Below are 115,343 nucleotides of genomic sequence, written 5' to 3' on the forward strand. Positions count from 1 at the left end.
CCCGCGGCAGCTCTTGCTGCTCGCGAGCTTAGCGCCAGCGTCGGGGCGCCAGGACCACACGACTTCGCCGTCCGTGAGTATCACGCTCGTCAGTCGTGACACTCTCGTCCACCGCATCTCACTGCAACGTTCGTGACGATCGCGAGCCGCCCCTCATTCGCCGTGAGACGCGCGGAGTTAAATCACTGATTTGCCCGACGGCGAAAGCGGAATGTTTTTTCCGCGAGGGGTGGACAGACTTTTGCTGATTTGCCCGTCGGGTTGTTTTGTCGCACCCGGCCGCCCGGCCTGAGCCGACTTTCGCCGACCGAATGGTCGCGTCTACCCAACCTTCCATGATGGGTTTTGCTCGCGATCAATCCGCCCTATCAACTGTCGCTTGTTGATTCAGAACAGAATGACGGACCGACGATTCCTGTGTCCTCGCCGCGCACTACCAAGCCCTCTTCTCGCAGGACGCATGTCAGGAGAGGCTGGAACAGGTTCCTCCCTCGCCTTCGCCACTGGCATGGCGGGCGTTGGGTGCGACAAAAACTCACGACAGCACCGCGGGCGGTTGCGGTCGTTGGCGTTGTCGCGATCCTCCTGGCGGCATTCCCTCTGATGAACCTCGTCTACCACGTGGTCCGTAAGCCGACCGAGTTGTTCTTCCTCGTTGGCGGCGCACTCGATAAGAAGCCGAGTGAAACGTGGCGGCAGTACGGACCGCTCTTTCGTGCCTACTCGACCAGCACGATTACACCCGAATTGCTGGCCGCGTTGGCCCAAGTCGAGAGCACCGGCAACCCGGTGGCGCGCACCTACTGGCGTTGGCAACTCAACTGGAATCCTCTCGCAGTCTATCAACCGGCCTCGAGCGCCGTCGGCCTATATCAGATGACCGATGCAGCTTACGCCGAGGCCGCCCGGTCTTGCATCCGCAAGAACGCGGTCGTCGATGCCGACTGCGGATTCACCAGCCTGTATCTTCGCACGCTTCCAAGCCATGCCGTCGAACTGGCGGCCGTATATTTGGACCGCAATGTCGCGGCGGTTCTCGCCCGCGCGACGAATGCGACGGCAAACCCGCAGCAGAAGCAGGATCTGGCCGCATTCATTCATCTCTGCGGCGCCGGCCCGGCGGGGGCTTTCGTACGGCGGGGTTTTCAAACGATGGCTGGCGAGCGCTGCGGCGATCACCTCGTCGCGGCCTATCTCGCCAAGGTCAATGCGATGAAGCGCCAGTTCCTACGCTTTGCTGCCGACGGCCGGAATTAGGGCCGCCCCGGTTACCCGTTAATCTCCCTTAGGCCCGGGCGGGCCCATCGGTCCTGCGGGGCCTGGAGGACCCGCCGGCCCGGGCGGTCCGGCAGGACCGGGAAGGCCGCAGTTTTGTATCACCACGTCTCTCGTATCCTGCCCGGAGGTGATCTTGACAATGCAGGTGGAGGGAAACTCTGGTCCAATCCACCTAAACCCTCCAGTCGAAGTGCTCTCGACCTGCACTGTTTTATTTGGGCTAATCTTTATCTCCACGCCGGGCTCGCGAGGCCGCCTAACCCTTCCTACGATGACCAACTCGCCTCGCGATATGGTGGCAGTCGTGATCAATATCTCTGCATATGCATTTCCATGCCATGTGGTCACACAGGCAGTTATGACAGCCAGGATGGTGCCGATGAACCTAGCGAGCATGACGGGCTTTCCCTCGTGCGTCCTGTCATAATCCGAAATTCATCACCAGAGCTTCGGTTCTGATTCAATCAGAACGGAAGCGCTAGATTCTTGTGTTGACGCGTTTTCTTCACGCGAACCGGTATCCACTTCGCTCGAAAACGCTCTAAGAATAAGAACTCGACTACGCGAGAAGATGTTAACAGGCGCGTTCCGGATAGAAAGCGAAATCTGTCATGGCGGCCGGGAAGCGATGCCGAACCCTGCCTGCGTGGAACTTAAGCTGATGCTGCTCGCGCAGTCAGTCGTCGACCAATTTCGACGATCACCTCGAATGCGGCATCCGCATCGGCTTCCGTCATATCGAATGAACCTGCCTGAAATCGGATGACGAACTGCCCGTCGACTTTGGTCTGCGTGAGATAGATCCGTCCGTCGTTGTTGATCGCATTGATCAGTCGAAGGTTGTGTTCATCAAGGTCGGCAACGTTCTTCGGCTCATGGCGAAACGAGAACAATGAGAGTATGGGCCTGGTTGTCACGCGAAAATCGGCTGTCCGTGTCAGCCGCGCGGCCAGCGCCTCCGACCAGCGCACATGATTGCGGATCATGTTGCGCAACCCATCTAGCCCATAGGCCCGCAGCAAGAACCAGATCTTCAAGGCACGGAAGCGGCGGCCAAGTGGTATGCTCCATTCCGAGTACGATGCGCAGGCCGACCCGATGACCCTTTCGGGGAAGGCTGATACGGCTGGGGCGAAGTGAATGATGCCGTCATGGCCGTGCGTCTTGAGGAATTCTGGGTGAATGGCCAGAGTTCGCACCAGGCTTTCGGGATCGCGCAGAAAATGCGCGGAACAATCGAATTGCGCGCCAAGCCATTTATGGGGATTGAGAACCAGAGAGTCTGCCAGCGCGACTCCTTCCCACAGATGGCGAAACTCAGGGCAAATCATCGCGGACCCGGCCCACGCCGCATCGACGTGAACGTAGAGATCGTGTCGTCTCGCGACTTCACAGATTCCTGCGACATTGTCAGTTCCGCCTACGCTGGTACCTCCGACACTGGCGACAATGCCCGCGGGTAGAAAACCAGCTTGTTGGTCCGAGACGATCGCGGCGTCCAATGCTGCGACATCGAGGCCGCGCATTTCGCCAAGGACCGGAATGCGCACGAGATTGTCTTCGCCAATTCCCGAAATCCAGATGGCGCGATCGATCGAGGTGTGCACCTGATCCGAACTGTAGATCCGCAATCGCGGTTGACCCGACAGCCCCTGCTTGTTGCCGTACCATTTCAGTGCGCGCTCGCGCATGACGAGAACTGCCGCCAACGTTGCCGATGATGCGGAGTCCTGGATGACGCCCTTGAAGCCTTCAGGCAGACCGAGCGCCCGGCGCAGCCAGTCCAGAACACGAGTCTCCAACTCGGTTGCAGATGGCGAGGTTTGCCAAAGCATGCATTGGGCGGCGATCGCCGACACAAATTGCTCGGCGATCACCGAAGCGGGGGCAGCGTTGGCCGGGAAATAGGCAAAGAACCGCGGATGCTGCCAATGGGTGATACCGGGCATCACGATGCTTTCAAAGTCTGCAAAAATGGCGTCCATCGATTCCGGCGATTCGGGCGCGCTTGGAGGAATGGCATTGAAGGTAGCTCCGGGCATTGTCTGAGCCCGGACGGGGCGATTGCGCAGACCTTGGCGATAATTCACGCCCCAATCAGCGGCCTTATGGCTCCAAACGCGAAACTCATCGTCATCCATCGGAGCCTCCTTATCGGCCGTTTGCTCTATCGAAGTGCCGAATGCTGGCCAAAGTTCGACCCCGTGCCTTCGGACACATTTTTTTGCTCCGCCAGCCGTAAGCCAATCCGCAAAAGAGGTCCAACCTCAGATCTCTGCCTGTCCCGTTCGCTGCCAACGTTGCGTTCCCGTCATCCACGATCGGAGCGCCGCAATCGCGACGCTCCGATCGGAAGAGTCAATTGCGAAAGCTCATTTCTTGAACTTCGCCTCCCGGTCTTTCCTTCCGCTCCCTTGAGGGTGATGCTGATCGTCGAGCCGGGTGCGATGTCCTGCTTGGCCTCCGCCCTCAGGGCATTGTCGGCCACCACAAGCGTCAGCGTCTTCCGGTCAGCGCCGGAAGAGACCAGCGCCGAGCCAGAGAGACCCTTGCTCGACATCGGCTTATTCGCTCGCCGAGCGCGATCTGGCGACCTATCACCGTACCGGCGATGGGCGATCGCATCTCATAGACCGTCAGGCTTTGGTTGCTTTCGATCCTGGCGAGTAATTCGCCCCTCTCGACGGAGTCACCGATGCGCTTCGGTCCCGTGCCCCTTGTCGTCGGCTCCGTGCCCCTTCCCCTCCGGCTCGGATTGCTTCGGCGCGGATGCAACCTCGGCACGGCCGATTTCTGCGGGAGAGGACGCGCCAGCATCCACGCGATGTTGAAGCAACGGTGAGAGCCGGTCGATAGCGGCGACCTGCTCATCGAGAATGTGAATTCTCCGCTGCAGCCCGAGCACGCTGAGGAAGGCAATAGCGGCCTCGGACAAGATCTGCAGCCGCACGGCTTGGCGCTCGATCGCGGCCCCCTGAAGGCCGGCTTGACCGGCGGCGATCCGCGCTTCGCGCTTGCCGAACAGCTCGGAGAGCTGGCTGATCTGCGGCGTCGTTTCAGCCGACTTCGTGCCGCGATAGATGCTGGAACCGAACGAATTATCCTGTTCGTAGGAGAGCTCGGGGTTGAGAAGTGCACCCGCCTGGATGCGCTGACCGGTCGCAATGCCGACATCGCGCTCCGCAGCGGTAAAGCGAGGACAGATTGCGAGCGCGCGCTCCAGCGCCGCCCCCAACGTGAGGGTCTGCGAACGAGACACGGCCGTCAGCCAAGGGCTGAGCAGCAATGCCGTCGCACACGCAAGACGCGTGGCGGCCTTGAACAACATGATGAGAATCTGACGAACGACGGATTTCGGACGCAGTGCGCCCAGCGGTCACGTTCAGATCAGGGATGTCGCGCGACAGATTCGCCTCGCGCGCAACGTTCACATACACGGTCATCACGAGCATGGCCAAGAGTCCGCGCCGAGAGCGCGGCAACCTGGTTCAATGCCTCAAGATGGAAAACGTCACTTCTGCGATTCTCGACTAACCGACACTCGCCGAGATAGCACGCAACGCGGCCGGATGTCGATGTGCAATGGTGTTACATCCCTATCGTTGTGCTGCCGCGAGAGAGCAACCATCAATACAGTCGTGCAGGTCTAGCGCTTGGCATCTTGCGGACACCGCACGAGACCGACGGCGCCCGTTGTCGTCTGGCCAGGACCGATCTTTTCGACCACCAACCCATCCGCTTCAGACAGCATCTTTAGCCACCTTCAGAGGTGACGCCTTGACCGACCTGCTGGCTGGCTTGGCCGCGAACTCCATAGGCTCTTTCGTGAAAGGATTTATACCGCTGCGGGCTTCAGTAGCAGGCTTGTTTACGACCGACATTTTGACGAAGCCGGGAATGACGAACTCGCCGCACTCATTCAGCTCCTTGTAGCCTACAGTCGCCATCTGCTCGATGACGGCCTTTACGTCTGCCTTGGAAACCTGCGTTCCTTCTGCAATTGCATCAATCAACTGATTCTTGGTCATCTTGGCCATGATGGATTCCTTTGTGGAGGCTCAGAACAGTTTGAAGCGCATGCGCTACCCGGGGTACGTCACCCTGATCGGAGGCGACAAGCCACGCGGTTCGCTTCTCGTTCGTACCTGTGATCGTGAAGTCTCCGGCCTTAAAACCTATCAAGGCCCAAAACGCAAGGAGCAGGTCGGCACTGTCGGTCAATCGCGTACCGGATTCAGCGGATTGACCCACACAGAGACAGTGCCCATATGGGGTACAAGAATCGAATGAAGCCTGCCGTTTCGGACAAGCTTGGACGCGGCCAAGTATCTCTGGCAGCGTCATTCCACACAGAGGGTTTCGTTCGGGAGTTCCTATGACGACACTGTCTATCCTCGATCTCGTCCGCGTCACTCAAGACACCGATGCCCGCGGCGCGCTCGATAACGCCCGCGACATCGCGGTCCATGCCGAGGCTTGGGGCTATCGCCGCATTTGGGTGGCGGAGCATCACAACATGCCGGGCATCGCGAGCGCCGCGACGTCGGTTGTGATCGGTCATATCGCAGCGGGAACAAAAACGATCCGCGTCGGCGCGGGCGGCATCATGCTCCCCAACCATGCCCCCTACGTCATCGCCGAGCAGTTCGGGACGCTGGCGCGCCTGTTTCCAGGCCGCATTGACCTCGGGCTGGGCCGTGCACCGGGGACCGACCAGCTGACGCTGCGCGCGTTGCGCCGTGCGCCCGAAGCGGCCGAAAACTTCCCGCAGGACGTTCTCGAAGTGCAGGCCTTTCTGGCTCCTGCCGGTCCCAATCAGCGCATCCAGGCGGTGCCGGCGGCGGGAACGGAAGTGCCGTTGTGGATTCTCGGATCGAGTAACTTTGGCGCGATGCTGGCAGCTGAGCTCGGGCTTCCCTATGCCTTCGCCTCGCATTTCGCTCCTGACCTGCTGATCCCCGCGCTGCAGATCTACCGCAGCCGCTTCAAACCGTCCGAGCAACTTGACCGTCCCTACGCGATGGTGGGCGTCAACATCATCGCCGCCGGCAGCGATGACGAAGCGCGCAGGCTGGCGACGACCCAGCAGATGTCCTTCACGAACATCTTCCGCGGCGCGCGGGGCCTCAGCCAGCCGCCGATCGACGATATTGAGAGCTACTGGTCGCCTGCGGAAAAAGCGCAGGCGATGAGCATGCTCGCGCGCTCCATCGTTGGCTCGCCCGATACGGTTCGTTCGGGCATCAATGCGCTCGTTGTGGAAACAGGTGCCGACGAACTCATGATCGTGTCCGATGTCTACGATCACGCAGCTCGGCTGCGCTCCTTCGAACTTATCGCCAGCGCCGCCGGTGTTGCCTAAGAACTGTGTCTTGGTCTTGGGCCCGCCAAGACCGTGCTTGCCTGATCCTGCTTCGCTGGTCAGGGTGATGACGGCGCGGCTTGCAACGCGGCAAATTGGGGGACAGATTGGGCGCGTTCGAACAGATCGGCGAAATCGCCGTGCTGCTGGTCCCGCATCATTCAGAACCGTGAGCCCTGATGGTTTCCTTCGACGAACCCTTTCGCCGGCAACTGCGCGAGCTGTTCGTGTGGCGTCGCGACGTCCGGCGGTTTCGTCCTGATCCGCTCCCAAGCGACGCCATCGAGCGGCTCATCGAGATCGCCTGCCTTTCCCCTTCGGTCGGCCTGAGCCAGCCTTGGCGGTTCGTCATTGTCGAGGACAAGGCGAGACGCCGGGCCGTGATCGAAAACTTCAAGACCTGCAATGCTGATGCGTTGCAGTCCTATTCGGGCGAACGCGCGGCCCGATATGCAGCCCTCAAGCTCTCAGGCTTAGAAGAGGCGCCGGGACACCTGGCCGTGTTCGCGGAAACGACAGGCAACGTGGGTCACGGCCTCGGGCGTGCAACCATGCCGGAAACGGTCGAATATTCCGTCGTCGCGGCGGTCTGCTCGATGTGGCTCGCCGCGCGTGCAGAGGGCATCGGGGTTGGCTGGGTATCGATCCTGAACCCAGCCAGTATCCACGAGATTCTTGAAGTGCCGGAGTCCTGGAAATTCATCGGCTACTTCTGCGTCGGGTACCCCGAGGCAGAGTTCGATCGACCAGAACTTGAGCGGGCCGACTGGGAATATCGGCGAGCGTCGAACGAATTTGCGATTCGACGCTAGTCCATTGCGCCGAAGAAATCCGGTCCAGACGTTCCTACTTCAACATCTTTGCGACGTTGTCCTTCGTCACAACGTCGAGACCGGTGTGGATGATCTCCGGCACCTTCTGGCCCTTCTTGATTGCAAGCAGAGTATCCATCGATTTCTCGCCCATCTCGAACGGACGCTGGCCGACCAGCGCATTGGCATAACCTTCGTTCAGAAGCTCGAGCTGCATCCTGAGGGTGTCGGCCACGACAAGCGTGAACTTGCCGGCGTCCATGTCCTTCTTGCTCTTGCTGGCGAACGCCTTGAAGCCTTCCGGCGCGAACATGGGCCAGCCGCCGATCGGAATGATCGCCGCGAGGTCAGGTGTCGCGGTGCGCAGATCCGTCATCTGCTGCACGCCAAGCGCGGGATCGTCGTTGCAGAAGGTCGGCGAGCCCGGGACTTCGGTCCACTTCGAACCTTTGAGCGCTTCGCGGACGCCATTGACGCGTTCGGCCAAATTCTGCGCACCCGGCCCGCCGGAGATCATTGCGTATTTACCGCCATCGGGCCGGAGCTTCAGCAATTGCTTGCCAAGCGCGAGGCCGAACTCCTTGTTGTTGGTGCCGATGTAGGCGATCCGCTTCGAGCCCGGCGCGTCCGAGTCAAACGTGATGACGGGAATGCCGGCTGTCGTTGCCGCCTCGATCGACTTCGTCATCGCGGCAACATCGGCGACCGAGATGGCCAGGCCGTCCACTTTTTGGGTGATGAAATCCTGGATGATCTGGGCTTGCGTCGCCGGCTCGTGCTCGACGGGACCTTTATAGATGCATTCGATGTTGCCGAGCTCCTTGGCGCGTTTCTGGCAGCCGTCGCGCGCGAAATCAAAGAACGGATTGTTCATGGCCTTGGGCACGATCACGAATTTGTAGCTTTGAGCAAACGCCGGCGTCGCCATCATGGCGATGGCCATGCCGGCAAGAAGTACCTTCCTCATTGCTTCCCTCCACATTTTTTGTGCCTATCCCTTGAAATCAGCGGCTCCGGGAGGCGGATAGACGATCATTTCGTTATCCTCCCGGAGGAGCTCTTTAGGCCATGCGCGATCGGATGCGATCGACCAGCACCGCCGCGATGATGATCACGCCCACGAGAGTCTGCTGCCAATAGGAGTTGACCTGCGCGAGCACGAGGCCGTTGCGGATCACCTCGAGCAGCACGCAGCCGACAATGGCCCCGAGCGGGCCGCCGACGCCGCCGGCGAGATTGGCACCGCCGATGACGGCGGCCGCAATGACGTTGAGCTCGTAGGACGTCGCCATGTTTGCAGGCGCCGATCCCAGCCAGCCGGAGATGATGATGCCCTGCAGACCCGCCGCGAGCGCGCAGATCACATAGACCTCGACCTTCACGCGCACGACCGAAATTCCGGTCAGCGCGGCCGCCTTCTCATTGCCGCCGAGGGCAAAGACGTGGCGGCCGAAACTGGTGTGATGCAGCACGACCGCCATCGCCACCGCGAGAACCACGAGATAGATGAACGACACGGGCATGCCGAGCACAACGCCCGATGTCAGCGCGTAGAAATAATCGGCGTCGGGGCCACCGGGAAAACTGCCGCGGCCGTTGGAGATGACGTAGCCAAGGCCGCGCACGATCGAGAGCATGCCGAGCGTGGTGACGAAAGGCGACAGCCCAAGCACCGCGATGCAAAAGCCGTTGACGAGGCCGACCATCAGCGCGACGCCGAGCCCCGCCAGGACCGAGACGAGCAGGATCAAACCGGGCACATTGGCGACCACCGTCTTGCCGTCAGCCGCCAGATGCACGAACCACTCCGCGCCAGGCGTGCCCGGCGTCGAGATGTACGTCATGACCATCGAGGTGATCATCGCGGAAAAGCACATCATTGAGCCGACCGAAAGATCGATGCCGGCCGTGATAATGACGAGGGTCACGCCGAGCGTGGCGATGGCGATGAAGGAAAAGTTCTTCGCCACATTCTGCATATTGCCTTCGGTGAAGAAATACGGGCTCGCGAAGTTCATCACCACGAACAGAGCCACCAGCGCGATCAGGACGTAGCCGGTCTGCGAGGCAAAGAAGCCGCTCTGCCACCATTTGGCCTTGCCGATATTGGTGAAGGTGATGGGAGATTCCATGGGCGTGGCCATCACGCAGCCTCCTTCGCTCCCGTGATGAGGGAGGTGACTTCCTCGGGGCTGGTGTCATCGATCGCCTTGTCGGCGCACTTCTCACCGCGGCGCATGACGACGACGCGGTCGCAGACCGCGAATACGTCCGGCATGCGGTGCGAGATCAGCATCACCGCGACGCCCTGCTCCTTCAGGCGATGGATCAGGCTTAAGACCTGCTCGACCTGGCGGACCGAGATCGCGGCCGTCGGCTCGTCCATCATCACGAGCTTGGCATTGGAGAGTCGCGTCCGGGCGATCGCGACAGCCTGGCGCTGGCCGCCCGACATCTGCTTGACGAGGTCGTGCGGACGGGTCTCCGAGCGCAGTTCTCCGAACAGTTCCAGCGCGCGCGCCGCCATCGCCTTGTGATCGAGAAAGGCGAACGGACCAAATTTGCGCTTGAGCTCACGGCCGAGGAAGACATTGGCGGCCGCCGTGAGATTGTCGGCGAGCGCGAGGTCCTGGTAGACGACCTCGATTCCGACCACGCGGGCATCGATCGGACGGGCGAAATGAACCGCCTTGCCGTCAAAGCGAATCTCGCCGTGACTCGGCAGGAAATTGCCGGCGATGATCTTGACGAGCGTCGACTTGCCGGCGCCGTTGTCTCCCATCAAGCCAACCACCTCGCCGGGGAGGATGCGCATGTCGACGCCGTGCAGCGCGCGAATGGCGCCGAACTCCTTGCCGATGCCCTTCAACTCCAGAACCGGTTGCCCGGCAGCGTGAGGGGTTGCCATGGTTGGCCTCGCTCAGACATGCTGGTTGACCAGCGTTTCCAGATATTGACACCTGATCTTCGCGTCGAATGGGACCGGTCCGTCGTCACCTGCGCTGGTTGTAGACATCGATGCAGACGGCGGCGAGCAGCACCAATCCCTTGATCACCTGCTGGTAGTCGATGCCGACGCCAAGGATCGACATCCCATTGTTCATCACACCCATGATCATGGCGCCGACCACGGCGCCGCCGACCCGCCCGACGCCGCCATAGGCGGAAGCGCCGCCAATAAAACACGCGGCGATGACGTCGAGCTCGAAACCGGCGCCAGCCTTGGGGGTTGCCGTGTTGAGACGCGCTGCAAAGATGAGGCCGGCAAGCGCGGCCAGAACTCCCATGTTCACAAAAGTCAGGAAGGTGAGCCGTTCAGTCTTGATGCCGGACAGCTTGGCGGCTTTGGCATTGCCGCCGACGGCGTAGATTTGGCGCCCGATGATCGTCCGGCGTGTGACGAAGCCATAGAGCGCGATCAGCGCGGTCATAATCACGAGCACATTCGGCAGCCCGCGATGCGAAGCGATCAGGTAGGTGAAGTAGAGGATAACAGCCAGAAGCGCAGCACTTTTTGCGACGAACAGCGCATACGGCTCGACCTCGATGCCGTGCGATTTCTCACGGGCACGGGTTTTGGCGCTGGCATAGACCAGCGCCAGCGCCAGCACGGCGCCGATCAGCAACGAGGTCGGGTGCAGCGTGTCGGCGCCAGGAAAGAGCTCCGGGATGAAGCCTGAAGACAACTTCTGGAAGGTCGGCGGAAATGGCCCTACGGATTGTCCCTGCAGAACCGCCAGGGCAAGGCCCTTGAACACCAGCATGCCCGCAAGCGTGACGATGAACGATGGAATCCCGAAATAGGCAACCCAGTATCCCTGCGCCGCACCGATCGCCGCGCCGACCAGCAGGCAGGCGATGAAAGCGAGCGGATAGTCGACGTGATAGCGGACCATGAGCACGGCGGCGATCGCGCCGATGAAGCCGGCGACCGACCCGACCGAGAGGTCGATATGGCCGGTGACGATCACGAGCAGCATGCCGAGCGCCATGATCACGATATAGCTGTTCTGCAACACCAGATTGGTAAGATTGAGCGGCTGCAGCAGCGTGCCGTCGGTAACGATCTGGAAGAACAGCATGATCGCGAACAGCGACAACAGCATGCCGTAGTTGCGCAGACTGTTCTTGATGAACCCCGCATGCCCGCGTTGCACAGGCAGCGAAACCGTCTTGTCGCTCATGGCCGCACTCCACCCATCCGCATCCTGTTCCGCTCCGCGCTGCCTTGTATCGGCTTGTTGCGCATGATGGCGCGCATGATCTTCTCCTGCGTCGCTTCGCCGGCGGCAAATTCGCCGACAAAGGCGCCATCGTTCATCACGCAGATCCGGTCGCAGATGCCGAGCAACTCCGGCATTTCCGAGGAAATCACCACGACGCCCCTGCCCGCCTCCGCGAGTTCATTGATGATACAATAGATCTCGTATTTGGCGCCGACGTCGATCCCGCGGGTCGGCTCGTCCAGGATCAGGACTTTTGGGTCCGTCATCAGCCATTTTGACAGCACGACCTTCTGCTGGTTGCCGCCGGAGAGCTGGCCGGTTTCCTGATAGACATCGGAGCAGCGGATTCGCATCCGGTTGCGATAGTCGCTGGCTGCCTTCAACTCGCTGATGTCGTCGATCACCCATCGTGGCGCGACCTGGGAAAGGCTCGCGAGCGTGATATTCTTGCGGACGTCGTCGGCAAGGATCAAACCGAGCTGCTTGCGGTCTTCGGTCACATAGGCGAGCCCCGCGTCAATGGCCGCCGGCACGCTGGAGAGGTCGACCTCGCTGCCGTCCAGCCACACCCGTCCGCTGATGTTGTAGCCCCAGGCGCGGCCGAACAGGCTTGTCGCGAATTCAGTACGGCCGGCACCCATCAGGCCGGCGATGCCGACCACCTCGCCGCGCCGCACGTGGAAGCCGACATTCTTGATCACCTGGCGCTCGGGATGGAGCGGGTGATGGACGCTCCAGTCCTCCACCACCAGCACGGGGTCCCCGATCCTGGCGTCGCGCGGCGGGAAACGATGGGCGAGATCGCGATCGACCATGCTGCGTATGATGCGGTCTTCCTCGACCTGCTCGGTCCGGCAGTCGATCGAGTCAACGGTGCGGCCATCGCGCAAGATGGTGATGCGGTCGGCGACGCGCGCGACCTCGTTCAGCTTGTGCGAAATCAGGATCGAGGCGATGCCCTGCTGGCGGAACGCCATCAGCCGGTCGAGCAGCGCCGCGCTGTCGGTCTCATTGAGACTCGCGGTGGGCTCGTCCAGGATCAGGAGACGCACCCGCTTGGAGAGCGCTTTCGCAATCTCGACCAGTTGCTGCTTGCCGATACCGAGGTCGGTAATGAGCGCATCCGGCGGTTCGCGCAGACCGACCTGGGCCAACAGTTCCCTTGTGCACCGATACACTGCGTCGCGGTCAATCACGCCGAACCGCGCCGGCGGATGCGACAGAAAAATGTTCTCGGCAATCGACATCAGCGGGATCAGTGCCAGCTCCTGATGGATGATGATGATCCCGAGCGCCTCCGAATCGTTGATGTCGCGAAAACGCTGTTCCTCGCCATCGAAGATGACGGTGCCTTCATAGTCGCCATGCGGATAGACGCCGCTCAGCACTTTCATCAGCGTCGACTTGCCGGCGCCGTTCTCGCCGACGAGGGCGTGGATCTGCCCGGCCTCCACCGTGAAATTGACGTCGCGTAGCGCCTGCACGCCTGCAAAGCTCTTGCTGACGCCGCGCATTTCCAGCATTGCCGTCATCGTATCATGTCCTGCAGTGGAACCGAGCTGTCGTCCGGCAAGCGGGCCTTCTGCGCTTGCCGGACCAGTTTGCTCACTCGAATTGCGAACGCTTGTAGTAACCGCTGTCAACCAGCACCTTGTCCCAATTGCTCTTGTACACCACCACCGGCTTGAGCAGATAGGACGGCACCGTCTTGACTCCGTTGTTGTAGGTCTTGGCGTCGTTGACGGGTACTTCCTTGCCGTTGAGCACGGCGTCGACCATATCCGCCGTCACCCGCGCGAGATCGCGGGTATCCTTGAAGATGGTGGAATATTGATCGCCCCGCAGTATTGCCTTGATCGACGGCACCTCTGCGTCCTGGCCGCTGATGATCGGCATCGGCTGATCGGGCGTGCCATAACCGACACTCTTCAGCGAGGAGATGATGCCAATGGAGAGGCCGTCATACGGGGAGAGCACCGCGTCGACGCGCTTCTTGCCGTAGAAGGCGCTGAGCAGATTGTCCATGCGCGCCTGCGCGGTCGCACCGTCCCAGCGCAAGATCGAGACCTTGTCCATGCCCGTCTGCTTGCTGCCGACGATCAGCTTGCCGCTGTCGATATAGGGCTGCAGCACTGACATCGCACCGTTGTAGAAGAAGTAGGCGTTGTTGTCGTCAGGCGAGCCGCCGAACAGTTCGATGTTGAACGGGCCCTTGCCCTCCTTCAGCCCCAGCCCCTGCTCGATCGACTGCGCCTGCTGGACGCCGACCTGGAAGTTGTCGAAGGTCGCATAGTAGTCGACATTCGGCGTGTCGCGGATCAGGCGGTCATAGGCGATCACGGTGATGCCCTTGCCCTTGGCCTGCTTGAGCACGTCCGAGAGAGTGGTGCCGTCGATCGCCGCGATCACCAGCACCTTGGCTCCCTTGGTCACCATGTTCTCGACCTGCGCGAGCTGGTTCGGAATATCGTCCTCGGCATATTGCAGGTCAGTGCCGTAGCCGCGCTCGCGCAGCACCTTGGCCATGTTGTTGCCGTCGTCGATCCACCGCGCGGAGGATTTTGTCGGCATCGCGATGCCGATCGTCGCTTTCTGTGCAAGCGCGACGCGGCCGGATGCCGCGGCGGTAAGGCCCGCCAGTGCGAGCATAAGCAACGTGGTTTTCAGTCTGGCCATATTTTCACTCCCGTTAGGTTAGGAACGTTTCTGTCGTTGCAGTGAGGATTTGGGCGGGACTATCTCCTAGGAATTAGCAAGCCTGACGTCCGGCTCCGGTCGGCCGCGTGCAGCCACGTCCAGGACGAACGTGCGCCCATGATCCGGGTCGGCAGCACGCGCCGCCGCATCCATGTCTTGCCAGGCCGAGGTGACCAGGAGACGCGACAGATCGGGCCCGACGAACGCCGGACAGCTCGGCTGACGCGCCGGGACATGCAGGCAGCGAAGATGCTCGCCTTGCGGACTATAGACATCGACGCAACCGCCAGCCCAGCGCGCATTCCAGATCAGGCCGTCGGCATCGACCACCGCGCCGTCAAGGCCGCCAACGCCACGGTGTCGCAGCAAGACTTCGGGTGCGCCGCGCGGCAGGCCTGTCACGGGGTCGAGCGCGATGCGATAGAGTTCGTTCTTCGCGGTGTCGGCGAAATAGCCGAGCGCGCCGTCGACTGAAAAGCAGATGGCGTTCGGAATCGTGATGTTCGCAAAGAGGCGCGAGAGCTCGCCGTGATGGAGCGCGTAGACGCTGCCTGCCCCCGCCTCCGCCTTGCGTCCCATGGTGCCGATCCAGATCGTTCCGGACGGATGCACCCGCGCATCGTTGGATCGGGTGACGAGATTGTCGCCCTCGAGCGGACGATAAAGCGTCATCGAGCCATCGGCGATGGAACGGACATAAAGACCGTCTTCCGCGACAACAAGTTGACGCTCCGCGTCAATGCGCGCAAGCGCGCTCGCCATCCTGCCGAGCCGGTGAACGCGGACCTGTCTGCTCGCGAGGCGAGCCTCGAACAACCTGCTCTCGAGGATATCGAACCACCAGGCGGTATCTGTCGCCGCATCATAGGTCGGGCCCTCGCCGAGGTGGCAGCGCTCGGCGCACAGAATGGACGTCGGCACTTGCTCCATCATGTCGGCCCGCCCGCGGAACTAAACCGATAGACGCTGTGGTGCCGATAGACCGAGCCGGGCGCAAGGCGCGCGCTTGGAAAGTCCGCGCGGTTCGGCGCATCAGGCCAGACCTGCGGTTCGAGGCAGATAGCGTCGGATTGGCGGTAGAGCCGGCCTCGCTTTCCGACAACCGAGCCATCGAGATAGTTTCCGGAATAGATCTGCAATCCAGGCTGATCGGTCAGGAGCTCGAGAATCCGCCCCGATCTTGGCGCCTCGAGCCGGGCCGCGAGGCGTAGCTCGCCAGCATCATCGAGGCAGAAGTTATGGTCGTAGCCTCTACCGTTTCGAAGCTGCGCATCATAGCAGCGGATCCTGGCACCGACTGCCGTGGACTTGCGGAAATCGAAGGGGGTATCGGCGACCGCGCGCGGCGCCTCCGGCAAGGGAATCGCGCTCGGATCGATCGCGAGGAAACGGTCGGCGGCGATCGTGAGCCGGTGGTCGAGGATGTCCACGCCTGACGCAGCGCCTTCGAGATTGAAAAAGCTGTGGTTGGTCAGGTTGACGATCGTCGGACGATCGACCCGTGCCTCGAAGTTGACGGATAATTCCGTCGGCCCGGTCAGCCGATAGCCGACGCGAATGTCGAGCCGGCCGGGATAGCCCTCCTCGCCGTGAGCGCTGACATGGGCCAATGTCACCATCGGCTCCGCCCCATCCTCGATGTCAGCGATCCGCCAGAGCTTTCGGTCAAAACCGTCCGGGCCGCCATGGAGCGCATGCGCGCCGTTGTTGACCGCGAGCTGAACGACCTCGCCATCGAGCACGAAACGGCCATTGGCGATGCGATTGGCGTAGCGGCCGACCGTCGCGCCGAAGAAGTGCCGCTCGCGCAAATAGCTTGCAAGATCGTCGTGACCGAGCACGACGTCTTCGCAGCGGCCAACCGCATCGGGCACGATCAGCGCCTGAAGCGCGGCGCCATAGGTGATGACATGCGCTTGGAAGCCGCGCGCGCCCGAGAGCACCACCCGATCGACCGGGCGGCCATCGGGCAGCGCGCCGAAAACGTCCCTTGCAATGCGTGGCGTTGTCTCGGTCATGGCTCAGTCTTCGAACGCTTCGACGATCCGGCGCATGCCCATAACCCGCCTGCGATGTGGCGGCCGCATTTTCAATGGTCGCAGCGCCGGTGAGCAGTGCGGCAGCGATCTGCCGGCTTTTCTCCTCTCGGCATGCCCGCATACGGGCATGCACACACCTTTCGCGTCAGAGTAGCTCAATGTTTGACCCGAACGGGCTACCGTCGCATCAGAAATGGACCTCGGTGCGCAGACCAAGAACCCAGGCATTATCGGTCTTCACGCCGTCGGCATTATACCCGCGCCCGCCGGGATTGATCACATACTGGAGGTCGAATTTGAGGTTCATCCAGCCGGTCGCCTGCCACCCGTACCAAGCTTCGATCGGAATTTCGTTACCTCCTGCATTCGGGCTGAGAGCGGCCGAGTTCACGTGGGTCGTGCCCACAGCGAAGCCGACTTCGTCCTGGGGGCGCCAGGCGAATGTTCCGGTGTGCTTGACGCCCCAGGCGATCTGGTAGTCCTGGTACGACGTCCGGTGATCGGCGACGGTCGTATTGAGGAAGGTATACCAACCCAGCGCGCCCGGACCGTCAACGGTCAGCCGCTGCAGGATCGACTCATAAACGCCGAAGCGGCCTCTTCGATCTCCCAGATTCTGATCCGGAACACCACCGACGCCCGGGATGGTAACAATGATACCCGGGAGGCCACCATCAATCGTCGACTGACTGTCGTACCAGCCGCCCAATCTCCAGGTCCCGTACAGGGCACCGCTCGGGCTCCAGGTCAGCTCCATCGGCACGAACACACCCGAAACGGGTTTTGAGGAGGGGACGCCTGGCAGGAAGTAGATGCTGGGCTCTGAGGTCGTCAGATAATTCGGATTGGAGTCGTAGACGCCGACCGAAAACGTCCATTCCTTGGCGAAGTTGTAGTGGACGACACCGGCCCATTGGCTCACCGGCCAGTTATAGATGTAGCCGCCCTGGATGTTGCCGGGCTGGCCGCCGCAGAAGGTCAGGTTGATGAACTCGCACAGACCGAAGAAGAAGTCGGAGCCGACTGGGAGACGGCCGGCCTTGAGTTCAAGCTGATCATCAAAAAGCTTCTGCGAGTAATAGAGTTGGGTCAGGCGAAAGATATTGCCGCGGCCGAAAACTTCGTTGGTCAACTGCAAGGCCGGAATGCCTGCCTCGGTATTCAGATTGTCGCCGAAGCGCTGGACCAGCGTAAGGCCGACCGTACCCCCCGGGATGCCGGCAAGCTTCGCCATATCGAGCTTGGCCCCGAACCACAGCTGTCCAGCGTTGGCCGCGGTGTTCCTGTTTCCGCCCGACAGGTTTCCGACGGATTCATTGCCCAGCGTCAGGCCAATATCGATGCCCTGCTCCTTCAGCTGGGTCCTGCCGAGATCGCCAAACAGGTATGGCCTTGTCCAGAAATCATCGGCCGCGACATAAGGAAGAGGCGGAGCTTTCGTTGAAAAATCGGCCGCATGCGCTCCACCGCTCAACAGAGATGACAAAGCAATCCCCACCCCGCACACGCGCGCGATGTTTACAGATCTATGCAACATTTTCTGGCACTCCCAGCGTCCCCAGGCTTTGTCTATTTTGTGTCACGTTCCCGCCCAAAGCCCTCGAGCCTGGAACGTGCATCCTCCCCAGCCCAGACCGATTTCAGCCGCCGAAGAAACAGTCCGTATGGCGACTGGCGGTTGAAGTCGTGATTCTCCTTACTGAGCTGTCACGCCTGATCGCCCGTACTCATTGGCAACGCAGCCGCGCCGCGCGGTGATGCGCTCTGCTTTCCTTGCACAAGTGTCGATCTCTGCGCCGTGCGGGCCAGGCCGGCCAGCGCCACCTTGCGCCGCCGACGGCTCTGCAATTGCTGATCCGCCAGCACGCCGAGCAGAATCACGGTCCCCATCACCGCGAAGTTCAGGGAATTGGGAATGCCCAGGATGTTCACAAGGTTCTGCAGCACCTGCAGCAGCGCCGTCCCCAGCACGATACCGAGAATGGAGCCCTCGCCGCCGCGCAGGCTGCACCCACCGAGAACCGCAGCCGCGATCGCATAGAGCTCGTAGAAGTTGCCGAACGAACTCGGAGAGACCGAGTTCGTGTAGAATACGAACAACACCGTTGAAACGCCGGCGAGCCCGCCGCTGATGATGTAGGCGGTCGCGATCACGATATCTGTGCGGATACCGGAGAAGCGCGCCGCTTCCTCGTTCTTGCCCACGGCATAGAGCCAGCGCCCGTAGACCGAGCGGTGCAGCAGCACGCCGAGGATCAGCGCAAGGATGATCAAGAAGACGAAGGTGTTCGGGACGCCCGCGATATTGCCGGAGGCGATGTTGCTCAGTGTGCTGGCCTCGTCACCGTAGCCGAAGCCGCGTGTCGAATCGCTCGTATAGTAGCGGGCGGCGCCGCGATAGATCAGCAACCCGCACAGCGTCACGATGAAGGGCTGCATTTTCAGCCGTGTGATCAGGAAACCCTGGATGCCCCCTAGCGCCAGTCCGCCGAGCAGGACGAGCAGCAGCGCGAAGGGCCAATAGACCTGATAAGTCGTCAGAAGGTCGATGAATACGACGCCAAGCAGCGCGAACATCGAGCCGACCGAAAGGTCGATGCCTCCGGTGATGATCACAAGCCCGACGCCGAGCGCGAACACGCCGAACAGGCCGATCAGATTGGCCATATTCAGCAAGTTCACCAACGATAGAAAGGCCGGATTGATCGCGCCCGTGATGGCGGAGATCACCACCAGCAGCAGACACAGGCCGAGTTCTTTCTTCATCATGGCGCGGCGGCTTCCATGGTTTCCAGCGCTTGGCCGACCGCCAGCCGCAACACGTTATATTCGCTGAACTGCTCGCGCTCGAGCACGCCGCTGACACTCCCTTCATGCATCACCGCCACGCGGTCGGAGACGCCGATGACCTCCTCCATGTCCGAGGAGATCATCACGATCGCGACGCCCTGGTCGGCGAGGTCGCGCATCAGCACATAAATCTCGCTCTTGGCACCGACATCGATGCCACGGGTCGGCTCGTCGAAGAACATCACTCGCGGCTGCATGGAGAGCCACTTGCCCAGCACTACTTTTTGCTGGTTGCCGCCGGAGAGCGTCACGGCCTCCATATCGATACTCGGCGCCTTTATGGACAGGCTCCGAACCTGTTCTTTCGCGACCTTGCGCTCGGCCGCGCCGTTTACCAGCCACATCCGCGCATAGTTCAGCAAGCTCGCGAGCGTCACGTTCTCCCGGATCGGCAGTTCAAGCACTAGCCCGGATTTCTTGCGGTCCTCCGGCACCAGATAGATTCCTTGCCTGATCGCGTCCCGCGGCGACGCGACACCGACCGGCACGTTGTCGATCCTGATCTCGCCACCCAGCAGCGGGTCAATGCCGAAGGCCGCGCGGGCGAGCGAGGTGCGGCCAGCGCCCACGAGCCCCGCCAGGCCGAGAATCTCGCCGCTCCGCACGGAAAGATTGATCTGCCGGTCGGGAAAGGCTGACGTCACGAGGCCGACAATGTCGCAGCCGCCCGGCTGCGGCGGCCGTTTCGGCGGCGTATACAGCGCCTTCAGGTCGCGGCCGATCATAAGCCGGATCATTGCGGCATGGCTCAGCTCGTCGCGCGCCAGCTCCCCCACCGTGCGCCCGTCGCGCAGCACCACGACGCGGTCAGCGCAGGTCATGATCTCGCCCAGCCGGTGAGAGATAAAGATCACCGAGATGCCGTGCGCCTTCAGGTCGGCAATCACCTCCAGCAGCCGTTCCGTCTCCGAAATTGTCAGGCTGGAGGTCGGCTCGTCCATGATGATCACGCGGGCGTCAATCGAGAGCGCCTTGGCGATCTCCACCATCTGACGCTGCGCGATGGACAGGTCGTCGACCAGCGTGTTCGGGGTGAAATCGGCGCCCAGCCGCGCCAGCAGGGGCGTCACGCGGGCGCGCATCTCCGCGTTGTCCACCAGCTTCAGCGGGCCGCCGGTGAGCTTCTCGCGCCCTATGAATACGTTCGCCGCGACGTCGAGATTCTCGAACAGGTTCAGTTCCTGGTGCACGAAGGCGATGCCGGCCCGCGTCGCCTCGCTCACCGTCAGCCGGGCGTGGTCGTTGCCGCCGATGCGGATCACGCCTTCGCTCGGCGCGATCACGCCGCCCAGCACGCGCATCAGCGTCGACTTGCCGGCGCCGTTCTCGCCGATCAGGCCCAATACCTCGCCGCGGTACACGCGCAGGTTGACATTGTCGAGGGCTTTGACACCGGGATAAGTCTTGCTGATCCCGGCAAGTTCAAGCAGCGTTTCCGCCATTTGGCGCTTCCTCCCGCACAACGCCCGGTCGCCTGTGGCAGCCCGGCGGTGAAGCATACTGAAGTCACTTCTTCAGCAGTTCCTTCAGAGATGCGGTGAACTCCGCGACGTTGGACTTGCCGATCACCTTGGTCGGTACGATCAGCTTGCTATCCGCCGGGATCCAGGACTTGTCGCCGTTCAGCGTTTTGATGATGTTGGTGGCGGAGAGATAGCCGAACTCGTACGGCTGCTGCACGACCGTGGATTCGATCGTGCCGTCGGAAATGCCCCGCAGCGTGCGCTGGTCCTCGTCGAAGCCGACAATCTTCACCTTGCCGACCTTGCCCGCCGCCTTCACCGCGTCATAGATCAAGGGTGTCTCGTAGCTCCACAGGCCGGACAACAGCGCAATGTCGGGATATTTGACGAGCACGTTCTCCGTATTCGCCTTGGCCTTGGCGAAGTCCACCTGGTCGGTGAACACGTCGACCAGCTCGACCTTGGTGCCGGCGATCGCTTCCTTGATACCCTGCACCCGCTCGCGGGCGTTGTCAGCGTCCATCGTTCCGACAAACAGCGCGATCTTGCCGCCGTTCGGCAGCGCCTTCTTGATCTCCTCGCCCGCCTGCCGCCCAGCCGCGACGTTGTCGGTGCCGATATAGGCGAGACGATTGCTCTGCGGCGCGTCGCTGTCCGTCGTGATCAATACGGTCTTGGCCGCAACCTTGTTGAGTTCTTCGGTTGCGTGCGGCGCATCGTCTACAGAGATAGAGATGCCGGCGACGCCGCGCACCAGCAGGTCATCCAACTCGCGCCGCTGGCCCGCCGCAGTTCCGTCGTTGGTGACGATCAACTCGATATTGTATTCCGGGTGCTCCTTCTGCGCCTTCTCAAGCCCGCGGCCGGCGATGGTCCAGAAGTCGGCCGCGACATTGGTCACCAGCGCGATGGTCTTTTTCTGCTGCGCTTGTGCCGCGCCCGTGGCCATCGCGAGCGCCGTTGCGCTCACCAGCAGCGGCACGATCAATGTCTTCATTGAGCTCTTCATGTGCACCTCCCTGTCGTCACCCCATGAGGGGCTTCACGCACGGCGCTTTGTTATTTTATTCACGATACGAATAAATTATCGGAACTCTATATCGAGTCAAGGATGTTATTGTCCGCTCCCTCACGCAACAATAGTATAATTGGTACGATGAGGTAGCCTTCATTGCTCTTTTTGGCCATATCCCGCGCCGCACACGTTGATTAATTTCACTGACCGAATTAAAAGACCCGCATGGATGAGCAGCCCGAGCCGCCGAGACGTGCTTCAAGCGTGGCCCGCGGATCGAATCGCGGCCGCCTCGTCGAAGTCTTGCGACGTCAGGGGCCATTGCCGCGCGTGGAGCTCGCACGTAGTACGGGGCTGAGCTTCGCGGCCATTTCGGCCATAACGTCGAGACTGATAGCGGAAGAACTGTTGTGCGAGGCCGAGACCGACGCCGGGGCGGCGACGTCGTGGCCCGACGATACCGACGAAGAGGATACGGACGGGCTGAATGGCCGTCGCCGTGGCCGGCCTGCGGTATTGCTGACCCTGAACCCGGAGTTTGGCCGCATCATCGCGGTCTCGCTACGCATGAACCTGATTGAGACACTGATCGCAGACTTCAGTGGCTCTGGCTTGGCGCAATCGCGACTTGCACTCACGACGCGCGCTCTCGATGCAGATGCGTTGTGCGATCTCATGATCGCGCAGATCGATGCTATGCTTGACGCGACGGCAACGCCGCGCCATCGGCTGTTGGGAATCGGGATTGCGCTGCAGGGCATCGTGAACGCCGACACCGGACGGCATCTGTGGAGTCCGGCGCTGTCGGTCACCGACATCGATCTGGCGAAGCCGATGCGTCAGGCATTCGGGGTCGAGGTCGTGATGGCGAACGACGCTGTCGCAGTTGCGCTGGCCCTCGCAGCCGCGGAGCCGGCACTGGCGCAGGGCCTCTCGGCCACGATCATGGTCGGCCACGGCGTCGGGATGGGCGTCGTTGTCGACGGCGAAGCGCGCTGGGGCGCCGGTGCCGGCAGCGAGATCGGCCATGTCAAGTTGGCGCCGAACGGTCCGCAATGCCGCTGCGGCCAGCGCGGCTGCATCGAAGCCTATCTCGCCGACTACGCGATCTACCGCGACGCCCGCACCTTTCTCGACCTGCCGCCGGCAGTGTCGCAGCAGCCTTCCGAGGCGCAGATGGCTCTGCTGCGCCAGCGAGCACTGGGCGGCGATCCCCGTCTCGAGCACTTATTCCGGCAGGCAGGCCACGCGCTTGCAGAGGCGGTCGCCGCAACGATATCGGTGCTGCGCCCGCACCATGTCATCCTCGCGGGCCCCGGCCTGCAGGCATTTGACATGATGCGCCGCGCCTATGAGGAGCGGCTCGACCAGGCGGTGTTACCGTGGCTGCTCAAGTCCACGGCAATATATGTGCGTCCAAGCGAGTCGGCGGCAATTGTCGACGGCATGGTGCGGCGGACGCTGCGGGTCGTGGACCGAAACCACATGGAGACGACCGAGTGAACACCGGGAGCCGTGGCCCTTGTTGGAGCCGCAGCAAACGCAACTGACGCCCTTCAGGCGCAAAATCGAGAGGATGCCAATGCAAGGCGCCATCTATCCAAGTCTCAAGGACCGGACTGTACTGGTGACCGGCGGCGGTTCCGGGATCGGCGAGGCTATCGTCCGCCGGTTCGTCAGCCAAGGCTCGCGGGTCGGTTTCATCGACATCGATCTGGAGGCCTCAAAGCATCTCCTGGCCAGCCTGCCGGCGCATGCGAGCGTGCACTTCGAGCACGCCGATCTGCGCGACATCGCCGCCCTGAGACGCGCGGTCGCCGGCGTCCGCGAGATGTTCGGGCCGATCACCATCCTGGTCAATAACGCGGCCCGCGACGACCGTCACGCGATCGAGGACGTCACGCCGGAATATTGGGACGAGCGAATCGCGGTCAATCTGAAGCATCAGTTCTTTAGCGCGCAGGCGATCGCGCCGGACATGATCCAGGCAGGGGGCGGTTCGATCGTCAACATCGGCTCGGTGAGCTGGGTGATCGGCCAGGGCAACATGCCCTGCTACACCACCGCCAAATCCGCGGTTCAGGGCCTGACCCGTGCCCTCGCCCGCGATCTTGGGCCGAACAACGTGCGGGTCAATTCCATCCTGCCCGGATGGATCATGACCCAGCGGCAGCAGGATCTGTGGTTGACGCCCGATGGTGAGGCCGAAATCATGCAGCGCCAATGCCTTAAGCGCAAGCTCGTGCCTGATGACATCGCCCGCGCCGTCCTGTTCTTCGCCGCCGATGACAGCAGCGCCTGCACCAACCAGAGCTACATCGTCGATGGCGGCTGGGTCTAACCACATTGCCGACTGCGTTGACGATATCTCGCGAGCTGGACGATCCGCGTCGAGCCTGAAGTAGCACCGTCGCAGTCAGACAATCGCGATAAGCCTTCGTTCCCGGCGAAGGCAGTCGCCGGCATTTCCAGATTGTCCAGCCTGCCCGTGTCGGTCATGCTGCGATGATGAAAAATCATTCTGCCGCAAGCGGATCGGATGTCTTGCTGGGTGTGATCGCGATCCGGCTTGCGGCCCTGGTTTTGACAGGTTCGATCTTGCTGCTGTTGCCGCGGCAACCTCGTGACGATTCAGCCTGCGTCCCCTCCCTCGCAGGAAGGTCCGACTTGCAAGTTGCATCGGAGGCAGAACGCCTGCACGTCAGCGATCCGGTGGCGGGCGACATGCTCCTGCATGATTAGAGTATTTTCGGTTCTGATGGAATCAGAACCGAAGCTCTAGATTCTTGTTTGACGCGTTTTCTTCACGCGAACCGGGGCCCACTTCACTCGAAAACGCTCCAGGGCATGATCCGAAAAAGCGGATGCCGGTTGCTCCGCGCCGTCCGTCGCCGATCAACCGGCTGGGCTAGTACCATGCGCGCGCAAGCCACGGCGAACCAGTGAGGCCCAACCCTCCTCTGCGCTCTCCGCAAATTCAAAGAGACCGGGGTCGGCCGCAGAAATCATGCCCTCCTCGACGAGCGCGTCAAAGTTGATGATTTTGCGCCAGTACCTTTCGCCGAACAGCACAATGGGCGTTGGAGGGGCCTTCCGCGTTTGCTGCAGCGTCAGCACCTCGAACATCTCGTCCATGGTTCCGAAACCGCCGGGAAAAATCGCCAAGGCGTTCGCACGCATGGCCAAATGCATTTTGCGCATTGCAAAGTAGTGAAATCGGAAGCTGAGCTCCGGCGTGATGTAGCCATTGGGAATTTGCTCATGTGGCAGGGTGATGTTGAATCCGATGCTTGGAGCACCGACGTCGGACGCACCTTGGTTTGCCGCCTCCATGATGCCGGGGCCGCCGCCAGTAGCGACAACATTGTCGCGCCACCGGTTCTTGGGATCGAAGGCGCCGCCGCGTTGCGAAGCGATGCGCCCGAATTCGCGCGCGACCTGGTAGAACTCGGATTGCTGCAGCAATTTCTCAGCCACCCTCTTCTCGGTCTCCGTCCGAGCCGCTTCGACGGCGGCGGCAGCCTGCTCCGGAGACGGCACACGCGCGCTGCCAAAAACAATGATAGTCGAGCGGATTCCCCAATCCCGCAACGCGAGTTCAGCTTTGGCATATTCGAGGGCAAAGCGGATCGATCGCATCTCGTCCCGAAGCAAGAATTCGGTATCTTCAACCGCCAGCAGCGTGCTCCGCGAGCTATGCGGGGTCGTCTGTTCATTCATATCGCTATTGTCCATTCTGCAGACTAAGTTCAACACGTTCTACGGTAGCGCAGGCCATGACGCCGGGATATTGTCTCATCGAATCTATCAAAATATACGTCAATGATGCTACTCGACACTCGCAACCAGCCGCGGTGGATCGTGCGCAGGGCGTTGATGCGATTGCGCGCATCTGATGCAGATTGCCGACGGGCAGCAACCTCGAATGTGCGTCCCAAGGGTTTAGGCTGAATATCCATGAAAAAGATCGGCTTTCTATCGTTCGGGCATTGGACGCCTTCACCGCAATCGCAGACGCGATCGGCATCCGACGCCCTTCTGCAATCCATCGAACTTGCCGTTGCCGCCGAAGATTTGGGGGCAGACGGTGCGTATTTCCGTGTGCATCATTTCGCTCGTCAGCTCGCTTCACCGTTTCCGTTGCTGGCAGCCGTAGGCGCGAAGACCCGCCGGATCGAGATCGGCACGGCAGTCATCGACATGCGCTATGAGAACCCGCTGTACATGGCCGAGGATGCGGGCGCGGCCGACCTCATTGCCGGTGGGCGCTTGCAACTCGGCATCAGCCGGGGATCACCCGAGCAGGTCATCGATGGGTGGCGCTACTTCGGTTACGTTCCACGCGACGGCGAGACCGCTTCCGACATGGCCCGGCACAATACGGAGATCCTGCTCGAGCTGCTGCGCGGCGAGGGCTTCGCAAAGCCCAATCCGCATCCGATGTTTCCGAACCCTCCCGGCCTCTTGCGCATCGAGCCGTACTCGGAAGGCTTGCGCGACCGCATCTGGTGGGGCGCCGGGTCGAACGCTACCGCGGTCTGGGCGGCCAAGCTGGGCATGAATCTGCAAAGCTCCACCCTGAAGGACGACGAGACCGGAGAGCCGTTCCACGTCCAGCAAGCGAACCAGATCCGAGCTTTCCGCGAGGCCTGGAAGGCGGCTGGTCACAAGCGCGAGCCTCGTGTGTCAGTCAGCCGCAGCATCTTCGCGCTGGTCGACGACCGGGACCGCGCCTACTTCGGACACGGTGGTCAGGACGCGGACCAAATCGGCTTCATCGACGAAAAAACCAAGGCAATCTTCGGCCGCAGCTATGCCGCCGAGCCGGACGTGCTGATTGCGCAATTGGCCAAGGATGAAGCTATTGCGGAGGCCGATACGCTGCTTTTGACCGTGCCCAATCAGCTTGGCGTGGATTACAACGCACACGTCATCGAGGCGATCCTGACTCACATCGCCCCCGCGCTTGGTTGGCGCTAACCCTTATTGTGGGGTCACACCGGCAACCCGGTACAGGCACGGGCGCCGTGGACCCGAGCAATGCTATTTGATCGTCGCGTGCACAGTGATTACCGAAGTGCCAGAAGCCGTCGGCCCCTGTCCCACTGCTTTGATGGTAAATGTATCGCTCCCCTTGTACCTAGCCTTCGCTTTGTATTCGTAAGTCGTCATGTTGAGCTTTTTCAAGCTGCCATGTGCCGGCTTTTGTAAGATGTCCGAGCTGCTCACCGTGCCGGGTATCGTAATTGGAAATAGGCAACTTTCTCCTGAGCTGACGCTAATGTCGCCGGTCGAATTCTCGCCCCAATCCGCTACTTCCAGTAATCTGGGACAGTCAGAAGCGGCTATCGCTGGAGACGCAGACATGGAGCCTGCAGCTCCAGCGATAAGCATCAAAACAGCGACTCTAGACAACCGCATCGTAGACTTCCTCGTTTTGCGTCGATGGCGGTATTGTCGGACGTCCAAGAAAACTTCGCTATCACAGACGCATCAACGATCCTGCCGGGCCGGTTGAAAGCGGCACCTGCGAACATCTCACGAGGGGCGGGTCGCCGCACGCTCTCGTTCGATGCGCTCGGTCACGTCTCGCGCCACGGCAACCGAGCCAAGCACTTCGCCAGCGGCGCTGTCCTTGACGATCGCGAATGTCATCTCAACGTAGACCTTGCGTCCGCTCTTGTGCAAGGCGCGCGTCAGCGTGGGCTTGCCTTGAAGCTTCATGGCGCCGCCAGTCATTGCCGCCTCAAAGCCGCGCCAATGCGCGGCCCGCAGATGCTCGGGGATGATCAGATCGAGGCCTTGGCCGAGCACCTCCTCCAACGAATAGCCAAACAATGCGGCGGCGGCGGGATTCCAGCGGGCAATCGCGCCGGAGCGATCGGCGTAGATCACCGCATCGGCCGTTTGATCGAGAATTCTTTCCGCTAACTCGGAGCGCTCTTCCATGGGGCACCTGTTTGGTTCTGTCACGTCTAACCTTTCTGCGCAACAATGTAGACCGCGCTCAAGTTCCGCTGATAGCGCTCGAACACCTCCCACATCGCAAGAACCCGCATATGGCATGATGGTCACGGCTTTGCCGACATTCACCGAAACGCGGCGAAGCCATTGAGCTTTTCGGGATTTTCTACGAGCAGTGTCACACGGTTTGTTCGTCCGGCAGCCACGGCCACGCGGGCGAAAGGAGCCATGGCGCGGACCTTAAGTTGCCCATATTGCCCCACATGTCAGGATAGATACCGACGTTATTGCCGCCGATGCTGGTGCAGTCGAAGGTCTTTTCGATCAACCGGCTCACAGGTCAGATCGCCGTCCGAGCGACCGCGGCGGATCAGCCGCCGAGATAGGCCTTTCGCACATGCTCGTTCGCGATCAGCTCCGCGCCGACGCCGGACAGCACGATGCGACCGCTCTCGATGAGGTAAGCCTGATCGCACATCTCAAGCGCAGCAAAGGCATTTTGCTCTACCAGTAAAACGGTTGTGCCGGCATCGCGGATGCCGCGGATGATCGCAAACGTTCGTTCAACAATATTCGGCGCGAGCCCAAGCGACGGCTCGTCAAACATGATGAGGCGAGGCCGCGACATCAGCGCCCTGCCGATCGCCAGCATCTGTTGCTCGCCGCCCGACAGGGTACCGGCCGCCTGCCGCCTCCGCTCCGCAAGACGCGGAAACTCAGTGAAGATGCGGTCACGGTCCGCGGCGATCCCGCTCGGGTCGCTACGCAGATAGGCGCCCATGTCAAGATTTTCCTCGACAGTCATGTGCGGAAACACGCGCCTTCCCTCCGGACAATGCGCGATCCCGTTCGCCAGCACGCGCGGCGGTCGCGCCGCGGTGATATCCTTGCCGTCGAAGAACATCTGTCCGGAACGCAACGGTACCAATCCGGAAATCGCGCGCAGCGTCGTGCTCTTGCCGGCGCCATTGGCGCCGATCAGAGCGACGAGCTGCCCGGCCTTCACCTGCAGCGAGATGCCCCGCAGCGCGGTAACGCCGCCATAGCCGCAGACGATGTCGCGGATCTCAAGCACGCGCGGCTCCCTGCCCGAGATAGGCTTCGATAACGTCAGGATCGTTCCGGATCGCATCCGGCGGTCCTTCCGCGATGATCCGGCCGTAGTTCAACACCACGATCCGATCCGACACGCTCATCACCATCGGCATGTCATGCTCGACCAGAAGGATGGTGACGCCGCGGTCGCGGATATTGCGGATGAGTTCGACGAACGTGTGGGTCTCCGACGCATTCATGCCGGAGACCGGCTCGTCGAGCAGCAGCATCGACGGCTCCGCGGCCAGCGCCAGCGCCACGCCGACGAGGCGCTGCTCGCCATAGGACAGCGAACCTGCGGGGTCGTGGGCGCGACGCTCGAGCCCGACCCATTCGACGAGTTCGGCGGCGCGCTCTCGCAGCCGGCGCTCCGACGCGCGTCCGCGCGGCAGCCCAAGAATCGCTTCGAACAGGCCAACCCGGCCCTGGCGGTGCAGCCCGATCAGAAGATTGTCGTAAACCGTGTCGTTCGGGAAAACACTGGTCCGCTGAAAGGTGCGGATCAATCCGAGATCAGCGATCTGATGCGGCTTCAGTCCGTTCAGTGTGGCCCCGCGATAGCTCACCTTGCCGTGGACTGGATCCAGAAAGCCGGTCATGACGTTGAACGCGGTGGTCTTGCCGGCGCCGTTCGGGCCGATCAGGCTGACGATCTCGCCCTCGCCTACCGTAAAGTTCATATCCGAGAGCGCGACGAGCCCGCCGAAGCGAACGGCGACCTGCTCCACGTCCAAGGCGATCGCACGCGAGGTCACTACGCAGGCTCCTTGGCACGTTCGGAAAAGGCAACCGGAGCAACCGTTGCGGCTTGGCGCTTCCGTTTCGCGAACCGCTGCGCCAATGAAGGTACGATGCCGCGCGGCAGTACGAAGAGGATCACGATCAGCACGCCCCCATAGGCGATCCATTGTGCTTCCGGCGCCATGATCGGACGCAGGACGACCGGCAGCAATCCGAAGATCAGGCCGCCGACGACCGGTCCGGCCAGTGAGCCCTTGCCGCCGCTGATGACCATGATCACCATCGTCACCGTGTTGATGAAAGCGAACACCTCGGGATCGATGATCCGGATGTAGTGCGCGTAAAGGCTGCCGGCCGCGCCCGCGATGGCAGCCGAGATGACCGCGGCGAGCGTAAGCGTCTTCGTGACGTCGATCCCGACCGACACCGCCAGCGTTTCGTTTTCCATCAGCCCGCGCATGGCGCGGCCAAAATGGGAGTGCACGAGCCGCGCGATCAGGAGGTAGGCGACGACTGCGACCGCGAGCACGAGATAATAGTTCTGCAGCTTGGTGCGCAGCGTCAATTCACCGAGACCCGGCAAGCCAATCGCGATCGACGGGATATTGGTTAGCGCCAGCGGCCCCTGCGTCAGCTCGACCCAGTTCAGCGCCACCAGCCGCACGACCTCGGCAAAGGAAATCGTGACGATCACGAAATAAGCGCCGCGGACGCGGAAGGAAAGCAACCCGACGAAATAGCCGCACAATCCCGCGACCAGGATCGCCAGCGCAAGCCCCGCAATCGGTGGCCATGGTTCGTGAACCAGGCGGAAGCCGCCGGGCAGGCCGATATCGAAGCCGAGCGAGGTCAGCGCGCTGACATAGGCGCCGATGCCGAAGAAAGCGATGTGACCGAGGCTGAGCTGGCCGGTGAAACCGAGCAGGAGATTGAGGCTCATTGCAGCGATGATGAAGATTCCGGTCGTGATCAGCGCGTTCAGGAGATAAGGATCGCGCAGCCAGAGCGGCACGGATGCGAAGGCCGCGAGCGCAAGGATGGTGATCGCTGCCCTCATCCCACGCGCTCCGAACGCGCGAACAAACCGGTGGGCTTGAAGATCAGCACCGCGATGATGATCAGGAAGCCCATCGCGTCCCGATATCCCGACGATATGTAGCCGGCGCCCAGCTCCTCGGCCAATGCCAGGATGAAGCCGCCGATCACCGCGCCAGTGATGTTGCCGAGACCGCCGAGGATCACGATCGCGAAGGCCTTGACCGCGGCAAGATCGCCCATCTGCGGAGAGATCACATAGACCGGGCCGAGCAGCGCGCCGGCCGCAGCGGCCAGGCTCGAGCCGATCGCAAAGGTCGAGGTATAGATGAGATCGACATTGACCCCCATCAGCGACGCGGTGTCCTGATCCTGGAACGTCGCGCGCATCGCGCAGCCGAGCTTGGTACGGTTGATGAGCAGGTACGTCACCACGATCAGAAGCGCTGCGGCCGCCAGGACAAACAGCCGCAGCCAGGAGACGGAGACAGGTCCCAAGACAAGCGGCGCTTCCGGAAACGGTGTCGCGACCGATTTCGCGACCCCACCCCAGATCCACAGCGTGGCCGACTGCATCGCGATCCAGGCGCCGATCATCACCAGCATGGTGGTGTCGATATCGGAGCCGCGCAGCGGTCGCAGCAAGGTCAGTTCAATCACCGCGCCCAGGAGCCACCCCGCCACGACGGCGACGGGCAGCGCGAGGAAGAAGTTCAGCCCAAGCTGCTGAACCACGATGAACATGATGTAGGCGCCGAACGTGTAGAGCACGCCATGCGTAAAGTTCACCACGTTCATGATGCCGAAGATCAAGGTCAGCCCGATCCCCAGCAGCGCGTAGGTGCCACCGAGCACGAGCATGTTGATGAGATGTTGCAGAAACTCGCTCAAGGCGGCTCCGGGCTATCCTGGTGCGGGCGAGGACCGCAGCGCGGCCCTCGTCGATAGATGACGCGAGATCAGAGAGTCTTCATGTCGACCTTGCCGTCGCTGATCTCGATCAGGTAGACGTTCGGCTGGCTCTGGCCGCTCTCCTTGCCTTCCGGGCCGGACTTGCGGAACACGATATCGCCGTTCAAGCCCTTCACCTTGATGTCCCACAGCGCCGCCTTGATGGCCCCGGGCTCCGCCTTGCCCGCCTTCTCGATCGCAGCTGCCGCAGTACGGATGCCGTCATAGCCGCGGAAACTCTCGGTGCAGCCGGCAAAGTCGAAGCCGCGCTTCTTCCATTCCGACACGAAATAGTTGGTAGCTTCCGGATTCGGCGTCTTCTCGGGGAACCAGGGCAGGAAAGTCGTCAGGTGCATGGTGCCGTTGGCCGCGGCGCCCGCCTGCGCGATGATCTGATCCGGATTTTGCGAGCCGCCGGTGGTGATGATGCGCTTCTTGAGGCCCAGCGCCGCCGCCTGTTTGAAGATCAGAGTGAGCTGGTCGACCGCGGTCGTGACGATCACGGTCTCGGAGTCCGAGCCCTTGATCTTGGAGAGCTGCGCGCTCATGTCCTGCGCGCCTTGGTCCATGGTCTCGACCAGACCGATGCCGATCCCCTTCTCCTTCATCATCTTGGCGAAATCGTCCGCCGTGCCGCGGCCCCAGTCGTTGTTGATGACGAGGAAATCGACCTTCTTGAGCGCGAGCTTGTCGACGATGCCCTTGAAGGCGGCCGCTTCGACCGACGAGGGCGGCGAGATACGGAAGATGAAGGGATTTCCGGTGGTGGTGATCTTGCTGGACGACGACGTCTCGACGACCATCGGCGTCTCGTACTCGATCAGCTTCGGCATCACCGCAAGCGTCAGGCTCGAGCCCCAGGCGCCCATCAGCACCGGCACCTTGTCGCTGGTGATCAGCTTCTCGGCGACGGCGGCGGCCTCGGTCGGATTGCTCTTGTTGTCCTCGATGACAAGCTCGATCTTCTTGCCGAGAATGCCGCCCTTGGCGTTGATCTCGTCGGCGGCGATCTTGGCGCCGTTGACAACATAAGTGCCGGATGCGGCGAACGCGCCGGTAAGTGGCTCGTTCACACCGATCTTGATGGTTTGCGCCTCGGCCCCGCCCCCGAGCAAAGCGGTCGCCAGCGCAATTGCCGGAACAATCCAGGAAGTCCTAATCATGTAGCTCTCCAATTGCTCTGTTGATCTCCGCGCAGTCCCAACCTCGCCGCCCCGCGATATGGGGAGACGCCGAAACATCATGCCGCTCCGTCTCGCCGGACGAAGCGACCCAACCAGCGCGCGATGCGCGCGCGAAAAACACCTGAAATCATCGAAAATCCCTTCAGCTCCTTCGCGGTTGCCTGCTCGGGCGAGGCCCCCGACATGCGGCGATCGAGATTGGCGGCAAATTCCGCGATCAGCCGCTCGGCGAGGTCGCGCACCAATCCCGGCCGCCCGACCTGCGCCAGCATTCCCGTCAGCGTGTATCCGATCAAGAGATCGACGCGCGTCGCCGCGCCCTCCTCGATCGGCGCCAGCTGGTACCGGATTTCGCCCTGGGTCGCCGATCGGCTGCGCCGATCGTTGCCGATGCCGACGATGCGACCGGAGAGATTTTTCGGTTCGCGCTCGATGCGGGCCGAGCCCAGGAATGTCGCAGCGATCGGACCAAGCTTGACGCGGATGGCGCCTTCAACCCGTTCAGGGCTCGGGACCGCCGTCAACGACGCGCCTGGCAGGCAGGCCGCGACGGCGGCGATGTCATCGAACATCGCAAAGACATCCTTCGGCGGGTACGGGAGCGTGAAGTCCCGTTCGAGCCGGTTGGCCGGGGTGAAGTCAGGAATCTCGGCCAGCGATGCCACCGTCTCGGATGCATAGGTGGGTTCAGTTTGGATTGGCTGCGGGACCTGGATCGCACCGTCTCGCCCACTTCGCCTGGAGCCCGCTGGCCCCAAGACCTTGCGGCCGCCGTCCGGCTCGGGTGCGATGCTGCGGGCACGCCGCGCCTCGATCACGGACTGCACCGCGCGCACGATGCCGACGTACCCGGTGCAGCGGCAGAGATTGCCGCTCAGGCCGACGCGAATCTGGCGCTCATCGGCCGCGGTCAGGCGCAGGACAAGGTCGCGCGCGGAGACCAGCATGCCAGGCGTGCAATAGCCGCACTGCAAGGCGTGCTCGCGGGTGAAGGCAGCGCGCAGCTCGGTCGTGATGTCATCCTCATCGAGGCCCTCAATCGTGGTGACATCGGCCCCCTCGCAAGCCACGGCATAAGTGATGCAGGAGCGCGCCGGCACACCGTCGAGCAGCACCGTGCAGGCGCCGCAGACACCATGCTCGCAACCAAGATGCGTACCGGTCAAATCAAGCTTGTCGCGAACGAAATCGGCCAGACTCGTGCGCGGCTCCGCCTCAGCCTGTACCACACGTCGGTTGACGTTAAGCGCAATCGTGTTCATGCGGCCGCCTCACGGACGGCGCGCCTGAGCACGCTCACATGGATATGTCGGTCGGCCGGATTGCCGATGCCAGCCTTGGCGAGAAGACCGTCGGCGACGCGCACGTCAAAACGTTCCTTGTAGTCGCCGGCGACGCGGCCACCGAACAGTTCCGCGGCATCCGTGATCACGATCGGTGCGGTGTCGATCGCGCCCATCACCACGCGCGCCGTCGCGGCGCTCGGATCGATCAGCACCGCGCTAAGCGCATGCGCGAACTCGCCGGTCTTGCGGCAGCTCTTGACGTAGCCCCAATGTGCCGATGCCGGTCGTGCCGGAACATGGATGGTCTCGACGATCTCGCCGGGACGCAGTGCCGATTCGAGCGCTCCAAGGATGAAATCTTCCATCGCGACCGTACGTGCACCTGCGAGGCTGCGCAGCGTGAGCCGCGCGCTGAAAGCCGCAAGCGCCGACACCCAGTCCGCGGCCGGATCGGCATGGCTGAGCGAGCCGCCGATCGTGCCGCGGTTGCGCACCGCACGGTAGGCAATGTTGGCGGCGACACCCCGCATGGCGCCACGCGTCACATCCGGCGTTCGTCCATCCTCGATGTCGGCGTGCGTGATGCAGGCCCCGAGCACAAGCTCGTCGCCGTGTCGCTCCACCTGCTTGAGTTCGGCAAGGCCAGTGATGTCGACGACCAATTCCGGCTGGACCAGCCGCAGGTTCAGCATCGGACCGAGCGACTGACCACCGGCGATGATCTTTGCCGCACCGTCGGTTTCAGCCAGCAGCGCAAGCGCCGCCGCCAGATCGCGTGGGCGCTCATAGCTGAAAGGCGCGGGTTTCATGCCGCCGTCCTTTCTGCATCGCGAGCGGCGAGGATGGCTTCGACGATGCGGTGAGGCGTGATCGGCGATTGCATCATCTCGACACCAAGCGGTCTCAGCGCATCGTTGACGGCATTGGCGATCGCGGCCGGCGGTGCGATCGCGCCGCCCTCGCCGATGCCCTTCACCCCGAACTGCGTATAGGGCGACGGCGTCTCCATGTGGTCGAGGCGCGGCGCGGGCACTTCGGTCGGTCCGGGCAGGAGATAGTCGGCGAGCGTCGTCGCGAGCGGCTGGCCGGATCCGTCGAACGGCATCTCTTCGTAGAGCGCGGTGCCGACGCCCTGCGCGAGGCCGCCATAGATCTGGCCGTCCACAACCATCGGATTGACCAGCACGCCGCCATCCTCGACGACGACATAGTCGAGGATTTCGACCTCTCCCAAATCGCGATCGACAGCGACAACGACTGCATGCGCTGCATAGCTGAAGGTGCCGCTGTCACGCTGCGGCTTGTAGCCGGCGGTGACTTCAAGCCCGCCGGGATCGACATCGGCAGGCAGGTCCTGCGGGCGGCGATACCAAGTGTAGGCGATCTCCTTTAATGTCACGCTGCCGTTGACGCCGCGCACCTCGCCGTTCTGCAGCACCACCGATGCCGGGTCGTGCTGCAACAGCTTGGCGCCGATGCGCCTGGCGCGCTCGCCGAGTTCGCGGCACGCGGTGGCGACTGCGCCACCCGCCATCACCATCGAACGCGATCCCCAGGTCCCCGTCGAATAGGGCGTCATCGCGGTGTCGCCAAGGATGATGCGCACGCTTCCGACATCGACGCCGAGCATCTCGTGGGCGACCTGGGCAAGCGTCGTCTCCATGCTCTGCCCGTGCGAATGCACTCCGACGCGCAGTTCGAGACCACCGTCGGGCGTCAGCCGTGCCGATGCCTGCTCATGGCCCGGCACCATCGGAATGCCCCAGCCGGCATAGACGGAGGTGCCATGCGCCGCCTGCTCGCAATAGACGGAGACGCCGACGCCGATCCGCCGTCCGTCCGGCTCGCCCTCGCGCTGGCGGGCACGCACCGCATCGATATCTATCGCAGCGAGCGCGCGCCGCATCGCCTCGGGATAATCGCCGCTGTCGAAGTGTTTCTTGGTGATGTTGTCGAACGGCATCTGCTCCGGTTGGATCAGATTGCGCAGCCGCACTTCGCCGGGCTCGAGGCCCGCCTCCGCCGCAACCAGATCGAGCATCAGTTCCAGCGCAAAGCAGACCCCGGTGCGTGCGACCCCGCGGTAAGGCAGGATCGGGCATTTGTTGGTCGCGACCGAGAAAGTCCGGCAGCGATAGGCCGGCATCAGGTAGGGACCGGGCAGGATGCTTGCGACCTGCGCCGCCTCGAGGCATGCCGAGAACGGATAGGACGAGTAGGCACCGGAATCGACCGTCGCCTCGCAATCGATGCCGCGCAGCCTTCCGTCACTGTTGGCATAGACCGTGATCTTGTAGTGGTGCTCCCGGCAGTTTGAGCTGGCGGTGAGATGTTCGCGGCGATCCTCCGTCCAGCGCACCGGATGGCCACAGCGCATGGTCAGCCAGGAGAGGCAGACTTCCTCGGGAAGCAGAATTCCCTTGTGGCCAAAACCGCCGCCGACATCGGGCGAGATCAGGCGAATCCTCCCCTCCTCCATGCCAAGGCACTCGGCAAGGCCGCTGCGGGTGACATGCGGCATTTGGGCGGCGGAATAGAGCGTGAGCTGATCGAGCCGGTGATCGAAAGTGGCGACCACGCCGCGCCCTTCGAGCGGCGACATGCATTGTCGTGCGGTCGAGATCTCGCGCGTCACCTTGATCGGCGCATCCAGCGCTGCTGAGATGTCGACCTCATAATTGGTCTCGAGGAAGACGTTGTCGCCCCAGTGCTCGTGCACCAGCGCCGCACCAGGTTCGCGCGCCTTCAGCATGTCGTAGACCGCGGGAAGCTCTTCGAGATCGAGCGTGACAGAAGCCGCGATATCCTCGGCTTCGGCACGCGTCGGCGCCACGCACATCGCGACGAGTTCGCCGACCTGACGGACCTTGCCGGTGGCGAGCACCGGTTGTTCGGAAATCTTGAAGCCCGGCAGCGCCGACACCGCGCGGATCGGCTTGACACCGACGAGATCGGCGGCGGTGAAGACTTTTCCACGATAACGTTCGGGCACATGGATACCGCTGATCCGCGCATGGGCCAGCGGGCTGCGCACGAACGCAACATCCTGCAGCCCGGCGAGACGAATGTCGGCCACGAACTGGCCGCGGCCACGCATCAGCCGATCGTCCTCCTTGCGCGGCAGCCGCGCGCCGACGCCCTGCCCGGCGCCTGCCCCAGGTGCGGAGGAAAAGTCACGCTCGTTGCGCATGGTGGCGTCCCCCGATCGGACTGCTGCGGCCTCCTTACGCCGCAACCGCTTGCGGCAGGATCGGCGCGACCGCGTCGTAGCGCGTGCCGGCACGCAAACAGAACGTCGGCTGCAGCAGCCGCTCGGCAATGACTTCAGTCTTCTCGTTGTCGCGAAGGACAAATCGCCCGGTGTGCTCCGTGAGCACCGAGACATCGGCATCCCTGCCGACTTTGAGCGCGCCGATCTCCTCATCACGGCCAAGCATCTTCGCCGGATTGGAGGTGACCATCGGCACCACCTGCTCGAGCGAGAGCCCCAGCGCCATCATCGAACTCATCGCCTGCACCAAACTGAATTTCGCCTGGCCCGCGAATGGATGATTTTCTTCATCCTCGTGTTGGTCCGGTGTACCGGCCGGCGCGGGCACATGGGTGTTGTAGCCATGGATGTCGGCGCCGAGCGTGGTCGGAACGATGCCGGCACTGATCGCCTTCTTGGCAAGCCGGTAGGAGAAATGGCTGCCGTGGCCGACATCGATCTTGAGGCCACGGTCGAGCGCTGCCTGAATCACCGGATGCACCTCGCCCTCGCGGTTGACGAAGCCGCCGGGATGGCGCGTGAACGGATGCGCTAAGATATCCCCTTCGCGCAACAGCGGGATCACACGCGTCAGGATCGTGTCGGCATCCTCGCCGTTGGCGCCGCTTTCAGGCAGACCCCAGAGCTGACCGAAATGGACATAGACAGGCAGATCAGCGCGGCGGCCGATCTCCGCTGACATTTCGATGACGCGGATGCCCCAGCGCGCAAAACCGCCGATCTCGGCATGCGCCTTGATGCCGCGAACGATATCAAGATTGGCCCTCGCCGCCTTCACGGTGGCATCGATATCGACGCCTTCGGGGCTATAGAGCTGCGGATAGTAATGTCCTTCGAGCCCGCCAACGAGGTAGGCCGACAGGAACGCATAGACGCGCGACTTCGCAGATTCGGCGATGAAGTGGCGAAAGCCCGGAAGCGTCATGCAGGATGGACCGCCCTGATCGACCAGCGTTGTGACGCCCGACTGCACTCCGACCATGTCGGCATTCATGCCGAAACGTCCGGTGACATATTGATAGACATGCGCGTGCGTATCGATCAGTCCCGGCAACACCAGCTTGCCGGCGACGTCGATCACTTCCCTCGCGCTGGTTGGCAGGATATCCGCCTGCATCGCCGCGATCTTGCCGTTGCGAATGGCAACGTCCCGGACGCCGTCGATGCCGGAAGCCGGGCAGATCACGCGACCGCCACGCAATAGCAGGTCGAAGCTGGCGCTGATGGACATGAACATTCTCCTTGCTCTCGCCGGCGGGCTGGGTCCCGCCCTCCCGGAAATACGAAGCATGCTTCGTATTTTTCAAAAAGCAAGCTTCATGCCATGATCTGGTGATGGCGCGTGCACTCGAATCGGGCTACTCGCGCCACGTTCCAAGGCTGGAGACTGTGCGTTGCAGCAAGCGAAGAACCGTCGTGGTGAGATCAGACATCGCCCTTGGCCGTTGTCACAAAGACCTGGGTTCCTGATCCGGCGCCTGCATCAGATTCACGTCGCGCTGTTCCAGGAGGCGTGCGGCGAATTCGAGATAACGCCGCTGCAATACAGCCTGCTCTCGGCGCTGGCGGTGCGAGGAACCGCCGATCAGACCACATTGGCGGCCGATATCGCGCTGGATCGGACCACGACGACGGGTGCGCTGAAGCGACTCGCCGCCCGAAATCTGGTCGAACGAGCCGTCAACAAGGACGACCGACGCGCCCGGCTGTGCAGGTTGACATCGACCGGAAAGGCCCTGCTCGACAAGATTGAAGCATCGGCGCGCGCCGCACACCGCGCAACCCTCGGTGGCTTGACAGAGAAGGAACGCGGCTTGTTCATCGAAATGATGCAACGCATCGTTGCAGGCAACGCCAGTCGCGACAGCGCGACCGCCCTTTTCGACTAGATGGAACGCGAGCCGTTGGCTGTCTTTTTGGCGCGGGCTGCACAATCCGTGATCGCACGCTCGCAATTGCGGTCCCGGCTCTGCTGACGCCCGGACTGGCATGACCAAGCATGCAACAGCCGGCCTGCACGTCGACATAGACCAAGAGCGATGCCGTCTCGGCCTTGAAAAGACAGCGTCAATTCTTCGAACCACCCGCCGCGTCGGCGCGCGAGCAGCAGGCTTCGCGGCTACACCCTACTTCCATGGCACGATTGTTGCTGCGGCCGCCGATTACGAAGCGTGCTTCGTATTGAACGGGGGATGTCATGACGGATTCCGAGCTTCGCGCCGATATTCATAGCATCGAGCCTATTCCTGATGCTGACCGGGACTCCACTGGACCGCAGCAAATGTGGATCTGGGCAGGCGCCAATATCGCGCCGGTCAACTGGGCCCTCGGCGCGCTTGGTATCATCCTGAAGCTCGGCCTTATGGAAACGATCGCGGTGATCGTGATCGGCAACATCATCGGCTGCGCGATCTTTGCGTCCTTCACCGTGATGGGCCACAGGACCGGCGTCAACCAAATGGTCTTGAGCCGCTCGGCCTTCGGCGTTCGCGGCGCCTATCTGCCGAGCATCCTGATGTTCCTGATGACGCTGTGCTGGATCGGCGTGAACACCTACTTCCCCGTGAAGATCGCAGTCGCCATCCTTGGTCAGTTCGGCATTCCCGACACCTGGCTGGTCGAGATCATCATCATCACGCTGGTGATGGTGCTGCAGGTCGGGATCGGCGTGTACGGCTTCTACGCGATCCGGACCTTCGAGAAGTACACGGTGCCAGCGACGGTTGCCATCATGATCCTGATGAGCGTGCTGGCGTGGTCGCGTCCCGGCGTCGTCAACTGGGGCCTCACCACGTCCCTTTCGGGTGGCGCGCATCTGGCGATGCTGACGCTGCTGATGACAGCGATCGGCGTCGGCTGGGGCATCTCCTGGGTCACCTGGGCTTCGGACTATTCGCGCTTCGTGCCGAAGAGCGTGCCCTCGAGCTCCGTGTTCTGGTACAGCTATGTCGGCATGTTCGTCCCGAGCGTGTGGCTCGCCATCCTGGGCGCGACGATCGCCAGCACGACACTGGATACCGATCCGGCCAAGATGGTCAGCGCGGTGTTCGGCGGTCCGACCAGCATCCTGGTGCTGCTGATGGTGCTGCACGGACCGATCGCAACCAATATCCTCAATGTCTATTCGGCTGCGCTCGCCGCGCTTAGCGCAGGCTTCAAGCTCTCGCGCGTCGCGCTAGCGATCATCGTCGGCATCGCCGGCTATCTGGTCACGCTCTACTTCATCTTCGCACCGTCCTTTGCGAAGGCATTCGACAACTGGATGATCAGCCTATTGTTGTGGATGAGCCCGTGGGCCGGTGTCGTGCTCGCCGACTTCTACATCAAGCGAAAGGGCCAGATCGACGTTGCCGAGCTCTACCGCTCGCCGGAAACCAGCGCCTATGGCGATATCAATTGGGGCGGAATCATCGCCTTCCTGGCAGGTCTCGTTGCAGGCTGGTCGGTCGAAGACGGCCTCGTCAGCGCGTTGCAGGGACCAATCTCGACGGGTCTGCTCGGCGGCGCCGATCTCAGCTGGCTCTTTGGCATCGGCGTATCGGCTGCGGTATATCTGGCAGTCGGCAAGCGGGCGACCGCCACAACGCCTGTTGCCGCGACCAGCGCGAGCCAGTGAAGGGGTAATGGATCGCCACCTGACGTCGCGCCCGGGCAAGGCCAAGCCTGCGTCCGCTTCCGAACGCTGTGGATCCAAGGTCCGCAGATGGAGCAGGCCTGTGTTCTCGCGACAGGCTCGGCTGACCGAGGCTTCCCGTATCGGCTGCCAACTATGCCGCGGGCAGCGCGAAGGAAAAGGTAGCGCCACCTTCCGGTTCATTGGCAGCGAATAGTTCGCCGCCATGTTGGCGTACGATGCCGTAACTGATCCACAGGCCGGGCCCCGGATCGGCGACGACGGCACGACGCAGGGCGGCTCACTCGGTGGAAAACTGCGCCATCATTGCTTTTGCGCTTCTCAGGTCCGAAATCTCGAACCCCTCGGTGAACTTTCCGTACACGGAGGCAAGGATGTGGTGCGCGTTGGCAGGACGGTCCTGAGTGGCTCTCAATCGCGCAAAACTGATTGCCGTCCTCAACTCCCAAAACAGCGCGCCCTGGCTGCGCGCAACCTGGAGCGACTTGTCGAAGGACTGCTCGGCGGCGGCAACCGAGCGACGTTCACCGGCGTGGAGCAGCAGCTCGCCTTTGATGCGCAACAGCTCGGCCTGGTACCATTGCTCTTCCCTCGCCTCGCAACGCGCAAGCGCCTCATTGACGGCAATAAGCCCCTGCGCGACGTCGCCTGCCTCGCCGAGACAGATCGCCAATTCGCCAAGAGGAAGCAGGAAGCGCGGCAAAAACCGCGCCTCGCCCGCCAGCTCGAGCGCTTTCCGCAGCACCGGCAATCCCGTCGCAACGCCGCCGCGCTTAGCCATCACCATGCCTCTGAAGGCGCGGGCCCACAAATTCCACAGGCGGATCGGGTGCCGCTCAGTATGCTCGATCAACAGTGCACAGTAGCGTTCCGCCGCATCGAGGTCGCCGGCAAGGAAAGTGATCGGGCAGGCGCCCTGCCCCAGCACGCTGCAGAACGTCAGCGCGTGGCCGCTCGCTCGGCCTTCCTCGATGTTGTGTTCGACCACGCGCAAGGCCTGGTCTGCTAGCCCCATGAGCCACAGGATGCGAGCCTGGAAATAGTGCGCCGATACTCTTAGGTCGAAGCGAAAGCGGATCACCTGCGGCTTTGGCGATAGATCCGAAAGGCGCGACAAGGTCCGCGTGATGTAATGATGCGCGAGGTTCTGGTCGCCGAGGTAGTGCAGCGTGGTAGCCAGCAGCCGATCGGCCATCATCAGGTCGACGGAGTTGCTCGAGCCACCTGCGATTTCGGCGAAGCGGTGCGCAAACTCCAGCGCCTTGCGAAATTCTCCGTTGTTGAACTGATCGATGCACAGTCCCCACAGCGCGCGCAGCAAATAATCGGCGTCGCCGAGTTGCTCGGCGAGTTGCAACGCCAAGGCCCAGGCGGGACCGGCCTCGCGGGCCCTGCCCACGCCATACATCAGCGACCAGGCGTGTGCGGCCGAAAGCTGCATGCGCAGGCGCAATGCTTCCGGGCAAGCTTCATCGATCCTTGCCAGCGCCAACTCGGTGCGCTCGCGGCACTCCGCGAGCAGCGACAGTTGTACCCAGAGCGGCACTGCGGCCGCGGTCAATGCCACACCAATCTGCGCATCGCCGCCGGGGGAGAATGCCCAATCAAGGCTGGCACGCACGTTGTCGATATGCCGGCCGTAAATGGCAAGCCACTCGGCCTGCGGCTTCAACTCGCTTTCGGCTTCTGCATTGGCGAAGAAGACGCGATAATATTGCGCGTGACGGCGCGCTGCATCGAAATATTCCCCTGAGCCATGCAGCTTTTCCAGCGCGTAAGCGCGCGTCGTATCCAGCAGGCGGTAGTGCGGCCGGTCGCCACGAATGTCGGCGACGGCAAGGGATTTTGCGACCAGATTGGCGAGGTGGTCGGTGACTTCGCCCCTCTCGTGATCGCCGGCAACCGCAATCACTGCGTCGAGCAGGAAATCGCCGGCGAAGATGCCGAGCCGCCGCAGGACCCGCGCCTCCGCCTCCGGCAGCAGGTCATAGCTCCAGTCGAGCGTCGCGCGCAGCGTTTGCTGCCGGGGCAGCGCGGTGCGCCGGCCCGTCGTGAGGAATTTAAATCTGTCGTCCAGAAGCGCCGCGATCTTGGGCGGCCCAAGCATCGCCGCGCGTGCCGCGGCAAACTCAATGGCGAGCGGAATGCCGTCGAGCCGGCGGCAAATAGCGGCAATGGCGCCAAGATTCTCCTCGTCGCGCTCGAAGCTAGAACCCTGTGCCTTCGCCCTGGTCATGAACAGTTCGACTGCGGTGTGTTCAAAGATGGCGTCCGATGCGAGCAGAGGCTCAGGCGGCACTTCCAGTGGAGGCACGCGATAGACATGTTCGCCATCGATGCGCAGGGCCTCGCGGCTGGTCGCGATAATGGTCGTACCGGGGCAGCGGCTGACGATCGTCTCGGTGAGCCTAGCTACGGCACCAATGACATGCTCGCAATTGTCGAAAACGACCAGCAACTCTCGCACTCCGATGGCACGCGCGATGGCCTCTGCGCAGATCTCTTCACCTTCCAGTTTGATGCCGAGCACGCTGGCAACCGCTGAAGGCACGAGTTCGGGATTTGAAAGCGAGGCCAGTTCGATGAGGAACCGGTCGGCCGTCAGTCCGGCCGGCGGCGACCTGGCCGCCTGCAGCGCCAGCGCTGTCTTGCCGATCCCGCCGGGCCCGACGAGACTCACGACTCGATAGGCCGACAGAAGCTCCCATAGGTGAGCGATCGCCGTAGCGCGACCGATGAGATTGAACGTCGCGGCCGGAATGTTGGTCGACGGCGACAGTTCAGGCGCAGCCGGCTGAGCCGGCGCATCGACATGCCGGATCTGCCATGATCCCAGAAGGCGATATCCCCGGCCGACCGTCGTGGCCAGCATGTCGCGATCCGAACCGAGGGCCTTGCGGATCGCCGCGATGTGCACACGAAGCGCGCCCTCCTCGACGAATACCCCCCGCCAGACCCGCTTGGTCAAATCACTCTTGGGAACCAGTTCGCCTTCTGCCTGGACCAATTCCGCAATGATCTCAAAGGCCCGTCCCCCCAACGGCACGGGCACTCCCTGAGAGCGCAATTCCCGTCTGGCAAGGTCGATTTCCCATCCTGCGCATGCATAGATGGGGCGCAGGCCTGATGCGGCCGTCATTTAGAGAAGCCCCAAGCAGTTGGTAAATTTCCACCCAGGCGATCAGCCTATCATCAGCCCAGTCGAAAGAAACCAACCCAGGCGAGAACCAAGCGAGGACTGTGCGGCGCCCGCTTCGCCTGCAGTCTGCCGCACCGGATCGGTTCAGCCTTTTCAAGAACGGAAGCAGGCGCCTGATGAGAACTCCGCGCGCGGCGCATACGTCGACCGTAGCTATCGCACCGCACAACGGCATCCGCGTACGTGGTCCACGGCCATTGAGGTTCCTGGACGGAACCCCATATCTTCGACAAGGGAGTCCTTGCCGTGCAGACCGTAAAGGCGGCCCTCGTTGCGGCGATTGCAATCGTCGCTCTGGTTGTCTCCCTCCTTCCCGGCTTAGCGGAGGAGAACCGCAGTCTTGCACTGACCATTTCGCTCGACGGAGCGATCGGACCGGCGTCGGCAAGTTACGTGAAGGATGCTCTGGCCAAGGCAGCCGAACGACGCGCGGACATTGTCATTCTGCGTCTGAATACACCGGGCGGTCTCACCACCAGCATGCGCGAGATCATCTCGGATGTGCTCGCTTCGCCTGTTCCTGTCGTAGGTTACGTCGCTCCCTCCGGAGCCCATGCCGCAAGCGCCGGGACCTATATTCTCTACGCGACCCATATCGCGGCAATGGCGCCGGGCACCAATATCGGTGCCGCGACGCCAGTGCAGATTAGCGGTCCGATACCGGGCCTGCCGGGCGGTACCCCGGACAAGGACGGCAAAGACAAGAAGGATAGCGACCACCAGCCCGAGCCAAAGGATGCGATGACGGCAAAGGTGACGAATGATGCCGTCGCCCTCATCCGCAGCCTCGCCGAACTGCGCGGCCACAATGCCGACTGGGCCGAGAAGGCGGTGCGCGAGGCCGCGACCCTCTCCGCCAACGGCGCGTTGCAGGAACATGTCATCGATCTCATCGCACGCGATCCGGCCGAACTGCTCGCGAAGGTCGATGGTCGCGTCGTCGAGGTTGCAAGTGGCAAGACGCAACGTCTGGCGACGAAAGACGCGGTCGTCGAAATAATCGATCCCGGATGGATCTCCCGGTTCCTGGCGGTCATCACTGATCCCAACGTCGCGTTCATTCTCCTGATGGTTGGCGTCTACGGGCTCATCTTCGAATTCATGTCCCCCGGCACGGTCGCCCCCGGAGTCGTCGGCACGATCTGCCTGCTGCTGGGCCTTTACGCCCTCAATTTGCTGCCGATCAGCTACGCCGGCCTCGCCTTGATGCTGGTCGGGATCGCGCTTCTTGCCTTCGAGGCCTTTAACCCGACGGTCGTGATCGGGCTCGGCGGAGTCATCGCCTTTGTACTGGGAGCGGTCATGCTCTTCAGGGTCGAAGCGCCCGGCTACCGACTGTCGTGGTGGCTCATCGCCATCGTGACGGCGACGTTCATCGGCTTCGTTCTCGTCGTGCTCGGCTCGCTTCGGCGCGCTCGCAGCGGTCCCGTGCGGGTCGGCGCGCAAGCCATGCGAGGCCTGTCCGCCAAGGTCCTCGATTGGTCCGAGAATGAAGGTCATGTCTTCACGCACGGCGAGCGATGGCAAGCACGCGGCACCGAAACCTTCAGGCCCGGTGAGATGGTTGAGGTCGCCAACATCGTCGATCTGACGCTGGTGGTGCGGCGCGCGCCAGTCCCGACCGGCGAAGGAGGGAAATCATGATGCTTGATTACTTGACCTATGCAGCGCTTGTGCTGGTCGTCATCCTTTTCTTGACCCAGGCCATTCGCATCCTGCGGGAATATGAGCGCGGCGTCATCTTCACGCTCGGCCGTTTCACCGGAGTGAAGGGCCCGGGCCTCATCATCCTCATTCCGGCCGTGCAGCAACTCGTGAAGGTGGATCTCAGAGTGATGGTGCAGGTCGTGCCGCCCCAGGACGTGATTTCGCGCGACAACGTCTCGGTCAAGGTCAATGCCGTTCTCTACTTTCGCATCGTCGATCCTGAGCGCGCGATCATCAAGGTCGGCGATTACATGGCCGCGACCAGCCAGCTCGCACAAACCACGCTGCGCTCGGTACTCGGCAAGCACGAACTTGACGAGATGCTGGCAGAACGCGACAGGTTAAACGCTGACATCCAGGAGATCCTCGACAAGCAGACCGATGTATGGGGCATCAAGGTGACTGGAATCGAGATCAAGGATGTCGATATCAACGAAACCATGGTGCGCGCAATCGCCAAGCAGGCCGAAGCGGAACGGCTGCGACGGGCGAAAGTGATCAATGCGATGGGCGAGCAGCAGGCCGCCGAAAAGCTCGTCGAGGCCGGCCGGATCCTCGCCCAGGAGCCGCAGGCGATGCAGCTACGCTATTTCGCGGCGCTGCACGACATCGCGGGCGAACGGTCCTCGACCGTGGTCTTTCCGCTCCCGATGAATCTGTTTGACCACCTTGCTCGGCGGGAGTCAGCGTGATCTGGCCGTTTTCCTGAAGGGGTACCGATCGTGTGAGGCACGCGCGACGATGATTGTTTCCCAAGATCATCGCGCTTTAGGCTCGACGGCAGGCTCCAGGCTGCGCAGCCAGGCAAGCCGGGCGATGGCACGCTCGGCCAGCATCTGCAGAAGCTCAAGACGCGCCGGATCGTCCGAGCGTTCGGCACCGTCGAGATAGGCGTCGGTCAGAGCCTCGGCGATGGCCTGGGCATCAGTTCCCTGCAGCAGCGCCGGAGGAAAGGATCCGAATCCGGCGGCGCGGGCCGACATCAGTTCGGCCTCTTCGCGAAGCTCGCGAGCGCGGCTCTGCGAACGTCCTAGGACGCGCGCCTTGTGCTCGCAGTGATAGGCGCCGCGGCGTTCCTTGCGCAGGGTCGCCACATGCGCAAGTTCCTCGCGTGCCATGCCTTCGGCCGCCATCCGGATCTCGGGATCTGCGGTGAAGCCGCGACATAAGTCCAGAAGGCAAACGCACGCTCTTCATTGCGCACCGCCATCGCCAGGGCGCGATAGGGGGTCGTCAAACGCGACGCCTTGATCTCCGTCATCGCCTCGTCATCGAAAGTCTCCGGCGCATTCCAGCGCACCAGCGCCGGGTCAGGCGCCTTGCCACGGCGCGAGAGCGACCAACGTGTCACACTATCGCCCGGCCGGCTCACCGCCGGTTCACACCCTCGTCTTCTTGAACGCTGAGAAACTGACGTTGCCTGGCGATCGCAGGATCGCTCGTCGGCGACCGCCAAGACGCGGGCCGGCGAGCCTCCTGCAGGTCACTTCGTCTCAACTTCGTTGAAAGCGTCGCGAGCATTGCGGAATGCGTCTATGCCGGCGGGCACGCCGCAATAGACGGCGACCTGTAGCAGTATTTCCTTGATCTCGTCTTTGGTAAGTCCATTCTTCAGGGCGCCCTTGACGTGAAGCTTCAGTTCATGCGGCCGATTAAGCGCGCCGAGCATGGCCAGGTTGACGATCGAGCGAGTACGCCGATCGAGCCCGGGCCTTGTCCACAGCGCACCCCAGCAGAACTCGGTCGACCATTCCGCCATCGTCCGGGTGAATTCGTCGGCGCCTGCGATCGATTTGTTGACGTAGTCCTCGCCGAGCACTTCCTTGCGAACTTTGAGGCCCTTTTCGAACAACTCGCTTTTGCTCATGATCGTCCTTTCAGGTTTGGAGAGCATTGCATCAGTTCGGAGATGTCATCGAGCACATCGATTTGCCGGACTGCCTCGATGACGCCGTCCGCGTCCCAATCGCTACCGCCGGCCCGCGCGCAGTCGCGTAGCTTGGCTTCGATGTCGCGATCGGTGAGCGGATTGGCCAGACTGCCCCGTGGGGACGTGACGGTCTCAGTGAAGACGTCGCCGGTCACCAGGCGCACACTCACCCGGGCCGCGCCATCAGGCATCGTGTCGTCACGATCAGCCCTCACCTTCTGTCGCAACTGCACGACGTCGGGTCGGAACACCGTCTCGTGCGCAAATTCGCCAATGCCGGCCGCACCGATGAGTAAACCGCATGCCACGCAATGATGGATACTCACGCGCGCGTCACGCTCGTTATGTACCGGCCGATTACCTCGCGCCAGTAACAATGCGGAGCCCTGCACCGTCACAGAATCGATTTGATCGGTCCGCCCACCGATCCGATCGCGAAGGCGGAAGCAAGCGTCGATGACGGCATGGAACACGATGCCGGCTGGATAGGGCTTGTAGGTATTTCTTGCGATCTCCCAGGTATTGCCGAGGCCACCAAGCAGACGGTCGAGATCGGGTTCGTCGCCCATGGTGCGCGCCCATCCGAGAGGCCCTTCGATGGCGCGGGGCGCGGCCGCATACCCCTGCTGAGCGAGCAGTGCGGCAAAAAGCCCGTTACGCGCGGCATTGCCGACGCTCACATTCTTGGCGGCGGTCGGCAGGTTCTCGACGTTGCCTGCCGACTGGCTTGCGGCAATCCCGATCGCGTCGGCAATGCCGTCGGCCTGTAGTCTCAGCAGCTTTGCACAGGCGGCTGCCGCGCCGAATATCCCGCAGGTCGAGGTGATATGCCAGCCGCGCGCATAGTGGCGCGGCGAGACCGCATTGCCGATGCGGCACTCGACCTCGACGCCGAGGATGAAGGCCGTCAACACATCGCGTCCCGACAGTTTGCGCGCCTGCCCGAGTGCCAGCACCGGAGCTGCAACCGGCGCGGCCGGATGAATGATCGTTTCGGGATGGGTGTCGTCGAAGTCGAGCAGGTTGGCGGAGATGGCGTTGATGAATGACGCGCACAGGGCATCGAGCCGCTCGGAGCGGCCGATGATCGCGGAGGTCTGAGAGCCGCTGAACGGCGACAATGTCTGCAGGGCGGTCGTCACCGCCGGATCGTGGGCCGAACCCAGTGCGGTCGCGAAGAAGTTGAGAAGGGACCGTTTGGCGTCGTGACCTTGCCTCGCGACATCCGCCCATGATGTGGCGGCGACAAATTCGCCGAGCGTCCGGCTGACGCTTGAAACCTCGTTTTGTGTCACCTGAGCGGATTCCTCGGTTTTCAAAAACCATAAGCCGACCCGCGGCCAACTGTCGACCACAAAATGTTCTGCTTGACAGATTGACTGACAATCCGAACAGTGAGGACCGCGGGTGCAGGAACTGCTGCCTCGATGACGACAAACGACAACAACAAGAGCGCGTTCGTCCTGGAAACGCGCGGGCACGGGAGTGAACGATGGCGGGAGAGACGCTCGGCGTCATTGGCACGGGTCGCATGGGCGGTCCCATGGCGGGGCGATTGATGGACGCCGGCTATTCGCTGGTCGTCTACGATACACAGAGCGAAGCGACGGAGCCGCTGGTCAAGCGCGGTGCACAGCTGGCCAAGTCGCCTGCCGATGTCGCCTCTCGCGCGGATATCGTGCTGGCCAGCCTGCCCACTCCAGACATTGTGAAGGCGGTCGCGCTCGGTCCGGATGGGATCAGCAGCGGGAGCCGCGCGCGAATCGTGATCGATCTGTCCACCACCGGCCCGGGCGCAGCCAAGCTCGTGGCAGAGGGCCTGCAAGCAAAAGGCATGACACTGGTCGATGCGCCCGTGAGTGGCGGCATCAAAGGTGCTGTCAACGGCACGCTGGCGGTCATGGTGTCGTGTCCGCAGACGACCTATGAGACTGTCAAGCCAATCCTGAAGAACTTCGGCAAGCTGTTCTACACCGGCGACAAGCCCGGCGTGGCGCAGACAGCCAAGCTCGCCAACAATCTGATGGCAGCGGCGGCTCTGGTCATCACATCCGAAGCCGTGGCGATGGGCGTGAAGGGCGGCGTCAACGCCAAGGTCCTGATCGATATCATCAATGCCAGCAGCGGCCGCAACAGCGCATCCGAAGACAAGTTCCCGCGTTCGGTGTTGCCCGGCACTTTCGATTTCGGCTTCACCACCGGCCTCTCCTACAAGGACGTCCGGCTGTGCGTCGATGAGGCCGAAGCCATGGGCGTGCCCATGGTGTGCGGCGCCGTGGTGCGGCAAATGCTCGCGATCACCAATGCCAAATATGGCGCCGCATCCGATTTCACCTCGATCGCCAAGGTGGTCGAGGAATGGGCCGGAGTGCAGATGCGCGGCTGATCACAACGCTTCAGGGAGCAGCGATTGCGATGACGATCGGCCCGACCGGATCCGGCAAGGCATCGCTCGCGCGGCAGATGGCGCGATCCGCGCTTGCCGTCGATCTCGCGGATTTCGAGCCCGACGTGATCGCGAAAGCAAAGGCCTGCCTGCTCGATTTCCTGTCCTGCGCCTTCGAGGCAGGCACTCACCCCTGGAGCCGTCAGGCTGTCACGATCGCGCACGCCGCTAGCGACGGCGCAACCATCATCGGTAGCTCGCGGCTTGCCTCGCCGGCTGACGCCGCTTTCGCCAACGCCGTGATGGGGCATGGGCTGGTGCGAGAAGACATGCATGCCGCCAGCATATCGCATCATGGCGTCGTGATCTGGCCAACCCTGCTCGCGCTATCGGAGCAGGCTCCGCTGCGTGGCACCACCCTGCTCGCCGCCGCCATCATCGGTTACGAGACCGGTGCGCGGATTGGCCGGGCGCTCTTTACGTCCGAGCTCGCACGCTTGTACCGCCCGACGGGGTTGGTTGCACCGCTTGGTGCAGCACTGGCCGGAAGCTTCGCACTCGGGCTGTCCGAGGACGCCGCGACCAGCGCCATGGCCATCGCCGCCAACACCTCAAGCGGCTTGAACCAGTGGCCACACACTGGCGCCTCAGACATGTATTTTCATCCCGGCTTCGCTACAAGCAATGCGGTCAAGGCAATAGGCCTCGCCGCAGCCGGCGCATTCGGGTCGGAGATGATCCTCGAAGGCGAAGCCGGCCTGTTCGCGGCCTATCGGCGCGAGACAGCGCCCATCAGCATCGAACTCTTCGGCGGCGGCGAGTGCGAGATCATGGCCGTCTACAACAAGCCGGCACCGGCCTGTAACTTCGCCCAAACCGCGGCGCAGGCCGCGCTTCGAGCCTCGCACGAACTCGCCGACACGGATGACGTCGATCGCATCATCATTCGCGCTCCGGATGCCGCCGTTCGCTATCCCGGATGCGACTCGAAGGGGCCTTACCGGAACGCACTGCAGGCCAAGATGAGCATTCCGTTCAGCGTCGCAGCAACGCTTGCGCGGGGTGAGATCGAAGAAGACAACTACGCGGAACTGGACGACCCCGAAATCCTCCGTCTCGTTGCAGCAACCAGCCTGCGGAGTGATCCCGGCTTCACCGCCTCTTTCCCCGGCAAGCAAGGCGCGGAAGTGACGGTGTTCCTGCGTGACGGAAGAACGATCAGACACGCCCTGGCCGATGTCGTTCCGGCAACGCCTGCAGATATTCGCGCACGCTTTCGAACTGCGGCAACGCGTGTCATCGGCGAAGACCGCGCGCAACGCCTCGAACAACTCGTCGATGGCTGCGAGCAGCTTTGCGATGCCAGCGTGATCGCGGCGCAATGCCGGCTGGACTCGCCGGAGCGGATTTTGCGATCGGCGTCATAGGAAACGCCAGACATTGCGGAGGTGAAATGGCGGACCGGGAGACCAGCGTTGCAGCGACGACAGCGAAGGACGGCCGGCAAAATGGCCTTATCCCTGCGCCGCGGAGATCTTGCTGATGGAAGGATTTCTGCAAGCCCTCGCCGCAGGCCTGCTGATCGGTGCCGTGTACGGCCTGATGTGCGTCGGACTTGGCCTGATCTTCGGCGTCATGCGGGTCATCAATTTCGCCCATGGCGATTTCATGATGCTTGGCATGTATGTCGCCTTCTACCTGTTCACCGCCGCTGGCGTCCAGGTCATCTTCGGCAATGCTGTCGGACCCTTCATCGCGATCCTGCTGGCCGGCCCTGTGCTCGCGCTGTTCGGCTATGTCGTTCACCTTACCCTGATTTCGCATGTGTCGGGCACACGCACGGCCTCGCTCGAGGGTGAAGGTCACTATGCTCAGCTCATCCTGACGCTTGGCATCGCGCTGATCCTCCAGAATGGCGGCCTCATCATCTTCGGGTCGGTGCTGGCTTCTATCCGCACGCCACTGTCGAGCTCGGCATGGGAACTCGGCCCGGTCTTCGATATGAGCATCTTCATCAACAAGGCGCGCGGCATCGACGCTGTCGTTTCACTGTTGATCATGACGCTGCTGTCGCTCTTGATCACGCGGTCGCGGATCGGAAAATCGCTTCGTGCCGCAGCCGACAATCCGACCGCCGCGACCTATATGGGCATTGACGTCGATCGTGCGCACCGCACCGCCTTCGCGCTCGGCTCCGGCATCACGGCCATTGCCGGCGGCCTGCTCGCCACCAACTATCCGTTCCATCCCTTCGTCGGGCTCGAATACGTCATCGTCATGTATGCCGGCGTCGTTCTCGGCGGCATGGGCAGCATCATCGGCGCCTTCTGGGGCGGCATGACGATCGGGCTGGTCCAGCAGATGTCGACACTGATTTTGCCGACGCAGTTGCAGAACGCCGCGATCTTTGTCGTGTTCCTCCTCATCATCTTCTTCCGCCCGCAAGGCTTCTTCGGGCGCATGGTCGAGAGGACATGACCGTGCACCAATTGCGCTCGCTGGTCCCTGCTCTCGTCTTCACGATCGCTTATGCGGCGATCTCGCTCAGCGTCACCAACTCGTACTATCAACTGGTTCTGACGCTGGTCCCGGTATGGGCGGTGTTCGGTTTGTCCTGGAATCTGCTGAGCGGATACACCGGGCTGATCTCGTTCGGGCACGCCGCCTTTTTCGGGATCGGCGCCTATACGACAGCGCTCGGACAAATCTACTTCGACCTATCGCCTTGGCTCCTGATTCCGGTCGCCGCAATGCTTGGTGGCATTGCCGGGCTGCTGATCGGATTTCCGACCTTTCGTCTGCAGGGCCACTACTTCGCGCTGGCGATGCTGGCCTATCCGCTCGCCATTCTCTACGTGTTCGAGTGGCTCGGCTTCCAGGAAGTCACGCTCCCGATCAAGCGCGACGCCCCGATCGCCTATATGCAGTTTGCCGATCCCCGGCTCTACACCTTGCTGGCGCTGGCGATCATGCTTGCCACGATCCTGCTGACGCGGGTCATCGAACGTTCCCGCTTTGGCATGGCGCTGCTGGCAATCAAGCAGAACGAGGCCGCAGCCGAGGCCGCCGGCATCAATACGCTGGCCTGGAAGCTGCGCGCGATCACGCTCAGCGGCGCGATAGCTGCCGCCATCGGTGCGTTCTATGCGCAGGTGCTGCTGGTGGTCACCCCGCAATCGGTGTTCGGCATGCTGGTGTCGGCGCAGGCGCTGACGGTTGCGATGTTCGGCGGCGTCGGCACCGTCTGGGGCCCTGTCATTGGCTCTGTGATCCTGATCCCGCTGGCCGAGATCCTGCATGCCGAGGCCGGCGCACGTTTCCCTGGCATCCAGGGCGTGATCTTCGGATTTGCCATCGTCTGCGTCATCCTGGTCGCTCCGGAAGGACTGTTCTGGAAATTGCGAGATCTCCTGCGCAAGCGGCTGGCGCCAAAAGCGGCCGCGATGGTGGATGGATCGCAAGCTCCGGCGACAACCGTGACGTCGCCCCGGCCCGGCCGACAGCGAGCCGCAACCGGCGAAGTTGTGCTTGAGGTCCGGAACCTCTCTCGCTCTTTCGGCGGCTTGAAAGCCGTCCAGAACGTCAGCTTCAAACTGCACAAGAACGAAATCCTCGGGATCATCGGCCCGAACGGCGCCGGCAAGACGACGCTTTTCAATCTCCTGAACGGCTTCCTGCGACCGAACCAGGGCGAAGTGCTGATCGATGGCCGCAACATGTCCGGCGAGCGCCGGCATACGATCTGCGAGGCCGGCGTCGGCCGCACTTTCCAGGTCATGCGTCCATTCCTGCGCATGTCGATCCTCGACAATGTCGTGGTCGGCGCCTATGTGCGCGCACGAACTGACGAAGAGGCGCGAAAGCTTGCCGCCGACGCGGTCGCGCGCGTCGGCCTTTCTGCGGTGGCAGACCGCGTCGCCGGCGAGCTCTCGACCAAGGAACTGCGCTTGATGGAGCTCGCGCGCGCACTCGCAGGCCAGCCGCGCATCCTGTTGCTCGACGAGACGCTCGCGGGCCTCGGCCATGGCGAGGCGGATGAGGTCGTCGCCGTGATCCAGCAGCTTGCGCGCGACGGCATGACGATCGCCATCATCGAGCACACGATGCAGGCGATGGTTCGCCTGGTCGACAGCTTCCTCGTGCTCGACCATGGCGCCGTCATCACGGAGGGCGAGCCGGAGGTGGTCACGCGCGATGGCCGCGTGATCGAGGCCTATCTCGGCAAGAAATGGATGGCCCATGCTCCGCATTGAGGGATTGAGCGCGGGCTACTCGGCAAAGCCTGTCTTGAACGGTGTGTCCATCAATGTCGATGCAGGCCAGTTCGTCGCCATCGTTGGACCGAACGGCGCCGGCAAGACGACCCTGTTCAAGACCATTTCCGGCATCCTGAGGCCGAGCGGCGGCGGGATCTTCTTTAACGGTGTCGATCTCCTCGCAGTACCACCTGCGCAGCGCGCCCACCTTGGCATCGCCCACGTCCCGGAAGGCCGCCAGGTTTTTCCTTCGCTCACCGTGATGGAGAACCTGGAAATGGGCGCGATGACCGAGAGCGGCCGGCGCGACTGGGCAGCGAATATCGAACGCATCTTCGCGTGGCTACCGGTGCTGGCGGAGCGCCGCAGCCAGTTCGCAGGCACCCTGTCCGGCGGCCAGCAGCAGATGCTCGCGATTGGACGCGGCCTCGCCTCCTCGCCAAAACTGCTGATGCTGGACGAGCCTTCGATGGGGCTTGCGCCATCGACCGCGGATTTCGTCTTCGAGCGGCTGATCGAGATCCGCCGGCAGTCCGGCCTGACCATGCTGCTGGTCGAGCAGCGCGTGGCGGAGGCGCTGGAGTCCGCAGATCACGGCTATGTCCTCGAGGCCGGACGCGTCGTCCTCGAAGGCAACAACGAAACCCTGCGCGCCGACGACCGCGTGCGCAAGGCCTATCTCGGCATGTGACGAGCCAACGAACAATGGGGAGGGAGAAAACAAGATGAACAAGAGGACCAACGGATTGACCCGCCGCACCGTGCTGTCGGGTGTCGCCGCTGTCGGCCTTACGCAGGTGGCGCGCGCACAGCAACCGGCTGAGGTCAAGGTCGGCCTGATCGTGCCGCTGTCCGGCATCTATACCCGGCCAGGGCAGGTGATGAAGATGGGCGCCGAGATGGGCATCGAGCGCATCAATGCGCAGGGCGGCATCAAGGCGCTCGGCGGCGCGAAGCTGAAGCTAGTGGTGATCGACTGCGGCGATACCACCGAGAAGGCCAAGAACGCGGCGCAGCGCATGGTCGCGCAGGAGCCCGACCTCGTCGCCGCCACCGGCGCCTATCTCTCCTCTTTTACTCTGGCCGTCACCGAGGTAACCGAACGCGCCGAGTTGCCGGTGCTGACATTATCCTATTCGGATCTGCTGACCGACCGCGGGTTCAAGTACATCTTCCAGACCGCCGCAACGGCGAGCCGTCAATCCGAACTCGGATTGCCGACGCTGATGAAGCTCGCAGAAGCTGCCTCTGGCAAGCGGCCGAAAACGGTGGCGATGTTGATGGACAACACCGCGACCTCGGTCGCCACAGCCAAGGCGCTCAAGGAGAAGTTGTTCGCACAGGAAGGATTGCAGCTTGTCGTCGAGGAAGTCTGGACGCCACCATTATCCGATGCCACTCCCCTGATCCAGAAGGTCCGCTCCGCGAAGCCCGACCTGCTGCTGTTCATGCCCAACGCCGTCTCGGACGCGAAGCTCGGGCTCGAAAAAATCAGCGAATTCGGCCTCGGCCAGGGCAAGATCCCGACCGTCTCCTTCAGCATCACCATCGCCGAACCGGACATGCTGCAAAGCGTCAGCCCGGAGGTCGTGCAAGGCATCATGACGATCGTCGCCAACTGGGGGTCAAAGGGTCATGAGGACCTGATCGCGGAGCTCAAGGCCAAATACAAGGAGCCCTGGATGACGCAGAACGTCATCTCGACATATGGCGATATGTGGCTGATGAAGGAAGCGCTGGAGAAGGCCGGCAAGGCTGATCGCCAGGCCGTGGCGCAGGCCTTCCGCACACTGGATGCCGGCCCGTCGAAATACTATCCGGGCGGCCAGCTCAAATTCGACGACAAGGGCCGCCGCGTCGGCGCCGGCGTCGTCATCGTGCAGTGGCAATCGGGCGTGCCGGTCACCGTCTATCCGCCCGAACTCGCGCAATCGCAGCCGTTCTGGCCGAAGAAATCCTGACGGCAGCCTCGTGACCATTCGCGGAGGAGAATAGTCATGACTGGAAGGAACCGAACCACAGTGACGCGGCGAACGCTGCTGGTGGGCGCGTCCAGCACGCTGATCGCATCCCGCGCGTGGGCACAGCAGCCACCGGAGGTGAAGGTCGGCTTGCTGGTGCCGATCTCTGGGCTCTATGCCCGCCCGGGCACGGTGATGCGTGAAGGCGCCGAAATGGCTGTCGATCACATCAATGCCCAAGGCGGCATCAAGGCGCTCGGCGGCGCCAAGCTGAAACTGGTGGTGCTGGATTCCGGCGACACCACGGAAAAGGCCAAGAATGCCGCCCAGCGCATGGTGGCCCAGGAGTCCGATCTGGTCGCGGCGAGCGGCGCCTATCTCTCCTCGTTCACGCTCGCGGTCACCGAGGTGACGGAGCGCGCCAATCTGCCCGTCCTCACCCTCTCCTACTCGGACCTGATCACCGATCGCGGCTTCAAATACGTTTTCCAGACCTCGGCAACGGCGGGCTCGCAGGCTCGCCAGGCGCTGCCGCAGATCATCAAGCTGGCGGAGACGGCTTCCGGCAAGCGGCCGAAGACAGTTGCGATCCTCACCGACAATACGGCGGCTTCCATCGCATCCGCGAAATCGATGCGCGAGGGCCTTTTGGCGGAAAACCAGTTGCAACTGATCGTCGACGAGACGTTCACGCCGCCACTCGCGGATGCGACGTCGCTGGTGCAGAAGATACGCTCCGCGAAGCCCGATCTTCTATTCTTCCTGCCGACCGTGATTTCGGACGCGAAACTGCTGCTGGAAAAGATGAACGAGTTCGGCCTCGGCCAAGGCAAGGTGCCGACCATCTCGTTCGGCATCGCGATCGCCGAACCGGACATGCTGCAGACTGTCAGCCCGGAGCTGCTTCAAGGCGTCCTCACCTGCGTCGCAAGCTGGGGCGCCAAGGGACACGAGGCGCTGATCGCCGAGCTGAAGAGCCGCTACAAGGAGCCATGGATGACGCAGAACGCGATCTCCACCTATGGCGACATGTGGGTGATCAAGGACGCACTGGAGAAGGCCGGCAGGGCTGACCGCGTCGCCGTCGCCGAAGCCCTGCGCAACATGGATGCCGGTCCCTCGAAATACTACCCGCTGGGCGAGATCAAGTTCGACGACAAAGGCCGCCGCGTCGGCGCCGGCATGACCATCGTACAGTGGCAGTCTGGTGTGCCGGTGACGGTGTTCCCGCCGGAGCTTGCACTGGCGCAGCCCTTCTGGCCGAAAAGCTAATAGGGGAAACGCCGCGCGATGAAGGACAAATGGGCACTCGTGACCGGGGCAACCGCGGGCCTGGGATTGGCAGTGGCGGAAAGCCTTGCCGGCGCGGGGGCCAATATTGTCCTGCATGATCTCGTCGCGCCGGACGAATCCGCTGACCGGTTGCGCGCGCAATTCGGCGTCGACGTGATCACTGCGGGAGCCGACCTGTCGCAGCGCTCCGCCATCGAGGCCATGCTGGCCGACCTGCTTCGCCGCTGCGGCGCGATCGATATCCTCGTCAACAATGCCGTGGTCCGGCATTTCTCTGATCTCGAGCACTTTCCACCGGATCAATGGGAGCACGCGCTGGCGGTGAACGTGTCTGCGCCCTTCCACTTGATCCGCCTTACGCTACCCGCCATGAAGCAACGCGGCTGGGGCCGCATCATCAACATGGCCTCCATCTATTCGACCCGCGCGGTCGAAGATCGCATCGACTACGTCACCACCAAAACTGCAATCCTCGGTATCACCCGCGCCGTCGCGCTCGAAACCGCGCGCACCGGAATCACTTGCAATGCGGTCTGCCCAGGGACGCTGCCGACCCCCGCCATCCAGAGCAAGATCGCCTCCATTGCTGCCAAAACCGGCGAGTCCCTGGAGCGCGCCACGGAAAAATACCTCGCGGAGCGCCAGCCGTCCGGCCGGTTCATCGGGATGGAAGCCGTTGGCGCGCTGGTGGTGTTCCTCTGCGGCGCAGCCGCACAGGACATCACCGGGGCCAGCCTGCCGATCGATGGAGGCTGGTCAATCGCATGAATAAAGCCGATTTCGAGAGAGCGACAAATGCTGATTCTGCCGGTAAATCGCTGGTGAACCCGCGATAGAACGAAGGCATCTCGCAAATGGACCGACGCGCCGAACTGCAGTCCACGCTTCGCATCGAAGCCGTCCCGACCGTCAGGAAGATGGTCGCGCAAAAGCTGCGCGAGGCGATCATGTCCGGTACGCTTAAACCCGGCCAGCGGCTGGTCGAGCGCGAGCTGTGCGAGATGATGGGCGTCAGCCGCCCCTCGATCCGGGAGGCGCTGCGGCTGCTGGAAGCTGACGGACTGGTCAACACGGTCCCCCACCGCGGCCCGGTCGTCAGCAGGATCAGCCTCGAGGAGGCCCGGCAGCTCTACGCCGCACGTGCGGTGCTGGAAGGGTTTGCAGGCCGCGAATGCGCCCGTCTGCATGATCCCGAAGTGGTGCGCCGGATCGGCGATGCCTTGACTCGGCTGAAAACCGCGGCCTCGAAACAAGACCTCACCGGCTGTCTCGAGGCCAAGACCGACTTCTACGGCGCGCTGATCAGCGGCTGCCGCAACGCCTTTATCGAGCGCATGCTCAAGCCGTTGCATGACCGGATCACGCTGCTGCGGATCACCTCGATGTCGCAGCCGAAGCGGATCAACAAGAGCTTGCGCGAGGTCACGGCGATCTGGCGCGCGATCCAGAGCGGCAACGAGGAACTCGCCGAACGCTGCTGCGTCGATCACGTCAACGCCGCGGCTGTCGCCGCGCTCGACATGATCGAGCGGACATCAGCCAAGGAAATGACGCTTCCCGACCCATAGGCGAAGCGCAAAGGGAGGGAGTGCGTGATGATGTCTTTGGTACGCTCGCTGGTCTTGCTTATGCTGCTGTCGCCGTGCGCAACGGCATTCGCGCAGGACTATCCCTCCCGCCCTATCACCATGATCGTGCCCTTCTCGGCCGGCGGTCCCGGTGACGTGATTGCGCGAATTCTCGGCAGCGCGATGAGCGCAACGCTGAAACAGTCGATCGTGATCGAGAATGTGGTCGGCGCCGGCGGTACACTCGGCACCAACCGCGTCGCCAAGGCGGCACCTGACGGTTACACGCTGCTGCTGATGCATGTCGGTCAGGCGACCGCCCCGTCGCTCTACGCCAAACTGCCGTTCGATCCGGTCGGCGACTTCGCCATGATCGGCCTCGTCACCGACGTGCCGATGATCCTGGTCGCGCGGCCGAACTTTCCCGCCAAGGATCTGAAGGAATTGGTCGGGCGGATTCGCAGCGACGGCGACAAGGTCACATTCGGCAATGTTGGCCTCGGCTCCGCCTCGCAGCTCTGCGGCCTGATGTTCATGAGCACGACCGACACCAAGCTCACGTCGGTCTATTACAAGGGCGGCGGGCCGGCGCTCAACGACGTCATCGCGGGCCATATCGATGTCTATTGCGATCCGGCTACGGGGCCGACGCCCTATATCCAGTCTGGCACCATCAAGGGCTATGCGATCACCAGCAAGAAGCGCGTCGCCACGCTGCCGGACGTTCCGACTTCAGCGGAAGCCGGCGTTCCCGCCTTCGATGTGACCACCTGGTATGCCCTCTATGCGCCCCGTGGCACTCCGAAGCCCGTGGTCGACGTGCTGGTCAGTGCTCTACAGACGGCACTCAAGGACCCGCCACTCGTCGGCCGCTTTGCGGAGCTGAGCATGACCCCGGTCGAGACCGAACGCGCAACTCCCGAAGCGCTGGAAGCTTTCCTGAAGACCGAAATCGACAAATGGGCGCGGATCATCAAGGCCGCGGGAATCGAGCCGCAATAGGACACTTCCGCTCACGAGGTGGGAATTGCGAGGCGCTCGATGGTTTGGATGTGACGGGCGAGCAAACCACAGGCCTGATCGAGATTACGCGCTCGCAGCGCTTGCAGGATCAAGCGGTGATCCTGATTGGACCGCGGTCGCCAGCTGGCGTTACGGGCCATTGCAAACACCAAGCGAGAATTTGCGAGCTGCAAACCGTCGAGGCTGGCGAGCAGGCGCGGCATCGCGCAAGGAGCCACCAACGCGTGGTGAAAGGCGCGGTTGGCAGCCTCGAAGTCCTGGATCGTCTCGGCGTTGTCTCCCTCGATCAGCGCCAATTCGATCCGCGCCAAATGGGCTGACGTCAATTTCGGCGCCGCGTTCCGCAACGCGACGACTTCGAGCGCCGCACGCATCTCGGCAATTTCCTTCACCGAGTTGGTATCAAGCGGCGCAACGCGCACACCGCGACGGGGCACAGCGACGACAAGATGTTGAGCTTCCAGTTGCCGAAACGCCTCGCGTACCGGGACGTGGCTTGAACTGAATTCCCGCGCAATGTGGTCCTGCCGGAGCGGCGCATCCGGCTGCAGTGCGCCGCTGATGATGCGCGCGCCGATTGACTCGGCAATGCGTCCCGCTGTCGTTGTATTCTCGTCGGACATCATAGATTATCTATCATAAAATCAGGTGCACACGTCCGCGGCCTCAGCTAGCATCTGCTTCTAGGTCGGAATCATAGATAATTTTTCAGATTATCTATAATATGGGTTCCAAGAGAGGGCAAGTCTTATGGTCCATGCCGTGGAAGCGAAACAAAGCAATACCTGCGATATCGAAGCGGTCCGCACCGACTGGGACCGCGCTGAGGCCGAAGCGCTCTACGCCCTTCCCTTTCCCGACCTGATCTTTCAGGCCCAGAGCATTCATCGCGAGCGTTTCGATCCGAACCATGTCGAAACGGCGAGCCTGCTCAGCATCAAGACAGGTGGCTGTCCGGAAGACTGCGGCTACTGCTCACAGAGCGCGCATTACGACACCGGCCTGAAGGCCACGCGCCTGATGGACCACGCGGATGTGATCGCAACCGCTGAGCGCGCCAAGGAGGCAGGCGCGACCCGCTTCTGCATGGCCGCCGCCTGGCGCAATCCGAAAGACCGGGACCTCGAGAAGGTCTGCGATATGGTCAGCGCGGTGAAAGGCCTCGGCATGGAGACCTGCGTCACGCTCGGCATGCTGATGCCCGACCAGGCCGCGCGGCTCGCCGAAGCCGGGCTCGATTTCTACAATCACAATATCGATACGTCGCCCGAGTTCTACGACAAGATCATCACGACCCGCACCCTGGAGGATCGCATCGATACGCTGGCACATGTACGCGACGCCGGCATCAAGGTCTGTTGTGGCGGTATCATCGGCATGGGTGAACACGTTGATGACCGCCTGGGCATGCTGGTTCTGCTCGCCAATCTACCCGTTCATCCCGAGAGCGTGCCGATCAACCTCTGGAACGAGGTCAAGGGCGTTCCGGTCAACGACACCGCGGAGCGGCCAGATCCGATCGCGCTGGTGCGGCTGATCGCGGTCGCCCGCATCCTGATGCCGAAGAGCGTGGTGCGGCTTTCCGCTGGACGGCAATACATGACCGACGAACTCCAGGCGCTGTGTTTCCTTGCTGGCGCGAACTCCATCTTCATCGGCGATGTCCTCCTGACCACCAAGAACCCGCAGCGCGATCGCGACGCGAGTTTGCTGCAGCGACTCGGCATGAGATCCCAGCTCGGCCAGAGCCACGTCGCTTAGTCCGCTCTCAACTTGCCCAACTGATCGCCTGTCCGGGACACGAGGCAATGAACGCAATCCATGCAGACAAAACTGTCGGCTATCACAGCGCCTTGCAGACCTTGAAGAACGATGACCGGCTGCGCGGCCTCAAGCCGCGCGCAGGCATCGATTTCGTGTCGAACGACTATCTTGCGCTGGCGAGCGCGCCGCGCATGAGGAACGCTGTCGCTGCCGCACTCGAGGCCGGCACACCGATCGGAAGCGGCGGGTCACGGCTTCTGCGCGGAAACTGCGCGGAGCACGAACAGCTCGAAGCAGACGCTGCCAGGTTCTTCGGAACCGAGACGTCGCTATTTTTCGGCGGCGGATATGTGGCAAACTTTGCGCTTCTGACAACATTGCCGCAACGGGACGACCTGCTCGTGCTCGATGCTCTCGTTCACGCGAGCATTCATGAAGGAGCGCGCGCTGGCCGGGCTGAGTATTGCGAGAGCGCCCACAATGACCCGAAGTCGGTTGAGGACAGGATTCGCGACTGGCGAGCGAAAGGCGGAACGGGCCGCGTATGGATCGTGGTCGAAAGTATCTACAGCATGGACGGCGATTTCGCGCCGCTTGAGGAACTCGTCGCAATCGCAGACCGGCACGATGCATTCCTGGTCGTGGATGAGGCTCATGCCACCGGCGTCTACGGTGCGCAGGGTCGAGGACTGACCGCCCCCTATGAGGGGCGCGAAAACATGATTGTCATTCATACTTGCGGCAAGGCGCTGGGTGCAGCCGGTGCAATCGTCACTTTGACCCGCGTGCTGCGCGACTTCATGGTCAATCGTTGCCGTCCGTTTATTTTCGCTACCGCTCCCTCCCCCCTGATGGCTGTTGCTGTGCAGGAAGCGCTATCAATCCTGCAGCAGGAACCTGACCGACAGCAACGTCTGGCCAGCCTGGTCGCGTTCACACATCGAGAGCTCTCCGTGCGCGGCAGCCAAAGTCCTTCACGCTCGCAGATCGTGCCGTATATCGTTGGCGACAACGCCCGTGCGATGGCTCTGGCGGCTGCGTTGCAGGCTCGAGGCTTCGACATCCGTGGAGTCAGGCCGCCAACCGTGCCGGCAGGCACGGCACGGTTGCGGATCTCTATAACCCTCAACGTCGGCGAAGATGATCTGCGGGCAATGCTCGATGCCCTGTCCGAAGAGACAAGGGCCACGTCCCCATGAGCGAGCGGATCGTGGTGACTGGCACGGACACCGGGATCGGCAAGACAGTCTTCGCGGCAGGCCTCGCCGGTTTCCTCGGCGCCAAATATTGGAAGCCTGTTCAAGCGGGTCTCGACGCGGAGACCGATTCTGAGCACGTCGCGCGGCTGGGAGCCTTCTCCTGCGATCGCATCGTGCCAGAGCGTTACCGTCTCAGAACACCGGCCTCGCCCCATCTGGCTGCTGAGATTGACGGGGTTGCTGTCGACACGGAGTCACTCCACGTGCCCGATACTGGTGCGTGCCCGCTTGTGATAGAGGGGGCGGGCGGGCTGATGGTGCCGCTTAGCCGCAGCACATTGTACATCGACATCTTTGCGCGCTGGCAGATTCCGGTCCTTCTTTGCGCGCGCACTTCGCTCGGCACCATCAATCATTCGCTGCTGTCGATCGAAGCGCTGCGACATCGCGGGATCGGTATTCTCGGGATTGCATTCATTGGCGACGAAAACGTCGATACCGAGAACACGATTTGTAGGATCGGACGGATACGGAAGCTTGGACGATTGCCCTGGCTTTCTCCTCTGGGCCCGGACGCGTTGCGGACCGCCTTCGAAGGCTCATTCAACCGCGATGATTTCAAGCCATGATGCACGAGAAGCAGCCGCGAATCTGGCATCCATTCACCCAACATGCGCTGCAGGGCGTCATGACAAAGATTGTCCGCGGCGAAGGCGCCTATCTTTATACCGCAGACGACCGTCGTATCATCGACGCAATCGCATCCTGGTGGGTGGTGACCCACGGCCACTGCCATCCGCAAATCGCAAGCGCCATTCAGAAGCAGGCGGAGCAGCTCAACCAGATCATCTTCGCTGGCCATACTCACGAACCGGCCGAAGAGGTCGCTGACCTGGTTCTGAAATTGGCCCCCCGTGGCCTCGACTACGTGTTCTTTTCCGACAGCGGCTCGACCAGCGTAGAGGTCGCGCTTAAAATGGCACTCGGCTATTGGCACAACGTCGGCGAGCCGCGCTCGCGCATTGTCGTGATGCAGCACTCCTACCATGGCGACACGGTGGGTACGATGTCGGTCGGCGCGCGGAGTGTCTTCAACGCGGCATACGAACCATTGCTCTTCGATGTCACCTCAGTGCCGTTTCCGGAGCGCGGCCACGAACAGGTAACGCTTGACGCACTTGAAGCTGCGTGCCGCAACGACAATCCGGCAGCCTTTATTGTGGAGCCGCTGATCCTGGGCGCAGGCGGGATGCTGATGTATCCAGCGTGGGTGCTGAGAGAGATGAAGCGGATTTGTGAAGCTTCTAATGTCTTGTTCATTGCCGATGAGGTCATGACCGGTTGGGGCCGGACTGGAACATTGTTCGCGTGTGAGCAGGCTGATGTGTCGCCTGACATCGCCTGCTATTCCAAGGGTCTCACCGGCGGATCGCTTCCGCTCGCGGTGACACTCTGCCGCGCCGACATCTTTGACGCACATTATTCGAAAGATCGTACGCGGACCTTCTTTCATTCGAGCTCATATACGGCCAACCCGATCGCCTGTGCCGCAGCGAAGGCGAACCTGGATCTTTGGCAAGATCCGGACGTTCGAAAGCGCATCGCATCCGTGGCGGAAATGCAAGAAAACGGAATTGAACGATTTCACGCGGACGCGCGCTTCAAGAACGTTCGCCGGATCGGCACCATCACAGCCCTTGATTTGGCCGTACCCGACAGCGGCTACCTCGCTGACATTGGCCCGAAGCTCCAGACCTTTTTCCGCGATCGCAATCTCTTGCTGCGGCCACTCGGTAACACGATCTACGTCATGCCGCCGTATTGCGTCACAGCGGCGGACCTCAATGAGATCTACGCCGGCGTGAGCGATGCCGCCGATGCGCTAGTCCCCGAGAAACCGGGTCTGATCTCCTGAGAAGACCGGCAAGGGTCTATCCACCCAGACCAAGGTCCGGCCACATAGCGTCGACTCGTGCCGTCACGGCGGGGTCCATGGCCAGCACTTCACCCCAGGCCCTCTCGGTCTCCGGCTGCATCTTTGTCGTCGCATCGATGCCGAGTTTGCCGCCAAGACCGGGCTTTGGCGAGGCGAAATCGAGGTAATCGATCGGGGTATCGGCAAGCGTGACGAGATCGCGTGAACTGTCGCTTCGCGTTGCGACCGCCCACATCACCGCTCGCCAGTCGCGGATATCGATATCGCCGTCGACGACGATGAGAAACTTGGTGTAGGTGAGCTGGGGCAACATCGACCATAGCCCGAGCATCAGGCGCCGCGCCTGCCCTGGATACCGCTTGGAGATCGCGACAACCGCGATCCGGTAAGAACACGCCTCCGGCGGCAGCCAGAGGTCGATGACTTCCGGAAACTGCTGCTGCACCAGCGGCAGGAACAGATGATTGAGCGCCTCGCCGATGCGCGATGGCTCATCCGGCGGACGTCCGGTGAAGGTCGAGAGATAGACCGGGCTGCGCCGCCGCGTCAGCGCCGTCACGCGGAACACCGGAAACTCCTCGACGGAGTTGTAATAACCGGTGTGGTCGCCATAGGGACCCTCGGGCGCCGTTTCCGTCGCGGACACATAACCTTCGATGACAATTTCGGCCGTGGCCGGCACCGAGAGCGGAACGGTGATGCAGCGGACCAGATCCAGCCGCTGCCCGCGCAGCATGCCGGCCAGCCGCAGTTCGGAAATGGCTTCCGGCGCAGGTAAGACTGCAGCCAGGATGGTCGCAGGATCGGCGCCGATGACGACGGCGACCGGCATGTCCCGGCCAAGCTTTTTCCACTGATCGTGATGACGGGCACCGCCGCGATGCGGCAGCCAGCGCATGATGGCGCTGTCGCGGCCCAGCACCTGCATCCGGTAGACGCCCATGTTGTCCTGGCCCGAAGCGGCTGGCTCGGGCGGCGCAGTCATGACCAGCGGCCACGTGATCAGGGGCGCCGGCTCTCCGGGCCAGCAGACCTGGGTCGGCAGAATGCCGAGGTCTATGGCGTCGCCGGTTGCGATACATTCCTGCACCGGCGCCGCTGAAATCGTGCGCGGCCGGGTCGCCAGCGCGGCCCGTGCAAGGGGAAGCTTGCGCCAGGCATCGATCAGGTTCTGCGGCGGTCGCGGCGCGCGCAGTTCGGCCATCAGTTCGCCAAGCTCTCTCAGCCGGTCGGGCCGCACGCCAAATCCCCAGGCCACCCGTTCGATCGTACCGAAGAGATTGGTCAGCAGCGGTATATCCGAAGGAGCCCCATCCGCCCTGATCGGCCGCTCGAACAAAAGAGCCGGTCCTTCCTGGCGAAGAACGCGACGATGAATTTCCGTGATGTCGTGCACCACCGAGACCTTCTCGCGAATGCGTCGCAATTGCCCCTTACTCTCGAGAAAAACCAGAAAGTCGTGCATTTCCTGAAAATGCGGCACGTCGCGGCGCAGCAAGAGGCTTCTCCTTAAGACACAGAGATTCCTATGCAGCAAAATTCCAGGTCTTCTTTGTTCTTGCGCAAACAATGCCCGGGATCATCGCTCTATTCTGCACGATGAATTTCTCGAAAGTGCCCCCGCCTGCGCCGTCACCGTTGCCGGTGCCTCCATTGCTGGCGCTTGCTGTGCGCCCGTTGCCGCTGCTGCCGCTTCAGGCCGTACTCACGGTCGTGCTGCTTCGCATTTGCAGGGAACATCCGAGGATCTTCGACAGGCTGGGCGAGCATGCCCGAAAACGATTTAGCATCAAGCCGACCGATCTGCCCTTTGGCTTTCTGCTCGAGCCCGCCCCTTCCCGCCCGCGCCTATCGGTGGTGCGCAACCTGCCGGATGATGTTGATGCTCGGATTTCCAGTCCGTTGGCCGGGTTATTTGGTCTGGTCGAAGGCCACCTTGACGGCGATGCATTGCTGTTTTCCCGCGACCTTGTGGTGGAAGGCGATGTCGAGGCGGTGCTCGCGCTTCGCAACGCGATTGATGACGCGCAGCTCGACCCGATGGCGGAGATCGCCAGCATATTCGGACCACTGGCCGAACCATTGAAACGCACGTTGCAGATTGCTCGAACGGTGGCCAGCGCCTCAAATCGATCGCACAAAGGGATTTGACGATGGAGCTGATCTGTCCGGCGGGCACACCAGCCGCATTGAAGACCGCGATCGATGCCGGAGCCGATGCGGTCTATTGCGGTTTCAACGACGAGACCAATGCACGAAACTTTCCAGGCCTGAATTTCAGCCGCGACGAGCTCCGCGAGGCGATCGCCCTTGCACATCGCCGCAGGGTGAAGGTCCTGGTTGCCATCAACACATTCCCGCGCGCGGGCGCCGTCAGTCTCTGGCATCGGGCGATAGACGACGCCGTCGCGGCCAAGGCCGACGCGCTGATCCTGGCCGATGTCGGACTGCTGGAATATGCAGCGCGCCGCCATCCTGGCCAGCGCCTGCACGTCTCGGTGCAGGCAGCCGCCGCCAACGCGGATGCCATCGCTTTTTACACCGAGACATTCGGCGCCCGCCGCGTCGTCTTGCCCCGCGTCCTGAGCGTTGCGGAAATCGCCGGCATCGTCCGCGAGACGACCTGTGAGACGGAAGTGTTCGTCTTCGGCGGCCTTTGCGTGATGGCCGAAGGCCGTTGCTCGCTGTCATCCTATGCCACCGGCCAGTCGCCGAACATGCAGGGCGTATGCTCTCCCGCGAGCCATGTCGCTTATGAACAGGTGGACGGCAGGACGAAGTCGAGCCTCGGCGGATTCACAATCAACAGCTTCGAGATCGGTGAAGCTGCCGGCTATCCGACGCTTTGCAAGGGCCGCTTCACGACCAAACACGGCACCGGTTATATTTTCGAGGATCCCGTGAGCCTTGACGCGGCAACATTGCTTGCCGGTCTGCGCGACGCCGGCGTTACGGCGCTCAAGATCGAAGGGCGCCAGCGCGGCCGGGCCTATGTCGAGGGTGTCGTGCGGCATTTTCGTCAAGCTCTTGACGCGCTGGACTCCGGCCTGCCGATCGATGCCGGGCAACTTGTACCATTCACCGAGGGGCAGGCCACAACTGTGGGTGCGTATCGCAAGACCTGGAGGTAAGTGCCTAGGCCTCTCTCGTTGAACGACTAAAGAAAACCGATCGGAGGAATGGTTTCATGCAGCTCAGCCTCGGCCCAGTTCTTTACAATTGGGCGCCCGAACGCTGGCGCGACTTCTACTTTCGCATTGCGGACGAAGCGCCGGTCAACACCGTCGTGATCGGAGAGATCGTCTGCTCGAAGCGATCGCCCTTCATCGCTCCACATCTGCCTGCGGTCGTTGAGCGGCTCCGTGCCGCCGGAAAACAGGTCCTGCTCGGCTCCCTGATCCTGACCTCGCTGCCGCGCGAGCGTCGCCAGATGTCCGAACTCGTCAACACGGCAGAGCTCCTGGTCGAGGTGAACGATCTGACCTGTCTCAAGCCACTTGTCGGTCGCCCTCATGCGATCGGTCCGTTCATCAACATCTACAACGAAGCCAGCGCCGCGTTCCACGCCCAACGCGGAGCGACACGAATCTGCCTGCCCCCGGAGCTGCCGCTGTCGTCGATCGCGGCGATTGCGGCCGCACTTCCCAACGTCCTGATCGATATCTTCGCCTTCGGCCGGGTGCCTCTGGCGATCTCTGCCCGCTGCTATCACGCACGCCTTCACAAGCTGACAAAAGACAATTGCCAGTTCGTTTGCGAGCAGGACCCGGATGGACTGATGCTGAAGACGCTCGATGGCGCCGAGTTCCTGACGGTCAACGGCGTTCAGACCCTGTCGTCCACCTGCGCCAACCTACTGGGCGACGCCGAAGCCTTGCGCGAAGCCGGCGTCGGGTCATTCCGCCTCTCGCCACAGCATTGCGACATGGTCGCGGTCATCAGCATCTTCCGCGCGGTCCTTGATGGCCGCGAGGATGTGGAGAGCGGAACGCGACATCTCGCGCAGCTTTATCCGGACGTGCCATTTTCCAACGGGTTTCTCCACGGAAGAGCCGGCTTTCTCTCCGTTGCACCCGATGCCCGGTCCGGCCAGCCACACCAATTCCGCGAACCGATTAAACCGCACATGCTCTAGCAACCTTTGGGGCCTAATATGGCGATTGCAGCACGGCGCCTACCGCAGGACGGAACCATCGATGTCGTCAACCGGCTGCGGCATGTTCTCACGCGGGTCAACCTGGACTGTACGTGTCAGGATTCTCTGGCTGGGGCTCTCGATCGATTTGCGACGCTTGAAAAACGCCGCTTCTCCCGGCGGCAGCTTGTCCAGGCACGCGACTGCAGAAATCAAATCGCTGCCTTTCTATCGCTTCTATCCGAGCTTGACGCGCTTACCGAGAGCGAACCCGACCGAACCGTGTTCAGAGAGATGGAGCTTGTATTTTCCGAAATCGTCGATTGCGCCTTCGCCGGGGTCTTGGCATTGCGGCAAATCGCGATGGAGTAGGTAGTCACGCGCCGCAGTGGGACACGCTGTTTTCGGACTCGGAGCCAGAACTATTCTTCCTCCTCGTCTGCGATGGCCACGAGAGCATGCGGCTTGCACAGGACCACGCGGCACCGCCCGCAACTGACGATGCCCCGCTCCTCCCAGGCGCTGAGCGTCCTGCTGACGGTATGCAGGGTGGTTCCGACCATTTCGGCGAGGTCACGACGGGATAGCGGAAAGGCGATCTCGATGCCGCGCGCAGTTCGGCGACCCGACTGATGCGCCAGACGAAGAAGGGTATGACCAATCCGACGCTCGACACGTTCGGTCGACAGTTCACGCAGACGGATCTGCATCTCGTGATACCGGCGGCCCAACAGCGTGAGGGCGTTGATGGCAACAATGGGATAACGCTCCATGATCTGTCTGACGATGGCACTCGTCCAGCCGATCAGATGGCTGTCGTCCACCGCGGTCACCGTGCCGGGATGGGTATCACTGCCCACAAGTGCCGCATAGCCTGCGACCTCTCCCGGACCAATATAGCGGATGATAATCTGCTGACCGTCCTGGGCCATCTGCGACGCCCGCAACCGGCCCGCGATCACGACAAAAAGGGATGTCGTGCGGTCGCCCTGTTGAAGCAGGATGTCGCCGGCGGCGAGCCGCCTTCGTCCCGCTGACGCCTGAAGGAATCGGAGCGCTTCCGGAGAAGTCCCCTGAAACAGTTCGGTCCGGGCGAAAAGATCGAGGTCCGGAGAGTAATCCATGCCGCCGACTTCATGCTGCACATCTGGCGGTGTACCTCCGCTGTCACATAGTAGTGTGGGGCAATGCCCTCCAATTTGAGCCAGCGCAAATAGTTGGATCGATTATTCCCGATAATGCCAAGGCTTGTCCTACAAGAGGAAAGCCCCTGCCCGCCGACCCAGAGACGGGGCGACTGATGCCGAGGCGTGCCCCAACACCGGATCGAAAATGCTGCTCGTCAACAAGACGGATCTGTTTCGACATCACCTACCAGACACTCTGGCTGACCGGATTGCGCTGGGCATCGTGCGCGCGGGCGCATCGATGGCCGGCGCCCTCTTTGGCGGGCGATACGGCCATCGTGTCGTTGTGCTCGAGACCGTGGCCGCGGTCCCGCCGATGGTCGCCGCAACGTTGCTGCATCTCAAATGCCTGCGCCTAATGCTCGACGATCGCGGCTGGATCCGGACCTTCATGGACGAGGCGGAGAACCAGCGCGTTCATCTGATGTCGTTTATTGCGCTGGCTCAGCCTCGCGCCTGGGAACGTATCCTGATCGCCATCGCGCAAGCGGCGTTCTACAATGCTTTTTTCATTCTCTACTTGATATCCGCCCGGACAGCCCATCGCCTGGCCGGATATTTCGCCGAGCAAGCGGTCCGGGGTTACTCGGAATACCTCATTCGGCTCGGATCTGATGATCGCAGCAGCGACGCGGCACCCGCATCGGCCATCGCCTATTGGAATCTACCGCCGGATTCGGATGTCACTGACATGATCCTCGCCATGCGCGAGGATGAGGCCATCCACCGCGACCTGCACCATGCCTTCGCCGACGCGCTGGCGGCAGGTCAGGCATTTCCACGCGGCAACGCCTGAGGCGATTTTTCTGGCTCAATTGATGACGTGCGAAAAGGAACGGCAAATGGCGCGACGAACCGATCTGCCCCTGGTCTATTCCTGCTCTGGCTGTTCAAGCGCCGCTCAGCTGGCGAACCATCTCGCGATCCGACTGGATCGAACCGGGAAAGCGGAAATGTCCTGCATCGCGGGGGTCGGAGGCGACGTTCCTTCGCTTGTACGAGTTGCGACCTCGGGGCGGCCAATCGTCGCGATCGATGGCTGCGCGCTCAAATGTGTTCAGAGTTGCCTGGCGCGACACGGTGTCCAACCAGCAAGCCATTACGATCTCACGCAGTTCGGCGTAAAGAAACGATTCAGGATGGACTTTGATCCTGCTCAAGCTGACCAGCTATTCGAACGCATCGCCGACGCTCTGCCAGAGCGATTCACCGAAATGGTCGTCGAGAATCGTACATAGTTCCAGGCCATGCACGATCCGTCATCGACGGCATCCGGCCGTATACCCAGCGGCTCTGGCGCGAGCTTCCACCTGCTTCCAAGTGGCGCTTCCCGCGTCGATCCGCTTTGCATCGGCATCGAGACCGGCGCCGATTGTGCGATCGTCAATCGCGACGGCGTTCCGTCCCGGCGGCTATTCGCCGTGGGTCCGCTCGCCCGCGCCGCCTTCCGGGAGATCATTGCGATTCCCGATATCCGCACTCAATGCTCCACGCTGGCCACCCTGCTTGCCGCCCAAGACGAGGAGCGGCAGTTCGAGCGTATCGGCGCGCAATCGCCTTAGCTGGTGAATTCATCCGCACGACGGACTGTCGTCTGCCACACGCGTCAGCACTTTCGAATAAGCACGACGCTTGCGCTGAAGCGCCGGTGCATTCGCTTTATCGCTCAGCACGCTGCTACTATACTGACGTGGCGGAAGGGCGTGTGTCCGATACCTGCGCTGGAGCAATAGAGCATGCGAAAAGTCGGAATTGTCGGGGCTGGCGCGGTCGGCGCCGCCTGCGCAATGGCGCTGGGTCTTCGGCGCAGTGCGGACGAAGTCGTCCTCGTGAACAGGACACAGGCGAGGAGCGTCGGGATCGCCACGGATATTACGTATGGAGCGGCGATGGGGGACGTGACCGCCGTTCGAAGCGGCGACATCGCGGATCTGACTGGTTGCTCGGTCGTTCTCCTCACTGCCGGCGTCAACGAAAAGGCCGGAGGCGCAACCGATCGGAGCGACAAGGAAGGCCGGCTGAAGCTCCTCACCGCCAACGCCAAGATTTACCGGGAACTCGTTCCCGCCATCGTCGCTGCTGCGCAGGACGCGGTGATCATCGTCGTGACCGATCCACCTGACCCGCTCACCGATATCGCCCGCGCTGCTGCCGGGCATGAGCGCGTGTTTGGCACCGGGACGTTCCTTGACAGCCTGCGCTTCCGGACGCATCTCGCCCGTCACTTCGGCGTTGCTCCGACCGCCGTAGATGCCTTGGTGCTTGGCGAACATGGCACTTCAAGCGTCTTTCTCTGGTCCTCCGCGCGAATTGCCGGCAGTCCAGTCGAAGCACTTCTCGATCGGCCGGCGGAGACGAAAGAGCAGATTGAACGGGATGTCCGGCAGGCCAACATCACGATCATCGAGGGCATCGGTGCCAGCCAGTACGGGATCGGAATCGTATCCGCGCGGATCGCCGAGGCGGTTCTGCGGGATGAGAAGGTTATTCTTCCGGTATCGAGTCCCCAAAAAGCATTTGGGGTCAGCCTCTCCCTACCCTCGGTGATCGGAGCAGCCGGCGTCGAGCGCGTTCTCACGCCGCAGATGAGCCAGCAGGAAGAGGCAGCGCTACACGCAAGCGCCCGGCGCATCGCGGACGCGTCCACTCGTTTGAAGCAGTAGGACGATCGCTTCCGGCCGCGCGTTCGTTCGGACAAACCTGCGTGCGGATCGGAAATACAGGCCACCGCCACACGTTTACCGCAATAGCGGTGCCTTGCGAATGCCGAAGGGACGGCCGACCGCCCGCAAGGTCGTGCCTCGCCTCCTCGCGAGGACGAAGTTGCCCTGAATCCACCTTCTTTGGAATATCTGCTCAGCGCAACGGCAAAGGCATATCGGATGCGCGCCACGTCATTCGCGGCCTTGTTACTCCTGTTGCCTACGCTGTCGGCGACTGCGGCTTCGACCGTCAGCGAAGATACCAGCTTCGGACCACCGCCGGCGCTGGAGCCAGGCAAGGCGCCCCCACTGCCCCAACCGGGGCCGCTGGCGGAGCCCCGCTCCTCAAATCAGGTCGGCTTTCCCGCGGCGCTGACGGCATCGGCAATCCCACCAGCCAGCCCGCTTACGCCTGCCGCGGTTGCGTTGGGTGAGAAACTGTTCTTCGACGCCCGCCTGTCGGATGACGGCACCGTCGCCTGCGCCACATGTCACGATCCGGCACGCGCCTTCACCGATGGACGGCCTGTATCGATCGGGATCGATGGCCGCGCCGGTCAACGCAATGCGCCAACGATTCTGAATGCGCTCTATAACAAGACGCAGTTTTGGGATGGCCGGGTCGATACGCTGGAGCAGCAGGCGGCCCTGCCGATCACCAACCCGTTCGAGATGGGTTCGTCCAGTATCTCCGCTGCCGTATCCCGGATCGCCGGCGATAAGGACTATCAGGTGCAGTTCATGCGGGCCTTCGGCCGGGACGTGAACGAACAGGATATGCTGCGCGCAATCGCGACCTATGAACGGACATTGGCGTCTTTCGATTCTCCCTTCGACCACTTCATCACCGGAGACGCCGGCGCGATCAGTGACTCTGCCAAACGCGGCTGGGAATTGTTCAATACCAAAGCCCGCTGTAACCTCTGCCACGCCTTGGCGGACGATAGACGCGATGTGACTGTTTTCACCGATAACGATTTTCATAACATCGGCATCGGAATCCTCCGGCACCGCGTTGGCCCCCTGGCGCAGCAGGCGGAACGCGAGCTTGCACAAGGACGCCTGCCGGATGTCGACACCGCCGCGATCGCGAGCGATATGTCTGTCCTTGGGCGTTTTCTGATCACGAAACGGCAGAACGACATCGCCGCATTCAAGACACCTGACTTGCGCAATATCCTGGTGACGGGACCTTACTTCCACGACGGATCGATGCAAACGTTGTGGGACGTCGTCGATCACTACAATAAGGGTGACGGCCTCACCGATCCCTGGCTCGACGAAGACATCCAGCCGTTGGCCATGACGGAGGCAGAGATTGATGATCTGGTCGCATTTCTTGCTTCACTGACAAGTTCTCCCTACAAGGAGGCCGGCGACCACGAGTACGCGCGGCAACTCGCGTTATCCAGGGTTGATCGCCCACAGCGGGACACTGCGCGGGCTTTCGGCCCGAAGCCGTCGCAGCCGAAGCCGCCACCATTTTGATGGGATCGCAAGTTTAGCGTACCAGGATTGATCAGCGCATTGTGTCGAAAGAGGCCCTGTGACAAACCCTGCCCTATCGAACGATCCCGGCGAGGCGGCAGCGTTCGCGCACGCGCCCGGCCAAGGCGAGAACCGTCCCAAGCCAGGGATCGCGATGCTCGAGACCAGGCATTTGTCGCGGAGCGTCGGACAGCGGCTGCTCGTCAATGATGTCAGTGTGCAGGTCTCGGCTGGTGAGATTCTCGCCGTCGTCGGCGCGAGCGGAGCCGGGAAGTCGTCCTTCCTGCGGCTGCTCAACCGGCTGGACGAACCCACGGCCGGCACGGTTCTGCTGGCGTCCACCGACTACCGGTCAATTGCGCCGCAAGAGTTGCGGCGGCGGGTCGGCATGGTCATGCAGACGGCCTTTCTATTTCCCGGCACAATCGCTGCGAACATCGCTTTCGGACCGCGCCAGCGCGGGGAAGTCATGGCTCCGACGCAGATCGCAACGCTGCTCGAGCGGGTCGGCTTATCCGGATTCGCTGACCGTGACGTCGGCAACCTTTCCGGCGGCGAGGCCCAGCGCGTGGCACTGGCTCGAACGCTGGCAAATGCTCCTGAGATTCTGCTGCTCGACGAGCCGACCTCCGCGCTCGATGAGACGTCCGTGCGCGGGGTCGAGGAGCTCATTCTCGGTATCATCCGAGAACGGCGAATGGCCTGCGTGATCGTCACGCACAACCGTGAGCAGGCCATCCGTCTCGCAGACAGAACCACGATCATGGAAGCAGGCCGACTTGTCGCGATCGGCGCAACCAGGGAGGTGCTGCATGCTGACTGAGCTGGAGAGCAGCATAGGAAGCGACGTTCTGATGGGCCTTGCCCAGGCCGCCGGCGCCATCGCGCTATGCGCAGCCGTGGTGGCGCTTTGCCGGTGGCACGCCGTCCGCGTCGAGCGCGAGGCTGCCGTGTCGATGGCGCGTGGCCTCGTGCAGATGGTTCTCGTTGGGATGGTGCTGGCGGTGTTGCTGCATGGCAACTTGCTGATCGGCACGCTGATCTTGTTGATGATGACGGTCGCCGCGGCATTCACGGCTGCTCGCCGCCTCCAGGGATTAGAAGGCGCGCTGTTGCTGTGCTTCTGGGCAATCACCGCCGGCGCCGGAACCGTGATCGCGGCGATGCTTGCGACCCGGAGTCTTCGGGCCGACATTGCGATCCTCGTCCCTGTCGGCAGCATGATCATCGCCAATGCGATGAATGCATGCGCGCAAGCCGCAGAGCGCTTCCGGGCCGAGATCGTCGCCCATGTCGGACAGATCGAGGCAGGCCTCTCGCTGGGCGCGGAGCCCCCCGTTACGGTTACGCCTTATCTTCAGAGCGCCGTCTATGCGAGCCTTCTGCCTCGACTCGATATGCTGAAGTCTCTCGGTTTGGTGTGGATCCCCGGAGTCATGGCCGGCATGATGGTCTCCGGCGCGAGTCCGGTCTATGCCGCCATCTACCAATTCGTGGTCGTAGCCATGATCCTGGCTGCGTCTGGGATTACCGGTCTCACGGCTACCCTCCTCATGCGGTCACGCGTGTTCACCTCGGCAGCGCAGTTGGCGCTTCGGCCTGCGGAAGCGTCAACGTCGGGCCCGGCGGCGACGCGGGCTCATCCATAAGTCGGACAGGCTCGGTCATCACACCCTGCGCAAACCCGTTCGGACTCGTCGGCGCGAGCTGGTCGAACTGCTCGACTAGATCAACTCATGCTGCCAGGCATGAAGCATCGCGGTTTCGGATGACCATCTTGATAATAGGGCCACACCATGGTCCGACCCGAGAGGTTCGGCCCATCTACGACAGCTTCCCTGGGAACGTCGACCCATTCGCCGTCGATGCGCACCCGATAGTGACCATCCTTGCTTTCCCAATCGGCGTCATCGACGCGCTTGGCATCTGTGCCATCACAGCATGGGCCCTTGCCGCTGTGCAGGCTCTCATACCAACGGTTCAACTCGGGGTGCCCAGAATCGTGAGCGCGGGCGGACCCGAATGTAAAAATTGACAGCACGACAGCAAGAATAAGAAGCGCTGGCCGCCTGCAATCCGTACTCATTCCAAGACTAATCCGTGCTGTGATCATATCCGATACCCAACTCCAGTATGCTGGTCGCGAGGCTCGCAAATCACGTGCCACCAGGTCACTGGTGCAGCACTAATTTTGATCTCCGCGATGATTATTTTGCGGGCAGGCTGATCGCATTCAGAGTCTCCTCGTTGCGATCGAAAACAATCGCTGCGCAACGATCGGTGACGAACGTTGCGAGCGCCTCCCTATGCCAGCCACATCATTGTTCTGCTCTTCGTGGAGATATGACCGACGTTGTCTACGTCAATTATATGATTTCTCTCATACCATCACGTTGCCGAGAGAAGTTACACTCATCGCGCCTGACTTCGCTGGGTTGTCAGCGGATACGGCGATGTTCGTAGTCGCTCGCGATCGATTGATCGTTCGGGTCCGACATCATCACGCCTGTGTCACCGCGAGAACGAACTTCTCGAAATAAATGTGCCGTCGACCAGCCAAACGTAGCGACATGCCTGCGACCGCGATCAACCGTTTCGGATGGCCTGCACACATAACGGTCGACGTCGCCATTTTTCGGTGCGTCGGAAAATAGATGTCCTGGATAGAGTCCCGCGTGCCGCGCGGCCTACGAAGGGCCAGCGCCCTCTTCGCCTACATTCCCAGTCCCGCCGCGGCGGACGATTTCCGGGAAGCACGCTTGGCGCCTTGCGGCAAGTCTGACACCGAGCGTCCCGGCCAAAAGTTCCGTGGCGATGACATCGATGGCAACTTCAGATCGAGAAGGCGACGCATTCGCGGTATGCAGACCTGCTCTGCGTCATAGTGATCGATAACGAAGCGGCGGGCGGCCTGTCTCATTGACGAGAACTTGGCGGGTTCCTGCAACGCCTCAATCACGCGCTCGGAAAGTTCATCGACCGCAAAAAAAGGAACCAGCAGCCCGTTCTCGCCGGAACTGATGACCTCGCGCACTGGCGGCGTATCAGACCCAATCACCAAGCAACCGGCGCTCATCGCTTCCAGCGCCGACCAGGACAGCACGAAGGGATAAGTCAAATAGACATGTGCCGATGATACCTGGAGCGCGGAAATGAACGTCTGATATGGGACGCCACCCATGAAATGAACACGTGATAGATCCAACTGATCGCGGACCTCATCGAGGAAGATCGACTTCCAGGTCTTGCCAGCCGGCGGAGGAAGTCCATACGACAATCCATCCCTGCCGATGACGACGATCTGCGCGTTGGGTCGCCGCCTGAGGATTTCGGGGAGAGCACGCATAAAGACGTGATAGCCTCTGAGCGGTTCGAGATTGCGTACGACAAACGTTACAATCTCGTCCGACGATCCCACTTCCCGGCCGTTCGGCAGCATGAGGCGCGTCTGCGGATTCGGTCGCACCCGCGATGTATCAATTCCTTCATGAATCACTTCGATCTTGCTTTGATAATGCGAGGGAAAGGTCGATTGCTGCCAAGTGGTAGGCGAGATTCCAAGGTCGCAATCTGCCAGCGCTAGCAATGTCGTCGCATTCTTCAACTGCAGTCCGATATGACCATCCAATCCGGACATCGGAAATTCCGGATCGAATCCGATGTCCCGCCCCTCGGCCCCGTAAAAGAACTCGCAATAGACCAACAATCTTGCCTTGGGGAACATCGTGCGCAGTGGCAGGGTCTCTCCCCATCCCGGATGGGCCAGAATCAAGTCGGGCGCGAAGCCCGACGCCGCCAAGGTCGAAAGACTGTAAAGCACTTGCTCAGCGCGGCGGCACTCAAGGTCGAATCGCCTGGCGAAGGGATGGGTTCCGGAAACATCTGCTTCGGGGAGCATATATTTAATCAACTTAACCGAAGGCATCGGCTGCGCGCTCGATGCACCGACAGCAACGAGCTCGAAGCCGGGTTCGTTAGCCAACGCGGCCGCCAGATTGCGGTACTGTGCCGGGAAGTTATTGTGAACGAATAAAATCTTCATCGACGATGCTGTGGCCTGTCTGCTTCAAGCTGTACGATCAATGTAGAACGAACTGAAGCTTGCGCGTCGTGGTTATAGCAAGAATTTTCTGTAGCGAAGGCATCAATCGCTAATCGCCGAACGATAGTTCGGCATTCGCACTATGTAATGACAAAGTTCCCTATGATTAGAATGCTGCAATTCTGCATCAGCAAAAAGCTTTCGTTCGATCTGACATCTTCCTGCCCCAAAATTCGTCGATTAGTCGCAACTCCATGCAACTTTTGGTTTTGCTTTGGGCATCCAAATGTTGAAACTCAGTGTAGTCTCAGGAATGCAAGGGCAAGCGTGTGGGCAACGCTATGAAATTCAAACGACCTCCTTCCGACTGCCAACCGCAAATCCAGCATCTCGATCTGAGCAGCGCTGAGAACATCGCCGACTCCATCGCACTGCTGAGAGATGAAAACGACAGGCTCCGGCGGATGGTGGCATTATTGAGTGCAGAGACTGAGTATATCCGTCGCTCTCTCTCGTCATCAGTATCCACTCATTGGCGCTCGTCCTCACGCTTGAGGGCACTTCCTTGACTTGCCGTTCCTGACGGAGCAGGTGTCTTGCTGTGGATAACCAGCTTCGCGCTTCCGCAAAGTCGAGTTGGCAGTCACATCATTCTCGCCTCAAGCGTCTTGGATGGCTCTCTCCGCTGCGTTTCGGCGCGCCGGAGCACGTCCGGCTGCAACACCCAAGATTGAAACGCGAAAAGACATGAATTGCGATCTGTGGTTGCATGGCCTGCTTAGCCATTTGCCCGAAGTTTGTTGAGCTCGCGATATCAAACATGTCTAACTTTTGGGCGACGACATATGATATGCTCGCTAACAGAAGTAGATTACAATTGTTACGATTTGTTCGGGGGTGTTGATGAGCGACGCTGAGCAGCAAAAAGTGGTGAACCTCGACCGCGGACTGTTCTTCGTGAATTACAGGAGTGCGGAAGACTCCCTCTCTCCACCTCATGTTACGGTCGCACCGGCGCCGGGCCACGAAAGACGGATGGAGATCATCCTGCATCCTGACGCGACCGAGCCAACCCTTTGGGAGCCGAATTCCGGCTTGGTTGTCCGAGTCAACACGCCCGGCACTTTGCAGGTCCAAGTCCAGCCCGTGCGACTTGGAGGATCGCAAGCCGCCGTGGTTCGCATCGAACCGATCCAATCCGGCCGAGCCCGCGTCGTCACGGCGCAAAGCGAAAGCCTGGGCTTGCATGCCAATGCCACGACGGAAGGCCTGAAGGTGCTTGGCCATGTGGCGGGTCGCGGCGACGTCACTGTCGGACCCAACGCATGGATTGCAGGTCCAACGGCACCGTCCCGCGTGGAAGGGGTGGCCCTGGAATGGCCGGAGAAGCCGGTCGGTCTTGATATCCGCTATGCGGTTCAGTTCGCCAACGGTCAGGCCGGGAGCGGCAGAATGGTCCCGCTCGGCGCCTACGCCGGTACACGCGGGCGGGCCCTGCCCATTACGGGCGTGGTCCTGGAAATGAGCGGCACCGACGAATTGGAGTTCGTCGCGGAGGCAGGGTTCCTGAACGCACCGACCTTGCGCGCAGTCGGCAAACGCGTGGTGCTGTCGGGTCCGACCAATCGCGAACCTCTGGTTGGCATTCGCATTGGCATCGAACGGATTGCAGCCGCGGAACAGGTCGCGGCGCCTGTGAAGCCGCGAAAGCCTGCCGGTTCGGGGCGGGTCCGTGTGTTCCGCAGCCGGCCGCGCCAAGAGAGTCCGGTTACCTGAAGCGATCCGGACACTCAGACTTCGGAGCGCCGGCAAGCGACCGCAATCGGTCAGGGCACGGTTAAATGGTTCTCGGCACCATCATTGGCGCCCCAGCGCTCGTCGGACCTCGCTCACATATCGCGCTCGAGCGCCTGGCGGCGCAGGCGCTAACCGCTCAGGACTTTATCGCAGCATTCAAATATGCGGATCGACGCTGCCGTATTGAACCGCCGCCGGCCGCCCATTGCTTCATTCTCCGCGCGGAGGCGAACTGGAAGCTGGGACGCGGCGAAGCGGCGCTTGCCGACCTCACCGAAGCGCTTCTTGTCGATCCTTCCGACGTCGGCGCCAACCGTCGAATGCTTGCCTGGGCCACTGACGATCGGCGGCGGGTCGCGGCTGCCAGTCTGATAAGCCGTGACGGCAATCCGGCGATCCTGCGAGCTGCCATCGCCGAGCTTCGGCGTGCCGGGAATCGGCACTGGGCCGCCTGTTCGGTGTTTGACAATCATGTGACAGGTTGGATCGCCTGGACCAAGGCGGCCACGATCGAAGCGAGCCTTGCGACCGAAGACGGCACGTTAACGAGCCTTCTCGAGCCCAATTCATTTCATCCCTTGGCCAGCAGGGACGTTCAGGCGACCGCCTTTCTCGTTAGGCGGCCACCATCCAGGACCCCTCAGACGCTGACATTGAAATTCGACGGCGAGATCTTCCAGATCCGGCGGCTCGCCCCCAACCAGTCTCCGCAGGCGCGGGTCCGAGCACACGCGCGTCCCTCCGCTCCGCCAAGGCCACGCACCTCCGCCCCCACCGTCATCGTTCCTGTCTATCGGGACGTCCAAGCAACGATCGACTGCTTTGAAAGCCTCGTTAAGGCAAGAGCTTCGCCTGCGTCGAGAAAAGAGCCGTTCCGCATTCTGGCCGTCGATGATGCCAGCCCCGAGGTGGAGTTGCGACGCTATCTCCAAGAGCTTGCTGCGGCCAACACGATCGACCTCGTTGTGAACGCGGTAAACCTTGGCTTCGTCGGAGCGATCAATCGTGCGCTGGAGCAGCTGCCGACGGGCGACGTCGTGTTGCTGAACTCCGACACCGTCGTAGCACCCGGCTTTGTTGATCGATTGGCGGCGGTGGCGCGTTCGGCACCGAATATCGGGACGGTCACGCCGCTTTCCAATAATGGCGATATCTTTTCGTTCCCGATGCCGAATGACGTCAATCCGATGCCGAGCTATGAGCAAATACTCGAGATCGATCGCATCGCGGGCATTACCGGCGCCGGCGATGCAATCGACGTCCCAAGCGGCATCGGGTTTTGTCTCTATATCACGCGCGCCTGTCTCGATGCCGTAGGCGGGCTGTCGGAAACGTTTGAGCGCGGCTATCTCGAAGATGTCGATCTCTGCCTTCGCGCGCGCGCCAACGGCTTTCGCAACGTTTGCGCGCCGTCGGTCTATGTCGGGCATCACGGCTCTAAATCCTTCCAGCACGAGAAGCGAAGCCTGGTGCTTCGCAACCTGGGCGTTCTGGACCAGCGATTCCCGAACCATCGGAACGAAAGCCGCGCGTTTGAGAGCGCCGATCCGCTACGACCAGCGCGCGCAGCACTCGAGCGCGCGCTGCCCTGGTCGTCAGAACCGTCCGTGCTGATCGTCGGCAATCAACGCTCCTGCGCAGCCATAGCTGAGGAGCGAGCGCGCCACCTCCGGCAGCATGGCGAGCGCGTGCTTCTGCTCTTGCGAGAGCGCGATGTCTTCCATCTCAAGGCCGCGGACGGCACGAGCCCGCAATCGATTCATTTGAGGCTCGGCACGGAAACGGACATCGCCGACGCCGCCGAGCTCTTTAGACGGCTGCATGCAAAACGCGTCGACATCGTCGAGCCGAATCCGTTGCTGGAACTGATCGATCTGATGCGGGCACTCAACCTTCCGCTCAATTTCTGGTTGGTGAGAGGAAACCTTGGCGAAGCGGCCGTCTCGCTTCCCGGCGGGACGCCCCTCCTCGTTCCCAGCAAAGCGGCCAAGGCTTTTGCCCAGGCTCGGTGGCCCAAACGCAACATTGTCCTCCAGGATTGGCCAACTCCCTCGCTCGACCTGCCGCCGTTTTCCGGCTCGCGAAAATCGCTTGTGATCGTTCCCTCTGCGCCCTCGCCCGTATCCTTGCGCATCATGCGGAGCCTGGCGGATTGCCTGCATCGGCGGAAACCATCCCGATCGATCGTTATCGCTGGCACGACCTATGACGACGATCGGCTGATGTCGTATCCAAATGTCTTCATAACCGGCGCGGTTGCAGCCGGCGAGCTTGGCGATGTTCTGGCACCGCATGATCCGGGCTGGCTGCTCACCGATTTCGAAGAACCAATATTCGGCCATCCGCTGATTGAGACTGCAAAGCAAGCTTTAAGACCTGTCGCATATCGCGACTGGTCGGGCGGATCGCCCAGCCCGCGCAAAGGTGACCTTGCCCTTCCTGCCAATGTAGACGAGGCAGGACTTGTCGATGCGGTAGTCGATTGGGTCGAACACTCATGAGCATCGCGCGCGTCATCCACACCGCACCGGCGGCCAAACCGAAACTGATCAGCCGGCTCGCGCTCGCTCACGACAGTACTGTGTCGGGCTTCGTTTTCGATCCCGAGGCTCCCGAGCGCCGCTTCACCGTCGATATCCTGCTCGATGGTCTGGTCCTGAGAACGGCCTACGCCGATTCCCTCGTCCCGGAGCTCTTTGAGCAAGGACTGGATGGCGCTTACGGATTCGCGGTGACACTCGAACCGGACCTGCTGCGCGCCGCGAGCGTCCTTGAGGCACGCCTCGCCAATCTTGGAACTTCCATCGGCCATCCCATCGACCTGGAGAATGACAGCGCACTTGTCGATCTTCGACCGACCAGCGAATTGCGCTGGCTGGGTGGTTTGCATTTCGAAGGCTGGATCGACAGCGAAATCGTCGCCACCCTTGAAGCGATCGTCGATGGAGAAACCGTCGCACAGGTCCGCGCGACGGCCTGGACGCACATCGGCGACAATGCCAATGGGCAAGGATCCCGCAACGCCCGCGCTTTCGATTTCCATGTCCCGCAGCGCTTCGCCGACGGACGTGTCCATAGGATTGGATTGCGCAAAGAGGACGGCGAGCAGGTTCCGGCAACGGCAGTCTTTGTCGCGTTTCCCGATGGCCTTGCCAGAATGATTGACGCGATCGGAGGGCACGGCGCCGAGCGCCTCCGCGGCAAATTATACGATCAGCTGATTCCGGCCTCGCTTCCCCTCGCCGACTATGCGAATTGGCGCGATCGCTTCCCGTTGCCGGAACCGCAGACGAGCCGGCTTCAACTGGCTGTCGTCATCGCCGGCACCGACGGAACTCAGCAAACGCTCTCCACCCTGGAAACGCAGAGCCACGAAAACTGGACCGCAGGCGTGATCGACGGTCAGCCGCTTTGCATCGACAGTGACGCCCTCCTGGAGTTTCTCGAAGACGCCGCATCCGATGCGCAACACGTCGTCGTCACCATGGCGGGCATGTCGCTCGAACCGAACACGCTGGCTCGCATCGCAGCCGCATTCGACGCCTATCCGGATGCTACGGCCGTGTACGGCGATCTTGACTTCCTCGCCGGCGATGGCCGGCTGTGGCCGCTTGCGTTTCCGGCGTTCGACTACGAGAGGATGCTCGAGCAAGGGTATTGTGCGCACCTGTTCGCGGTCCGACGAGAAGCGCTGCTTGCCGGGCTTGAGGCTCGTCCCGACAATCTCTATCGACTTTTCAACTGCCTGCTCGACCATACCGATCCACCACAGGCGAACATCCTGCACTTGCCGGGAGCCTTGGCGACGCTACCGAAATTCAATCGGGTGAATGCCGCCTCTCGGCTTTCCGCCGCGAGCCACATGCATCTGCGCGCGCGCGGCATCGGGGCGGAGGTGAGCCAGCAGCCAGGCAATCTCTTCCCCGCGGTCCGAATCAAACGGCCGATCGCGCACGAGCGGGCGACCGTGATCATCCCGACCCGCGACCGCCTCTCGTTGTTGCGCACCTGCCTTGATAGCATTGCGCCGGCGGTCGAGCGCTGCCGTGCCGATATCCTCGTCGTCGATAATGATAGCGCCGACCCGGAGACGATCGACTATTTCGCAGATCTGCGCCGACGCGGTATCCGGACTTTGCGGATTGAGGGACCGTTCAACTTCGCACGGCTCAACAATCAAGCTGCCACGATGCTCGACAGTGACGTCTTATGTCTGCTCAACAACGATATCGAGGCAAGCTCGGACGACTGGCTTGAGGAGATGCTGACGCGGCTGGCCGAACCGAACGTCGGTGCCGTCGGCGCGCTCTTAACCTGGCCCGGCGGCGTTGTGCAGCATGGCGGCGTCGTCTTGGGAATGAACTTCGCGGCGACCCACGCATACACCGACAGATTTGGCGATGATCCCGGTTTTGTTGATCAGCTACTCGTCGCGCACGAATGCAGTGCGCTAACCGCGGCCTGCCTCGTGACCCGACGAAACGACTATCTTGCCGTCGGCGGAATGGACGAAGCTCGCTTCGCGGTCGCATTCAACGATGTCGACTATTGTCTCCGCCTGCGCCAGACCGGAAAGCGCATTGTCTTCACGCCGCACGCGAAGCTGGTCCACGCGGAATCCGCCAGCCGAGGCAAGGACGATCGGGCGGACCGCCGAGACCGGTTCGAGCGTGAGCTCAGTCTGCTTCGCGCGCGCTGGGGCGAGTTGCTCAATGACGACCCGACCTACAATCCGCAGCTCTCGCGCGATGGAATCCCCTATAGCGGCCTGGCTTGGCCCCCGGGACCGCGCGACCCCAGGTTCAACAATCTTCCTCCTGCACGCGACATACCGCCAGGATTTTAGCGGCATCGCAGGCCACAGCATCAAGTTCGCCCTAGAGCGCGATGACTTTTCTTATCGTCATCCCGCTCTAGCTCTTGGTTTGAGCGTGATCTTTTCGGAAAACCGGTCTCCACTTTTCCGGATCACGCTCTAACCGCCGCCCCGACGACGTCGGCGAAAGGATATCGCCCTTTGCACGGACGGGTCGGACGGCGGCCGTCTTGTCTCGATCAACGTTGAGGCTTCAACAAATCCTACGCCACCTCGACGGCAGTTTGGCTGGCGCCGATCGCTTGCACCCGGGCGGCAAGCATAATGCGCGTCCGAACGGGCACCTGACGCTGCGACTTCGCGCGCGGGTATGGCAACTCCCTGACCGATTTACCGTTTGGATAAAGAGCTTCGTGCTCGGCCCAATTGTCGAAATGCAACCGCTCGATGTTGTCGACGAACGTCTCGGCCGGCGTGCTCTCGGCGAGAATCAACGAGTGATCCTCGACCTCCACATGATAATAGGCGAAGGTCGTCGGTACATTGTGCTCTCGGACGATGGACGTGCCGTTGACTAGCGCGCTCGCCTGAATCAGAGCACCATCGACGAGGACCGCATGGTCCGGCGAAATCAGGAGATCTCGGGAGGGCACGCCCTCAGCCAGTGCGCCGGCCTTGATGCGGATCGGCAGGACGCGCATCTTGTCGGCGAACCTCGTCGAAACCGTCTGAATACCGAGCCAGTCGACTGTCGCGACTCCACCATCCTGAGTTAAGACCTGGTCACCGCGCGTCAAAGTCTCGACAAGTACTTCGCCTGCCGGCGTGCCAATCAGAGTACCGGCCATGAAGCAGATGGTCGTACTGCCGCTGGTAATGGTCACATCACCGTTATGCCCGTTCAGCTTGCCCGAATACTGGGTGTCGGTCAAAAAAAACGAACGTCCATCGCCGTCCAGGATGATAATCCCGCTGATCGTGTTGCCGTGATCCTGAACGGTCGCTGCGCCAACGAAAGTGTATTTTCCCGTCTCAAGATCACCCAAATCAGCGCCAATCTTCGCGACCTTGATCTTGTCGCCGGCAAAGATCTCACCGCCGTTCGGATCTTTGACCTTCACGCCGCCTGCCACGTAATCCACAAAATCGGTCTTCGGATTGGCATCGTCAATTCGGTAGCTCGCCTTACCGCCGTAGGCCAATGCATAGGCGTAGTGAAACGTCTCGCTAGTCGCCATCGAACCCCTCGCCCTGAATGTTATGGATAAGTTAACATTATAAAGACACGTTAGCGTTCCGATAACCTTTGCGCAATCCGGAAAGGGGCCGCTGAGACGGTTCGGCAAAATATTGCGATAATCTGCAAATTCGCTTATCGATCATCACTGATAATATTAGCTTTGAAAGATAATTGGGAATGATGATTAGATCGTACCGGTGGAAGCCAGCCGGTGATCAGGAAGAAGCGCAGACATGGCTCGCCACCTACCATCCCATTTATGTAAGTAATAAAGTCCCCCTCCTCGGCCCCGGAGGATCGCAAGAGATTTGGGCCGGTCGAATCTTTGTGCTTAGCCAGACTAGCTGCGCGCATGCCGAGCTGGTCCGGGGGGCAACGGCGGTCTCAGGCCGCGCAGTCGATCACTTCGCCCTCCAAGTCGTGATGGGCGGCTTTGTTGAAATGCATCATCATGGAGGCACGGTGACTGCCCGCGCCGGGGATTTGCTTTTGTTGGACCTTCAGGCGCCGGTTCGGCTCATCCGCGGCACCGATAACGGTCCCAGTGCTGACCTGACGCTCTGGATACCACGAGCGAGCCTGCCGGCGAAGTTCGCGGATCTGACCGCCAGACATGGCACGCTGGCCAAGGCAGCCGCCCCGGGCGCCTCCGTGGTCTCCGCAGCCTTGCGGGCCATGCTTGCACAGGTCCACCTGGTCACTGCCGCGGAGATGGATGAAATCGCGTCGGGCATTGCGTTGCTGGCGGTACAGATACTGACCTTGGAGGCGAGACGCAATTCAGCCGTTGAACCTTCGGATTCGCTGCCTCTCGACAGCTTTGTCATCATCAGTCGCTACATTGAGAATCATCTTGCGGCGAAGGACCTGAGCGCCGACAGTCTGGTCAAGACGTTCGGCCTATCCCGAGCCTCTTTATATCGTCTCTTTGAACCAACTGGCGGTGTTGCATCCTACATCCGCGCACGCCGCCTCGCCCGCGTTCAACAGGAGATCACGGCTGGGGGACTCGGCAACAGACGGATAGCCCCGATCGCCTACCGCTACGGATTTCGTAGCATTCCCGCGTTCAATCGGGCCTTTAAGAGCACGTACGGCCAAACGCCCCGCGAGGCGCTCACGGCGAAACGATCAAGCTTACCCTCCCCCGCTGGCTCGTCTCACGCGTTGGGACAACTTGCGCAATGGCTCTTGGACGTTTCGTGACAATCTTGCCGCGATAAATCCGGCCGTTGACAATTCCTCTTTGCGGGACGACGACTGCAGCAATAGCCCGCGCAACCGATGTCGGTTCATCTACGCCAGCGGATAATGAATTGCGTCGCCCTCCACGATTAAGCCGTCTTTTTGAGCTGCTTTTAACAAACGGTCGTTGTTGTTTTAGCCGCCCGATCGTAGGCATGCACCCGTCGTTTAGCTGATTATCTGTCGCTTTTCTGTCATGTTCGATCTTGAAGACCGTTTCGCTTGGCCGATGCGCTCGATCTGTCCAATTCAAACGCTGGAGTCACACCCAGCATGAATGACGGACAGCCGGCAAAAATGCTTATCGAGCAAGGCCGGCGAATTCGAGCGACGGGGGATCGCACAGCTTCACTCGCCGCATTCCTCAGGGCGGCGGAGAGCGACCCTTCCAATGTCATTGCAACCGTTGAAAGCGGCTATGATCACCTGCATCTGACACAGATCCCTCAGGCACGCTCCATGTTCGAGCGCTCGCTCGCGCTGGATCCAGATAACAAGCCGGCCTTGATCGGCCTCGGTCATACCCTGCGACATCTGCGGGAGTTCGAAGGTGCCGCGCAATCGTTCCAGCGAGTCCTGCAACTTGAGCCTGGCCATGCCGGTGCCAACGAAGGACTGGGCTATGCACTGAAATCCTTGGGCAGGAACGAGGATGCGCTCGCAGCATTCCAGGCTGCAGCCCGCGCCAATCCGAGAGACATCAGACCACATATTGAAGTTGCGCACATGCTGCGCGATCTCGGCCAGAACGAGGAGGCCGTCACCGCGCTGCGTGATATAGTCGCGCAAGACCCCAATAACACTGCCCATCTGTTGACGCTTGCGCGTTTGTTGCGGCAAACTGGCGCGGCAGTCGAAGCACTCGACACTTTCCGAAAGCTTGCGGAACTCGATTCCGCCAATCTCGGCTTCAGAATCGAGCTTGGGCATCTTCTTCGTGAAACCGACCTCATCGACGAGGCGCGGGACGTCCTTGAAAAGGTTCTGCAGGAGGCGCCTCTCAATATCAGCGCGCTGAATGCTCTCGGGTGGACGTATCGCAAGGCAAATTCTCTTGAAGCTGCCCAGGTCTGCTTCGAGAAAATTCTTGAGATCGAACCAACCAATGTCGGAGCTTTGCACGCGCTCGGTCTCGTCGAACGGCAGCGCGGCGGCCATGAAAATGCGCTCGTGCTGTTTACTCGCGCGAAGGAAGTCAGCCCAAAGGCCTTCCATATTCGCCTCGAGGTTTGTCACTGCCTTCAGAACTTGAAACGCTTCGGCGATGCCATCGACGAATTCAGAGAGGTTCTGCGCGAGTGGCCCCGAAGCCGCGAAGCTCATCTTGGCCTCGGTTATGCCATGCGCGCTTCCGGCAAGGTCGAGCAGGCACTGGACGCGTTCGACGAAGCCGCCCGCGATGATCCCTCCCACCCAAACGGCTTGATCGAAGCGGGACATACTCTGCTCCGTCTTGGTCGACCAGCGGAGGCCGAGCAGCGGTTTCGCGGCGCGCTCGATCGATCACCAGGCAACGCGGCTGCGTTGGTCGGTCTGAGCTATGCCCTCCGCCGCCTTGGGCGCGCCGGCGAGGCGGAAGAAGCTTTACGTCAAGCTCTTCGCCGGGAGCCTGGCAATCACGGTGCGCGTATCGCGCTGGCGCACCTTTTGGAGGCTGGATACCGCCTCGAAGAAGCCGCCGAACTTTTGCTGGAACTCATCTCCAGACAGCCGGAGCATGCCGACGGTCTCGCCGCGCTGGGCAATATCCGTCGGCGTCAGGGCGATCGCGAGCAGGCTTTGGCGTTTTTCCGCCGAGCTTCGAAGGCGGATCCGACGAATATATCTCGCCTGACCGAGATCGCGATCGAGCTTCGCGACGTCGGGCGGTTTGAAGACGCCGAAATGCTGCTCGATAAAGTCCTCGCCGTCAGTCGGGCCGATGCGCGGGCATTGCTGCAGCGCGGGCAACTGCTGCGTCGCCAGGACCGCCGATCTGAGGCTCTTGCCGCCTTTTCGGAGTTGCTGAGGCTTGACCCAAACAGTGCGCAGGCGATGGTCGAAGCTGCCGCCGAAGAGCGTGCCCTTGGCCGCCCGAATGTGGCCAGGCAATGGCTGGAAAAGGCATTGGATATCGAAGTCGATCACCTCGACGCGCTGCTTGCTCTGGCCGACATCGCCTCGCAGAGTGACGATGCTGATACGGCGCTTGCGCTGTATCGGCGGGCTGGCAAGTCGCATCCGACAAACGTCTGGGCTCGGCTGGGCGAAGCGCGCGTCTGCTTTGAGCTTGGCGAGCGCGATCGGGCGTTCCAGGTCGTGACGGCGGCGCGCGAGTGCCTTGGCCCTCACCCTGAAATTGCGGGCGTCGAGGTTGAGTTTCTCAGGCATATGCGCGACTGGACGAGGGCTCAGGAAGTGCTCGATGAGGCGCTCGCCGAAGCATCGCGGCCGAATTTCTGGTTGTGGTCCCACAAAGTGCAGATTGCAACGCTGACCGGCCAGTACGACGCTGCCGCGCGTCTCCTGCAACAGGCGCCGGCATCGGACACGGTCGCTGAGGCCCGCGTGGCCCTGCTCGGCGGACAGCTTGCCGAGGCGCAGTTCCGCTACGAAGAGGCGATTTCGCTTTACCAGCAGTCGATCCGTTTGAATTCCGGAGATACCTGGTCGCACTTCGAGCTCGCCCGCGCCGCCCTCATGAATCTCGACGTCGATGTCGCCCGTGCCGCGCTCGGCGCCTTCATCCAAGTCAGCCAATCGTCATTGTTGCTGCGCGGGCAGTCGCTCAGCCCATCGCAGAACCATGTCGGCCAGCTGCTCGATGAATTTCTGCTCGATAGTGAGGCTCTGGCGACGCTGCGCCGCATCCGCCTTCGTCCGCCCGATTCGCAATTCGAACCGTTGAGGGAATTGATCAGGCAACATCCGGACTATACGCCCGCAGCGATCATCGCCGCGATCGCGCTGCGCCAGACCGGCCAGTTTCAGCAGGAAGCAACTGTCCAAAGCTCCCTGAAACGTACCATTCCCTCTACGATCGCGCAGTTCTGGGATGTTACGCCCCCGGAGGATGTCCGCGACCTAATGAAGTCATGGCAAGAGCTTCATCCGACGTATCAGTGGACATGTTTTGACGACCAGAAGGCGGTTGCGTTCCTGAACGAACATTACGGACGCGAGATCGTAGACGCCTATTTTCGCGCGCCACTCCCTGCACAAAAGGCGGACATCTTCCGTCTGGCATTCCTGGTTGCTCGTGGCGGAATCTATGCCGACGCGGACGATCGTTGTCTGATGCCGGTCGACAGCTTCATTCGACCCGATGCGACGCTGGTTGTTCATCAGGAAAATTACGGTTCCATCGGCAACAACTTCATCGCGGCAACGCCCGAGCATCCGGTGCTGGCTCGGGCGCTGGAGCTTGCTGCGGCGGCTATACGCCGCGGTGATCGCGACCTCATCTGGCTATCGACCGGTCCCGGACTGTTGACTCGTGCGTTTGCTCAAGAGTGGGCGGCGCAGCGGCCGGTAGGCCTACTCCGAAGAACGCAGGTGATGAACCTCGGAGAGCTGCAGCGCTCGGTCGGAATCCACTGCCCGGTCCGCTATAAGTCGACCGAACTGCACTGGAGCCGATCGGCCTTCGCACAGAAGGCCCTCCGCCGGCGAGGGTAAATCAGTCGTCAGCGGCTCGCCGGTGCTTGTAGCATGACCGCGAACTCCTCGAGCTCCGCTGTCAAGGCATCCTGCCAGGCCGGCGTGGTCACTCCGAACTGATCTTTCAGGCGCGACAGATCGAGCCGAGAATTGCCGGGCCGCTTGGCCTTGGTCGGGAAATCGGCGGTCGCGATCGGAACGATGGTCTCCACGGCGAGCTCCACACCGCGCGACTTCAGGCCAGCGACGATGGCGCTCGCGAAGCCATGCCAACTGGTCTCGCCGGTGCAGACAAGGTTAACCACACCACTGTTGCGCACAAGCAGCCCGTTCAAGTCCAAAAGGTTTGGCAGCACGATGCCGGCGATCGCGTCGGCAATCGCGCTCGCCGACGTCGGGGCGCCGATCTGGTCGGCGACGATGCGCAGCTCTTTGCGCTCGCCGGCCAACCGCGCGATCGTACGCAGGAAGTTGGCTCCCTTGGCGGCATAGACCCAGGACGTGCGCGCGATCAGATGCGGCCCGCCGGCCGACTGGATCGCCGCGTCGCCGGCCAGCTTGCTGGCGCCATAGACCGAGAGCGGGTTCGTGCGGCTGTCCTCGCGCCACGGCTTGTCGCCAGAGCCGTCGAAGACATAGTCGGTGGAGAAATGCACCAGCGGCACGCGATGCTGTGCCGCCCATTTCGCGATCATCTCCGGCGCCTTGGCGTTGACGAGGAAGGCGAGCTCGCGTTCGTCTTCGGCACGATCCACCGCGGTATAGGCGGCAGGGTTGATGATGAGATCTGGTCGGAAATTGTCGAGCCTCTCAGCGAGCCTCTCAGGCTTAGATAGGTCAAACTCCGCGCGGGGCGGCGCGATGGTCGTGCCATGCTTCGCCAGCAGCGGCAGCAATGCGCCGCCCACCTGGCCGTTGGTACCCGTCAACAATATCCGCATCAGATTTGCCCATAGACTGGAAGGTTTTCCACGTCGGCTAACAGCGGTGCCACGGCGTCCTTGGCCGACAAAGACGGCTTTTCGACACCCCAGTTGATGCCGATCGCAGGATCGTCCCAGCGGATCGAGACCTCATCCTTGGGACTGTAAAGATCGTCGCATTTGTAGAAAAAGTCGGCGGTTTCGGAGAGAACGACAAAGCCGTGCGCGAAGCCACGGGGGACCCAGAGCTGTCGCCTGTTCACTTCGCTCAATTCGACGGCAACATGGCGTCCAAAATTCGGGCTGCCGACCCGCACGTCGACGGCGACATCCAGCACCTTGCCGCGTAGCGCGGTGACCAGTTTGCCCTGCGTAACCGGATTCTGCAGATGCAGCCCGCGCAGCACGCCAAAACTCGAGCGTGACATGTTGTCCTGCACGAAAGGCCGCGCGATCCCGCGCTCGGCGTAACGGAAGGACTGATAAGTTTCGACGAAAAAGCCGCGCTGATCGCCGAACAGCTTGGGTTCGATGATGAGGACTTCAGGAAGCTCGGTCTGGATGACATTCATTTTACAACACTTCGAAATTGCTGGCTCACGATGCTATCACTGCATTGATAACAACCTTGTGCACTTCACATTATATGTTATGTTTTGTGATGGCAAAACGTGAGGGGCTATGAAGGGCATTATCCTCGCCGGCGGGACGGGCTCACGCCTTTACCCAGTGACGACGGTCGTATCAAAGCAGCTTCTGCCCGTCTTCGACAAGCCGATGATCTATTATCCGCTGTCGACGCTGATGCTAGGCGGAATTCGGGACATTTTGATCATTTCGACGCCGCAAGACAAGCCGCTGTTTCAGCGGCTGCTCGGTGACGGCGGCGAGATCGGCTTGCGCTTCGCCTATGCCACGCAGGAGACGCCCCGTGGGCTTGCGGACGCATTCATCGTAGGCCGCGACTTCATAGGCTCGGACTCGGTCGCGCTTGTGTTAGGCGATAACATTTTCTACGGGCACGGATTGCCGGAGATGCTGTCTGCCGCTTCGTCCCGCAACCAGGGCGCGACCGTGTTCGGCTATATCGTCAATACGCCCGAGCAATACGGGGTGGTTGAGCTCGATCACACCGGCCGCGCGCTCTCGATCGAAGAGAAGCCGAAACAGCCGAAGTCGAACGTAGCCGTCACTGGGCTATACTTTTATGACAACGACGTCGTCGAGATCGCGGCTCGGATCAAGCCGTCGGCCCGCGGCGAGATCGAGATCACCGACGTGAATAACGCCTATCTCGAGCGCGGTGATCTCTATGTCGAGGTGCTCGGCCGCGGCTTTGCCTGGCTCGATACCGGTACGCATTCCTCGCTGGTCGAGGCCAGCCATTTTGTCCAGATCCTTGAGCAGCGCCAGGGTTTGCGCATCGCCTGCCCCGAAGAGATCGCGCTGCGGCAAGGCTACATCTCGCTTCAAGCGTTCGAGAAGGTGGCCGAGAAGACCGCGAAAAGCAGCTACGGCGAGTATCTGAAGTCCGTTGCCCGCTCGTATCAGGGCTGATTCCACTGCATGGAGGCGATAGATCATGCGCTTTAAGGGCTCGACTATTTTTGTCACCGGCGGCGCCGGCTTCATTGGTTCAGCCGTGGTGCGTCATCTCCTGCGCGACAGTCACGCCCGCGTGGTCAACATCGACAAGCTCACCTATGCCGCCAATCTCGACTCGCTGCCGGCAGCGAAAGAGAACCTGAACTACGCCTTCGAGAAGCAATGCATTTGCGATGGCGCCGGGCTCCGCCGCCTGTTCGAGAAATACCAGCCCGACGCGGTGATGAACCTCGCCGCCGAGAGCCATGTCGACCGCTCGATCGACGGCCCCGGCGAATTCATCCAGACCAACATCGTCGGCACCTTCACCATCCTGCAGGAAGCGCTGCGCCATTGGCGCACGCTCTCGCCTGAGAAGCGTGCGGGCTTCCGCTTCCTCCACATCTCGACTGACGAGGTGTTCGGCTCGCTCGGCGACGACGGCTTCTTCACGGAAACCACGGCCTATTCACCAAACTCGCCCTACTCCGCGAGCAAAGCCTCCTCCGACCATCTGGTGCGCGCCTGGCGCGAGACCTACGATTTACCGACGCTGATCACCAACTGCTCGAACAATTACGGCCCCTATCACTTCCCGGAAAAGCTGATCCCGCACATGATCATCAAAGGCTTGGCCGGCGAGCCCCTGCCCGTCTATGGCGACGGAAAGAACATCCGCGACTGGCTCTATGTCGAGGACCATGCGAAGGCACTGACGCTGGTGCTCGAGCGCGGCGCGGTCGGCGAGACCTACAATGTCGGCGGCCGCAACGAGCACAGCAACCTGCATGTGGTCGAAACCATCTGTGATCTCCTCGACGAGATCGCACCGCGCGCACAAGGTGCCCGCCGCGACCTGATCACCTTCGTCGCCGATCGCCCCGGCCACGACCGCCGCTACGCCATCGATGCCTCAAAGCTGGAACGCGATCTAGGCTGGCGCGCAGAAGAGAATTTCGAGAGCGGCATCGCCAAGACCGTGCACTGGTACATCGACCAGCAACCCTGGTGGCGCGGGATTTTGGAGCGGGGATATCAGGCCAAGCGAGTCGGCTTAAGCCTGTAGGCGGCAGCACACTGGATGGCAGAACTTCATTTGGGCGTGCGGGCGCTCCGGTTTGCCTACGAAAATATTCAAAGACAATAGAGCCCCTCTTCCCGGGTTACATCTAAGCTTGAGGCGATCATGGTACCAAGAATGTCGGAAGAAGAGGCGACCCTGTTTCTGTCGTTCATAAGAAACAGCCACGACTATGTCGAATTCGGAACTGGCGGCAGCACTGTTCTTGCCTCAAAGCACGTCAAGAACTCGATACTGTCCATCGATTCCTCTCGGGAATGGCTGGATAAAGTTGGCGAGGCGTGCGCTTCTTGCCCGACCAAGCCCGAATTGACGCATATTGATATTGGTCCGACGGGGGATTGGGGATTTCCAATCGATGGATCCACCAAATCACGCTGGTCGGACTATCATTCGGAAATTTGGAAATTTGAGCAGAGTGCCGATGCAGATCTTTACCTTGTCGATGGTCGCTTCAGGGTCGCGTGCTTTGCTCAGACTGTCTTGCACTGCAAGCCTACTGCAATCATTGGCATACACGATTTCAGTTCTCGCCCCGCCTATCATTGCGTGAGAGAGATCGCTCGGGAGATTGCGACAGTCGGCGATCTGTCATTTTTCCTTCCACTTTCAAGAAGGTACGCCGCCGAGGCTATCCTTAAGTCGCATTATACAGAGCCGTTCTAGCTCGACATCGATGCTCACGCGCTACCTATTCCACTACGGGGAGAGGCCACGTGAGCCATTTGCAGGGCCCCCACCACGCTCCATGCCATCGCAAGTAATCGCGCTCAGCGACGATCCGAAGGCGGCTTGACCTCCACGTTTGTCTTGACCAGCACGCGGTCTGTTCCGACCTTGCACCCTCCTTGAACCAAATAGAGCGTCGGCGTTCGACCGACCTCATCAAAATTTGGCGACGGAGAGTTTTCGTCGATTAGGCTCGGATAGCTGAATCTTTTTCCCAGTGAGCAATTCGCCGACCAGAACAAGGGAACCTTCTCCAGGACCTGCCGATCACGCCAGTGAACCAGGTCGTCCGAAAAATACACGACAATACTTCCTCCGTCGCTGTCCTCGGCTACGGTGGCAACAAAGAGGTTCGTATTCTCCAATTTGGCGATTGACCCAACAAAGCCCCGCATGCCTGTGACATACGCGCAGCGGATTTTGGAGCCGTCGTTATAAGGATTCTTGTTTGGGCGGACGAAGCCTTCGTTTGTTAAGAGCTCCCACGAGTCTACTGTCACCGGCAATTGAGTGCGGAGCACGCATCTTCCCGAGTCCCCTTTTTCCGGACCAGAGTAGCCAACCAGTGTATACAGATAGTCACCCCATCGCACCAGATTTGTCGGACTTGTGTAGCCCCTCGGGTGGCCTTGGCCTAGTGTGTCAACAAAATCTGGAGCGATAAGTGCATTGTTCGAATCGTGGACTCGATGGAACGTTCGGCCACGGTCTCTGCTCTTGAGGAGGACTATGCTGTTGTACCAGCAAGACGAGTAGTCTTTGAACCGGCAGTGCCCCGCCAACTCGTGGGCTTGATACTCGTTGTGACCGAGAGCGATGACCGATCCATCATCAGCCATCCAGGTAGCGGCAATCCACGTTTTGTAGTTGAAATGTGAGGGATCTGGGTCCAACGAACCTTCGTAAGCAACCGAGCAATTCTTGACCATCCTGCCGAGGCTTGGTCCGACTAGCGCGCGATTGCGATAGTGTGTAGCAAACGCGGTTATCGAACCGTCAGGTGCACGGAACGCACGCAATGGGGCGTCAGGAATGTCCAATGCATCGCACTTCTCGGCGGATACGATGCGAAAGACCTCGTCAGCCTGACCGACCGCTTCGCCCCCCATCAGGAACAACAGCATCATTCCAGCGGCGGCATTCCTGACAACGTGACGCTTCATTTGAACATCTCAGCGATGATTGCAGGTCGATCATCAATGAACTTAGAGAAGGTCGCACGCGCCTCGGCATTTGAGAAGATGACTGCGCCGCCTTCAACTAGCTCGATGAACTCAGTTTCGCTGTTTGGAATTGATCTATCACCTTTCAAATAAGCGATCATCTCGGCGACCTCCTTTTGGAACCGAAGCACGGTTCGATCAGGATGGTTGCTGAAATCCATCGTCGGGATAGCTTCCGGATTGATTGAGTGGTCAATCAAACGTCTGTTGGCCAATTTTCTTACGTTCGCTGCGATCCGTTGCTCTGGGAATTGCGTCAAGTGAAGGAGAAATAGCTTACCCCCGCTGCTCGCCGAGAACCGGCTGCCAGCGTACTGAATGTTATGAATTCCAGATTGAGCAGCTATCAACTCGGGAGGGAGAATAGGTTTTCCCCACTTTAAATTGTTCGAAAATATCCGGCGGCGCTCGGTGTCCAGAAGCGTGAAGCGATTCACGCTTCCGATCGCATTGATGAGCCATGTCGCAGGATAGATCGCTCCGTTTTCTTGTAGATGATCCACGATCTGCCGATCAGCCGCCCAGCTGTCGCGGTCAATCGAAACAAGCCGCTCATCCACGTCGATAAAGGAAAAGAAATCGACCGTCTCTTTCAGACGATTGAATAGTGGCTGGAATCTGGGGTGCCAATGAATGTCATTATGCGACCCAGAAAACTGGAATATCGTGATGTCGTTCGCAACACGACGGTACACGTCCAGCGTAGCGGAATCCGAGGATCCGTTATCAGCGATGATGAGATTTTCCGGCCCGACAATGGCACTATGATGCCGTATCCAATCCTGAACGAACTCGGGTTCGCTCAGCGTCTTACAGCAAATCTTTAACTTGGCCCTGTCTTGCAGGCGGCCGAGAATCTCTAGCTGATCTTTGTCCCACTGCAGGATTGACATCCAAAATCACTCCGCTGGCGTTCCAAGCTATCGCACTCCCCATGTTAGGAATGCGCCTCGGCTGGCCAATCTTCGGCCTTGCCGATGCCTCGCGAACGTCAGGCTAAACTTCGATACAATTGACCGCTCTCTCCGAACCGCTTTGCGTGGCAATTCGTCGAAATTGCGATGATCCCTACTTATCCTGATTCCGCCCAGGGCCACGTTTTAGGAGCGTAGCGCTTTCTTCCATTGAGCCGCATTCTCTTCCTGATCACGATTCGGACTGCGTCCTTCCGCCGCCCCGATCATATGAAAATGATGTTTCGCCGATTTAATCCTTCCTTCCCGAATGGCCGTCGCGACGTCCGGGTATTTCTGCATGTACCAATGTTCGTCGACTTCGGGACCTGCGCCTTGCCGTCCTTCGAAATAGCCGAATCCAATATAGTGCACGTGGGCGCTCTCAATTTCGCCGCTGCCGAGCGCCCTCTCTACATCCGGATTTTCTTTCAAATAGCCATCCTCATCGAAATCGGCTGCGGCCAACGCAATCTGAAGCAGCAACTTGAAAAGGCCAACGGGTATTTCAACCCGCCCTCCTTTCTCAAAGATCCCTTGATCTATTTTCAGCGCGTCGAGCAACGAAACAGCAGGCGGTACGAACATCGATAACCCCAACTTGTACTAGTTATTCCCAGAGCCTTACGCTTGTGCACTTACCTTCGCCACCGGCTTCGCCGTGGCTGGCTTCGGCTTTTCTGCCTCCGTCGATGCCCCGAGGAGTTGCGCGATAACCTCGTCGAGATAAACGGCCTGCGATTTGGCTTCGCGGTCCGTGAAGCCAAATCGCTCGCGCGCGACACGGTGCATGCTTTCGATCTCCTCGATATGCTTCTGCGCTTTCAGCGAATGCGTCACGCTCGCTGCGTGGCGACGATGGATATTAAGGGGATCGGCGACGTAGGCGACCTTCGCGCCTCGTGTGCCGAGGGCCTCCAGATAGATGCGCCAGTCGCCGGCCATGCGAAGGTCGCGAAGGTCGCCGCGGCAGGCTTCGAGTGCGCGCAACAATGCCTCGCGACGCCACAGCACCGAACTGACGTTCAGGATGGTGTTTTTGACGCCGAGATAGCGGGTTACGAAATCGCGGCCGTCGAACACCTCGGTCCGCGACAATGCGCCTGGCTCGATAGTGGCGAAATAGGGCTTGTAGCTCGCATAGAGGTGCGCGCCGTCGGCATCGATGGATTTCGAATCGGTGAAGCCGAACGCGATATCGGGGACTCCGTTCATCAATGCGAGCAGGCTTGAGAGAAACGTGGGCTCGGAGAGGTCGTCGGCTTCGGCGATCCAGAGGAACTCGCCTCTCGCCATCTCCGCCGCCTTAGCCCATTGCGCGAAGACGGAACCGGAATTCTGCTCATTGATGACGAGCGTGAGATCGCGCTGGCGTTCGTCCGCGAGCTTCATGATCACGGGGATGCTGTCGTCGGAGGAGCAATCGTCCAGCACGATGATCTCCTCGACCGGATGGTTCTGATCGAAGATGGTATAGAGCCGTTCCGGCAGGCAGTGCGCATAGTTGTAGTTGGGAACCGCGACCGAGATGGTCGGCAGCGAAGGCACCGCAAGCCGGAGCAGATCGCGGACATAGTCCGCAAACGCGAATTTAGTCTGGATGATCTCGGTCATCCGGGCGCGCTCGGCCTCCGACGGCACCCGGCGCAGGAAATTCTCCACGGCTTGTGCCATCGCCGGCACGTCGCAATAGGGCACGACGCGACCGACATTCTCCTTGAGAAGGAAGCCGGGGATGCCGCCGGAGTCCTGAAAGGCAACCACGGGCACGCCAACGCTGAGCGCCTCCAGCGCCACCGTCGGGAATGGATCCTCGCGCGAGGTCAGGGCGTAGATATCGGAAGCGGAATAGAGCGCCTGCATGTCGGAACGAAAGCCGGCGAGATGGAAACGGCCGGTGGCCTCGGCGCGCTTGATTTCAGGCCCCAACCATTCCTGCAGGCCGGGATCGATGCCGCCAGCCCAGCAGAAATGGACGTTCGGATGCTGTTGCCGAACCAAGTTCCAAACCTGCAGGAACAAATCGAACCCTTTGCGCAGGTCGGCATAGCCGACCCCAAGCACCATCTTGTCGGTGGGAGCGATGCCGAGCTCCTTGCGAACGAAGACGGCTTCCGCCGGCGCCGGCTCGATCTGCTTGTAGCTGCCTTGCGCGCGGATCATGAATCGCCCGTCACCGGCGTCGAGCTTGAGCGCTTCCACCAGCCTGTCGCGGACGAATTCGGAGGCGAACACGACGTGCTGTGCGTTGCCGATCGCCATCCGTGCGACGTCCTCCAGATTCTTCTCGCGAAGGATCCGCGGCAGTTCGTGCACCAGTGAAATGGTGCGAAAACCCATCTCGGCGAGGAACTTGGTGGCGCGCCCGCTCGCCGAAGTGTTGGCGATCGCGGCCGTGAATCCCTTCTCCCGGAAGTGCCGCAAGGTCGCCGGGATTTCAGAGGCCTGCTTGAGAACGGTGAGTGGAGCAACCGACGCGTATTCGGCCTCCATCGCGCCGCCCTGCAGCAATAGATACTCGACCTCAATGTTGAAGGCGCTCCGCAACGTCCTGCCGATATTGAGCAACAAATGCTGCGCGCCGCTCGGGAACGCATCGTGCCCGATCAGCAGAATCTTTGGCAGCGAAAGGTCGCGCGTCAGGCCGGTGGCAGCACGAGCGGTGGCGTTCAGGTACGCCGATCCGAAATGCAGGTCCGGCTCGAGATAGGCACCTTCGCACCACTCGTTCCAGGCATTGACGCAGACGAAAGCTTCCCCGAAGAACGTATGCTTCTGTGCCTGCTCGACCAGCGTCGCCAGCCACGCTTCGTATTTCTGTGGCGTCGAGCCCTGGACCACCAGACCCGTGCCCTGGCGGCGCGCGTCATTGTCCCAGCTCGGTACGACCGTCTTGATCAGCGGAAAATTCGGGCGCGGCTCCTCGATGGAATATTTGGCGACGTCGTCGTAGCTGTAGATCTGGCCTGAGTAGGTATCGTCCAGGATCTTGGCTTCGGAATTGACCAGCGGGACATATTTGGTGAGCTTATGCGGCGGAAACTCGATCGCGCCATCCATGCCGTTCGGAGTAGGATCGTAATCATCAAAGCTCTGGCTCATGATGATGATCGGATCTTCGTTGAACTTCTTCGCGAAAATGGAGCGCCAGCGCGCAATCACCTTGGCGGTGTCCGGAATGAGGCGCGGACGATAGATCATCAGGAGCGGCCGGCCCTGGATGCGGACGTAACGCTTGTCCTTGAAGTGCCGGTTGAAGTCCGACAACAAACGCTCGTCGTCGTCGGCGAGATAGTCCTGCGAGATCAGGACCTCGCCTTCCATACCGTCCCAGCGCCGCGTCCAGTTCTCGTTCGCCCACATCAGGCAGAACGGCATGTTGATGTCGCGCGCCTTCAGGAACTGCTCGAGCGGCCGCTCCAGCAAGCGCTTACCATTGAACCAGTAGTAGTAATACACAAAGCCATAGACGCCCGCCGCCTGAGCGAACTTCACCTGCTTGCGCATGGTTTCGATGTCGCCGAGCGAGTAGAAGCCGAGATCGCGCGGAATCCGTGGCTGATAGTGATCCTTGAACCGCGGCACGCCGCGCGCAATGTTCGTCCATTCGGTGAAGCCGGTGCCCCACCATTTATCGTTCTCGGGGAAGGCGTGAAACTGCGTCAGGTAATAGGCCAGGACCTTTGCACGCGGCTTGGCACTTGCGGGCAAGGGACGCAGTTCCTCGAACTGCGCGCTCGGCTTGGTGAAGCGCTTGATCTCGGCCGGGATGGTGGCTTCGTTTTCCGGTGGCGAGGGATAGATTCCGTCCTCATGCCGGTGCTCCAGATAGTGCAGCAGCGGATTCTGGTCGGTCTTACCCTTGAAGTAGCGCTGGATGTAAAACTTGGTATCGAACTCCGCCGACGGATTGCGCCCTTCCTTGTACCCGTGGAAGATGAAGTGTTCGAACGGATCGACGCCGGCGGTCGCGACGTCCTGATAGGCCTGCAGATAGTATTGCGCGTCGAATTCCGGAATCGGGCTGAACGGACCGATACGGTTCTTCAGATAGTGTGCGAGCGGGCTTTCTTTCTCCGGTATGCCGTATTTCTCGCGGTACCAGGCAGGCTGAAAATACGGGCTCGGCCGCCTCCCTTCGGGCTCGCCGATCGATGCATAGTGCAGTAGCGGCTGCACGTCCACGTCCTTCACATCGGGATAGGTGGTGACGTACCAGATCGGATCGAAGATCGGATTGGGCTTGCGGCCTTCTTTGTAGCCATAGAGAAAGAAGTGCTCGAACGGATCGGCGCCAACTGCGATCACATCCGGATAGCTCGTCGCATAGAAGTTTTCATCGAACAGCCCAAGGCCCTTGAGCGTTTGCGCAGCGCTCTTGAGGTCGACCGCTGGTGCAGCCGGCTCGGGCGGAGGCGAAAGCTCTGGTTGCTTGCTCACCGGCTCCTTGGCGGCCGCGCCGTTCGTCTTTGGAGCGCCTGTCTCTCCCTTGGGTTGAGACCTTGCGATCGCACCGCGCCTCATCCGAGGTTCCTTTTGACCGGCGTCGCGCGCGAGCTTCGAAAGAAAATCAGCCATCGTCACACATTCACTTCAGCGTTGAGCACTTTATTTCGCAAGCGCGAGATTAGCGCACTCATCCTGTCTTCGATATGAAAGCAAGCATCAGTTGTGCCTGAATTGTTGCTGTTGCTTGCCTCCTTTTGCATCTTTCCGCTCTGGAACGGACAAGATCATTCTTCATCGCTCAGCGTCCACCAACGTCGGGCCGATCGCCTTGAGGCGACGCACTGCGCCTTCATTGTTCTGTCGCGCTGCCTGTTGATACCAATGCACCGCCATGTCCCTATCCTGAGGAATGCCGGCGCCCGACATCAGTGCGTCTCCCAGCGCTAGTTGCGCTTCCGCCATGCCCTGCTCCGCCGCTTTCTGAAACCATTCGGCCGCTTTCTTCGGATCCGCTTCACGGCCCTGTCCTCTTCCGAGCATCACAGCGAGGTTGTACTGCGCAACCGTGTGGCCCTGCTGCGCGGCGGCCTCGTACCAGGTCACCCCCTGAGCGACATCCTGCGTGACGCCATTGCCCGTGCAATAGATGACAGCAAGCTGGAACTGCGCGGCCGCATTGCCGGCGCGCGCGGCCGCGGTCATCCAAGCCGCCGCGGCTCGCGCATCGCTCACGCCGCTGTTTGGATCGGCGTGCAGGAGCGCAAGGGTGTATTGGGCTTCGACATGGCCGGCTTTAGCCGCGCGCGTAAACCATGGAATAGCGCCTCGAACATCCGCAATCCCGCCGAACTTCCCCATTTGCATCGCGCCGAGTTGGAAGGCCGCCGGCGCGTAGCCGGCTCCGGCAGCTTCGGTCAACAACGACTGCACCTGCGCAAGGCGGTCCTCCGAACCATCGTGATGCAGGAGGAACAGCGCATAGGCGGTCTTGGCGTCAGGATCCCCGCCAACAGCGGCCTTGCTGAGCCATTCTCCCGCGAGCTTTTGATCGCGCGGAACGCCGTTGCCTGCGGAGTAGAGCCTGCCAAGCTGCACCTGGGCGGCGCTGATGCCGCCCTCCGAAGCGCGCTCAAACCACTTGATCGCGGTTTCCACATTGCGCTCGACGCCCGAGCCGTTGAGATAGAAGATCGCGACGTTGAACGCGGCCGTGGCGTGGCCGTTCTCGGCCGCACGCTCGAACCACTTTACGGCTTGACGGATGTTCGGGGAAACGCCGGTTCCAGTCGCATAAAAGCGCCCGATGAAGAACTGCGCCTGCACATCGCCACGCTCGGCGGCCTTCTCGTACCAAGTTGCCGCTTCGCGCAGATCCGGCTCGGCGCCAGCCCCGTGTGAATAGAACTCCGCCAGCGCCTGGATCGCCGGAAGGTAGTCCTTGCGCGCCGCCTTGCGCAAAGCGGTTTCGGCCAGGTCGAGATCTCTAGCGATGCCCTTTCCATTCAAGCGCAACAAACCGATGTTGTAGAGCGCGATCGCATCGTCATGCCTTGCCGCGCTCTGGAACAGGCGCGCGGCCTCGGCGGGCGCTTCCGGCATGCCCGCCCCCTTCAGGTTCATGAACGCGAGTGCAACCTGCGCCCTCACGTGATCCTGTTCGGCAGCCCTGCGATACCAGATCGCGGCCTGCTCGAAATCCACGGGAACGCCTCTGCCCTGATAATAGACATCGCCAAGAGAAAATTCGCCTGGAGCAAACTTCTGGTCTGCTGCGGCCTGATACCACCTAAGCGCGGCGGTGTAATCCTTCTCGCGCCCCTGCCCTTCAGTGTACAGGTTGCCAAGGATGGTCTGGGCCTCGGCCTTACCGGCTTCCGCTGCGGCCGAGATCCAGCGAAAAGCGACATCGACGTCACTGGCAACACTAGTTCCGTGCGGAAATATGAGGTTGTGAACATTCGATGCCGCATCGCCCAGTCGAGCAACAGAGGACTGACGCCACGTCTCTGGCCGGTTCGGTCCGAGACTGGCCTTAGCTCCATACAGGAAGATCAGGCCGAGCTGATACTGCGCCTCGACATGGCCTCGCTGGGCCGCGCGCTCGTACCACACCACCGCGTCGGGAATGCTGCCCGAAACCCCTTGGTTCTTTGCGTAAAGCAATCCGATTCGATAGTCCGCTTCCGCGTCGCCGTCTTGCGACGCCAGCTTCCAAAGCTTCAGCGCCTCCAGATAGTGACCACGTTCGAAGGCGGCCTCGCCGCGCTCAAACTGTTTTCCGCGCGATTCCGAAAAAGCAGGCCGGATCCACTGAAAAAGCGATCGCGCCGACAGTGTCATGGTTCACGCATAGCCTCGCGAATGCCCTTGAGCATCCCACCAAGCAGATACATTCCGACTGATCGGGTGCCGACATTGATGTCTCCCGAAAGCGTCATGCCGGGGATCAGACGGAAATTATGCGGCACATCCTTGAAATTGCTCGAGTCCACCGAACACCGTGCCTTGTAGTAAGCGAAATCGACCGGCTTTCCATCGTCGTCCGTCGTAAACGCGCCCTCGCTGATCCAGCGCACCCTGCCCTCGGCCGTGCCGTGCTCTGCGGCGTTGAACGCGTCGATCTTCATCGTGCAGGGATCTCCGGCGCGGATGAACCCGATATCCCGCGAAGCGATCCTGATTTCCGCCTCGAGCTTGGTGTCGATCGGCATTAGCGTGATGAAGGGATCGCCAGGCTTGAGGACCGATCCAACCGAAAGCCTCGCCATGGTAAGCACCACGGAGGGTTCGGCAGCAGTCCAGCGGACGAGATCCTGGTGCTTCTCCGCCTTGTCATAGGCAGATCTCGCGTCGTCGAGCTTGTTGCGCGTCGTCACCAGATCCTGGCTCAATTGCGCAAACCATTGTTGCTTGAAAGCGTCACGATCGGCGATCAATGATCCCAACGTATTTTGAGCTTCGATCAGGCTGTTGTGCGTGTTCTCCAACGTCCGCAGCAATTCCAGCCGAGTGTCCTGGGAGATGTACATGTTGAGCTGCGAGCCGGTTCCGTGCTCGGCAAGCGTCGTGCGCATTGTTTCGATCTTCTGCAGAACCTCATCGCGCTGCCGATACCTGGCATCATCGCCGCGAAGCTTTTCAATCGTCGCCTGGGTCTGCTTGATCTTCGATTCAAAACTGTTGAGCTGGGCGGTATATTGCGCCATCCGCTGATCGTAGAGCGCCTTCTGCAGCGCTGCGTATTTCTGGAAGTCAGGGTCCGACTTGTCCGCGAATATGAGCGGCTGCTGCTTCAGCTCCGCCTCATCGCGCGCCACTTGCGTTTCGAGGCTCGCGATCTGCAATCTCGCTTGGGTCAGATCGGCCGACGTGAACGTCGCATCGAGCGTGGCGAGCAACTGCCCCGGCTGCACCTGCTCTCCTTCCCGCACATCGATCGTCTTGATGATCGAGGGATCCAGCGCCTGTAGAACGCTGACCTGACCGGCCGGCACAATCTTGCCGTTCAAACTGGTGATGACGCGATCGATTCGCGTCAGGCCCAGGATCGCGACGATCGCGACCAGGAACGCAGAAAGTACAAACAGCGTGGCCCGCGCGGCCAGCGGCTCGGCTTCCTCCCGGATCGCATCGGTCTCCGATTGGAATTGGCGAACGGTAGCGAGCGAGGCTTGATTAGGAGACAAGGGTCGGACTCCGGAAATTCGGCCTGTCGTTCCGGTTCGCGGGCACCAAATGCGTGTTCTGCTGGTACCAAAGCGAACTGTAGATGTCGTTGCGCTCCAACAGCTCCTCATGGCGCCCGATGTCGTCGACCACGCCGCGATTGAGCACCAGAATGGCATCGGCCGTCGTTAGCGAGGACAGCCGGTGCGAGATGATGATCAGCGTCCGGCCATGCGCGATCCGCGATATGTTGGCGTTCACGATCGCCTCGCTGTCGGCGTCGAGCGCGCTGGTCGCTTCGTCGAGAATCAGGATCGGCGGGTTGACGATGAGCGCACGCGCGATCGCGAGCCGCTGCCGCTGCCCTCCCGAGAGATTGGGCGAACCTTCATAGATCTGCGTTTCGTAGCCGCGGGGCAGCTTGTCGATAAACTCTTCCGCGCCCGCGAGTCTGGCCGCCTTGACGATGTCGTCAAAGGTCGCATCCGGCTTGGCCGCGCAGATGTTTTCCCGGATCGTGCCGCTGAACAGGAAGTTCTCCTGCAACACGACGCCGACGTTACGGCGCAGATGGTCGACGTCGTACTCGCGAACGTCGATGCCATCGATCTTGATCAATCCGTCATAGTCCGAATGGAGCCGCTGCAACAAGCGCGTGAGCGTGGTCTTGCCGGAACCGCTTTTGCCCATCACGCCAAGCGTGGTCCCCTGAGGCACTTCAAGGGAGATGCGGTTCAGCGTCGGCGAGACCGCGCCCTTGTATTTGAAGGTGACGCCGGAAAACTCCACTCTGCCCACAAGCGGCGAGCGGACGCCCTGTCCGGAGCGTCCCTCTTCCGCAGGCTGGTTGACCAGGTTGGCGACGGTAGCGACCGCGCTTCGCGCTTCGTCATACTGATTGATCAGCTGCGCCATCTGCATCAGCGGACCCGACACGCGCTGCGACAGCATCAGAAAGGCAAACAGCGCTCCAATGAAGACGGGATCGTTGCTGACAAGCGCGAGATAGACGCCAAGCGCATATGAACCGCTTACTGCCAGCCGCTCCACCGGACGTACGACAGCCTGGATCGCGTTTCCGGTCATGCCTTCCGCAAGCCGGGCCCTGGCGACGCGAGCGACCAGCACGTCCCACATATGGCGCTGCCGCGCATCGAGCGCGAGCGACTTCACCGTCCGGATGCCGTTGAGCGTCTGAACCAGAAAGGCGCCCTGCGCACCTTCCGCCGCAAGGACAGCGGCCGACGCCTTGCGGTAGGTCGGCAACATCAAGATAAGCCATGCGACGATCAATCCCGACGCTGCCAGGACCACCAAGGTCATGACCGGACTGAAGAAGAACATCACGGGCAGGAAGAAGAAAAGTGTCGTGGAATCCAGAATCGTGCCGAACAACTGTCCCATCAGGAAGGAGCGAATGCGGAACACTTCGCGGATGTCGCGCGCCACCAGACCCACAGCGGTCTGCTCGAAATAGTCGATGGGAAGGTTGAGAACCTTTTCGAAGACGTAGGTGGATAGCTTCACGTCAAGCCTGGTCGTCAGGCGATGAACCAGAAACTGCCTCAAGAACGAGAATGCCGCCTCGAAGGCGATGATCACCAGCATCGCGAGGCATAGCACGTAGAAGGTGTTGTATGCCTTGTAGAAGATCACCTTGTCCGACAGCAGCCGCCAGAACATGATCGGCGCCAGACCAAGAAATCCGAGGATCAGCGCGGAGATTGCGACGTCCCGAACCATGCGACGCTCACGGAACAGCAACGCGGCCACGAGGCCGAAACTGAACGGCTGCGATTCGTCGGAGATCTCATAGTTGCGCTTGACCAGGACGACATCCCCGGACCAGATGTCCTCGAAGCGCGGCCGGTCGATCACAAGAAGCGCATCTTCCGCTGCATTCGGATCCCTCAGGATAATGCGCGTATTGTTGGCATCTCCATCGACACGCAACAGCACCATGTGACTTCCGTTGCGCAGCCGAACGATGGCGGGGAGCGCCTTTTTCAGATGCGAAAGCCCATCCCAATCAAGCTTGACGAGCTTCGCCCGCATTCCCGCCTTTTCCGCGCAGCGGACGAGCTGATCGGGCGTCACTTCCTGATCGGTCAGCAGGTTGTCTTTGATAAGCTGCGTTGAGGTGAGATGAAGCCCGTGCTGTCGAGCGACGATGATCAGACACCCGAGCGCGGACGGAGCCACTGGATCCGCATCAGTATTCTCGGCGACCGCTTGGATGATCATGAAAGCTCAGTCCATGTATCTGTTATGAGCGTCCGTTACGATCCGCTACGGACACACCGCTGCGCGACCTTCTTAGCACTAACATATATACAACAAAAACGACAGGAACACTAACATTTCGCGTGATGGCGAATACTCGCAGCGATCGACTGTAGGTTGCACTGCCAGCCGAACCGAAACCATGATGAGCGTCTAGGCCGACGCCTCCTGAAAATTGAAGCCCGTTTCTAACAAAGTCCTCTGGATGCCCTCGCTATCGGCCTCGGGCATCAGCGCGAGCGCGCAAACTTCAAAATTTTCCGTTGTTATCGATACGGTCGGAAAGCCTGCCATCAACAGCAGGTTGCCAAGGCGCTCGGCCGTAAATCCGGTACGATGGGCCATATAGACATGCCCCTCCTCGATGGCGCGCGAATGGCCGTAGAGCATGTCAAGCGGTCTGATCGGACCCGCCGGCGAATTGTAGGCGACGGCGGCAATCCCGTGCTCGACAATGAATTGAGCGACTGATTCGATATCCGGGCTTGTGATCAAGGCAAACCCGTCGGGTTTCAAGACCCGATGGAACTGACGCAGCGTTGGAAAGACCTCGTGCGCATAGAGATGCTCGAGCACATGCGACGACCAGACAGCATCGAATAATTGCGGCTCGAAGGAACCGCCGAGATCAAGGATTGAGCCGAGAACGTCCGGCTTGACTTCCGGATCGATGTCGAAGCGCACTTCCTCCCAACCTTGCTCGCCAACCATTCGAGCAATTCGGCGGGCAGGTCCGGGGCCGGAGCCCGCATTGAGCAAGCGCTTCATACTGGCGGACAAGGCTGGTTCCTGACGCAATCGGACGAGGGTGAGAACAATACGAAATCAAGTGTAAACGACATCATCTGATCGATGTGGCCTGACAAAGGCGTAAATCGCACCTGGACTCATCTTCTGATCACAAAAGCAAAAGCCCCGCGGAAGCGGGGCCTTCACCAGCATAACCTTCAGCAGCCGAGTTAGAGTTTCGGCAGAGTGACGACCTGGTCGTTGAAGTGAAGATCTTCAACTCCGCTGACCGCAACCGTCTGGTTGTCACTGAAGTGGAGCGTATAAGTTGACGTGCTCGCATCAACGTCAATCTTGGTGACATCAAAGAAGGAACGATCCGCAAAGTCGACGGTATCGTTGCCGTTGCCACCAATGATCGTATCGTTCCCGGAGTGCGACTGGATGTGGAAGGTATCGTTGCCGTCTCCGCCCTGCAGCGTCGAGTTCACACCCGCAGCGCCACCATAGAGCCAGATCTGATCGTTACCGCTGCCACCCTCGAAAACATCGCCCTGCACGCCGACCAAGGTGTCATTGCCGCTGCCGCCCGAAAGCGTGCTGTGCCCGGACGTGAGATCCCTGATCAGATCGTTGCCATCGCCGCCAACCAGCGACTGGGCACCGGTGCCAGCCAACAGGTAGTCGTTGCCGCTACCGCCATCCAGCGTGTCGTTGCCGGTGCCGCCATAGATGCTGTCGTTGCCGGCACCGCCAAACAGCGAGCTGTTGCCGTGTCCGCCGGTGATCAGGTCGTTACCGCCACCGCCATAGACCGTATCATCGCCACTATCGTGCAGGTGCACGGTGTCGGAGCCCTTCCCCATTGCAACGAATACGTCGTTGTCGGCACCGGTCACGTTAAGCGTTTTGCCGCCGGCGTCATCGAGGATGATCGCCTTCAGATTGGGGGTCGTGTCGACTGTCGTGGAGGTTTTAACATCCAGCACCTGAATGGTGGGAGCGACCGGCCCACCGGCAAATGGTCCGGATTGAAACCATCCCCTGGTGCCATCCTCTCCCCCATCGTTGAACACACCGCTCTGCTCTAGCGAATCGATCAATGCCGATCTGACACTCGATTCGATGTTGTTGCCGCTGTGGTGGAGAAATTGACCCAACTCAGTCTTCGTCAAGTAGGTAACGGCCATGGTACCCTCTGGCAAGATTCCAAGATTTTTCACCGATCAGCTGACACGCCGGTCAGCGCCAATGTGCTGCAAGTTGAAGGTGCTACAACTACAACGAGAGTGAAGAGGCCTAACTTAACCCGACACAACCATGTTCAATGTTAAGGTGCATCGCGTCGTTTGTTAAGCCATTGTTAGTCGCGCTGCACAATCGAAGTCAAGGATTAAATTCACGCGCGATTAACTCAGATTTGAGCTCAATGTCACGCCATTGTTAATCGCCGGGTCAGCGATCCGAGTCCGCCCTCGAAGGGCGCTTTTTCGGGTAATTTCGGCATAATCCGCGACTACAACCATACGGAATCTGCAGATGAGGTATGCGTGAAGATCAGACAGGCCATGATCGAACATCCCGGGAGATGCAATGAAGAAGCCAATTGTCGAAATGCGTTAGGTAGTGATAGTGTAACTGGCTGATTTTGCTTTGAAATGTGAAGATTCGTTAGTGTGGCGCCGCATGACCTCTCCCATACCAATGCGGAGGACCATTACTGTTACCCAGCGAAAAGGCGGGGTTGGCAAGACCACGATTGCGGTCTGTATCGCGGCCGAGCTGGCGCGCCGCGGTCACGACGTCGCGCTGGTCGACAGCGATCCGCAGCGCTCCGCCTCGCAGTGGGCCGAGCCGGGCAATCTGGAATTCCCCGTTTACGAAATGGCTCTGGAAGGCACCACCGTATCCGCCTGGGCCCAGGAGGTGCGAAATATCCAGGCCGGTCTCGTGGTGATCGACACCGCCCCGAACGCGCGCGAAATGGGTGCGTCGATCGCCCTGGCAAACCTGATCCTGGTCCCCTGCACCCCCTCCGGACTTGATCTCGACGCGACCGCACAGACGCTCGCCATCATCGATGCGGCACGCGAGCGCCGGCGCGATGCGATTAAGGTCATTCTGGTTCCTAACCGTCTCGATCGCCGCACCCTGGAGGGCCGACAACTGGTCGAGGAGTTGAACGAGTTCGGTGAGATCGTCGCGCCTCCCATCGCCAGTCGCTCCGCATTCGTCCGCTCCTTTACAAGCGGTCAATCGGTCGCGAGCTTCATGCCCGGAGACGCGGCGGATCAGGAGATCCAACAGCTCGCAGACGCAGTAGAATGGGCGGTTGGACAGCACTAGCGCGATTTCCACCACTCCCGCCGAAGCCGACGATCGCGCGCGATGTCTACGAAAAGCGTCCGCGACATATGTACCGGCCGCTCGGAGCGAGTTTGTACACGGTCAATCAAGCGTTCGGATCATTGCAACATCCGACACCCGTTCCCGCAACAACGCTCAGCCGTGCCGGCAAGCCCTTTGGCTGCCGGAAGCCCCGCCATGGTGTTTGCGATTGTCGCCCCAGTGGAAGATCAGCTAGCTGCGGTCACGAGGGCTCAACAAGGATTGATCAGGCCTTGCGCGCCTGGCTAACGGGAAAGGCCTCGGCCGAAGCTTCTTCGAGCCGCATCTTCTCCAGCAGGAGATCCGTGACGATCTTCCGCAGCCGCTGGTTCTCGAGCGTGAGTTCCTCCAGCACACGGCGCATTTCATCAATCGTTGGCGAGTTGGCCGGCACCTTCCCTTCACCCGCAGGTTCGGACGGAACGACCGCATCAGTCCCGCGCAGAGGCAGTTTCCGCCAACGATGAAGCGTCATCACGCTTACCCCGAGCGCCTTGCAAATCTCCACTTGGGAATTGCCCGCTCGCGCAAGCTCGTCTGCTCGAACGAGCTTCAACAATATCTCCTCGTGAGAGTGCTTCTTCATCTTCCCGCCTAAACGCGCTCGGGCCGGCAGCTAGCGGCCGGATCCGCCACCCGACATAGCCGAAGACTCGGCTCGAGCAGCATCACAATTATCATAAATACCCACAGTCAGAAACGAGAGGCGAAACACCGAAAGGGTCGCTAACGCCCTTGCTCCAGGTAGAATGTTAGTCATTATCCGCGCAAGCTAGCCGTGCGTGTTAGATGCGGTGCAACGTGATTTTCATAGCGGTAACCGCGTATCAATTTGACCTCGTTCGCCGGTCGTGTCGCGTTAAACCAACCTTCCGCTACCAGGATCATCGCGATCCGAGCCCGCTTCCTTGATCGCTATTGGACACCCATCGGCGCTCCACGGCAGAGCGCCGCAACAACGTTGTTTCGATCGCATCGCCACTTAACAGTCGAACCGCTCATATCCGATTGCACTGCGAGGTCAATTGAGCGAAGCGCACATTCAAGCGATTTCTTCCGAAGGCACCAAACAAATGGTTTCCTCCGAAGGGTCTCGAAGATCAGAATACCGCTGCACCAGGCCCAGAACTATCTCGGCCCATGACCCCTGCATGGAATTTTCGGCTCACTTAATTCGAGAAGTATGAGCTGTTTTAACTATATGATATCCTAGTGAGGGCGGAACCGCGGGTCAACCACCAATGGATTCCCACCTCAAAATAAAGACTACTGCGAGCATCGCCTTCTCGCATTGTTCCTCTAGCATGCCCGTAATCATCGCTCTGAACACTGCTATGTGATGGCCCTTGTTAACAAAGCTCCGCAATCCTTTTTGATCTTTCTACCTGAGCGAGACGCTGGACTCTCACACGCGCTTGAGCTGGCCCTTCGATCTTAAGACCAGCCTTTAGAGTGCGCAGGCGGAGCCCGGCGGCACTCCAGCTTTCCGATTCCGCGCTCGCATCACCACCACGGGAGCGGAAAACACAATCGCCCCGCCGACCGAGCTGCCGCGCGGCCTTGACGCGTGTCGGACGGTGCGCAATGTCGAACATTGCGCGCTCAACCGTCACCATGCGGTAAGCACCGCCACACGATGCCGGCTGCTCGGGGCTCAATTTCAATTCAGGCTGTACGGGCGGCCCGCCAAGTACCCATTATTCTCTTTTAAATCTTCCCATATTTAAATATATTTAATTTTGTTGGAGCTGGCTACCATGCTGCGAGCGGCCGCTGCTATTTAAGGAGGTGCAGCCTGGGCGACGGTGCAACGCAGCTAAAACATCGGAGAAGAACAGTGTCGCAGCGCAGCATCTGCAATCTGCGGGGTGGCGTTACGGCCAAGATTTGGGCATGGAGAGAAATGATGCCGCCAGGCTCGATCGAACTTCCGAAGCCTCCGCGCGATGACTCGACGACTGGAACCGCCGGCAAAGGTGAGGTCAAGACATTCAACGCCTCTTCGGGCATGGATCCCGGCCCGTCCGGCTTCGACTGGCCCCATGATTAGAGTGGTGGAAACAACCGCACCGACACCGCACCCGACGCGCGAGGCGGATGCACATATTGCATCCTTGCAGTCCGTCCCCGTCGATTTCAGCGCAACCGCGACACTGAGGAAATGGCCTTCGATTGAGAATGAGCGCGCAAAGAGACCTTGCTGGCCTGAACCATACCTTTTGTTCGAGGGCTCTTTGGACGCATGTATTGCGGCATTCTTGGCCAAGCCTGCGCACCAACGCCATCTCTACGAGATAGGTACTGAACCGCAAACGCAGCTTGTGACAGCCGCTTTGTCCGCCGAACAGATCATCGAAATCGCTCGCCTCCGGGATTTTCTTTAAGGGCCAATGCCCCTCATGCCTCAGAAACTCGCCGCGATCGCTGCTTGGGCGCTCCTGTGCTTTCTTGCCTATGCTTCAGTGTCGCCAATCGGCGCGCGGCCGACGCTCCCGGCCCCAACCAGCCTGGAACATATTGCCGCATTTGCGACCGTCGGGTTCCTCTTCCACCTGGCCTACCCGCGCCACGTCATGTTCGTGTGGTTCGTCGTCATTGGTAGTGCTGCGCTCCTTGAACTCATGCAACTTGTGACCGTAGATCGCCATGCGCGACTGGTGGACGCCATTGAAAAGATGGCGGGCGGCAGCGCCGGCATATTCTTTGGCCGCGCGATGCTCTATTTCGAGCAAGCGCTACGCCGTCGGCAGACCTAATCGACAGAACCGGCAGAAGCGCGAGAAGGGTTAGCGCCGCAGCCCACGTCCCCAGCGGGTGACTCCGCAGCCTCTCGCATACGGGCCGGGCATCCGAATACCTTGGCACCCGCCGGCACGTCCCGATTGACCAGGGAGTTCGCACCAATGATGGCTTTGTCGCCAACAGTCACGCCCATCTGAACGATGGAATTCGGCCCGATATAGACACCGCTTCCAATCTTGGTCGGAGCGTAGTCGACCGGCTTCTCTCCGAGCGAGATAGAGCGATTGACGGTGTGATGCGTATAGATTTGAACGCCAGCGGAGATCGAGCACCAATCGCCGATCTGCAAACCTCCCCCCGAACCGTCCAGGATACAACCGGGTCCGATCCACGTATGCCGGCCGACCCGGACGTCTCCAAGTACGAGCACATTGTCGTACATCGTGGTACCCTCGCCGAAGCCATAGGCGGCCGCGTTATCCCCTCGCTCCGTGAGGAGATCGCCGATAGACACCCTTCGGGAGAACTGAAGTTTCTTGCGCGCGGCGAGAATCTGCAGAAAACGGCGAATGAGCCCGAGCCATTCATCGACGCGCTGTTCGGACATTCCGGAATTGAAGTCTGGCGACATCAAAGCCCCCCTTGTTCAGCCGAACCCTGGGCGGGCTACATTGTATCACCATCATGCGTCGAATGAGGACGCAACGGGAACTGCTAGCTCGCGTTGTCCGTTGCCCGCGGCCGCTCGATGACCGCAGGTGAACAGTCGAATATCCCTACGACGGCAGCAGGATTTAATCAATCGATTTGAGTATTTAAATCTGGAGTCCCGTTAACGCTCCGTGAATGCGCACCCCGGCCTGGTCGCACCAATATGCGCATCAAGGGCTGGGTGGGGCGCGCCGATCAGACGACCAAGGTCAAAGGCATGTTCGTGCGGCCCGAACAGATCGCCGAGATCGGCAAACGCCATCCAGAGCTCGCGCGGCTGCGCCTGGTCGTGACACGTTCCGACCAGACCGACGTGATGACGTTGAAGGCAGAAACAGCCGCGGCGAGCGCAGCCCTTCAGAGCGAGCTCGCGGCGACCTTGCGGACGGAACGCCGCTGTAATAATTCTGAGCGGTCTCCAACGCATTTTTCGAGATTTTCACCGTATTGAGGAGCCAACAACATG

The 115,343-nt window shown here is 61.2% G+C and carries 96 protein-coding genes and 3 pseudogenes; 47 read left to right on the forward strand and 52 right to left on the reverse strand.

Annotated features, from left to right (window positions below; translation table 11 throughout):
• The first annotated feature begins 522 nt into the window (after positions 1-522).
• The gene (locus tag ACZXDY_RS13735) at positions 523-1,257 is read left to right on the forward strand and encodes a transglycosylase SLT domain-containing protein (RefSeq protein ID WP_464345858.1); all 735 of its coding nucleotides are present in this window, start codon (positions 523-525) and stop codon (positions 1,255-1,257) included.
• A 674-nt stretch (positions 1,258-1,931) separates the two neighbouring features.
• On the opposite strand, the gene ACZXDY_RS13740 is transcribed toward ACZXDY_RS13735, so the two are convergent.
• From ACZXDY_RS13740 to ACZXDY_RS13760, 5 genes and pseudogenes are all read right to left on the reverse strand, one after another.
• Positions 1,932-3,419, reverse strand: coding sequence for a pyridoxal phosphate-dependent decarboxylase family protein (locus ACZXDY_RS13740; RefSeq protein ID WP_464345859.1), 1,488 nt, complete (start codon positions 3,417-3,419; stop codon positions 1,932-1,934).
• 170 nt (positions 3,420-3,589) lie between these two features.
• On the reverse strand, positions 3,590-3,838 hold the full coding sequence (locus ACZXDY_RS13745; RefSeq protein ID WP_464345938.1) for a hypothetical protein: 249 nt from the start codon (positions 3,836-3,838) through the stop codon (positions 3,590-3,592).
• A 2-nt stretch (positions 3,839-3,840) separates the two neighbouring features.
• Positions 3,841-3,981, reverse strand: a pseudogene (locus ACZXDY_RS13750) (biotin/lipoyl attachment domain-containing protein); the annotation flags it as partial.
• A gap of 40 nt (positions 3,982-4,021) precedes the next feature.
• Positions 4,022-4,606: pseudogene (locus ACZXDY_RS13755) on the reverse strand (TolC family protein); the annotation flags it as partial.
• Between the two features lie 412 nt (positions 4,607-5,018).
• Positions 5,019-5,315: an HU family DNA-binding protein gene (locus ACZXDY_RS13760; protein ID WP_028164672.1), complete on the reverse strand. Its 297-nt coding sequence runs from the start codon at positions 5,313-5,315 to the stop codon at positions 5,019-5,021.
• A 338-nt stretch (positions 5,316-5,653) separates the two neighbouring features.
• Here ACZXDY_RS13760 and ACZXDY_RS13765 point away from each other — a divergent pair, with 338 nt between their 5' ends.
• Together ACZXDY_RS13765 and bluB are read left to right on the forward strand one after the other, a co-directional pair.
• Positions 5,654-6,640, forward strand: coding sequence for an LLM class flavin-dependent oxidoreductase (locus ACZXDY_RS13765; protein ID WP_464345860.1), 987 nt, complete (start codon positions 5,654-5,656; stop codon positions 6,638-6,640).
• A 179-nt stretch (positions 6,641-6,819) separates the two neighbouring features.
• Positions 6,820-7,452: a 5,6-dimethylbenzimidazole synthase gene (gene bluB / locus ACZXDY_RS13770; RefSeq protein ID WP_028164674.1), complete on the forward strand. Its 633-nt coding sequence runs from the start codon at positions 6,820-6,822 to the stop codon at positions 7,450-7,452.
• 34 nt (positions 7,453-7,486) lie between these two features.
• Here bluB and ACZXDY_RS13775 read toward each other — a convergent pair whose 3' ends face one another.
• From ACZXDY_RS13775 to ACZXDY_RS13830, 12 genes are all read right to left on the reverse strand, one after another.
• Positions 7,487-8,419, reverse strand: coding sequence for a sugar-binding protein (locus ACZXDY_RS13775; RefSeq protein WP_464345861.1), 933 nt, complete (start codon positions 8,417-8,419; stop codon positions 7,487-7,489).
• Between the two features lie 94 nt (positions 8,420-8,513).
• The gene (locus ACZXDY_RS13780; RefSeq protein WP_464345862.1) at positions 8,514-9,596 is read right to left on the reverse strand and encodes an ABC transporter permease; all 1,083 of its coding nucleotides are present in this window, start codon (positions 9,594-9,596) and stop codon (positions 8,514-8,516) included.
• Entirely contained in the window at positions 9,596-10,360 is a 765-nt protein-coding gene (locus tag ACZXDY_RS13785; protein WP_464345863.1) for an ATP-binding cassette domain-containing protein, read from the reverse strand. The genes ACZXDY_RS13780 and ACZXDY_RS13785 overlap by 1 nt, the downstream gene beginning before the upstream one ends.
• Before the next feature lie 85 nt (positions 10,361-10,445).
• Positions 10,446-11,636: a multiple monosaccharide ABC transporter permease gene (mmsB, locus tag ACZXDY_RS13790; protein ID WP_130223873.1), complete on the reverse strand. Its 1,191-nt coding sequence runs from the start codon at positions 11,634-11,636 to the stop codon at positions 10,446-10,448.
• Complete coding sequence (gene mmsA / locus ACZXDY_RS13795; protein ID WP_464345864.1) at positions 11,633-13,210, reverse strand: multiple monosaccharide ABC transporter ATP-binding protein; 1,578 nt, start codon at positions 13,208-13,210, stop codon at positions 11,633-11,635. The genes mmsB and mmsA overlap by 4 nt, the downstream gene beginning before the upstream one ends.
• Positions 13,211-13,283: 73 nt before the next feature.
• On the reverse strand, positions 13,284-14,354 hold the full coding sequence (chvE, locus tag ACZXDY_RS13800; protein ID WP_464345865.1) for a multiple monosaccharide ABC transporter substrate-binding protein: 1,071 nt from the start codon (positions 14,352-14,354) through the stop codon (positions 13,284-13,286).
• A 66-nt stretch (positions 14,355-14,420) separates the two neighbouring features.
• Positions 14,421-15,305, reverse strand: coding sequence for an SMP-30/gluconolactonase/LRE family protein (locus ACZXDY_RS13805; protein WP_464345933.1), 885 nt, complete (start codon positions 15,303-15,305; stop codon positions 14,421-14,423).
• Positions 15,305-16,393: an aldose epimerase family protein gene (locus tag ACZXDY_RS13810; RefSeq protein ID WP_464345866.1), complete on the reverse strand. Its 1,089-nt coding sequence runs from the start codon at positions 16,391-16,393 to the stop codon at positions 15,305-15,307. Before ACZXDY_RS13810 ends, ACZXDY_RS13805 begins: the two co-directional genes overlap by 1 nt.
• A gap of 208 nt (positions 16,394-16,601) precedes the next feature.
• Positions 16,602-17,951 (reverse strand): carbohydrate porin, encoded by a 1,350-nt coding sequence (locus tag ACZXDY_RS13815; RefSeq protein WP_464345867.1) that lies wholly within the window; start codon positions 17,949-17,951, stop codon positions 16,602-16,604.
• Between the two features lie 170 nt (positions 17,952-18,121).
• A complete protein-coding gene (locus ACZXDY_RS13820) occupies positions 18,122-19,183 on the reverse strand; it encodes an ABC transporter permease (RefSeq protein ID WP_464345868.1) in 1,062 nt (353 codons plus the stop codon).
• Entirely contained in the window at positions 19,180-20,706 is a 1,527-nt protein-coding gene (locus tag ACZXDY_RS13825) for a sugar ABC transporter ATP-binding protein (protein ID WP_464345869.1), read from the reverse strand. The genes ACZXDY_RS13820 and ACZXDY_RS13825 overlap by 4 nt, the downstream gene beginning before the upstream one ends.
• Positions 20,707-20,770: 64 nt before the next feature.
• Positions 20,771-21,736: a sugar-binding protein gene (locus ACZXDY_RS13830; protein ID WP_464345870.1), complete on the reverse strand. Its 966-nt coding sequence runs from the start codon at positions 21,734-21,736 to the stop codon at positions 20,771-20,773.
• A gap of 231 nt (positions 21,737-21,967) precedes the next feature.
• On the opposite strand from ACZXDY_RS13830, the gene ACZXDY_RS13835 reads away from it, so the two are divergent.
• The 3 genes from ACZXDY_RS13835 to ACZXDY_RS13845 all read left to right on the forward strand — a co-directional run bounded on the left by ACZXDY_RS13835 (position 21,968) and on the right by ACZXDY_RS13845 (position 24,484).
• Positions 21,968-23,245, forward strand: coding sequence for an ROK family protein (locus ACZXDY_RS13835; RefSeq protein ID WP_130223861.1), 1,278 nt, complete (start codon positions 21,968-21,970; stop codon positions 23,243-23,245).
• 79 nt (positions 23,246-23,324) lie between these two features.
• On the forward strand, positions 23,325-24,083 hold the full coding sequence (locus ACZXDY_RS13840; protein ID WP_028164688.1) for an SDR family NAD(P)-dependent oxidoreductase: 759 nt from the start codon (positions 23,325-23,327) through the stop codon (positions 24,081-24,083).
• A gap of 164 nt (positions 24,084-24,247) precedes the next feature.
• Positions 24,248-24,484, forward strand: a complete 237-nt coding sequence (locus tag ACZXDY_RS13845; protein WP_245287331.1) for a hypothetical protein — start codon at positions 24,248-24,250, stop codon at positions 24,482-24,484.
• 153 nt (positions 24,485-24,637) lie between these two features.
• Here the strand turns inward: ACZXDY_RS13845 and ACZXDY_RS13850 are convergent, their stop codons facing one another.
• The gene (locus tag ACZXDY_RS13850; protein WP_464345871.1) at positions 24,638-25,462 is read right to left on the reverse strand and encodes an LOG family protein; all 825 of its coding nucleotides are present in this window, start codon (positions 25,460-25,462) and stop codon (positions 24,638-24,640) included.
• A 237-nt stretch (positions 25,463-25,699) separates the two neighbouring features.
• Between ACZXDY_RS13850 and ACZXDY_RS13855 the strand changes: the two genes are divergently transcribed.
• Positions 25,700-26,722, forward strand: coding sequence for an LLM class flavin-dependent oxidoreductase (locus tag ACZXDY_RS13855; protein ID WP_464345872.1), 1,023 nt, complete (start codon positions 25,700-25,702; stop codon positions 26,720-26,722).
• Between the two features lie 558 nt (positions 26,723-27,280).
• Here the strand turns inward: ACZXDY_RS13855 and ACZXDY_RS13860 are convergent.
• From ACZXDY_RS13860 to ACZXDY_RS13910, 11 genes are all read right to left on the reverse strand, one after another.
• Positions 27,281-27,691 (reverse strand): PAS domain S-box protein, encoded by a 411-nt coding sequence (locus ACZXDY_RS13860; RefSeq protein WP_464345873.1) that lies wholly within the window; start codon positions 27,689-27,691, stop codon positions 27,281-27,283.
• 193 nt (positions 27,692-27,884) lie between these two features.
• Positions 27,885-28,043, reverse strand: coding sequence for a hypothetical protein (locus ACZXDY_RS13865; RefSeq protein ID WP_464345874.1), 159 nt, complete (start codon positions 28,041-28,043; stop codon positions 27,885-27,887).
• A gap of 33 nt (positions 28,044-28,076) precedes the next feature.
• The gene (locus tag ACZXDY_RS13870) at positions 28,077-28,781 is read right to left on the reverse strand and encodes an ABC transporter ATP-binding protein (protein WP_464345875.1); all 705 of its coding nucleotides are present in this window, start codon (positions 28,779-28,781) and stop codon (positions 28,077-28,079) included.
• Positions 28,774-29,556 (reverse strand): ABC transporter ATP-binding protein, encoded by a 783-nt coding sequence (locus ACZXDY_RS13875; protein ID WP_464345876.1) that lies wholly within the window; start codon positions 29,554-29,556, stop codon positions 28,774-28,776. Before ACZXDY_RS13875 ends, ACZXDY_RS13870 begins: the two co-directional genes overlap by 8 nt.
• A complete protein-coding gene (locus ACZXDY_RS13880; protein ID WP_464345877.1) occupies positions 29,556-30,599 on the reverse strand; it encodes a branched-chain amino acid ABC transporter permease in 1,044 nt (347 codons plus the stop codon). Before ACZXDY_RS13880 ends, ACZXDY_RS13875 begins: the two co-directional genes overlap by 1 nt.
• Entirely contained in the window at positions 30,596-31,468 is an 873-nt protein-coding gene (locus ACZXDY_RS13885; protein WP_464345878.1) for a branched-chain amino acid ABC transporter permease, read from the reverse strand. Before ACZXDY_RS13885 ends, ACZXDY_RS13880 begins: the two co-directional genes overlap by 4 nt.
• A 68-nt stretch (positions 31,469-31,536) precedes the next feature.
• On the reverse strand, positions 31,537-32,691 hold the full coding sequence (locus ACZXDY_RS13890; RefSeq protein WP_464345879.1) for an ABC transporter substrate-binding protein: 1,155 nt from the start codon (positions 32,689-32,691) through the stop codon (positions 31,537-31,539).
• 77 nt (positions 32,692-32,768) lie between these two features.
• A complete protein-coding gene (locus ACZXDY_RS13895; RefSeq protein ID WP_464345880.1) occupies positions 32,769-33,974 on the reverse strand; it encodes a xanthine dehydrogenase family Fe-S subunit in 1,206 nt (401 codons plus the stop codon).
• Positions 33,971-34,807, reverse strand: a complete 837-nt coding sequence (locus tag ACZXDY_RS13900; RefSeq protein ID WP_464345881.1) for an FAD binding domain-containing protein — start codon at positions 34,805-34,807, stop codon at positions 33,971-33,973. The genes ACZXDY_RS13895 and ACZXDY_RS13900 overlap by 4 nt, the downstream gene beginning before the upstream one ends.
• The gene (locus tag ACZXDY_RS13905; protein ID WP_464345882.1) at positions 34,804-37,188 is read right to left on the reverse strand and encodes a xanthine dehydrogenase family protein molybdopterin-binding subunit; all 2,385 of its coding nucleotides are present in this window, start codon (positions 37,186-37,188) and stop codon (positions 34,804-34,806) included. The genes ACZXDY_RS13900 and ACZXDY_RS13905 overlap by 4 nt, the downstream gene beginning before the upstream one ends.
• A 34-nt stretch (positions 37,189-37,222) precedes the next feature.
• Positions 37,223-38,500, reverse strand: coding sequence for an amidohydrolase/deacetylase family metallohydrolase (locus ACZXDY_RS13910; RefSeq protein WP_464345883.1), 1,278 nt, complete (start codon positions 38,498-38,500; stop codon positions 37,223-37,225).
• Between the two features lie 163 nt (positions 38,501-38,663).
• Here ACZXDY_RS13910 and ACZXDY_RS13915 point away from each other — a divergent pair, with 163 nt between their 5' ends.
• Complete coding sequence (locus ACZXDY_RS13915) at positions 38,664-39,158, forward strand: MarR family winged helix-turn-helix transcriptional regulator (protein WP_464345884.1); 495 nt, start codon at positions 38,664-38,666, stop codon at positions 39,156-39,158.
• 308 nt (positions 39,159-39,466) lie between these two features.
• Positions 39,467-40,885 (forward strand): cytosine permease, encoded by a 1,419-nt coding sequence (locus tag ACZXDY_RS13920; RefSeq protein ID WP_464345885.1) that lies wholly within the window; start codon positions 39,467-39,469, stop codon positions 40,883-40,885.
• Between the two features lie 298 nt (positions 40,886-41,183).
• Here ACZXDY_RS13920 and ACZXDY_RS13925 read toward each other — a convergent pair whose 3' ends face one another.
• A complete protein-coding gene (locus ACZXDY_RS13925) occupies positions 41,184-44,042 on the reverse strand; it encodes an ATP-binding protein (protein WP_464345886.1) in 2,859 nt (952 codons plus the stop codon).
• Between the two features lie 306 nt (positions 44,043-44,348).
• Here ACZXDY_RS13925 and ACZXDY_RS13930 point away from each other — a divergent pair, with 306 nt between their 5' ends.
• Positions 44,349-45,746: an NfeD family protein gene (locus ACZXDY_RS13930; RefSeq protein WP_464345887.1), complete on the forward strand. Its 1,398-nt coding sequence runs from the start codon at positions 44,349-44,351 to the stop codon at positions 45,744-45,746.
• Entirely contained in the window at positions 45,743-46,501 is a 759-nt protein-coding gene (locus ACZXDY_RS13935; RefSeq protein ID WP_208820658.1) for a slipin family protein, read from the forward strand. Before ACZXDY_RS13930 ends, ACZXDY_RS13935 begins: the two co-directional genes overlap by 4 nt.
• A 66-nt stretch (positions 46,502-46,567) precedes the next feature.
• Here the strand turns inward: ACZXDY_RS13935 and ACZXDY_RS13940 are convergent, their stop codons facing one another.
• The 3 genes from ACZXDY_RS13940 to ACZXDY_RS13950 all read right to left on the reverse strand — a co-directional run bounded on the left by ACZXDY_RS13940 (position 46,568) and on the right by ACZXDY_RS13950 (position 49,034).
• Positions 46,568-46,942 (reverse strand): hypothetical protein, encoded by a 375-nt coding sequence (locus tag ACZXDY_RS13940; protein ID WP_464345888.1) that lies wholly within the window; start codon positions 46,940-46,942, stop codon positions 46,568-46,570.
• A 350-nt stretch (positions 46,943-47,292) separates the two neighbouring features.
• Positions 47,293-47,676, reverse strand: a complete 384-nt coding sequence (locus ACZXDY_RS13945) for a carboxymuconolactone decarboxylase family protein (RefSeq protein ID WP_028164705.1) — start codon at positions 47,674-47,676, stop codon at positions 47,293-47,295.
• Complete coding sequence (locus ACZXDY_RS13950) at positions 47,673-49,034, reverse strand: MmgE/PrpD family protein (protein ID WP_464345889.1); 1,362 nt, start codon at positions 49,032-49,034, stop codon at positions 47,673-47,675. The genes ACZXDY_RS13945 and ACZXDY_RS13950 overlap by 4 nt, the downstream gene beginning before the upstream one ends.
• A gap of 197 nt (positions 49,035-49,231) precedes the next feature.
• On the opposite strand from ACZXDY_RS13950, the gene ACZXDY_RS13955 reads away from it, so the two are divergent.
• From ACZXDY_RS13955 to ACZXDY_RS14000, 10 genes are all read left to right on the forward strand, one after another.
• Positions 49,232-50,125, forward strand: a complete 894-nt coding sequence (locus ACZXDY_RS13955) for an NAD(P)-dependent oxidoreductase (protein WP_456641958.1) — start codon at positions 49,232-49,234, stop codon at positions 50,123-50,125.
• Positions 50,098-51,552 (forward strand): MmgE/PrpD family protein, encoded by a 1,455-nt coding sequence (locus ACZXDY_RS13960; RefSeq protein ID WP_464345890.1) that lies wholly within the window; start codon positions 50,098-50,100, stop codon positions 51,550-51,552. The genes ACZXDY_RS13955 and ACZXDY_RS13960 overlap by 28 nt, the downstream gene beginning before the upstream one ends.
• 115 nt (positions 51,553-51,667) lie before the next feature.
• The gene (locus ACZXDY_RS13965; protein WP_464345891.1) at positions 51,668-52,603 is read left to right on the forward strand and encodes a branched-chain amino acid ABC transporter permease; all 936 of its coding nucleotides are present in this window, start codon (positions 51,668-51,670) and stop codon (positions 52,601-52,603) included.
• A complete protein-coding gene (locus tag ACZXDY_RS13970; RefSeq protein ID WP_464345892.1) occupies positions 52,600-54,378 on the forward strand; it encodes a branched-chain amino acid ABC transporter ATP-binding protein/permease in 1,779 nt (592 codons plus the stop codon). Before ACZXDY_RS13965 ends, ACZXDY_RS13970 begins: the two co-directional genes overlap by 4 nt.
• The gene (locus tag ACZXDY_RS13975) at positions 54,365-55,072 is read left to right on the forward strand and encodes an ABC transporter ATP-binding protein (protein ID WP_028164711.1); all 708 of its coding nucleotides are present in this window, start codon (positions 54,365-54,367) and stop codon (positions 55,070-55,072) included. Before ACZXDY_RS13970 ends, ACZXDY_RS13975 begins: the two co-directional genes overlap by 14 nt.
• Before the next feature lie 34 nt (positions 55,073-55,106).
• On the forward strand, positions 55,107-56,342 hold the full coding sequence (locus tag ACZXDY_RS13980; protein WP_464345893.1) for an ABC transporter substrate-binding protein: 1,236 nt from the start codon (positions 55,107-55,109) through the stop codon (positions 56,340-56,342).
• 36 nt (positions 56,343-56,378) lie between these two features.
• Complete coding sequence (locus tag ACZXDY_RS13985) at positions 56,379-57,614, forward strand: ABC transporter substrate-binding protein (protein WP_464345894.1); 1,236 nt, start codon at positions 56,379-56,381, stop codon at positions 57,612-57,614.
• 18 nt (positions 57,615-57,632) lie between these two features.
• Positions 57,633-58,403: an SDR family oxidoreductase gene (locus ACZXDY_RS13990; protein WP_028164714.1), complete on the forward strand. Its 771-nt coding sequence runs from the start codon at positions 57,633-57,635 to the stop codon at positions 58,401-58,403.
• 86 nt (positions 58,404-58,489) lie between these two features.
• Positions 58,490-59,203 (forward strand): GntR family transcriptional regulator, encoded by a 714-nt coding sequence (locus tag ACZXDY_RS13995; RefSeq protein WP_051396809.1) that lies wholly within the window; start codon positions 58,490-58,492, stop codon positions 59,201-59,203.
• Positions 59,204-59,230: 27 nt separating this feature from the next.
• On the forward strand, positions 59,231-60,205 hold the full coding sequence (locus tag ACZXDY_RS14000; protein ID WP_464345895.1) for a tripartite tricarboxylate transporter substrate-binding protein: 975 nt from the start codon (positions 59,231-59,233) through the stop codon (positions 60,203-60,205).
• Between the two features lie 11 nt (positions 60,206-60,216).
• On the opposite strand, the gene ACZXDY_RS14005 is transcribed toward ACZXDY_RS14000, so the two are convergent.
• Positions 60,217-60,849, reverse strand: coding sequence for a GntR family transcriptional regulator (locus ACZXDY_RS14005; RefSeq protein ID WP_464345934.1), 633 nt, complete (start codon positions 60,847-60,849; stop codon positions 60,217-60,219).
• Positions 60,850-60,976: 127 nt separating this feature from the next.
• On the opposite strand from ACZXDY_RS14005, the gene bioB reads away from it, so the two are divergent.
• Genes bioB through ACZXDY_RS14025 form a run of 4 tightly spaced genes read left to right on the forward strand, consistent with a single transcriptional unit; the run spans position 60,977 to position 65,104 of the window.
• Positions 60,977-61,987, forward strand: coding sequence for a biotin synthase BioB (gene bioB / locus ACZXDY_RS14010; protein ID WP_035690470.1), 1,011 nt, complete (start codon positions 60,977-60,979; stop codon positions 61,985-61,987).
• Positions 61,988-62,034: 47 nt separating this feature from the next.
• Complete coding sequence (locus ACZXDY_RS14015) at positions 62,035-63,189, forward strand: 8-amino-7-oxononanoate synthase (RefSeq protein ID WP_464345896.1); 1,155 nt, start codon at positions 62,035-62,037, stop codon at positions 63,187-63,189.
• Positions 63,186-63,818: a dethiobiotin synthase gene (bioD, locus tag ACZXDY_RS14020; protein ID WP_464345897.1), complete on the forward strand. Its 633-nt coding sequence runs from the start codon at positions 63,186-63,188 to the stop codon at positions 63,816-63,818. The genes ACZXDY_RS14015 and bioD overlap by 4 nt, the downstream gene beginning before the upstream one ends.
• On the forward strand, positions 63,815-65,104 hold the full coding sequence (locus ACZXDY_RS14025) for an adenosylmethionine--8-amino-7-oxononanoate transaminase (protein WP_464345898.1): 1,290 nt from the start codon (positions 63,815-63,817) through the stop codon (positions 65,102-65,104). The genes bioD and ACZXDY_RS14025 overlap by 4 nt, the downstream gene beginning before the upstream one ends.
• 16 nt (positions 65,105-65,120) lie before the next feature.
• Here ACZXDY_RS14025 and ACZXDY_RS14030 read toward each other — a convergent pair whose 3' ends face one another.
• Positions 65,121-66,623, reverse strand: a complete 1,503-nt coding sequence (locus ACZXDY_RS14030; protein ID WP_464345899.1) for a UbiD family decarboxylase — start codon at positions 66,621-66,623, stop codon at positions 65,121-65,123.
• Between the two features lie 71 nt (positions 66,624-66,694).
• Between ACZXDY_RS14030 and ubiT the strand changes: the two genes are divergently transcribed.
• From ubiT to ACZXDY_RS14050, 4 genes are read left to right on the forward strand one after another with little or no spacing between them, the layout of a single operon-like run.
• A complete protein-coding gene (ubiT, locus tag ACZXDY_RS14035; protein WP_464345900.1) occupies positions 66,695-67,276 on the forward strand; it encodes a ubiquinone anaerobic biosynthesis accessory factor UbiT in 582 nt (193 codons plus the stop codon).
• A 2-nt stretch (positions 67,277-67,278) separates the two neighbouring features.
• Positions 67,279-68,256, forward strand: a complete 978-nt coding sequence (gene ubiU / locus ACZXDY_RS14040; RefSeq protein WP_464345901.1) for a ubiquinone anaerobic biosynthesis protein UbiU — start codon at positions 67,279-67,281, stop codon at positions 68,254-68,256.
• 56 nt (positions 68,257-68,312) lie between these two features.
• Positions 68,313-69,260, forward strand: coding sequence for a ubiquinone anaerobic biosynthesis protein UbiV (gene ubiV / locus ACZXDY_RS14045; RefSeq protein ID WP_464345902.1), 948 nt, complete (start codon positions 68,313-68,315; stop codon positions 69,258-69,260).
• A gap of 18 nt (positions 69,261-69,278) precedes the next feature.
• Positions 69,279-69,632, forward strand: coding sequence for a hypothetical protein (locus tag ACZXDY_RS14050; RefSeq protein ID WP_464345903.1), 354 nt, complete (start codon positions 69,279-69,281; stop codon positions 69,630-69,632).
• A 50-nt stretch (positions 69,633-69,682) separates the two neighbouring features.
• On the opposite strand, the gene ACZXDY_RS14055 is transcribed toward ACZXDY_RS14050, so the two are convergent.
• Positions 69,683-70,405, reverse strand: a complete 723-nt coding sequence (locus ACZXDY_RS14055) for a Crp/Fnr family transcriptional regulator (RefSeq protein WP_245287334.1) — start codon at positions 70,403-70,405, stop codon at positions 69,683-69,685.
• A 187-nt stretch (positions 70,406-70,592) separates the two neighbouring features.
• On the opposite strand from ACZXDY_RS14055, the gene ACZXDY_RS14060 reads away from it, so the two are divergent.
• The 7 genes from ACZXDY_RS14060 (at position 70,593) to ACZXDY_RS14090 (ending at position 76,286) form a co-directional block, all read left to right on the forward strand.
• Entirely contained in the window at positions 70,593-71,243 is a 651-nt protein-coding gene (locus ACZXDY_RS14060; protein ID WP_464345904.1) for an alternative oxidase, read from the forward strand.
• A gap of 46 nt (positions 71,244-71,289) precedes the next feature.
• A complete protein-coding gene (locus ACZXDY_RS14065; RefSeq protein WP_080663785.1) occupies positions 71,290-71,685 on the forward strand; it encodes a putative zinc-binding protein in 396 nt (131 codons plus the stop codon).
• 9 nt (positions 71,686-71,694) lie between these two features.
• Complete coding sequence (locus tag ACZXDY_RS14070) at positions 71,695-72,009, forward strand: hypothetical protein (RefSeq protein ID WP_464345905.1); 315 nt, start codon at positions 71,695-71,697, stop codon at positions 72,007-72,009.
• 174 nt (positions 72,010-72,183) lie between these two features.
• Positions 72,184-73,110, forward strand: a complete 927-nt coding sequence (locus tag ACZXDY_RS14075) for a lactate/malate family dehydrogenase (RefSeq protein ID WP_464345906.1) — start codon at positions 72,184-72,186, stop codon at positions 73,108-73,110.
• 180 nt (positions 73,111-73,290) lie between these two features.
• Complete coding sequence (locus ACZXDY_RS14080; RefSeq protein WP_464345907.1) at positions 73,291-74,637, forward strand: cytochrome-c peroxidase; 1,347 nt, start codon at positions 73,291-73,293, stop codon at positions 74,635-74,637.
• 58 nt (positions 74,638-74,695) lie between these two features.
• Positions 74,696-75,460, forward strand: coding sequence for an ABC transporter ATP-binding protein (locus tag ACZXDY_RS14085; protein WP_464345908.1), 765 nt, complete (start codon positions 74,696-74,698; stop codon positions 75,458-75,460).
• Entirely contained in the window at positions 75,450-76,286 is an 837-nt protein-coding gene (locus ACZXDY_RS14090) for an ABC transporter permease (protein WP_051396810.1), read from the forward strand. Before ACZXDY_RS14085 ends, ACZXDY_RS14090 begins: the two co-directional genes overlap by 11 nt.
• An 80-nt stretch (positions 76,287-76,366) precedes the next feature.
• Here ACZXDY_RS14090 and ACZXDY_RS14095 read toward each other — a convergent pair whose 3' ends face one another.
• Together ACZXDY_RS14095 and ACZXDY_RS14100 are read right to left on the reverse strand one after the other, a co-directional pair.
• Entirely contained in the window at positions 76,367-76,723 is a 357-nt protein-coding gene (locus tag ACZXDY_RS14095; RefSeq protein ID WP_464345935.1) for a hypothetical protein, read from the reverse strand.
• A gap of 627 nt (positions 76,724-77,350) precedes the next feature.
• Complete coding sequence (locus ACZXDY_RS14100; protein ID WP_464345909.1) at positions 77,351-78,679, reverse strand: glycosyltransferase family 4 protein; 1,329 nt, start codon at positions 78,677-78,679, stop codon at positions 77,351-77,353.
• Between the two features lie 903 nt (positions 78,680-79,582).
• Between ACZXDY_RS14100 and ACZXDY_RS14105 the strand changes: the two genes are divergently transcribed.
• From ACZXDY_RS14105 to ACZXDY_RS14115, 3 genes are all read left to right on the forward strand, one after another.
• Positions 79,583-80,455: a hypothetical protein gene (locus ACZXDY_RS14105; RefSeq protein WP_464345910.1), complete on the forward strand. Its 873-nt coding sequence runs from the start codon at positions 79,583-79,585 to the stop codon at positions 80,453-80,455.
• A 65-nt stretch (positions 80,456-80,520) separates the two neighbouring features.
• Entirely contained in the window at positions 80,521-82,977 is a 2,457-nt protein-coding gene (locus tag ACZXDY_RS14110; RefSeq protein ID WP_464345911.1) for a glycosyltransferase, read from the forward strand.
• Positions 82,974-85,322 (forward strand): glycosyltransferase family 2 protein, encoded by a 2,349-nt coding sequence (locus ACZXDY_RS14115; RefSeq protein ID WP_464345912.1) that lies wholly within the window; start codon positions 82,974-82,976, stop codon positions 85,320-85,322. Before ACZXDY_RS14110 ends, ACZXDY_RS14115 begins: the two co-directional genes overlap by 4 nt.
• A 233-nt stretch (positions 85,323-85,555) precedes the next feature.
• Here the strand turns inward: ACZXDY_RS14115 and ACZXDY_RS14120 are convergent, their stop codons facing one another.
• Entirely contained in the window at positions 85,556-86,530 is a 975-nt protein-coding gene (locus ACZXDY_RS14120) for a Hint domain-containing protein (RefSeq protein WP_464345913.1), read from the reverse strand.
• Positions 86,531-86,709: 179 nt separating this feature from the next.
• Between ACZXDY_RS14120 and ACZXDY_RS14125 the strand changes: the two genes are divergently transcribed.
• Both ACZXDY_RS14125 and ACZXDY_RS14130 read left to right on the forward strand, forming a co-directional pair.
• Complete coding sequence (locus tag ACZXDY_RS14125; RefSeq protein ID WP_464345914.1) at positions 86,710-87,738, forward strand: helix-turn-helix domain-containing protein; 1,029 nt, start codon at positions 86,710-86,712, stop codon at positions 87,736-87,738.
• Between the two features lie 261 nt (positions 87,739-87,999).
• Entirely contained in the window at positions 88,000-91,434 is a 3,435-nt protein-coding gene (locus ACZXDY_RS14130) for a tetratricopeptide repeat protein (RefSeq protein ID WP_464345915.1), read from the forward strand.
• Between the two features lie 8 nt (positions 91,435-91,442).
• Here the strand turns inward: ACZXDY_RS14130 and rfbD are convergent, their stop codons facing one another.
• Complete coding sequence (rfbD, locus tag ACZXDY_RS14135) at positions 91,443-92,357, reverse strand: dTDP-4-dehydrorhamnose reductase (protein WP_464345916.1); 915 nt, start codon at positions 92,355-92,357, stop codon at positions 91,443-91,445.
• A complete protein-coding gene (gene rfbC, locus ACZXDY_RS14140; protein WP_464345917.1) occupies positions 92,357-92,911 on the reverse strand; it encodes a dTDP-4-dehydrorhamnose 3,5-epimerase in 555 nt (184 codons plus the stop codon). The genes rfbD and rfbC overlap by 1 nt, the downstream gene beginning before the upstream one ends.
• A 109-nt stretch (positions 92,912-93,020) precedes the next feature.
• Between rfbC and rfbA the strand changes: the two genes are divergently transcribed.
• The 3 genes from rfbA (at position 93,021) to ACZXDY_RS14155 (ending at position 95,670) form a co-directional block, all read left to right on the forward strand.
• Positions 93,021-93,896: a glucose-1-phosphate thymidylyltransferase RfbA gene (gene rfbA / locus ACZXDY_RS14145; protein WP_130223731.1), complete on the forward strand. Its 876-nt coding sequence runs from the start codon at positions 93,021-93,023 to the stop codon at positions 93,894-93,896.
• A gap of 25 nt (positions 93,897-93,921) precedes the next feature.
• Positions 93,922-94,989, forward strand: coding sequence for a dTDP-glucose 4,6-dehydratase (gene rfbB / locus ACZXDY_RS14150; RefSeq protein WP_464345918.1), 1,068 nt, complete (start codon positions 93,922-93,924; stop codon positions 94,987-94,989).
• A gap of 132 nt (positions 94,990-95,121) precedes the next feature.
• The gene (locus ACZXDY_RS14155) at positions 95,122-95,670 is read left to right on the forward strand and encodes a hypothetical protein (protein WP_464345919.1); all 549 of its coding nucleotides are present in this window, start codon (positions 95,122-95,124) and stop codon (positions 95,668-95,670) included.
• 104 nt (positions 95,671-95,774) lie between these two features.
• Here ACZXDY_RS14155 and ACZXDY_RS14160 read toward each other — a convergent pair whose 3' ends face one another.
• The 9 genes from ACZXDY_RS14160 to ACZXDY_RS14200 all read right to left on the reverse strand — a co-directional run bounded on the left by ACZXDY_RS14160 (position 95,775) and on the right by ACZXDY_RS14200 (position 110,226).
• On the reverse strand, positions 95,775-96,896 hold the full coding sequence (locus ACZXDY_RS14160) for a hypothetical protein (RefSeq protein WP_464345920.1): 1,122 nt from the start codon (positions 96,894-96,896) through the stop codon (positions 95,775-95,777).
• Complete coding sequence (locus ACZXDY_RS14165; protein ID WP_464345921.1) at positions 96,893-97,849, reverse strand: hypothetical protein; 957 nt, start codon at positions 97,847-97,849, stop codon at positions 96,893-96,895. The genes ACZXDY_RS14160 and ACZXDY_RS14165 overlap by 4 nt, the downstream gene beginning before the upstream one ends.
• A 207-nt stretch (positions 97,850-98,056) precedes the next feature.
• Positions 98,057-98,497 carry a hypothetical protein gene (locus tag ACZXDY_RS14170; protein WP_464345922.1) on the reverse strand — a complete coding sequence of 147 codons (441 nt, stop codon included), beginning with the start codon at positions 98,495-98,497 and terminating at the stop codon, positions 98,057-98,059.
• Positions 98,498-98,533: 36 nt separating this feature from the next.
• Entirely contained in the window at positions 98,534-102,349 is a 3,816-nt protein-coding gene (locus ACZXDY_RS14175; RefSeq protein WP_464345923.1) for a glycoside hydrolase family 99-like domain-containing protein, read from the reverse strand.
• Between the two features lie 300 nt (positions 102,350-102,649).
• On the reverse strand, positions 102,650-104,698 hold the full coding sequence (locus ACZXDY_RS14180; RefSeq protein WP_464345924.1) for a tetratricopeptide repeat protein: 2,049 nt from the start codon (positions 104,696-104,698) through the stop codon (positions 102,650-102,652).
• Positions 104,695-106,044, reverse strand: a complete 1,350-nt coding sequence (locus tag ACZXDY_RS14185) for an HlyD family type I secretion periplasmic adaptor subunit (protein WP_464345925.1) — start codon at positions 106,042-106,044, stop codon at positions 104,695-104,697. Before ACZXDY_RS14185 ends, ACZXDY_RS14180 begins: the two co-directional genes overlap by 4 nt.
• Complete coding sequence (locus tag ACZXDY_RS14190) at positions 106,034-108,268, reverse strand: peptidase domain-containing ABC transporter (RefSeq protein WP_464345926.1); 2,235 nt, start codon at positions 108,266-108,268, stop codon at positions 106,034-106,036. The genes ACZXDY_RS14185 and ACZXDY_RS14190 overlap by 11 nt, the downstream gene beginning before the upstream one ends.
• Positions 108,269-108,460: 192 nt before the next feature.
• Positions 108,461-109,075 (reverse strand): class I SAM-dependent methyltransferase, encoded by a 615-nt coding sequence (locus ACZXDY_RS14195; RefSeq protein ID WP_080663923.1) that lies wholly within the window; start codon positions 109,073-109,075, stop codon positions 108,461-108,463.
• 191 nt (positions 109,076-109,266) lie between these two features.
• Positions 109,267-110,226, reverse strand: a complete 960-nt coding sequence (locus ACZXDY_RS14200; RefSeq protein ID WP_464345927.1) for a calcium-binding protein — start codon at positions 110,224-110,226, stop codon at positions 109,267-109,269.
• Positions 110,227-110,740: 514 nt separating this feature from the next.
• Between ACZXDY_RS14200 and ACZXDY_RS14205 the strand changes: the two genes are divergently transcribed.
• Positions 110,741-111,382: a nucleotide-binding protein gene (locus ACZXDY_RS14205; protein ID WP_464345936.1), complete on the forward strand. Its 642-nt coding sequence runs from the start codon at positions 110,741-110,743 to the stop codon at positions 111,380-111,382.
• Positions 111,383-111,650: 268 nt separating this feature from the next.
• Here ACZXDY_RS14205 and ACZXDY_RS14210 read toward each other — a convergent pair whose 3' ends face one another.
• The gene (locus tag ACZXDY_RS14210) at positions 111,651-112,010 is read right to left on the reverse strand and encodes a helix-turn-helix domain-containing protein (RefSeq protein ID WP_464345928.1); all 360 of its coding nucleotides are present in this window, start codon (positions 112,008-112,010) and stop codon (positions 111,651-111,653) included.
• Between the two features lie 1,813 nt (positions 112,011-113,823).
• Between ACZXDY_RS14210 and ACZXDY_RS14215 the strand changes: the two genes are divergently transcribed.
• Positions 113,824-114,180, forward strand: a complete 357-nt coding sequence (locus ACZXDY_RS14215; RefSeq protein WP_464345929.1) for a VanZ family protein — start codon at positions 113,824-113,826, stop codon at positions 114,178-114,180.
• Here the strand turns inward: ACZXDY_RS14215 and ACZXDY_RS14220 are convergent.
• Positions 114,177-114,797 carry an acyltransferase gene (locus tag ACZXDY_RS14220; RefSeq protein ID WP_464345930.1) on the reverse strand — a complete coding sequence of 207 codons (621 nt, stop codon included), beginning with the start codon at positions 114,795-114,797 and terminating at the stop codon, positions 114,177-114,179. The two genes, ACZXDY_RS14215 and ACZXDY_RS14220, sit on opposite strands and share 4 nt — an antisense overlap.
• A gap of 231 nt (positions 114,798-115,028) precedes the next feature.
• Here ACZXDY_RS14220 and ACZXDY_RS14225 point away from each other — a divergent pair.
• Positions 115,029-115,328: pseudogene (locus tag ACZXDY_RS14225) on the forward strand (hypothetical protein); the annotation flags it as partial.
• Between the last annotated feature and the right edge of the window lie 15 nt (positions 115,329-115,343).

Source organism: Bradyrhizobium sp. LeoB3 (assembly GCF_055456055.1).

What these genes read in the sequence shown, in the direction of transcription:
- ACZXDY_RS14060 (WP_464345904.1), top strand. Translation starts at nt 70,593, where the DNA reads ATGCTGCTCGTCAACAAGACGGATCTGTTTCGACATCACCTACCAGAC.
- ACZXDY_RS14025 (WP_464345898.1), top strand. Translation starts at nt 63,815, where the DNA reads ATGATGCACGAGAAGCAGCCGCGAATCTGGCATCCATTCACCCAACAT.
- ACZXDY_RS14005 (WP_464345934.1), bottom strand. Translation starts at nt 60,849, where the DNA reads ATGTCCGACGAGAATACAACGACAGCGGGACGCATTGCCGAGTCAATC.
- ACZXDY_RS13970 (WP_464345892.1), top strand. Translation starts at nt 52,600, where the DNA reads ATGACCGTGCACCAATTGCGCTCGCTGGTCCCTGCTCTCGTCTTCACG.
- ACZXDY_RS13985 (WP_464345894.1), top strand. Translation starts at nt 56,379, where the DNA reads ATGACTGGAAGGAACCGAACCACAGTGACGCGGCGAACGCTGCTGGTG.
- rfbD (WP_464345916.1), bottom strand. Translation starts at nt 92,357, where the DNA reads ATGCGGATATTGTTGACGGGTACCAACGGCCAGGTGGGCGGCGCATTG.
- ACZXDY_RS14155 (WP_464345919.1), top strand. Translation starts at nt 95,122, where the DNA reads ATGTCGGAAGAAGAGGCGACCCTGTTTCTGTCGTTCATAAGAAACAGC.
- ACZXDY_RS13955 (WP_456641958.1), top strand. Translation starts at nt 49,232, where the DNA reads ATGGCGGGAGAGACGCTCGGCGTCATTGGCACGGGTCGCATGGGCGGT.
- ACZXDY_RS14115 (WP_464345912.1), top strand. Translation starts at nt 82,974, where the DNA reads ATGAGCATCGCGCGCGTCATCCACACCGCACCGGCGGCCAAACCGAAA.
- ACZXDY_RS14180 (WP_464345924.1), bottom strand. Translation starts at nt 104,698, where the DNA reads ATGACACTGTCGGCGCGATCGCTTTTTCAGTGGATCCGGCCTGCTTTT.
- ACZXDY_RS13995 (WP_051396809.1), top strand. Translation starts at nt 58,490, where the DNA reads ATGGACCGACGCGCCGAACTGCAGTCCACGCTTCGCATCGAAGCCGTC.
- rfbB (WP_464345918.1), top strand. Translation starts at nt 93,922, where the DNA reads ATGCGCTTTAAGGGCTCGACTATTTTTGTCACCGGCGGCGCCGGCTTC.
- ACZXDY_RS13830 (WP_464345870.1), bottom strand. Translation starts at nt 21,736, where the DNA reads ATGAAGAGCTCAATGAAGACATTGATCGTGCCGCTGCTGGTGAGCGCA.
- chvE (WP_464345865.1), bottom strand. Translation starts at nt 14,354, where the DNA reads ATGGCCAGACTGAAAACCACGTTGCTTATGCTCGCACTGGCGGGCCTT.
- ACZXDY_RS14220 (WP_464345930.1), bottom strand. Translation starts at nt 114,797, where the DNA reads ATGTCGCCAGACTTCAATTCCGGAATGTCCGAACAGCGCGTCGATGAA.
- ACZXDY_RS14190 (WP_464345926.1), bottom strand. Translation starts at nt 108,268, where the DNA reads ATGATCATCCAAGCGGTCGCCGAGAATACTGATGCGGATCCAGTGGCT.
- ACZXDY_RS13945 (WP_028164705.1), bottom strand. Translation starts at nt 47,676, where the DNA reads ATGAGCAAAAGCGAGTTGTTCGAAAAGGGCCTCAAAGTTCGCAAGGAA.
- ACZXDY_RS13925 (WP_464345886.1), bottom strand. Translation starts at nt 44,042, where the DNA reads ATGACGGCCGCATCAGGCCTGCGCCCCATCTATGCATGCGCAGGATGG.
- ACZXDY_RS13765 (WP_464345860.1), top strand. Translation starts at nt 5,654, where the DNA reads ATGACGACACTGTCTATCCTCGATCTCGTCCGCGTCACTCAAGACACC.
- ACZXDY_RS13815 (WP_464345867.1), bottom strand. Translation starts at nt 17,951, where the DNA reads ATGTTGCATAGATCTGTAAACATCGCGCGCGTGTGCGGGGTGGGGATT.
- bluB (WP_028164674.1), top strand. Translation starts at nt 6,820, where the DNA reads ATGGTTTCCTTCGACGAACCCTTTCGCCGGCAACTGCGCGAGCTGTTC.
- bioD (WP_464345897.1), top strand. Translation starts at nt 63,186, where the DNA reads ATGAGCGAGCGGATCGTGGTGACTGGCACGGACACCGGGATCGGCAAG.
- ACZXDY_RS13900 (WP_464345881.1), bottom strand. Translation starts at nt 34,807, where the DNA reads ATGAAACCCGCGCCTTTCAGCTATGAGCGCCCACGCGATCTGGCGGCG.
- ubiT (WP_464345900.1), top strand. Translation starts at nt 66,695, where the DNA reads ATGCCCGGGATCATCGCTCTATTCTGCACGATGAATTTCTCGAAAGTG.
- ACZXDY_RS13965 (WP_464345891.1), top strand. Translation starts at nt 51,668, where the DNA reads ATGGAAGGATTTCTGCAAGCCCTCGCCGCAGGCCTGCTGATCGGTGCC.
- rfbC (WP_464345917.1), bottom strand. Translation starts at nt 92,911, where the DNA reads ATGAATGTCATCCAGACCGAGCTTCCTGAAGTCCTCATCATCGAACCC.
- ACZXDY_RS13740 (WP_464345859.1), bottom strand. Translation starts at nt 3,419, where the DNA reads ATGGATGACGATGAGTTTCGCGTTTGGAGCCATAAGGCCGCTGATTGG.
- ACZXDY_RS14095 (WP_464345935.1), bottom strand. Translation starts at nt 76,723, where the DNA reads ATGAGTACGGATTGCAGGCGGCCAGCGCTTCTTATTCTTGCTGTCGTG.
- ubiU (WP_464345901.1), top strand. Translation starts at nt 67,279, where the DNA reads ATGGAGCTGATCTGTCCGGCGGGCACACCAGCCGCATTGAAGACCGCG.
- ACZXDY_RS14120 (WP_464345913.1), bottom strand. Translation starts at nt 86,530, where the DNA reads ATGGCGACTAGCGAGACGTTTCACTACGCCTATGCATTGGCCTACGGC.
- ACZXDY_RS13860 (WP_464345873.1), bottom strand. Translation starts at nt 27,691, where the DNA reads ATGGAAGAGCGCTCCGAGTTAGCGGAAAGAATTCTCGATCAAACGGCC.
- ACZXDY_RS13910 (WP_464345883.1), bottom strand. Translation starts at nt 38,500, where the DNA reads ATGTCCATCAGCGCCAGCTTCGACCTGCTATTGCGTGGCGGTCGCGTG.
- ACZXDY_RS14100 (WP_464345909.1), bottom strand. Translation starts at nt 78,679, where the DNA reads ATGAAGATTTTATTCGTTCACAATAACTTCCCGGCACAGTACCGCAAT.
- ACZXDY_RS13990 (WP_028164714.1), top strand. Translation starts at nt 57,633, where the DNA reads ATGAAGGACAAATGGGCACTCGTGACCGGGGCAACCGCGGGCCTGGGA.
- ACZXDY_RS13810 (WP_464345866.1), bottom strand. Translation starts at nt 16,393, where the DNA reads ATGACCGAGACAACGCCACGCATTGCAAGGGACGTTTTCGGCGCGCTG.
- ACZXDY_RS13850 (WP_464345871.1), bottom strand. Translation starts at nt 25,462, where the DNA reads ATGAATGAACAGACGACCCCGCATAGCTCGCGGAGCACGCTGCTGGCG.
- ACZXDY_RS13940 (WP_464345888.1), bottom strand. Translation starts at nt 46,942, where the DNA reads ATGGCGGCCGAAGGCATGGCACGCGAGGAACTTGCGCATGTGGCGACC.
- ACZXDY_RS13905 (WP_464345882.1), bottom strand. Translation starts at nt 37,188, where the DNA reads ATGCGCAACGAGCGTGACTTTTCCTCCGCACCTGGGGCAGGCGCCGGG.
- ACZXDY_RS13895 (WP_464345880.1), bottom strand. Translation starts at nt 33,974, where the DNA reads ATGAACACGATTGCGCTTAACGTCAACCGACGTGTGGTACAGGCTGAG.
- ACZXDY_RS13820 (WP_464345868.1), bottom strand. Translation starts at nt 19,183, where the DNA reads ATGATGAAGAAAGAACTCGGCCTGTGTCTGCTGCTGGTGGTGATCTCC.
- rfbA (WP_130223731.1), top strand. Translation starts at nt 93,021, where the DNA reads ATGAAGGGCATTATCCTCGCCGGCGGGACGGGCTCACGCCTTTACCCA.
- ACZXDY_RS13980 (WP_464345893.1), top strand. Translation starts at nt 55,107, where the DNA reads ATGAACAAGAGGACCAACGGATTGACCCGCCGCACCGTGCTGTCGGGT.
- ACZXDY_RS13890 (WP_464345879.1), bottom strand. Translation starts at nt 32,691, where the DNA reads ATGATTAGGACTTCCTGGATTGTTCCGGCAATTGCGCTGGCGACCGCT.
- ACZXDY_RS14105 (WP_464345910.1), top strand. Translation starts at nt 79,583, where the DNA reads ATGAGCGACGCTGAGCAGCAAAAAGTGGTGAACCTCGACCGCGGACTG.
- ACZXDY_RS14090 (WP_051396810.1), top strand. Translation starts at nt 75,450, where the DNA reads ATGCTGACTGAGCTGGAGAGCAGCATAGGAAGCGACGTTCTGATGGGC.
- ACZXDY_RS14200 (WP_464345927.1), bottom strand. Translation starts at nt 110,226, where the DNA reads ATGGCCGTTACCTACTTGACGAAGACTGAGTTGGGTCAATTTCTCCAC.
- ACZXDY_RS14015 (WP_464345896.1), top strand. Translation starts at nt 62,035, where the DNA reads ATGAACGCAATCCATGCAGACAAAACTGTCGGCTATCACAGCGCCTTG.
- ACZXDY_RS13880 (WP_464345877.1), bottom strand. Translation starts at nt 30,599, where the DNA reads ATGAGGGCAGCGATCACCATCCTTGCGCTCGCGGCCTTCGCATCCGTG.
- ubiV (WP_464345902.1), top strand. Translation starts at nt 68,313, where the DNA reads ATGCAGCTCAGCCTCGGCCCAGTTCTTTACAATTGGGCGCCCGAACGC.
- ACZXDY_RS13835 (WP_130223861.1), top strand. Translation starts at nt 21,968, where the DNA reads ATGGATGAGCAGCCCGAGCCGCCGAGACGTGCTTCAAGCGTGGCCCGC.
- bioB (WP_035690470.1), top strand. Translation starts at nt 60,977, where the DNA reads ATGGTCCATGCCGTGGAAGCGAAACAAAGCAATACCTGCGATATCGAA.
- ACZXDY_RS14050 (WP_464345903.1), top strand. Translation starts at nt 69,279, where the DNA reads ATGGCGATTGCAGCACGGCGCCTACCGCAGGACGGAACCATCGATGTC.
- ACZXDY_RS14125 (WP_464345914.1), top strand. Translation starts at nt 86,710, where the DNA reads ATGATGATTAGATCGTACCGGTGGAAGCCAGCCGGTGATCAGGAAGAA.
- ACZXDY_RS14210 (WP_464345928.1), bottom strand. Translation starts at nt 112,010, where the DNA reads ATGAAGAAGCACTCTCACGAGGAGATATTGTTGAAGCTCGTTCGAGCA.
- ACZXDY_RS13760 (WP_028164672.1), bottom strand. Translation starts at nt 5,315, where the DNA reads ATGGCCAAGATGACCAAGAATCAGTTGATTGATGCAATTGCAGAAGGA.
- ACZXDY_RS14205 (WP_464345936.1), top strand. Translation starts at nt 110,741, where the DNA reads ATGCGGAGGACCATTACTGTTACCCAGCGAAAAGGCGGGGTTGGCAAG.
- ACZXDY_RS13855 (WP_464345872.1), top strand. Translation starts at nt 25,700, where the DNA reads ATGAAAAAGATCGGCTTTCTATCGTTCGGGCATTGGACGCCTTCACCG.
- ACZXDY_RS13805 (WP_464345933.1), bottom strand. Translation starts at nt 15,305, where the DNA reads ATGGAGCAAGTGCCGACGTCCATTCTGTGCGCCGAGCGCTGCCACCTC.
- ACZXDY_RS14165 (WP_464345921.1), bottom strand. Translation starts at nt 97,849, where the DNA reads ATGTCAATCCTGCAGTGGGACAAAGATCAGCTAGAGATTCTCGGCCGC.
- ACZXDY_RS14000 (WP_464345895.1), top strand. Translation starts at nt 59,231, where the DNA reads ATGATGTCTTTGGTACGCTCGCTGGTCTTGCTTATGCTGCTGTCGCCG.
- ACZXDY_RS13960 (WP_464345890.1), top strand. Translation starts at nt 50,098, where the DNA reads ATGGGCCGGAGTGCAGATGCGCGGCTGATCACAACGCTTCAGGGAGCA.
- mmsA (WP_464345864.1), bottom strand. Translation starts at nt 13,210, where the DNA reads ATGACGGCAATGCTGGAAATGCGCGGCGTCAGCAAGAGCTTTGCAGGC.
- ACZXDY_RS14215 (WP_464345929.1), top strand. Translation starts at nt 113,824, where the DNA reads ATGCCTCAGAAACTCGCCGCGATCGCTGCTTGGGCGCTCCTGTGCTTT.
- ACZXDY_RS14195 (WP_080663923.1), bottom strand. Translation starts at nt 109,075, where the DNA reads ATGAAGCGCTTGCTCAATGCGGGCTCCGGCCCCGGACCTGCCCGCCGA.
- mmsB (WP_130223873.1), bottom strand. Translation starts at nt 11,636, where the DNA reads ATGAGCGACAAGACGGTTTCGCTGCCTGTGCAACGCGGGCATGCGGGG.
- ACZXDY_RS13785 (WP_464345863.1), bottom strand. Translation starts at nt 10,360, where the DNA reads ATGGCAACCCCTCACGCTGCCGGGCAACCGGTTCTGGAGTTGAAGGGC.
- ACZXDY_RS13920 (WP_464345885.1), top strand. Translation starts at nt 39,467, where the DNA reads ATGACGGATTCCGAGCTTCGCGCCGATATTCATAGCATCGAGCCTATT.
- ACZXDY_RS13975 (WP_028164711.1), top strand. Translation starts at nt 54,365, where the DNA reads ATGCTCCGCATTGAGGGATTGAGCGCGGGCTACTCGGCAAAGCCTGTC.
- ACZXDY_RS13935 (WP_208820658.1), top strand. Translation starts at nt 45,743, where the DNA reads ATGATGCTTGATTACTTGACCTATGCAGCGCTTGTGCTGGTCGTCATC.
- ACZXDY_RS14160 (WP_464345920.1), bottom strand. Translation starts at nt 96,896, where the DNA reads ATGAAGCGTCACGTTGTCAGGAATGCCGCCGCTGGAATGATGCTGTTG.
- ACZXDY_RS13845 (WP_245287331.1), top strand. Translation starts at nt 24,248, where the DNA reads ATGATGAAAAATCATTCTGCCGCAAGCGGATCGGATGTCTTGCTGGGT.
- ACZXDY_RS13840 (WP_028164688.1), top strand. Translation starts at nt 23,325, where the DNA reads ATGCAAGGCGCCATCTATCCAAGTCTCAAGGACCGGACTGTACTGGTG.
- ACZXDY_RS13745 (WP_464345938.1), bottom strand. Translation starts at nt 3,838, where the DNA reads ATGTCGAGCAAGGGTCTCTCTGGCTCGGCGCTGGTCTCTTCCGGCGCT.
- ACZXDY_RS14170 (WP_464345922.1), bottom strand. Translation starts at nt 98,497, where the DNA reads ATGTTCGTACCGCCTGCTGTTTCGTTGCTCGACGCGCTGAAAATAGAT.
- ACZXDY_RS13775 (WP_464345861.1), bottom strand. Translation starts at nt 8,419, where the DNA reads ATGAGGAAGGTACTTCTTGCCGGCATGGCCATCGCCATGATGGCGACG.
- ACZXDY_RS14075 (WP_464345906.1), top strand. Translation starts at nt 72,184, where the DNA reads ATGCGAAAAGTCGGAATTGTCGGGGCTGGCGCGGTCGGCGCCGCCTGC.
- ACZXDY_RS13780 (WP_464345862.1), bottom strand. Translation starts at nt 9,596, where the DNA reads ATGGCCACGCCCATGGAATCTCCCATCACCTTCACCAATATCGGCAAG.
- ACZXDY_RS14070 (WP_464345905.1), top strand. Translation starts at nt 71,695, where the DNA reads ATGCACGATCCGTCATCGACGGCATCCGGCCGTATACCCAGCGGCTCT.
- ACZXDY_RS14110 (WP_464345911.1), top strand. Translation starts at nt 80,521, where the DNA reads ATGGTTCTCGGCACCATCATTGGCGCCCCAGCGCTCGTCGGACCTCGC.
- ACZXDY_RS13825 (WP_464345869.1), bottom strand. Translation starts at nt 20,706, where the DNA reads ATGGCGGAAACGCTGCTTGAACTTGCCGGGATCAGCAAGACTTATCCC.
- ACZXDY_RS14065 (WP_080663785.1), top strand. Translation starts at nt 71,290, where the DNA reads ATGGCGCGACGAACCGATCTGCCCCTGGTCTATTCCTGCTCTGGCTGT.